Source organism: Flagellimonas sp. S3867 (assembly GCF_014698935.1).
GTDB lineage: Bacteria > Bacteroidota > Bacteroidia > Flavobacteriales > Flavobacteriaceae > Flagellimonas.
Window position 1 is genome coordinate 979,924 of the sequence record NZ_JACVMN010000001.1, and the last position, 115,343, is coordinate 1,095,266.

Genomic DNA, 115,343 nt, shown 5'->3' on the forward strand with positions numbered 1-115,343 from the left:
TTACAATATTATCTTCAGCATCCACCATCTGATATTTTTCAGATAAATAGTCTTCTGTTTTAAAACTTGTTGTTGTATTGAGGTACTTTTCCCATTTTTCCCGAATGGTCAAAATTCCAATTCTAATCTCCGCAACTGGTCTTGTAAAGGTAAAAGGAAGCAACGCTTTTCTTTGCGGTCCGTCAGAAAGGATATAGTTCATGGTGTTGGTTTAAAAGTGTAAAAATAAAAAACGCCCCTGATTAATAACCAGAGGCGCTAAATATTGTTGTGAAAGTAGCTTATTCTTCTTTCTTTTCTTCTTTGCTGAACTTTTTGTATTTGTTCTTGAACTTGTCAATTCTACCAGCAGTATCAACCAATTTGGTCTTACCAGTATAGTATGGGTGTGAAGTTCTTGAAATCTCCAACTTTACCAAAGGATATTCTTCACCATCTACTGTTATGGTCTCTTTGGCCTCGGCGGTAGATTTTGTAATAAACACATCGTCATTAGACATATCTTTAAAAGCTACCAATCTATAATTTTCTGGGTGTATACCTTTTCTCATCGTCTTTAATACTTGATCTCAGAATTTCGAGGTGCAAATTTAATGATTTATTGGATATTCCCAACTTATAATGCCTAAAAAAGAAAAAATCTATTTTTATATGTAACAAATTAACCAAAGACCTCACTAACAAGCTACAATCAACACTAAAAATTTAAACAAAATGGAAGGAACCCAACCTAAAACAAGGAAATTTTCATTGCGATATGGCTTAATTGCCGGAATTGCAGGTATAGTTTTTGGCATTATGCTCTATTTTGCTGATTTGCATTATGATAGAAGTTTTGCCATTCAGGCAATACAATTCGGAATTCTAGCGGTATTTACTGTTATTGCCGCGATTCAGTATAAAAAAGCCAATAATGGCTACATTAAATTGGCACAAGCGTTAAAAATAGGAGCTGGAGTAGGTTTGATAGCAGCAATACTAGGTACCTTATATTTTTTGGTGCTATCCAATATAATAGAACCTGATTATTTAGAGAAAGCCACTGAAATACAACGCGTTAAAACTTTTGAAGAAAACCCAGGCCTAACACAGGAACAGTGGGATCAAGGAGTAGCCTTCCAAAAGAAGCTTTTCCCAGTATTTTTAGCATTTGGGTTAGTCATTAGTGCTCTTTTTGGACTTATTGTTGGACTAATTACTGGACTAATAATCAAAAAGGACAACCCGGCATACTAAACCAAAAAATACTACTTTTGAAAGGAATTCCAGAATTGAACAATGCAGATTTCCATTGTAATTCCTTTACTTAACGAAAAAGAATCGCTCAAAGAACTTCATGATTGGATTGCAAAAGTTATGCAATCCAATCATTTTGTATACGAGATAATTTTTATTGACGATGGCAGCATTGATGGTTCCTGGCAAACTATCCAAGAACTGTCCAGCTCCAACAGCAATGTTAAGGGGATTCGATTTTTGAAGAATTTTGGAAAATCACAAGCCCTGCATGCAGGTTTCAAAGCAACACAAGGCGAAGTTGTGATCACCATGGATGCAGATTTGCAAGACAATCCTGAAGAAATTCCTGAATTATATACATTGATCAAAGAAGATGGAAACCATATAGTCTCTGGATGGAAAAAGAAACGGTACGATTCTATCATCACAAAAAATATCCCTTCCAAACTCTTTAATTGGGCAGCCCGAAAAACTTCTGGGTTAAAACTTCATGATTTCAATTGCGGATTAAAGGCATATAGAAATGAAGTGGTGAAAAGTATAGAAGTATCTGGAGACATGCACCGCTACATTCCCGTTTTGGCCAAGAATGCTGGGTTTTCCAATATTACGGAAAAGGTGGTTCAACATCAGGCGCGAAAATACGGAAACACCAAATTCGGAGCGGAGCGCTTTATCAATGGCTTTTTGGATTTGATCACTATTTGGTTCGTATCAAAGTTTGGCAGACAGCCCATGCACTTGTTCGGTGCACTCGGAGTACTCATGTTCATTGTTGGCTTTGGGTTTTCTATCTATTTGGGTGTGGACAAACTCTTTTTAAACCCTACAGGTAGATTGATTACGGAACGTCCGCAATTTTATATCGCATTGACAGCCATGATAATAGGAACACAAATGTTCCTAGCCGGGTTTTTGGGTGAAATCATTGTTAGATCTAGAAAAAGTGATACCCGATATACCATCTCAGATAAAATTAACGTTTAAGCAAGTCTTGAATATAGATTCTTTGTAATTTTATTCTTATTAAACTAGATACCATAAATGGATTCCATTACCTCAAACGCACAAACCTGGCTTACAGATTTTTTTGATACAGAAACCAAAAAAGAAATCCAACATTTAATAAATAACGACCACGAAGAACTTAAAGAACGGTTTTACAAAGACTTGGAGTTCGGTACCGGAGGAATGCGAGGTGTTATGGGAGTGGGAACCAATAGAATCAACAAATATACCTTGGGGAAAAATACTCAGGGACTTAGCAATTATCTTAAGAAAACCTACTCAAACGAAGAAATCAAAGTAGTGATTGCCTATGATTGCCGACATAACTCCGATACTTTGGCGAAAACCGTTTCAAATGTTTTTGCAGCCAACGGAATAAAAGTATTTCTCTTCTCTGAACTGCGCACGACTCCTGAATTGTCATTCGCCGTTCGGCATTTAAACTGCCATGCCGGAATTGTGTTGACAGCTTCTCACAATCCGCCAGAATACAATGGGTACAAAGTGTATTGGACGGATGGAGGTCAAATTGTTCCTCCACAAGATGGAGAAATTATTGCGGAAATCAATTCGCTTTCCTTTGAAGATATCAAGTTCAATGCAGACGAAAGGCTTATCGAATTGATTGACAAGGATGTAGATGAAGCCTTTTTTGAAGCATCTGTGGCCAAAGGCAGTTTTGGTGCAAAAGGCAAGGACGATTTTAAAATTGTATTTACCTCCTTGCATGGAACCTCCATTACAGCCTTACCTGAAGTATTGGAACGAGCCGGTTACAATAATGTGACCATCATAGAAGAGCAAGCGAAACCCGATGGGGCGTTTCCAACGGTAGAATCGCCAAACCCTGAAGAGCCGGAAGCCTTAAAAATTGCCATCAAAAAAGCAGAAGAAATTGGTGCTGATATGGTTGTGGGCACAGATCCCGATAGTGACCGTTTGGGCATTGCCGTTCGGAATTTGGAAGGTGAAATGGAGCTTTTAAATGGTAACCAGACAATGGTCCTCATGACCAAATTCCTTTTGGACCAATACAAGAAAAAAGGATTTCAGGGGAATGAATTTATAGCCACCACCATAGTTTCTACCCCAATGGTGGAACAAATGGCCAAGGCTTATGGTGTTGAATTTAAGACTGCCCTTACCGGGTTCAAATGGATTGGCCAAATGATCAAGGATTTTCCAAATTCCACCTTTATCGGAGGAGGTGAGGAAAGTTTTGGGTATATGGTTGGAGATTTTGTCCGAGATAAGGATGCTGTCACCTCTACCCTACTTGCCTGCGAAGTCGCAGCAGATGCCAAAGCCAATGGAAGTTCGTTTTACAAAGAGCTAATCGACGGTTACGTAAACTTTGGCTTTTATAAGGAACATTTGGTTTCCTTGACTAAAAAAGGAATAAGTGGAGCAGAAGAAATCAAGCAGATGTTGATTGACTTCAAAGAAAATCCTGTGGAATCCGTGCAGGGCTCCAAAGTGGTTTGGATAGAGGATTATAATACTTCAATGGCCAAAAACGTGCAGACCGGTGAGGAAAAAGCCATCAACCTACCCAAATCCAATGTGTTGATTTACGAAACAGAGGACGGTACACGAATTGCTGCCAGACCTAGTGGAACAGAACCAAAGGTGAAGTTTTACATCACTACAAATGCCAAATTGGAGAAAGCAGCAGATTTTAAATCCGTAAATTCGCAGCTGGATAAGAAAATTAAAGGAATCCTTTCCGAACTGAATTTATAGCTGAATGAATTACTTTAAAAAGATTCTCCGTTTTGCGGTACCCTATCGCAAATATGGCTTTCTGAATATTCTGTTTAATATCCTCTATTCGATTTTCAACGTATTATCGATAATCATATTTATCCCAACACTTGGAATACTATTTAGCACACAGGAAAAGGTCGAAAAAGCCCCGATTTATGAAGGCATGGGTAACCTTAAAGAGTACCTAGAAGGTTCGTTAAACCATTTTCTAACTGTTAAAGTTGAAGGTGATGGCCCGTTGGCAGCTTTGGTATTTATTTGTATTACCAGTATTGTGATTTTCTTTTTGAAAAACCTGTTTCGCTATGCGGCAATGTATGTCTTGGCCTATCTTAGGACGGGTATGGTCAAAGACATTCAAGACAAATTGTACTTAAAGACCCTGTATCTGCCGTTGGGATACTTTTCAGAAGCTAGAAAAGGAGATTTGTTGGCACGTATGACTTCAGATGTCAAAGAGGTAGAAAATTCGATTATCAATTCGCTCGAGGCATTGGCAAGAGAACCAATTACTATTGTAATTGTATTGATTTCAATGTTGGCCATCAGTGCACAGCTCACCCTATTTGTGTTCATTTTTTTACCAATCGCTGGATTTTTGATTTCCATTGTTGGAAAGAAACTAAAATCACAATCCCTTGAGGCCCAAAAGGAAACAGGAATCTTTTTATCCTTTATAGAAGAGACTTTGGGAGGGTTGAAAATTATCAAAGGCTTTAATGCAGAAGAAAGGTTGTCATCCAAATTTATGGCATCGACATCTCGATTTAAAAAAATTATGATTGCTGTTTTGCAGCGTAAAGGCCTTGCTTCCCCGTTCAGTGAATTTTTAGGGGTAGCCGTTGTAATTACGGTATTGTGGTATGGAGGAAGTTTGGTGTTGGGTAACCAAAGTACCCTTTCCCCACAGGAATTTATGGGCTATATCGGGTTGTTTTACACCATAATCAACCCCGTTAAAGCCATAACTACCGTCAATTACAATATTAAAAAAGGAAATGCCTCCGCAGAACGCATCTTCGACGTTTTGGATACTGAAAATGCAATATCCGATGCTAAAAATGCCATCGACAAAAAGAGTTTAACCACAGATATTACTATCAAAGATATTTCCTTCAAATATAAAGATGATTATGTGTTGAAAAACTTCAATTTGGAAGTCAAAAAAGGACATACCGTTGCCTTGGTAGGACAATCGGGAAGTGGAAAAAGTACCATCGCCAATCTGGTTACCCGATTCTACGATGTTAACGAAGGAGAAATCTCAATTGATGGCACCAATATCAAAGACATTACCAAAAAATCGCTTCGAGGCTTGATGGGATTGGTAACCCAAGATTCCATTTTGTTCAACGATACGGTAAAAAACAATATTGGTCTTGGAAAAGAGGATGCTACGGAAGACGAAATCATTGCAGCGGCCAAAATAGCCAATGCACATGATTTTATTATGGAACTTCCCAATGGTTACGAAACCAACATAGGAGACAGCGGAAATAAGCTTAGTGGAGGTCAAAAACAACGTCTATCCATTGCTAGGGCAGTACTCAAAAATCCTCCTATCATGATTTTGGACGAAGCTACCTCCGCCTTGGATACCGAAAGTGAACGTTTGGTGCAAGATGCGCTTGAAAAAATGATGCAGAACAGGACTTCTATTGTTATTGCGCATCGATTATCCACTATTCAAAATGCTGATTCCATAGTTGTGCTCAGCAAAGGAAAAATTGTGGAGCAAGGCACTCACGATGAGTTGATGAAATCCCAAAAAGGCTACAAAAAATTGGTCGAAATGCAATCCATGGGCTCCTGATATATAGTCAGACCTAAAAATCACATTAAACCATTTTCCATTACCTTAGTCATAGCACCAAAATGTAGAAACATTTGATTGCTGAGGAAACCTTAGTCAACGAGCTAAAACAAAAAGAAAGTCAAGCAAGAGCCTTTGAGGTATTGGTCAATACCTACAAAGAACGGTTGTATTGGCATATACGAAGGATTGTTTTAAACCATGACGACGCAGACGATGTTCTCCAAAACACCTTTATAAAGGTATATCGAAATATAGAGGGCTTTAAAGGAGACAGCAAGCTCTATTCTTGGATGTACCGCATTGCAACTAATGAGTCGTTGACTTTTTTGAAACAGAAATCAAAAAAACTGGGAGTAAGTGATGAGGAGTTGAAAATGAAGATGGTTGAAAATTTACAATCCGATGTATACTTTGAGGGAAGTGAAATCCAGTTGAAATTGCAAAAGGCCATGGCCACACTTCCTGATAAGCAAAAATTGGTGTTCACCATGAAATATTTTCAGGAAATGAAGTATGATGAAATTTCCGAAGTGCTAGAAACATCTGTGGGGGCTTTAAAAGCATCATACCATTTGGCCGTTAAGAAAATTGAAACGTATATTAAGGCAGATTAAACCTTTATATGGTTTGATCGTCTAACCAAAAAAGATGGGAAAGGACGAAAAAGATAATTTTAAAACCCCTGAGGGCTATTTTGATAGTCTCCATGACCGGCTTATGGATAAAATCAATCAGCAAGAAACGGGAACAGAAGACTCGATAATACCTAAATCGGATGGTTTTACCGTACCCGAGGGGTATTTTGGGCACCTTCCGAAAAAAATCTTTTCCAAAATTGACCAAAAAGAGCCAAAGGTCATACAACTAAAATCTTACAAGAAATTCTATTACGGTGCCGCGGCCATTGCTGCCGTTTTTCTTCTGATCTTTGGATTGAATTGGAAAACGGAAACTCCAATTGCCTTTGAGGATTTGGCCTCTGCAGAAATCGATGCATATTTTGAAAACACTGAACTGGATTTTAGCTTCTACGAGTTGGCCGAAGTTGTCGCCATTGACAACCTAAGTTTTAACGATGTATTGGAAGATCAACTGGAAGATGAGAATATCTTGGAATATTTGGATGAAAATGTAGAGCATATTGAAGATTTAAATTTAGATTACGATGATTATGAATAAAAAGCTACTCATACTGTTGGTTTGTTTTATGGGAACCTCATGGTTTTATGCTCAAGGACCTGGAAGAGAACGCATCAAAACATTGAAAGTGGCCTTCATTACCGAAAGAGTGGGACTCACGGCAAAAGAAGCCCAATCCTTTTGGCCCATTTACAATGAATATGAGGAAATCTTAGAGGCCATTCGACGCAGGGAACGAGTCGAACTCCGATCTCAAATTACCATGCTACAAGATTTGTCCAATGCAGAATCTTCGGTTCTTTTGGATAAGTTCTTGATTATTCGAAAAGAAAAACATGAGGCTGAACAAGATTTTATATCGAAAATAAGAACCGTCATTTCACCTAAAAAGACGTTACTACTCCTCAAAGCGGAAGAAGATTTTAAAAAGCGATTACTGCAACAAATGAGGAAACGAAGAGGAGGCGGATAGTCCCAATTTCGACAAAATACATAAAAAGGAGTCATTTGGCTCCTTTTTTCATTAAACCATGTACCAAAACTATGGTCAAAGAAGTATAAACCATAAAAATCTACGTTATGAAAAACTTGAAAACAATACTGTTCACAATAGCCATTTTGGGAGCTATGTCAATAGCAAGCGCACAACATACAGTAGTCCGTGTATATCCAAAACATGGTACAGTGGTAACTAAGGTTACCAAGCCAAAAGTTGTGATTCACAAAAAGACCAATTTTTATTTCGCAGATGGTGTTTGGTACAAGCCAAGAGCTAAGAAATATGTTGTATGCGCCGCTCCAACAGGAATAAAAGTCAGGAGATTGCCAAGAGCACGAAGAATTGTCGTGGTCAATGGAAGAAAACTATACAAATACCGAGGTGTTTGGTACAAAAAAACAGGTCGACACTATGTTGTTGTAACTGTTTAGTTTGTTTAGGTTGGTTGTTAGTCAAAAAGAGCGGTAAATACCGCTCTTTTTTATTTAAATACTAGTTTTGAAATCCTATGCTTCCCCGCAGCATATGCAACGGAGTCATTTAAGAATCGGATGGTATAAAACCCTTCATCGCTCAATTGTTTCCAATTGACTCCTTGGTCATTTGAACATGAGATTCCCGTAAATCCCACGGCAACCAGCGTTTTTCCATTAACATTTGGAACAAATTGAACACAGCTCTTGTAATTTGGCGCTGCCTCATTGGCTATTAAATTCCAAGTTTGGCCCCCATCCTCGGTTATAATTTTGTTCTTTTCTTTGGACTCAGGGTCGGTATAGTCACCTCCAATGGCAAAACCTAAATTCTCATCATAAAAATCAATGGAATAAATCCCTTCGGTTGGTTTTTCATTTACAATAGGCGTTTGGGTTACCCTCCAAGTTTTGCCTTTATCCCCTGAAGCATACACTTTACCTGCTGTTGTTCCAATCCAAACATCATCCCCGATAATTTCAACATTGGTATTGCTTGCTGCAAACGCTCCTTCGCCCTCCGCTGATTTTGGTAATTGTGAACATGGTAACTTTTTCCAACTCTTACCTCCGTCCCTTGTAATAATGATCGACAAACAACCATCCATGGTATCGCCAATGGCAATTCCTTCCAAATTGTTCCAAAATTTCATAGAATCGTAAAAAACACCTTCGCCTTCCTCTTTGTAGACCAATTCCATCTTACCGTCATTACCAGTTTTATATAATAATGCGGGGGTTGCTATCGATAGCATGAAAAAATCCGTATCAGTATGTGACACGGCTCTAAAAGCTGGTATTATAGAATCATATTGCTGAACATTACTCCTAACGTTGTTCGTTTGAACATTAACAGTTCCATAGATGCCATTACTACCTGCAAACGCCAGTGTATTGGAATCCAAAAATTCAATAGCTCTGATACTAACTGAATCCTGAAAAACGGTTTCAATCTTTACTTGTGAGAATTGGATTGGCTTTTCTTTTGTTGAACAGCCAACCATCAGCAATACTCCAATTAGTAAACTATATTTCATTTAAAACAGCTTTCCCCAAATGTAATCGGAATCTTATTAGAAACCATACCTTTGCAATCCTTAAAATTTCAGGATGCGTTTACACAGGAATCTGGTTTTTGCGGTCATTGATGCGCTACACCTTATCTTCAATGAAAAAGAATATGCAGATAAGGTCATTGAAAAAGTGCTGCGGTACGATAAGCGTTGGGGAGCACGTGATAGAGGTTTTATTGCTGAAACCACCTATGATATTGTTCGGTGGAAACGTTTGTATGCCGAAATCGCTGAAGTTCGTGAACCCTTTTCAAGAGCGCAATTGTTTCGTTTGTTTACGGTTTGGTGTGTGTTGAAGGGCATTCGATTGCCAGACTGGAAGCAATTGGAAGATACCCCGGAACGTCGCATCAAGGGAAGATTTGATGAACTTTCAAAAATCAGAAAATTCAGGGAATCAATTCCTGATTGGTTGGATGAATTGGGAGAACAATCATTAGGTGAAAAGCTTTGGACCAAAGAAATTGGTGCATTGAACAAACAGGCCGAAGTGATTCTTAGGGTGAACACCATAAAAATCCAAAAAAAACAACTACAAGCTTTGCTTGCCGAAAATGAAATTGAGACCATTGCAATCGACAGCCACCCTGATGCGCTAAAACTAAAGGAACGCAAAAATGTTTTTGTTACCGAAGCTTTTAAAAATGGTTTTTTTGAGGTACAGGATGCCTCGTCTCAATTGGTAGCTCCATTTTTGGAAGTGGAACCCGGGCAACGTGTTGTGGATGCATGTGCCGGTGCTGGGGGGAAAACCTTGCATTTAGCTTCCCAAATGGAAAACAAAGGGCAACTTATCGCTTTGGATATTTATGAAAGTAAATTGAAAAAACTTAAAAAGCGGACAAGGCGAAATGGTGTCCACAATGTGGAAACCCGCATAATCGACTCAACCAAAGTCATTAAAAAACTACATAATAGTGCTGACAGACTTTTATTGGATGCCCCCTGTTCCGGTTTGGGTGTAATAAAACGAAATCCAGATTCTAAGTGGAAATTGGAACCCGAATTCATTGACCGTATTATGGGCATTCAACAAGACATACTTCAGAACTATAGCAAAATGGTAAAAAAAGGTGGTCAAATGGTCTATGCGACATGCTCCATATTACCACAAGAGAATACGGAACAGGTCAACTCTTTTCTGGAATCCGAAAGCGGTAAAGATTTTAAACTGGTCAGAGCGCAAAATGTCTACGCATCAGAAAGTGGTTTTGATGGTTTTTACATGGCTCTTTTGAAAAGGGAAGGATAAACCCCCTACTCTTTTAAAGTGGGATATTCCACACCCAATTGCTCCAAATATGAGTCATATGTGGTTTCATCATAGTAAAATTGTTCAAGAGCAGACCTAAACTGGTCTTGTTTGTCTTTGTTTAGATAAATAGGTGGCATATCGTCCTCAGAAATCATGGGTTCAAACTTGGTTTCCTTGGTTTGTTCGTTGTTGAAATAATCCCATGACTGTTTAAGTAGCTCAGGATCAAGTAGAAAATCGAGAATTGTCATGGCCTCTGCTTTGGCCCCGGCCACCACACCTTTATGCGCTATGGGTGTAGCCATTGCAATGGCATTGCTCCAATGATGGCCTTGTAAGCCAGGGATGTTTGAAGGAAAACGCATGGTTACGGTCGGTACTTTCCATGAAATATCACCAATATCATCAGATCCACCACTTATAGGATCTACCACCGGCAAACCAATGGTATCCAATTTTATCGCCAATCCTTCAATTTTTTTGGAGTTCACCTCCTTTTGCACTGCTTTTGCCAAAGTTTGGTCAGCCTCGGACCATTTAGGAAGTCCTACTTTTTTAATGTTCGCATACATGGTCTCCGCGATCACTTTATTAAAGTGTCTTGGCCATGCGGCACCTAAAACTTTTGATTTCATTGTGGTGCCTGTCATTAATGCCGCTCCTTTTGCCATATCATTGGCCGTAGCATACATTTCCATGATTCCTTCATATTCAATATCTCTAAAATAGAACCAAATAGATGCCTTTGAAGGTACCACATTAGGTTGGTCACCGGCATCAGTAAAAATAGAGTGCGAACGTCGTAGTGGATGTAAATGTTCCCGTTTATAATTCCATCCAATATTCATAAGTTCTGCCGCATCCAGTGCGCTTCGCCCACGCCAAGGAGAACCGGCTGAATGGGCTGCCTCTCCTTCAAAAGAATATTCTACAGAGATTAGTCCTGTACCCCGAGCTGGACCATAACTTACACTCAAATTGTTGCTTACATGCGTAAAAATGCACATATCAATATCATCAAAAAGGCCATCGCGAACATACCAAGCCTTTGCAGCTACTAATTCCTCTGCAATTCCGGGCCAAACGACAAGTGTCCCGCCAATTTGTTCACGTTCCATGATCTTCTTCACGGCCAAAACTGCTGAAATATTTAGGGGAATACCAGAATTATGCCCTTCACCATGACCAGGCGCGCCATCAACCATAGGTTTGTGGTAAGCAACGCCAGGGTATTGAGAAGCTTTGGGAATACAATCCACATCACTCCCAATGGCAATTACAGGACCCTCACCATTGCTCCATTTGGCAAACCAAGCCGTGGGGATTCCTGATATGGAATTTTCAATACTAAATCCGTTATCTTTTAGAATAGCAGTAAGGTATTTGGAACTTTCTACTTCTTGAAAGCCAAGTTCAGCAAAGCTGAAAACTTTATCCACCATCACCTGAGCTTGCTTTTTATCAGCTTCCACCAAAGCGGCCACCTCAGCTTTCAATTTGTTGATTTTGGATTTCGAGTATTTCTTTTGAGCATATAGCGATGAAATACTTAACAAAAAAAGCAATACAACAGATACGCCTTTTAAGGCATGATGATTATGTTTCATTGGATTGAATTTGAATTAGCTAACAATCCTTCTAAAATACTAAATAAAAGTATGAATCAATTTATAGGGTTAAACTAACTAAGCTCGAACAGGAAAGAAGCATAAATTCATGAGTAGCCATCAAAAATCAGTTTCACCACTAACCGGCAAAACTATCAACACTTCTCCGTTAACAACTCTCCTATTCCATAGATCAAAATTCAAGCTAAACTCGTAAATTTGCACTTTCTTAATCTGTTCAACAATTAGGCTGATATGATTCATTTCTTCGGGGACGTGGCAACTAAGGTATTTGCCGTCCAGACTGCACAAGAAATTGCACCAAAAGACATTCAAAAACTAACATGGTTATTCGCCTGTCCCGAACTTGTTTCGGGAACAACCAACAAACCTTTGGCGTCTCTTGACGCCTTTTTTATTGGCCCCCGTGCTGCCATGATAACGCCCTGGAGTACCAATGCCACCGAAATAACGCAGAACATGGGTGTTGAAGGCATCCTTCGGATAGAGGAATTCCATACAGTTAACGAAGATAATCAGGACCACGACCCCATGCTTTTCCAAAAATATAATGGGTTGAACCAAGATATCTTTACCATTGATATTGTTCCCGAATCCATTTTGGAAATTAAGGATATAGCTGCTTATAATAAGCAAGAAGGTTTAGCTCTTAATGCTGACGAAGTTGCGTATTTGGAAAACCTATCCGATAAGCTGGGCAGAAAATTGACAGATTCCGAGGTTTTTGGGTTCAGTCAGGTAAATTCGGAGCACTGCCGACATAAAATTTTCAATGGCACTTTTGTAATAGATGGTGAAGAAAAGCCGACTTCTCTTTTTAAGCTTATCAAAAAGACATCCGAAGCAAGCCCAGACAATATCGTTTCTGCCTATAAAGACAATGTAGCTTTCATTAAAGGCCCAAAAGCGGTTCAGTTTGCACCAAAAAGTGCCGACAAGCCCGATTTTTATGAAGAAAAAGATTTTGATTCTGTTATATCGTTAAAAGCAGAGACCCATAATTTCCCTACAACCGTGGAGCCGTTTAATGGTGCTGCAACAGGTTCCGGAGGGGAAATTCGTGACAGATTGGCCGGCGGAAAAGGCTCCTTGCCCCTAGCAGGAACCGCAGTTTATATGACCTCTTATTCCCGATTGGAGGAAAACCGTCCATGGGAAAATGGAATGCAAGAACGTGACTGGTTGTACCAAACCCCGATGGATATTTTAATAAAAGCTTCCAATGGCGCTTCTGATTTTGGAAACAAATTTGGCCAACCCCTAATTTCTGGTTCAGTGCTAACTTTTGAACATAAGGAAGAAGTGCGACGTTTGGGCTTCGATAAGGTTATTATGCTTGCGGGCGGAATCGGTTACGGAAAAGCTGATCAAGCCTTAAAAGATACCCCCAATAAAGGCGATAAAATTGTCATACTAGGTGGCGATAACTACCGAATAGGTATGGGTGGTGCAGCTGTTTCAAGCGCCGATACTGGTGAATTTAGTTCAGCCATCGAATTGAATGCCGTTCAACGCTCCAATCCCGAAATGCAGAAAAGGGCTTCCAATGCCATTCGCGGCCTTTTGGAAAGTCACGATAATCCCATTGTCTCCATCCATGACCACGGTGCTGGTGGTCATCTCAACTGTTTATCAGAATTGGTGGAAGAAACAGGAGGTATCATCAATACAGATAAGCTTCCCGTAGGTGATCCCACGCTCTCTGCAAAAGAACTCATTGGTAACGAATCCCAAGAAAGAATGGGATTGGTTATTGGTGAAAATGATATGGAACTTCTTGATCGCGTTACAGCTAGAGAACGTTCACCCATGTACGATGTGGGTACGGTTACCGGAGATCATCGATTTACATTTGCCTCGCAAAAAACAGGTGAAAAACCGATGGATTTGGAGTTGTCCGATATGTTCGGAAGCTCTCCAAAAACCATAATGGAAGATATTTCATTGAACAGGGTCTATGACAGCGCTGATTATAGTTTGGAATATTTCCACGATTATTTACAGCAAGTGCTGCAGTTGGAAGCTGTGGCATGCAAAGATTGGCTTACCAACAAGGTAGACCGATGTGTGGGTGGTCATGTGGCCAAACAACAATGTGCAGGCCCTCTCCAACTACCGTTAAATAACTGCGGAGTAATGGCCTTGGATTTTAAGGGCAAAGAAGGAATTGCGACCAGTATCGGACATTCCCCAATTTCAGCGTTAATAGATCCATCCGCGGGAAGTAGAAATAGTATCGCAGAAGCGTTGACCAATATTGTTTGGGCCCCGATTAAAGGTGGTTTGCAGTCCGTTTCGCTCTCTGCAAATTGGATGTGGCCTTGTAAAAATGAGGGCGAAGATGCTCGATTATACGAAGCTGTTGAAGCTGTTTCCAATTTTGCCATTGAGTTGGGAATCAATGTCCCCACGGGCAAAGATTCGCTTTCCATGAAACAGAAATACAAAGATGGAGATGTAATTTCTCCCGGTACCGTGATCATCTCGGCAGCGGCAAATTGCAATGATATCACCAAAGTTGTTGAGCCAGTTCTCCAAAAAAGTGGTGGGGATATTTATTATATAAATATTTCCGAGGATAATTTTAAATTGGGGGGCTCCTCTTTTGGTCAGATACTGAACTCCATTGGCAACGAAACCCCAACAGTTGTAGATTCCACCTATGTCAAACTTGTTTTCAATACGCTACAACAACTTATAAAAGACGACATGATCCTTGCCGGACACGATGTTGCTTCTGGTGGCTTGATAACAACATTATTGGAAATGTGTTTTGCGGACAACGACTTGGGAGCAAACCTTGATTTGTCTGCGCTTGGCGAACAAGATGTGATCAAGCTCCTGTTTTCAGAAAATGCCGGGGTCGTCTTCCAATCCAAAGATAATTCCATTGAAAAAGTTTTCACTGACGCTGGAATCGATTGCAACAAAATAGGCTCCGTAAGTACCGAAAGCAATCTGAATATCAAAAACAACGGTATCGAAATTGGATTGAATGTTACTTCGCTTCGCGATACTTGGTTTAAGACCTCCTACTTGCTGGATGATAAACAAACAGCAAATAATCTGGCGAAAGAGCGGTATGATAACTACAAGAACCAGCCCCTAAACTATACATTCCCTTCAAATTTCGAAGGCAAGCTGTCACCAAGAGCGCAGTCGAGAGGAGAACGACCCAAAGCAGCCATCCTCAGGGAAAAAGGTAGCAACTCAGAACGTGAAATGGCCAATGCCATGTATTTGGCAGGTTTTGATGTGAAAGATGTACACATGACCGATTTAATTTCGGGAAGGGAGACTTTGGAGGACATTCAATTCATCGGCGCTGTAGGCGGTTTTTCAAACTCAGATGTTTTGGGAAGTGCCAAAGGTTGGGCAGGTGCCATCAAGTATAATGAAAAGGCGAACAAGGCCATTAGGGATTTCTTTGCTCGTCCTGATACCTTATCCGTTGGAATATGCAACGGTTGCCAGTTGTTTATGGAGTTGGATTTGATCAATCCTGATCACGAAACTCATGGTAGACTGACCTATAACGATTCCAACAAGCACGAGAGTAATTTTACCTCCGTCAAAATCCAAGAAAACAACTCGGTGATGCTTTCTTCATTAGCTGGTACAACTTTAGGTGTTTGGATTTCGCATGGTGAAGGTAAATTTAGTCTTCCGCATGCTGAAAGTGAATATGACATCGTGGCCAAATACGGTTATGATGCATATCCTACCAATCCAAATGGAAGCGACTATAACACCGCTATGCTGTGCGACAAAACGGGACGCCATTTGGTCACCATGCCGCATATTGAACGTTCTACATTTCCGTGGAACTGGGCACACTATCCAGCGGATAGAAACGACGTTGTTTCCCCTTGGCTACAAGCATTTATCAATGCCAAGGAGTGGATAATGCAAATGAAATAACTATTTTTAGAGACTAACTAGTAACTTTAATACCCACAAATGAACACCAAAACCCGTTATACAAAGGGAATATTCTTCCTCTGTGCAATGTTCCTTCTTTTAACAACAGGATGTGTACGTAAACATAGAAGTTTTTCTGCTGCAGAAATCAACTTGTTGCCCCAACCCAATGAGGTTATATTATCTGAAAATTCTTTTGGCCTGACAGAAGGAATGGCCATTGCATTCTCAGATGCTGAAGTAAACAAAGTTGCTCATAAGCTCGGCAAAGACCTGAAAGCTAAAACTGGCGTGCAGGTTAAGGTGTCTGATTCGGAAAACGGAGCTATTGCATTTAAACTTGTTACCGATATGGAGGGAGAAGCTTATCTCTTAGAAGTTACTCCTAAAAATATAACTATCTCAGCAAGTTCTTCTGCTGGCTTTTTCTACGGAAGCGAAACGCTAAAACAATTGCTCACGAAGGACACGGAAGAATCGCCATGGTTGGTTCCATCAATCACCATTAAAGATGCACCAAGGTTTGGATGGCGAGCTTATATGCTCGATGAGTCACGTTATTTTCACGGAGCCGATTTTGTAAAACAACTATTGGATCAAATGGCATCGCTTAAAATGAATGTTTTTCATTGGCACCTTACCGACGATGCCGGTTGGCGAGTTGAAATAAAAAAGTATCCCAAGCTTACCGAAATAGGATCATCCCGAACAGATTCGGAAATCGAAACCTGGGGAAGCGGCAAACTATCAGGAAAACCCCATGCTGGGTTTTATACACAAGAACAAATCAAGGAACTGGTGGCTTATGCAGCCGAAAGACAGATTACCGTGATTCCAGAATTTGAAATCCCCGGACACAGCAGCGCAGCCATTGCTTCTTATACTTGGCTTGGCACAGCAGGAAAGGACATCGATGTCCCTGTTAAGTTTGGACGTCATTATGATAATTACGATGTAACCAATCCCAAAGTAGAGCAGTTCGTGAAAGATGTTTTATTTGAACTTTTCGAACTCTTTCCATCCGAAGTTATTCATATAGGTGGTGATGAAGTAGGTTACGAAGTTTGGAACGAATCAAAGCATGTACAAGATTACATGAAGGAGCATGGAATAAAAACCGCAGCCGATCTACAAATACAGTTCACTAATAAAATTTCAAATTTTATTGAGCAACATGAAAGACGAATGATGGGGTGGAACGAAATTATGGGAAAAAATATCCATGATGATTTTGAAGAAAAGAAGGATGATGTTGAAGCAGAAACAGCATTGGCCAAAAACGTAGTGGTTCATTTTTGGAAGGGAGACCTAGAATTGGCCACAAGTGCTGCGCAAGAGGGGTACGGCATCGTTAACTCCCTTCACAGCAATACTTATCTCGACTACAACTACGAAAGTATTTCATTGGAAAAAGCTTACGGATTTGACCCTATCCCTGAAGGTTTGGAGCCTAAATACCATCAAAACATTTATGGCCTGGGTTGTCAAATGTGGAGCGAATGGACCCCTACCAACCAAGATGTGGAACGGCAAACATTCCCAAGAATTGCTGCATATGCTGAAGTTGGCTGGACAAAACCAGATAACAAAAACTTTGAGAGTTTTAAAGAGGCCTTAAAGTTGAAACAACAAGAATGGGATACTTTAGGAATCAACTACGCAAAAGTTATGGAGTAATAGCTCCCTCCTTCAATTTTTGAGGGTAGTTTTCTATACCAATATTAAACAAATGGGCCTTTTATATAAAAGGCCCATTTTATTTCTTTCCAATTGACTATTTATCAATTGATATAGGGGTTAATTAAATTTTCCATTTTAAAATCCCGCTTCCTTTCCCTATTTTGCAATTACTTTACAGAAACTTACTATGCAAAAAGTTACCCGCTTATTCGATTTTCCATATTACTCCCACGAAAAATACAATTTATCCAATGCGCTTGTGACCAAGGTCGGGGGAAACTGGGTGGGTACCTCTTCCCAAGAATATATCGATAAGGCAAATGCCATTAGTAGGGGTCTGTTAAAGCTTGGCGTTGAACCCAATGATAAGGTTGCCATTATTTCCATGACCAACCGCACTGAATGGAATATTGTGGATATTGGTATACTTCAACTTGGCGCGCAAAATGTTCCTATCTACCCAACAATTTCTGAAGAGGATTATGAGTACGTATTGAACCACTCAGAGGCCAAATATTGTTTTGTTTCCTGTGGAGAGGTGTTGGAAAAGGTACTATCGGTCAGTTCCCGACTTAAAAAATTAAAAGATGTTTTTTCTTTTGATGATTTGGGAAATTGTAAAAACTGGACAGAAGTTCTTGAACTGGGTAAGGACACCTCCAACCAAGAAACCGTTGAGCAACGAAAAGCGGCAGTAAATCCAGAAGATTTAGCTACCTTGATTTATACATCCGGTACTACAGGACGCCCAAAGGGCGTAATGCTTTCACACAATAATATTGTTTCCAATGTGGTTTCCAGTGAAAAAAGAGTACCGTTCGATTCTGGGGGCAAAGCGTTGAGTTTCCTCCCTGTCTGTCACATTTTCGAACGTATGATCTTGTATCTCTATCAATATTGTGGTGTACAGGTCTATTTTGCTGAAAATCTTGAAAAAATAAGCGATAACCTCAAAGAGATTAAACCAAATGTAATGACCGTAGTGCCAAGGCTTTTGGAAAAAGTCTACGACAAAATCATTATGAAGGGCACCGAGCTCACCGGCATAAAAAAGAAGTTGTTCTTTTGGGCTGTTGAGTTAGGATTAAAATACAAGCCTTACGGCCAAAATGGCTGGGTTTACGAGAAAAAATTAGGAGTGGCCCGAAAGCTCATCTTTAGCAAATGGCAGGAAGCTTTGGGTGGAAATCTTGATATTATGGTATCTGGCAGTGCTGCCCTTCAACCCAGACTGAGTCGCGTGTTCGGTGCCGCTGCAATTCCTGTTATGGAAGGATATGGACTTACCGAGACCTCTCCTGTAATCTCGGTAAACGATCAGCGCAATCATGGATGGAAAATTGGATCTGTCGGCAGGATTATCGAAGGTGTGGAAATCAAAATTGCTGATGACGGTGAAATTCTTTGCAAAGGTCCCAATGTTATGATGGGCTATTACAAAGATCCAGACAAAACAGCAGAGGTGCTTAAAGGAGAATATTTTCACACGGGAGATATCGGGGAAATAGATGCAGAAGGATTTCTAAAAATTACGGACCGCAAAAAAGAGATGTTCAAAACGTCAGGAGGGAAATATGTCGCCCCACAACTTTTGGAAAACAGATTTAAACAATCACGTTTCGTTGAACAGATCATGATTGTGGGAGAAGGTGAAAAAATGCCCGCGGCACTTATTCAACCTAATTTTGAATTTCTATATGAATGGGCGAACAGACATGACATAACCTTGGGTGAAAACTCCGATATTATTTTAAATGAAAAAGTAATCGCCCGAATTCAAGAAGAAATTGATGTGGCCAACGAAGATTTTGCCAAATGGGAAAAAGTAAAACAATTTAGGCTCACGCCTGATGTATGGAGCGTAGATGATGGGCATTTGACCCCAACCATGAAACTTCGTCGAAAAATTGTAAAGGAAAAATACATAGATCTTTACAACAATATTTATGGTCATTAGTAGACAGCACTACTTTCCAACCTAGAATTAAAGGGCTCAAATTGATTTTTGAGCCCTTTTAATTTCCCCTAGTTATTAATTATAATTTATTATGCATGCATAATAAATTTTTGTATATTTGATCATACCAAACCGGATTTATGAAAGAGTTGACCATTGACTATGCATTAAGGGCTACATGGCAGGCCGTAAGTAAGATGTACAATGAAGAGGCCAAACATTACGGACTTACCATGGCAATCGGCTTCACACTCTTGAGCATTGATCCAAAAAAGGGAACACCCAGTACAGCTTTAGGCCCTAAAATGGGCATGGAAGCCACAAGTTTATCCCGAATTCTAAAGAGCATTGAAGAAAGAGGTTATATCCAAAGAAAACCAAACCCAAAAGATGGACGGGGTGTACTTATCCATTTAACAGCTTTAGGGTTGGAGAAGAGAAAAGATTCAAAAGATGTTGTACTTCGTTTCAACGAAGTAGTAAAGGAAAATATATCACAAGATGATTTGACTGGTTTTTTTAGAACCGCCGAAATCATAAACAAATTGATAATAGAAAAGAAAGTTTATTCAAAAACAACTAATTAATTCTAACTCATAGATGAAAAGGCATATCAACAAAGTTGCCGTAATAGGCTCTGGTATCATGGGTAGTGGCATAGCCTGCCATTTTGCAAATATCGGTGTCGAAGTTTTATTATTGGACATTGTTCCACGAGAGCTCAGCGACAAAGAGAAAGCTAAAGGATTGACCTTGGAGAACAAAATTGTTCGAAACCGCTTGGTCAACGATTCTTTGACCACTGCCCTTAAATCCAAACCCTCACCTATTTATCATAAAAAGTTTGCCGAAAGAATTACTACGGGTAATCTTGAAGATGATATTGCAAAAGTTGGCGATGCAGATTGGATTATTGAGGTCGTTGTAGAACGTTTGGACATTAAGAAACAGGTTTTTGAAAATCTGGAAAAGCACAGAAAGTCGGGCACCTTAATTACTTCCAATACTTCCGGAATACCCATTAAGTTTATGAGTGAAGGTAGAAGTGATGACTTTCAAAAACACTTCTGTGGGACACACTTTTTTAATCCCGCCAGGTACCTTAAACTTTTTGAGATTATTCCCGGTCCAAAAACTTCCAAAGAAGTTCTTGACTTTTTAAATGGTTATGGAGAGCAATTTTTAGGAAAAACCTCAGTGGTGGCCAAGGACACCCCTGCTTTTATCGGAAATAGAATAGGAATTTTCAGTATCCAAAGCCTTTTTCATGCGGTGAAGGATTTGGAAATGACCGTTGAGGAAGTAGACAAACTCACTGGACCAGTTATCGGCAGACCAAAATCCGCCACCTTCCGAACTGTAGATGTGGTAGGGTTGGATACCTTGGTGCATGTTGCCAACGGAATACATGAAAATTGCACGGATGATGAAAGATTGGAACTTTTTCAGTTACCAGATTTCATCAAAACCATGGTAGACAACAAATGGTTGGGCAGTAAATCCGGACAGGGCTTTTATAAGAAAGTAAAAGGTGAAAATGGTAAAAGTGAAATCCTTACACTGGATTTGGACACCATGGACTATCGCTCAAAAAAGAGTGCCAAGTTTGCTACATTGGAGTTAACAAAGACCATTGACAAAGTAGTTGACCGCTTTGCCGTTTTAACATCGGGTAAGGATAAAGCAGGCGAATTTTATCGAAAAAGCTTTGGAGCCCTTTTCGCATACGTCTCACATCGAATCCCAGAAATATCTGATGATCTCTATAAAATAGACGATGCCATGAAAGCTGGTTTTGGCTGGGAGCACGGACCTTTCCAAATCTGGGATGCCGTTGGATTGGAAAAAGGTCTGGAATTTATTCAAGCTGAAAATTTAGAGGCAGCTTCCTGGGTAAATGAAATGAAGGAAGCTGGAATTAATTCTTTCTACTCCGTCAAAGATGGAGCAACCTATTATTATGACATTCCCAAAAAGACCATGGAAAAAGTTCCTGGTCAAGATGCCTTCATCATTTTGGATAACATAAGGAAGTCCAACGAGGTCTTTAAAAATAGTGGCCTTGTTATCGAAGATTTGGGAGATGGAATCCTTAATGTAGAATTCCAATCCAAAATGAACACCATTGGGGGTGATGTGTTGGCGGGGTTGAACAAAGCTGTGGACATCGCGGAAAAAGATTTCCAAGGATTGGTTGTGGGCAATCAGGCTGCAAACTTCTCCGTGGGCGCCAATATCGGAATGATATTTATGATGGCCGTTGAGCAAGAGTATGATGAATTGAACATGGCCATCAAGTATTTCCAAGATACGATGATGCGCATGCGTTATTCTTCAATCCCAACTATTTCTGCACCTCACGGAATGTGTTTAGGTGGAGGCTGTGAGCTTACGTTGCACGCAGACAAGGTGGTTGCAGCAGCTGAAAGTTATATTGGTTTGGTTGAATTTGGAGTAGGAGTTATTCCAGGTGGTGGCGGTTCCAAGGAAATGGCCTTGAGAGCATCGGATACCTTCCGAAAGAATGATGTAGAACTCAATGTACTGCAAGAATATTTCTTGACCATCGGAATGGCCAAAGTATCTACATCGGCCTATGAAGCCTATGATTTAGGAATACTTCAAAAAGGGAAAGATGTAGTGGTTGTGAATAAAGACCGACAAATAGCTACGGCTAAAGCATATGCCAAACTAATGGCCGAAGCAGGATACACCAAGCCTCCAAAGCGAACCGATGTTAAAGTGCTTGGAAAACAGGCCTTGGGGATGTTCCTGGTAGGAACTGATTCCATGGAAGCAGGACACTACATTTCGGAACACGATAAAAAAATCGCAGATAAATTGGCATATGTAATGGCGGGCGGAGATCTGTCAGAAGCCAGTTATGTTAGTGAGCAATATTTGTTGGACTTGGAAAGAGAAGCATTCCTATCATTATGTACCGAAAGAAAAACATTGGAACGTATTCAACATATGTTGAAAACAGGAAAACCGCTTCGGAATTAGTCTGTGAATCATGAGAAATGAGTATTGAGTTGTTAGTATGAACAAAGTTGAAAATTTAAAAATTTGGAGGAAAGCAATAGAATTGGCCAAAATGGTCTATGTTTTGGAGACTGAACTTCCGAGTGATGAAAAATTTGGGCTTACTTCACAATTGAAAAGAAGTGCGGTTTCAGTTTCGTCCAATATTGCAGAGGGTGCTGGAAGAAATTCAAAAAAAGAATTCAAACATTTCTTGAGTATTGCCAATGGTTCATGCTACGAACTACAGACCCAATTGATTCTTTTAATTGAATTGAATCTCATTGAAAAAGCTAAAGTTGAACCTGTAATTGACCTATGTTTTGAAATACAAAAAATGAATTATAGTCTTCAAAAAAGTTTGGTTGAAGCAGAACTCAATACTCAGTACTAAAAATTACTATCTAAATAAAATGAAAACAGCATACATCGTAAAAGCATATAGAACAGCAGTTGGCAAAGCTCCTCGAGGTCTATTCCGATTTAAGAGACCGGACGAATTGGCCGCCGAGACCATTGAACATATGATGAAAGAATTGCCTAATCTGGACAAAAAAAGAATTGATGACGTAATCGTGGGCAATGCAATGCCTGAAGCCGAACAAGGTCTGAATATGGCTCGATTAATCTCTTTAATGGGATTAAATATTGATGACGTTCCAGGTGTTACGGTCAACCGTTATTGCGCATCTGGATTGGAAACCATTGGGATTGCAACCGCAAAGATTCAGTCCGGAATGGCAGATTGCATTATTGCCGGAGGTTCGGAAAGCATGAGTTATATTCCCATGGGAGGATACAAACCCACTCCGGATTATGCAACTGCCAAGGAAGGTCATGAAGACTACTATTGGGGTATGGGACTTACTGCCGAGGCTGTGGCAAAACAATTCAATGTTTCTAGAGAAGACCAAGATGTATTCGCCTATAGTTCCCACATGAAGGCCTTAAAAGCTCAAGAGGAAAATCGATTCCAAGATCAGATTGTTCCCATTGATGTGGAGCACACTTTTGTAAATGAAGCTGGGAAAAAAGAAACCAAAAATTATACAGTAAATAAAGACGAAGGGCCAAGAAAAGGAACCAACATCCCTACCTTAAATAAACTTCGCCCCGTATTTGCTGCTGACGGAAGTGTAACTGCGGGAAACTCCTCCCAAATGAGTGATGGTGCGGCATTTGTAATGGTTATGAGTGAGGAAATGGTCAAAGAATTGAACCTTGAACCCATTGCACGATTGGTCAATTACGCAGCTGCGGGAGTTGAGCCACGAATAATGGGAATTGGTCCTGTAAAAGCCATTCCAAAGGCGCTAAAACAAGCTGGGCTAAAGCAAGAAGATGTTGATTTGATAGAACTTAATGAAGCTTTTGCGTCCCAATCCCTTGCCGTAATCCGGGAGTTGGGTTTGAACCCAGATATCATCAACGTAAATGGAGGTGCAATTGCCTTGGGCCATCCTCTAGGCTGTACAGGCGCTAAATTGTCCGTGCAACTCTTTGATGAAATGCGCAAAAGGGAAATGAAAGGCAAATATGGTATGGTTACCATGTGCGTTGGAACGGGACAAGGAGCCGCTGGTATTTATGAATTTTTGAACTAAAATGTAGAAACTAGAGTCAAGAAAAAAGAGTCAGAGAATGAGAAGGCACAATTTTAAAAAACTCAAAATCTGGCAAGAAAGCATGGAATTGGTCAATGAAACGTATAAAATGGTAAATGTGTTCCCCAGCAAGGAAAAATTCAATTTGATTTCGCAGTTAATGCGATGTGCAGTTTCAATACCTTCAAATATTGCTGAAGGAACAAGCAAATCCACCGATAAACATTTGAATAAATGTATCGAGGATAGCCTTGGATCATCATTTGAATGGGAAACCCAACTTATCGTTGCTCTCAATCAAAACTATATCTCCAGAGAGAAGTTTGATCAATTAGAACATAAAATTCAACAATTACAAAAAATGATTACAGGTTTTCAAAAAGGATTGGATATACAATCTTGATTCTTGGATTCCTGAGTCCTAAAATTAACAAACTATGAGTACTGAGACCCTAAACAAAGATATCCTACGAGGTGGACAGTTCTTGGTGAAAGAGACCAATTGTGAAGACGTATTTACCCTCGAAGACCTTTCGGAGGAGCAAAAAATGATGCGAGAGAGCACCAAAGAGTTTGTAGATAGAGAACTCTGGGCGCATTGGGAACGATTTGAGAAAAAAGACTACGCATATACTGAGGAAACCATGCGAAAAGCTGGTGAACTTGGTCTTTTGAGCGTTGCCGTGCCAGAAGCCTATGGCGGAATGGGAATGGGATTTGTATCTACCATGTTGGTGTGTGACTACATTTCAGGTGCAACCGGTTCGTTTAGTACTGCCTTTGGAGCACATACAGGTATTGGCACTATGCCGATTACGCTATATGGGACAGAAGAGCAAAAACAGAAATACGTCCCCAAATTGGCCACTGGCGAATGGTTTGGTGCATATTGTTTAACAGAGCCAGGTGCTGGTTCCGACGCCAATTCAGGAAAAACCAAGGCTGTACTTTCAAAAGATGGAAAGCACTACAGCATCACCGGACAAAAAATGTGGATTTCCAATGCTGGATTCTGCAATCTATTCATTGTTTTTGCGCGAATTGAAGATGACAAAAATATTACTGGTTTTATTGTAGAAAATGACCCTGAAAATGGTATCACCTTAGGTGATGAAGAAAAAAAACTGGGGATTCACTCCTCCTCTACCCGTCAAGTGTTTTTCAATGAGACCAAGGTTTCGGTTGAAAATATGTTGTCAGAAAGAGGTAATGGGTTCAAAATTGCGATGAATGCCCTTAATGTGGGAAGAATTAAACTGGCAGCAGCTTGTTTGGAAGCCCAAAGACGCGTACTGACAGAGGCTACCAAATACGCCAACGAACGCATACAATTTAAGACTCCCATTATCAATTTTGGTGCTATAAAGGCTAAAATAGCCGATATGGCCACCAATGCCTACGCAGATGAGTCGGCTTGTTACCGTGCGGCCAAAAATATCGAAGACCGGATTGCCATCCGTGAAGCCGATGGAAATTCCCATCAAGAAGCAGAACTCAAAGGAGTAGAGGAATACGCCATTGAATGTTCCATTCTTAAGGTTGCAGTTTCAGAACACGTACAACATACAACCGATGAAGGAATCCAAATTTTTGGAGGAATGGGCTTTAGTGCAGACACCCCAATGGAATCGGCATGGAGAGATGCTCGAATTTCCAGGATTTATGAAGGAACCAATGAAATCAATAGAATGTTGGCTGTTGGCATGTTGGTAAAAAAGGCTATGAAGGGTCATGTAGACCTTTTAGGTCCGGCCACCGCAGTGGGTGAGGAATTGATAGGCATTCCGTCCTTTGACACTCCAGATTTTTCAGAACTATTTGCTGAGGAAAAGGATTTGATTTCCAGATTAAAAAAGGTCTTTTTGATGATTGCCGGAAGTGCCGTGCAAAAATTTGGGCCGAGCTTGGAAGAACATCAAATGCTACTGCTATCGGCCTCAGATATTTTGATACAGGTTTATTTGGCAGAATCCACTATATTGCGTACGGAGAAAAATACTAAAAGATTTGGAGAAGATTCCCAATCTGCGCAAATTGCGATGTCCAAATTATATCTGTACAGAGCGGTAGATATTATTAACCAAAAAGGAAAAGAAGCAATAGTCAGTTTCGCTGAAGGTGATGAACAACGAATGATGTTAATGGGACTTAAACGCTTTACGAAATATACAAATCAACCCAATGTCGTGGCACTACGCACACAGATAGCAGACAAAGTCGCTGCGGATAATGGGTATACCTTTGACTAATTCAAATAATGCTTAAACAAAGCTGATTTTGGAAACCGCTCCTTCTGGGGCGGTTTTTTTTATGTCTTTTTTAACTATGGTGAGTAATAGGAAAGAGAAAATCCAAGTAAAAAAGAAAGTAACTTTATCCCATGAAGGAATCCATTTTACACGAACTATACGACTCCAAGAATTTCCAAAAACAAAGTGAACGATTGCTGGCTCTAGTTTCTCTACATCTAGAAGCTTCTTTGTCTGGACAAAAACAAAAAACCTTAACATGGAACGAACCTGAAAATGAACTCCGTTTTTGGAAAGATTTTTTGGAAAAAGGAAATGAAGAGGATTTCTTTTCTGAAATTTTGAATAGGACGACCCATACCCACAATCCAAAATATGTAGGCCATCAAGTTGGCGTCACTGCTCCAATTACGCTGCTAACCGGCATGTTAAGCCATTTGTTGAACAATGGCATGGCCGTTTACGAAATGGGGATGTCTCCAAATGCCATAGAACGAATTGTTACAGAAAAGCTTTGTAAAACCGTTGGATATGGTTCAAGCTCTGGTGGGTTTTTGACTTCTGGAGGTACTTTGGCCAATCTAACCGCTTTACTTTCGGCCAGAAAAGCTAAGGTTTTACATGATGTTTGGAATGAAGGACATATACGTCCTCTAGGAATAATGGTCTGTGAAGAAGCGCATTATTGTGTAGATAGGGCAGCAAAAATTATGGGGTTGGGCGAGCAAGGTATTATCAAAATTCCTGCTGATGAAAACTTTGCCATGGATATTGAAAAATTGGAGGAATACCATCAAAAAAACACGGCAAAAGGCATACAAATTTTTGCTATCGTAGGCAGTGCGCCTTCAACAGCCACTGGTGCTTACGACAATTTAGAAGCGATACAAAGATTTGCGGAAAAGCATAATTTATGGTTCCATGTGGATGGTGCTCATGGCGGAGCGGCCATATTTTCCGAAAAATACAAGCATTTGCTCAAAGGCGCTGAAAAATCAGATTCCATGGTGATTGATGGCCATAAGATGCTAATGATGCCTACAATTACAACGGCATTATTGTTCAAAAACAAGGCACATTCCAATCATACCTTCAGTCAAAAAGCGGATTATCTTCTAAACGAAACCGAAGAAGATGAATGGTACAATAGTGGACGTAGAACTTTTGAGTGCACCAAAAACATGATGTGCCTGCATTGGTATATCCTCCTTAAACTATATGGTGAAAAAGCCTTTGATGCTTATGTTACCCGTCAATATGATTTAGCAAAGGAATTTGCAAGAATCATTAAAGAAGAGGGCAATTTTGAACTTGCTGTGGAACCCATGTCCAACATTTTGTGCTTTAGATACGTACTATCAGATTTGTCTTTGAAGGAATCCAATAGTTTGAATCAGTCAATTCGTCAAGGACTATTAGAGGATGGGGAGTTCTATTTGGTACAGACCAAGTTGAACGGCATTCATTATCTCAGAACCACGTTGATGAACCCATTTACAACCACGGAACACCTTATAGCTCTGTTGGAAAAGATTAAAACTTCAGCAAAAAAACTCATTGCTAGTCAGGTCAGCTAATGGATTCCAAGATTTTTTCCTCACTTTTCTTTCTTGAAAAGTTAATGGCACATTCAATCAAGGCCAAGTGGGAATAGGCCTGTGGGAAGTTACCTAGCAAGCGTTTGCTTTTAAAATCAATGTCCTCACTAAATAGCCCAAGATGATTGCTATAACCCAACAAACGTTCAAAATAGGCCAATGCCTTATCCTCCTCCCCTATTTTAAATAGACTGTTGATAAACCAAAAAGTACATATGGTAAATGAGGACGAAGGAAGTCCAAAATCATCTTCATTTTTATATCGGTAAAGCAGTCCGTCATTGTTCAAATCCTCCTCAATTGCTTTAACCGTGCTTATAAATTTAGGGTCTTTGGCATGTACAAATCCATAAGATTCCATCAGCAGAACTGAAGCATCCAAATGGTCTGATCCATAAGATTGTACAAAAGCATTGATGTTAGGATTCCACGCATTTTCCAGAATATCCTCTTTTATTTCCTGCTCAAGTAGCGTCCATTCGTTTATTTTTCTTTCTTTACCAAAGATTTTTGCAACTTTGATGGCCCTGTCCAATGCCACCCAACACAGTACTTTTGAAAAGGTAAAGTGCCTGTCCTCTCCTCTAAATTCCCAAATTCCTTTATCTGGTTCTCTCCAATGTTTGTTTACGATCCAAACAATACCCTTGGTAATGCTCCACAAGTCCTCTCCATTTTCAATATCATTCTCAAACGTCACTAATTGTTCGTAAATAACGTCCATCAAAATGCCATAAATGTCATTTTGTTTTTGCTTGTACGCCGCATTTCCAATTCGGACCGGTTTTGAACCTTTGTAACCATCCAAATGGTCCAAGGTCTTTTCTGTAAGCGTCTTTTCCCGGTTTATGCCATACATTATCTGCAATCTCTCATCCTTATCGGGCATCAAATCAATAATGAACTGCAAATATCTTCTGGCAGAATTCTTATGTCCGAGCTCCGCCATCACTTTTATAACCATGGAAGCATCCCTGATCCAGCAAAATCGGTAATCCCAATTTCGTACCTCACCAATAGTTTCTGGTAACGAGGTTGTAGCTGCCGCCAAAACCGCACCCGTTTTGTCATACGTGAGCAATTTTAGTGTTATGGCACTCCGCATGATTTCGGCATTAAATTGCTTGTATGTAGGTGTCCTATCAACCCAATCCAACCAATAGATTTTGGTTCGTTCGAGCTCCAAAGATATTTTTTCGGTGGTTGGCCTAAAGATTTTCTCATTATAGCAGACCAAAAAATATCCATCCTCCTTTAAAAGGATTTCATCACCCTCTAAAACCTGTCTTTTGTTGAAGGAGGTATAGAGAAACAAGGTGTCAAATTTTTGCTTGTTGGTCAAACTGACCACGAAATTCTTTTTTATATGATGGCTCGTCTGACCCTGGGCGTATTCAAGCTTGGGATCATAAAGCACACTGAATCTTGGAGTGCCCGAAATGTGTTTCACATAGCGCACAATTTCTGGTGGAGCGTTGTACTTTCCGGTAAGTTTGTGGTACCTCGGCATAAAATCGTGCACCTCAAAGGTATTTTCCCCATCTGAGTAACGTGTTACCAAGATGGCTGTATTTCTATGGTATTCTTGATGTATTTCGTAATTGTATTTTGTGTGGATTTCGAAACTACCTCCCTTTTTTTGGTCCAAAAGCTTGGCAAACACAGAGGTTGAATCAAATTGTGGCAAACAACACCATTCCAAGGAACCTGTGTCTGAAATTAAAGCAGCACTTCGGCAGTTTCCAATTATTCCGTAATTTAGGTTATCCATAGTAAGGATTTGTATTTCTGTTGGTTATTGTAGGTTTTTACCTTCTTATAAATCGAAAAAATAGGAATTTTATTACATTTTTGTCCTAAAATCACCTTTCATGAGTAAAACTATAATTATTTCCAATAGACTGCCAGTACAGTTACAAATAAGTGATGGTGGCCTAAATGCAATTCCTAGTGTGGGAGGTTTGGCCACCGGCATGAAATCTGTACATAGTGGTGGCGAAAGCTTATGGATAGGGTGGTCAGGCCTTACAGAGGAAGAGACCCCGCCTTCATTGGAAAAGAAGATTGACAAAGCTTTGGAACAACATGGTTGTGCCAAAGTAAATCTTACTACAAAGGAAATGGAGGGGTTTTATTTTGGATTTAGCAATCGTACGATTTGGCCTCTTTTTCATTATTTTCTGGAATATTCTGAGTTTGAACTCGATTTTTGGAACATTTACAAGGCTGTAAATCAAAAATTTGCAGACGCAATTATAGAACATTCAGATGAAAATGATACCCTTTGGGTACACGATTACCAACTCATGTTGGTTCCACAAATGGTTCGGAAAAAAAGACCCAATACCTCAATAGGTTTCTTTCTACACATTCCATTTCCTTCTTATGAAATTTTTAGAACATTACCTTGGAGGGAAGAAATTCTAGAAGGACTTTTAGGTTCGGATTTAATTGGCTTTCACACGTATGATTACGAGCGTCACTTTTTAAGTTCGGTCAGAAGGCTTTTAGGGCTCGATGTCAGTTTTAATGATATCTACTTAGATCATAGGGTAATTAAGGTTGATTCTTTCCCAATGGGCATCGACTATAAAAAGTTTAAGGATGCCGCCATTTCCAACAAAAAGAACATCAAGGAGAAACGCAGTGACCTTCAAATGAAATTGGATGATCATAAGGCATCTGCCCCGGATACCAAGCTCATTTTGTCCATAGACCGTCTGGATTATAGTAAGGGAATAGCAAAACGAATCAACGCCTTCGAATATTTCTTGAACAAATATCCCGAATACAAAGAAAAAGTCCGATTAATCATATTGGCCGTACCATCACGCTCCAATGTTCCCCAATATCAATTGCTCAAAAAAGAAATCGATGAGTTGGTGGGCAGAATAAATGGAGAGCTATCAACTGTAAATTGGACGCCTATTTGGTATTTTTATCGCTCGCTTCCGTTTGAAAACCTAATTGACCTGTACACCTCGAGCGATATCGCTTGGTTGACCCCACTTCGAGATGGGATGAATCTAGTTGCCAAAGAGTACATTGCAACCAGAATTGACAAAACTGGCGTGCTAATACTAAGCGAAATGGCCGGTTCTGCCTATGAAATGAACGAAGCCCTATTGATCAATCCAAATAATTTCGAACAACAGGCCGATACGCTGAAAAAAGCGATTACCATGCCCCGGGAAGAGCAAGTAGCGCGAAATATGTTCCTTCAAAACCGATTGGAACGCTATAATGTTGAGGTATGGGCCAATGAATTTATGGGAGCATTGAATCGGAAAAGTGAAGGAGAGTTCACACGAAAATCCAAAAAACTATCCGATAATATTCAGGGTAAAGTGCACGAAGATTACAAAAAAGCCAAAAAACGACTGCTATTTTTGGACTATGACGGAACGCTCACGGGATTTCACAAGGATCCCCAAAAGGCATCTCCCGATGATGAATTATATCAACTTCTGGACAAGCTTCAGAACCAAAAAAACACTACGCTTTATCTGATAAGTGGAAGAGACAAACAAACCTTTACCCGTTGGTTTCTGCCCAAAAAATATAATATGATCGTGGAGCATGGGGTTTGGATTTCGAAGGATGGTGAAGAATTCAAGCTTTTGGAAAAAGTAAAGGGCGAATGGATGGAAAAAATCAAGCCCGTTTTGGAATCGTTTGTCGATCGTACTCCAGGTTCCTTTATTGAAGAGAAAAATTATTCATTGGCATGGCATTATAGAAGCACGGATCCCGATTTTGGGCAAAAAAGAGCCACAGAACTCAATACTGTTTTGACCAGTCTTATCGGAAATGATGAAATCAGTGTCCTAAACGGCAACAAAGTTGTTGAAATAAAGAGCAGCAATGTGAACAAAGGAAGGGCTTCTGTACGTATATTAAGTGAGGACGACTATGATTTCGTTCTTGCTATAGGTGATGATTGGACAGATGAATTTATGTTTCAAGAACTGCCTGATTCAGCGGTGACGGTCAAAGTGGGGTTAAAGAAAACCCAGGCCAAATACCATGTTGAAAGCACCAAACGCGTAAGAACACTTTTAAAAAGATTAGCAACATAAAATGAACCCCAGATTCTTGATTGCTTTCCTGCTCACCACTTCTACGTATGGGCAGGTGAACACAGACGTTTATCTGTTCGATTTGTCTTTGGAACAGGGAAATCCGGTATTGACCAATCCCAAGAATATTTCGAACAATGAAGGGTATGACAATCAACCCTCATTTTTAGACAACAATACTGTTCTCTTTTCCTCGACAAGGGCTGACCAAACTGATATCAGAAGATTCAATATTGAAGCGGGAAGTACATCTTCCTGGATTTCCAACACCCCTACGGGCAGTGAATATTCCCCTTTGAAGATTCCAGGTAGGAATGCGGTTTCTGCCATCCGATTGGATTTGAATGGATTACAACTGCTTTATGAATATAATTTGATTACAGGAGAGCCTGTCCCAATTCTTGATGAGTTAAAAGTTGCCTACCATTTATGGTACAACGACCACATTTTAATCTCTTCCGTTTTAGTTGGTAATCGGTTGGATTTGGTCATGAGCAATCTAGAAGATGGAACCAATCGTACCCTTCGAAAAAATGTGGGTCGTTCGCTCTCAAAAATTCCAAACTCCAATTTAATCAGCTATATAAGCAAGACTGAGCAACCTTGGCAGATAAAATCCCTTGACCCAAACTCTGGAATTACAAATTACATCGCCAATGTTCCGGAAGAAAGTGAGGACATCTGTTGGTTGAATGCCACTACTATTTTATCTGGAATCGGAAAATCATTGATGAAGTTAAATACTGAAAACGAAGAGGAATGGAGCACGGTAATGCTTTTTCAACAGGAAGAAATCAATAACATTAGTCGTATCGCGGTAAATGAGAACAGAACCAGATTGGCATTTGTGGCAGAAGAATCCATATTTAGGTTAATTGACAGACAGGTAAGTACTTTCAACAATAGGGATTTATTAGGTTTTGTGTCCTGCTATTCAGAAAATGTGCTTGTCCAACGTTTTCCTAATGAAACAATGTATCAAGGGAGGCAAAAAATGACCGAAAACTATGATCGTTTCTATCAGAATACTAAAGATGCCAAGGTCGAAGTGGTCAACCGCATTCAAATTGGAAATACGGTAATAGACGAGGAAATTAGCCGGGTAGACGGGCGCAAAGGACACCAAGTAGCCATTTATGAGGTCAAAAATGGTTTTATAGACTCCATGCGGTTTATCTTTCCAGATCGGGAGACCAACGATTCAGAATCAGTGGTGCAAACACAGTTGGATGCCTACAATGCACGGGATATTGATGCCTTTATGGCCACTTTTTCTGATGATATTGAACTGCTTAACTTTCCTAACAAGCTCGCTCAAAAAGGTACCCTAAAGATGAAGGCCTCCTACGAAGAATTTTTCGAATCAACTCCAGATTTGCATTGCGAAATCAAGAATAGAATCGTTATTGGCAATAAGGTAATTGACGAAGAGTTTGTAACTGCCAACGGTTCAAGTTTCGGCGCAGTAGCCATTTATGAAGTGGAAAATGGCAAGATCGCGAAAGTCACTTTTTTAAGATAAGCCCATCACATTGTAAAAAGGAATTATACCCACACCAAATAGATATTGTTCTTTAATTTGCTCTTATCTTTTTACTGATTTTTAGTACATTCATGCACTTCTTAAAAACAAAACTTGATAGCTCATGAAATATATTCTTCCCTTTTGCCTGTTTTTGACCGTTACCCTCAGCTTTGGTCAAGCAGAAACTGAATTTGACAAGCCCTATATTTCACTAGGAGTCATTGTTTCTGATTTGGATGCATCCCTTGATTTTTACACCGAGGTAATTGGCATGAAACAAACCGGTGAGTTCAGTGTAACTGGACCCATTGGCGAAAGTACCGGTTTAACCGGAGGGGTTCCTTTTGATGTAAAGGTGCTAAAGTTATATGACGACCCCAATGCAACGGAGTATAAGTTGATGTCCTTCAAAAATGACAAGAATACTCCAGAAAAGTATATACAAGAGCGTAACGGCATGCGGTACACCACTATTTTTCTAAAATCAGTTGAAGGTGTACTCAAACGAATAAAGTCCAACAACATTAAATTATTGGGAGAAACCCCTATCGAACTCCCAGATGGAAAAACTTTTATACTTGTCCAGGATCCCGATGGTGTTTTTATTGAGCTTATTGGAAATTAAATGCTAGAAAGATGAAGCAATTTTACACTTTATTATTGGTGCTATTTTGCCTTGCACCTATTTATTCACAGTCTGATTCTAGATTGTACGATATCATTAACAATGTTTCCGTAGAAAGAATAAAAAATGATGTCACCACTTTGGCCAACTTCGGAACACGCCATACTTTGAGCGATACGGTTTCGCAAACCCGTGGAATTGGTGCAGCAAGAAGATGGATAAAATCGGAATTTGAGAAGACCTCGTCCAAATGTAACGGATGTCTTGAGGTATTTTACCAAAAAAACTTGGTAAAAAAAGGAGAAGGCGCAAGAATTGTTAAGGATGTTTGGGTGGTTAATGTGGTTGCCATACAAAGAGGGACCAAATTCCCGAATCGTTTTATCATAATGAGCGGGGATATCGATTCCCGAGTCAGTGATCCCAACAATTTTACATCGGACTCTCCAGGAGCCAATGACAATGCCAGTGGTATGGCAGGTACTATTGAAGCAGCGAGGGTCTTGTCCAACTACCAATTTGAAAACAGCATTATTTATGTTGGACTTTCTGGGGAAGAGCAAGGGCTTTTCGGAGGAAAAGGTTTGGCAGCCCACGCCAAGGCAAAAGGTTGGGAAATCATTGGAATCTTAAACAACGATATGATCGGGAACATCACAGGAGTTGACGGAGTGGTCAGCAACCGTGATTTCCGTATTTTCTCCGAACCTGTACCTCATACCGAAACTGAAGACGAACGCCGAGCCAGACGGTTTTACGGAGGTGAAGTTGATGGCATCTCCCGTCAATTGGCCAGATATGTGCACAAAACCACAAAAACGTACATGCCCGAAATGAACCCTATGATGATCTATCGCTTAGATCGTTTCGGAAGAGGCGGGCATCACAGACCTTTTAACGATGTTGGTTTCGCTGGGATTAGAATCATGGAAGCCCATGAAAACTACACCCAACAACATCAAGATATTCGGGTAGAAGATGGTATCGCCTATGGAGACGTATTGGAACATGTAAACTTTGAGTATGCAAAGAAACTAACTTCCGTCAATGCTATCAATTTAGCATCAATTGCCTGGGCTCCCCCATCCCCTTCTACAGTTGAAATTGGTGGAATTGTTGAACCTTCGGCCAAACTAAAATGGAATAAGATAGAAGGTGCCGTTGGTTATAAAATATATTGGAGAAACACTACTTCTCCCACCTGGGACAATTCAAAATATGTAGGTGATGTTTCCGAATACGTCCTAAATGGTATTGTTATTGATAATTTCTTTTTCGGAGTCGCATCCGTGGGAAAAGATGGACATGAAAGCCCGGTAACCTTTCCCAACAAAATCTTTAGATAATAAAGCTGTAATCTTAAATACTGACACACTGAGTCTGTCGATGTGTTGTCAAAGGAGCAGTCAAAAGTTTTGATAGCAACATATGAAACATTATTTCACATTTATTCTGTTACTATGCGCAACGCATTTTTCCGTATCCCAAAATTTTACCAGACAAGATACGCTTAGAGGGAGCATAACTCCAGAACGTGCGTGGTGGGATTTGAATTATTATGATCTCAACATCAAGGTTGACCCTGAGACGGAAACCATCGGAGGACATAACGTGATACGATACAAAGTATTAGAAGAAGCCGATGTGCTACAAATTGATTTACAAAAACCCTTGAAAATTGCATCCATTTCCCAAGACGGGCAAGAACTAGATTTCACTTCTGAAGGGGCTGCACATTTTGTAAAATTGAAAAAGAAACAAATCCCCGGGGCTTTCAACCATGTGATTGTTAAGTATTCCGGTAAGCCAAAAAAGGCTTTACGGGCACCTTGGGATGGTGGTTTTTCATGGGAAAGGGACAAACGAGGAAACCCGTTTGCCGCAACTTCGTGCCAAGGATTGGGGGCCAGTGTTTGGTGGCCCAACAAAGATCATATGTACGACGAGGTGGATAGTATGCGTATTAGTGTCGCTGTGCCTAAAACGTTGATGAACGTTTCAAATGGAAGACTACGAAGGGTAGATGAAAACAAAGAAAATAAAATCTACACCTGGTTCGTATCCAATCCTATAAACAATTATTGTGTAAATGTAAATATTGGGGATTACGCCTATTTCGGTGAAAAATATCAAGGTGAAAAAGGTGAATTGGATGTGGATTATTATGTACTGCGCCACAATTTGAAAAAAGCAAAGGAACAGTTCAAGCAAACTTCCATGATGTTGGAGGCATTTGAACACTGGTTTGGCCCCTACCCTTTCTATGAAGATAGTTTTAAACTTGTAGAAGTACCATACTTGGGTATGGAACATCAAAGTTCGGTAACCTATGGAAATCAATATCAAAATGGTTATTTGGGCAAAGACCTATCCAAATCTGGTTGGGGACTAAAATTTGATTTTATCATCATTCATGAGGGTGGACACGAATGGTTTGCCAATAATATTACATACAAGGATATTGCCGATATGTGGATTCATGAAAGCTTTACCGCCTATTCTGAAAACCTATATTTAGATTATCACTTTGGAAAAAAAGCTTCCGCGGAATATGTCATTGGCACTCGCAATAATATCCAAAACGATATTCCAATCATTGGAACCTATAACGTGAACAAGAAAGGTTCAGGGGACATGTATTACAAAGGTGCAAATATGTTGCATACACTAAGACAATTGATTGAAGATGATGAATTGTGGAGGCAGATTCTAAGAGGGGTTAATGAAGAGTTTTACCACCAAACCGTTACATCAGTACAAATTGAAAACTATATCAGTGAAAAAACCGGAAAAGACCTCTCCGCTTTCTTTAATCAGTATTTAAGAACTACAATGATTCCGAAGCTGGAATATTCACTTTCAGGAAACACCCTAAAATTTCGGTATGTAAACGTAGTAGATGATTTTGATATGCCAATTCGAGTCTACGTAAATGAAAAAGAGCATTGGATTTTCCCTAACTCAAACTGGAAAACTGAAGCTTTAAAGGGCGATAGCCTTGTTTTTGACAACAACTTTTATATAGAAACCAAAAAGATATAAGTTGGACCAATATCCAGAGCTATATTTTAAAAATGATTCAGGATGGAGAGATTGGTTACATGAAAACCATACCAAATCTGAAGGAATCTACTTGATTTTTTACAAAGTGGACCATAAAATGGATAGCATGCGATGGGAAGAAGCCGTCCGTGTAGCCTTATGTTATGGTTGGATTGATAGTACGGTAAAAAGTCTCGGCAATGGCAAACGAAGACAATATTTCTGTCCAAGAAAACCCAAAAGTGTTTGGAGCAAGGTCAATAAAGATCATATTAAGGATCTTACCAAAAATAACCACATGCATATAAGCGGTCTTGCCGTAATCAATGCTGCTAAAAAAAATGGTTCATGGGCAGCTTTGGACGAGGTGGAAAATGGTGTTATTCCAAAAGATTTACAAAAAGCTTTTGATGCCAATAAAATGGCTTTTGAAAATTTTCAAAACTTCACCAGGAGCCAGCGAAAAAGCTATCTATATTGGTTAAATCAGGCAAAAAGGGAAGAAACTAGACAAAAACGAATCTCGGAAACAATTAAAATGTGCGAAGCTAATATCAAAACGAGGACCAGCCGTTAATTTTCCATTTTTGATGAAGTTATCATGGAGACATGGTATTTACAAATGCTTTCCATTTCTCAATATCACCATCAATGTTAAAGCTTTTATTCTTTTTAAAAAGAGTTGAAAGTCCTCCCGCAACAGAGCCAAATATGGCACCGAGGACCGACATGGACGCAACATTGTCTCCTGTTGAAGTTGCTCCGTACAATCCGCCATCCTCACCAGCTGCGACACCTAAAACCACCCCAACAGCTGTTCCGGTCAAGGCTCCAACACCAACATTGGTGCCGCCTGACCTTCCGGTTTTTATTTTTCCAATATTGCTCACTGGTAAGTTTAATGCCAATTTTTTGGTTTTCAATTGAAGTTCTTTATTCCCCAATGATTGTATTTTTCCCTTGGCAATTTTATTTCCCTGAAGATCAAATACTCGTATAAACATTCCGGTGGTATTCGAACTCTCCTGCGAAAAGGAATTTATTGAAAAAAGCAAAGCAAAAGCAAAAAGTGAAAGTTTCATAAGGTTGGTTTGTAAAGATGACAATGGGAGGAAACCTCTTAAAGATGCTAATTTTACATCAAAAAATCAACCAAATAGCTTAAAAACAGCTTTTTAATTTAATATTCAAACCGTTTTTACTGTGATGTACCAAGGATTATTACAAAGTTGGCCTTAACACCTTTTTAAGAAATCCACTAGCCGTTTTTGGTATCTTTAGGCGACTAATTTAACTCAAATGAAACATTGCTATACCCTATTGATGCTTTTCGCATCCCTCTCCCTTTTTTCACAAGAATTTACAATGGATTTAGTCCAGGATATGAAGCCACGTAACATTGGTCCGGCGGGTATGAGCGGCCGGGTCACATCTATAGATGTGGTCTATTCCAATCCCGATATCATGTATGTGGGCACTGCCTCCGGAGGACTTTGGAAATCTACTTCTGGCGGAATCAGATGGGAACCTATTTTCGATAAGGAAGTTACGGCTTCTATTGGCGCAGTCGCTATTCAGCAATCCAATCCTTCGGTAATTTGGGTTGGAACGGGTGAAGGAAATCCAAGAAATAGTCTAAATGGCGGATATGGTATTTACAAATCCCTAGATGGCGGCAAAACTTGGAAATCCATGGGTCTTGAAAATACAAGACACATCCATAGGGTTATCATTGATCCAACCAATCCAAATGTTGTATATGTAGGGGCCATTGGTTCCCCATGGGGAATTCATCCAGAACGAGGAGTTTATAAAACCACAGATGGAGGTAAAACTTGGAGCAAAATTCTATTTGTAAACAACAAAACAGGTATTGCCGACTTGGTCATGGACCCTTCCAATCCCAACAAATTGATTGCAGCCATGTGGGAACATAAGCGTGACCCATGGTTTTTCAAGTCTGGGGGAGCTGGAAGTGGACTTTACATTACCCACGACGGGGGAGCAAATTGGAAGAAACTAACCGACGAAGATGGTCTCCCAAAGGGAGAACTGGGGCGTATTGGGGTAACTATAGCCCAAAACAAACCCAATATTGTATACGCACTGATCGAGGCCAAGAAAAATGCACTCTACAAATCGGAAGACGGAGGTTTCAAATGGAAGAAAATCAATGACAAAAATGATATTGGCAATCGCCCATTTTATTATTCCGAAATCTATGCGGACCCTCAAAATGAAAATCGGGTCTATTCCATTTTCACCTATGTGAATGTCTCTGAGGATGGTGGAAAGAATTTTAAGCAATTGATGCCTGCGTACCAAGTTGACAATGGTGTCCATCCCGATCATCATGCATGGTGGATCCATCCAGAGAATGGACAATTTATGATCGATGGAAACGATGGAGGCTTGAACATAACCAAAGACGGAGGTAAAACATGGCGTTTTATTGGCAATCTACCAGTAGCTCAGTTTTACCATATCAATATTGATAATGAATACCCTTATAATGTTTATGGTGGAATGCAAGATAATGGCTCGTGGAGAGGTCCTGCATACGCATGGCGTGCCCAAGGCATACGTAACAGTTATTGGCAAGAAATAGCTTTTGGTGATGGTTTTGATGTAGTACCCGATCTTGATGACAATCAATTTGGATATGCAATGAGTCAACAAGGTTTCGTGTCCAGATACGATTGGAAAACTGGAAACAACTATATTGTTCGACCAACTCCTCCCGATGAAAAAACCAAACTTCGTTTTAACTGGAATGCAGGAATAGGTCAAGATCCTTTTGATAATAGTACGGTATACTTTGGAAGTCAGTTTGTGCATAAATCCACCAACAAAGGATTGACCTGGGAGGTTATTTCACCCGATTTGACCTCAAATGACAAAACGAAACAAAAACAGCACGAAAGTGGTGGACTTACCATGGATGCCACGGGAGCGGAAAACTACTGTACCATCTTGGTGGTTGAACCATCGCCTGTCGAAAAAGATATGCTCTGGGTTGGAACTGATGATGGACGTGTTCACTATACCCAAAATGGTGGTTCAAACTGGACAGAAGTGACCAAAAACCTAAAAGGATTGCCCCAAGGATGTTGGATCCCGCAAATAAAAGCCTCTAAAACCAATAAAGGTGAGGCCTTACTGGTAGCGAACGATTATAGAAGGTTTAACTACGAACCTTATGTCTACCGAACCAAGGATTACGGAAAAACCTGGACAAGAATTGTGGATGCTAATGATGTTGAAAGCTATGCTTTGTCTATTGTAGAGGATCCAAAGAATCCGAACCTTGTGTTTTTGGGAACGGATGATGGGCTTTATATCTCCTTCAATACCGGGGATAAATGGCAAAAATGGACTAAAGGTTTTCCAACAGTTTCTACAAAAGATTTAGCCATTCAAGCTCGTGAGAATGATTTGGTCATTGGAACATTTGGAAGGGCTGCTTGGGTTTTGGACGATATTCGACCATTACGGGCTTTAGCATCCAATTCATCCATTTTGCAAAAGGACATCAGCCTTTTTGATAGTCCAGATGCTTATTTAGCGGCATATCAACAAGCCACAGGCAGCCGTTTTGGTGGTGATGCCCTCTATAACGGCGAAAACAGAAAACCTGGGGCCATGATCACCTATTATCTAAAAGAAGGAAAAATTGAGCCCAAAACGGAAGAAAACACAGAGAAAAAAGATAACGGGGCGGACAATGTCAAGTCAGAAAAAGGCAAAGATTCCATTTTCTTCAAGTTTTATGATGGTGATAGACTAATACGAACCCTTAAACATAAAACACCTAAAAAAGCTGGTTTCCATAGAGTTTATTGGAATCTTGATGAAAAAGGGCCAGACAGACCATCCAGAAAAATCAGCAAAAGTAAATCAGAATCAGGTGGCATTAATGTTAAACCAGGCACCTATCAAGTTAAAGTCCATTATGGAGAAGCAACAGATTCCACCAACATAACGGTTAAGTCGGACCCACGACTTAAGGCTTCAACCGCATCTATAAACGAAGTATATGCCACCGGTAAGGAGTTGGAAAAATACATCCAAACTGCCGCAGATGCCGTGAAACAATTGGTACAGAGTAAAAATTTGGCAAATAAATATCAAAAGGAACTAAACGAATTGGATAAGGAAAAGTATAAGGAACAAGTTGACGCATCAAAAGCTCTTATAAAACAAATTGATACAGTGATTGCACTTTATCTAGGTAAGGAGGACAAACGACAGGGTATTACCCGAAACCCTGAAATTTCGGTCATGCAACGGTTGAACACCGCAAACTTTTATGTAGGTACCAGAAAAACTGGTGTTACCGCCACTGAGAAAAGACTGCTTCAATTTGCCAAAGAAGAATTAAAATCAGCTTTGGATAAAACCAATTCTTTTTTCAATACTGATTGGAAACCCTATAGGGAATCCATTGAAGCTTTAGAGGTTTCCCCGTTTAAAGAAACAACAATTTTCACTTTGGATTAAAACGACAAATATTGTCTCCTCGAGCGCAGTCGAGAGGAAGTTTAACAACAATTGGAACGAGGTCGTGACTGCGCACGACCTGACAATAGAATTTTTAATGAAAAGACTGTTTTTATTACTATTTGCAAGCACCTGCTTCTATGGTCAAGCCCAACAACCCGGAGAAAATGAATTGGGCGCATGGTATATGTATTTTGGTACTAATAAGATTTCCGAACGTTTCAGCATTCATTCCGAAGCTCAATTTCGATTTTATGAAACCACCTCCAATTTCAATCAATTATTATTGAGAACAGGGTTAAATTATCATATCAATCCCAACGCCATCGCTACGGGAGGCTATGGTTTTATCTCCACTGATACCAGCTTTCTGGAATTCCCCAGTGAAACGAATACCAAGGAACATCGCATATTTCAACAATTTATTCTAAAGAACAAGGTTTGGGAATTCCTTTTTGAACATCGTTATAGATTAGAACAGCGTTTTCTGGATTTTGGAGATCGTACCGACACGCAACACCGTGCTCGTTATAGAATTCAACTTACCTTACCACTTACCGACACTTTTTTCTTGAATTTTTATGACGAATTGTTCATTAATCTACAGGATAATCTGTTCGGACAAAATCGATTATATGTCGCTTTAGGGGTGCATATTACCCAAAATAGCAGTGTTCAATTCGGGTACTTGAGAAATCAATTTAGCACGGCCGTTTTTGACCGATTACAGATAGGTTTAACGTATAACCCCGACCTAAGAGGTGTATTTAAAAGAAAGGCCAAGGATAACTAACTATTCGATAGGCCATATATAATCAACTCAACAAAAATGAGTCTACAAAAAATTACCTTTCAAAATGAGCAAGGCCAGACATTGGTGGGGCGTTTAGAGCTTCCGGCCGACAGTCATCCTCATAATTTTGCAGTATTTGCCCATTGTTTTACTTGTAACAAAAACCTCTTGGCGGTCAAAAATATAAGCAAAGGATTAACAGCAAATGGTTTTGGTGTACTGCGCTTTGATTTTACGGGTCTAGGTGAAAGTGAGGGTGATTTTGCAGACACTAATTTTTCAGGTAATGTTGAAGATTTGGTTGCTGCAGCACAATTTCTGGAAAAAAATTACATGGCCCCTACCCTAATTGTGGGGCATTCACTTGGCGGTTCCGCTTCCATATTTGCAGCTAGCGAGATTCCTTCAATAAAGGCGGTTGCCACAGTTGGGGCACCCTCAAATCCGGTCCATGTAAAACACCTCCTTAAAAGTGGTATTGAGGAAATTCAATCTGAAGGAAAAGCAGTGGTGAACCTTAGCGGAAGGGATTTCACCATTAAAAAACAATTTTTAGATGATTTGGAGACGAAGTCCTTGCCTGAAACGGCCAAGGCTTTGCGCAAACCATTGCTGATCATGCATTCTCCCCAAGATGATACGGTAGGAATAAAAAATGCAGAGGAAATCTATATTTCTGCCCACCATCCGAAAAGCTTTGTTTCGTTGGATGGTGCCGATCATTTGCTTTCTAAAAAAGAAGACTCCATATATGTTGGCGAAGTTATTTCCGGATGGGCCAAAAGATATTTGAATCCAGATATAAAAAAAGATACGCGCCTAAAAACCAAGCACCAAGTGGTAGCAAGTTTGGATGGGGCCGATGGCTTTACCACCCAAATGAAAGTTGGGAATCATTATATGATTGCTGACGAACCGGAAAACTATGGCGGAAATGACTTCGGTCCTTCGCCATACGAGCTGGTTTCAGCAAGTTTGTCTGCATGTACGGTGATGACCATTCAAATGTATACCAAGCGAAAAGGATGGGTTGTGGATAATGTTGAAGTTCATACCTCTTACAGTAAATCACATATGGAAGATTGTGAAAATTGTGAAATCGATAGTGCCAAAATCGACACTTTTCACAGGGAAATAAGACTGACAGGAAATCTGGACGAAAAGCAAAAAGCACGAATAATGCAAATTGCCGACAAATGTCCCGTGCACAAAACATTGCACAGTCAAACACAAGTGGTTACTAAACTATTGGAATAAGAGACATACCTCAACTATTGTCGCATGTACAATATATCGAAGTAGCGTAGTTCGAGTTCTATCGCAGCTCTATGGATTTTTCGCAATGACCTCACATAGTCATTATACCCGATATGTCCATTGAATCGAGCCTTTTTCAGCTGATGGTACCCCTTACAAAAGGATTTTCTCTTCTTACAATAAATAAGAAAATTGATATAATCTGAAGGTTGTTGAACAAGGGTATTCACCTAAAACTTTGTTTAACTAATTGATAAAAGAGTTCATACAAAATAACGAAGCAAAGCAAAGATTAGTATTTCGTCGGTGTTTTTTTACATTTCATCGATGAAAACTGAGAGGTTATTATGAAATAAAACTATTGTCACCTGTATAAATAATGAGTAACTTGATCAAAAACCTAAAACAATCACAATGAAAAAAATACATGCAATAGCTATGGGACTTGTTCTAATAGGGGCCATTAGCTGCAAACAAGTTAAAAAAGAAGCAGATACCGTATCGGAAGAGGTCGTTGAAGAAGTAAAGAAGGAAGTAGTAGCGGTAAAAACAATTACATTTTCAATGGAACCCAAAAGTGACAGCAACGTTTCGGGAGAAGTAACTTTTACCGAGGAAAATGGGAATGTAATTATGAAAGCTACCTTGTCCGGTCTCACCGAAGGTGAGCATGCCATCCACATTCACGAGAAGGCAGATTGTTCATCGGCCGACGGAAAATCGACCGGCGGACATTGGAACCCAACCTTTCAGCCACATGCCAAATGGGGAGACGATGGTGGTTATCATAAAGGAGATATCGGAAATTTTGTAGCTGATGCGGAAGGTAATGCAACCGTGGATTTTGCAACCTCCGAATGGTGTATTGGTTGTGATGATGAAACCAAAAATATTGTGGGCAAAGCGGTTATCGTTCACCAAGGTGTAGATGATTTCACTTCCCAGCCAAGTGGAGCAGCCGGGGCTCGAGTGGCCTGTACGGGAATTATCCAATAAATTATCTAGGGCCACTTAGCAGTGGCTCTTTTTTTTTAACCATTTTCAAACCCTTGACTAAAGCTATGAAACTAGGAGCATTCTCAATTAGTTTGGCCGTAAAAGACCTTGAAACTTCAAAGGAATTTTATCAGAAGTTAGGTTTTAGCGTATTTGCAGGAAGCAAAGAACATAATTATTTTATTCTCAAGAATGGAAACGCTCTTATCGGTATTTTCCAAGGAATGTTCGAGAATAACATCCTCACCTTTAATCCTGGTTGGAATGAAAATGCAGAGACATTACCCAATTTTGATGATGTACGTTCCATCCAAAAGCATTTGAAATCCAATGGCGTTGCTTTGGCGTCCGAGACAGATGAAAACGTGACTGGTCCTGGAAGTTTTACGGTAATCGACCCAGATGGCAATGCGATTCTAATTGATCAGCATATATAACATTTTGATTGCTTAAAAGTTCATAAAAAAAACGACCTGATGGCCCAGGTCGTTTTTTAATCAACTAAATAAATATCCAAAAATTACAACTTCACTCCCACTCCAAAACCAATAATCCATGGATTGATATCTACATCTGCAACTACCGTTGCACCAAGTGCAGTGGTAGCGTTTACAGTTGCATCGGTATTAAGGAATAGCTTTTTTACATCTGCATTCAAGAACCATTTATCATTGAGCATAAAATCGAATCCACCCTGAAAAGCATATCCAATTGCTGTATCATAGTCTACATCGTCCGCAACGGGCCCCTCATCAACCCCATAAAACAGCGTTAGATTTAAACCTGCACCCAAATACGGAATAAAATCTCCTCCCGTAAAATGGTATTGTCCCGTTAAAGTTGGTGGAAGTAACCATACATGGCCCAAATCAATATCACCAGCAGCCGTTCCGATAGCTTCCACATCGTGTTTTGCCGTAGCCAAAATCAACTCCAAAGACCAGTTTTCATCAAAGAAGTAAGAAATATCCAATTCGGGGACAACAGTTGAAGATATTGACACATCTCCTCCTATGGCTTCTATATCGGCACTCTCATCCGGAGTTACCACAATTCCACGTAGCCTAAACTGCCATGGACTCCCGTTGGTATCAGATGCTTCTTGCGCCGAGGCCCAGTTTGAGGCTCCAAGTAGCACAGCCATTATACAAATTACTAGTTTTTTCATTGCGCTATGTTTTAAAAATTTGTCAAAACTACCGCGACACTTGTTCGGAGAACATGATCATTATCATTGTACACTTTTTTATGCCACTTTTTTTTAGAAGAGGTTTAAAACAGTTTCAATGACTAATCCGATTTTTTTTTTACCTAGCCATCAGAATTGGGTAATTTGCAATAAACTAAACAACAACCTATGGTGGATTTAATGTCTTTTAAACAGGAAATCTTGACCACAGCAATTGTCATAATTGTCATTTTTGGTCTTAATTTCCTAAGCAAACGTGCAATTAGAAGATTTGGAAGAACAAGTGCAATCGACATCAACAGTCGAAAGATTATCTTCTATTTGAGTAATCTGGTTTTCTACGGAATCGGCATTATTTTGATTACCTTGATATGGGGTGTCAATCTACAAGAATTCTCAGTGTTCATTTCCTCAGTTTTGGCAATCCTGGGCATTGGCTTTGTGGCGCAGTGGTCCATTTTATCAAACTTAACGGCCAGTGTTATACTATTTTTTAGCCATCCTTTACGACTTGGTGATCGTATTAGGGTATTGGACAGTGACTTTGATTGGACGGGAAAAGTGGAGGATATAAGCGGCTTTTATCTCTTTATGCGAACTGACGATGACCGAAGAATCACTATCCCTACCAACCTTGCAATCCAAAAAGGCATTGAAATTTTGCAGCAGGATGGTCCCAATGACCGAATAGATCAAGTCCAATAACAATAAATACTATGGAAGTCGGCAGAAAAGTCCTATAATTTGCTTTATTTTGATGTGTAAACATTAACCTAATGAACCCTTCCGCTTCCGGCTGGATCAACAAATTTGGACATCTAGTTAAAAACGAGCCTGAAGCTTTCCCAGATTTTGAAAGCCTTTACCAAGAACTCAAAAGGAACGGTTTTGTTTATGGGATCCATATAGACATTCCCAAGTTTATTAACGTAGAGCACAAATTGACAGAGGATGAAATCGCCAAAATCAATCTGCTCACCTCCTTATATTTTACATACAAATTTGAAAAACAGGAGAGTGATTTTGAGCGTTTTGTAAACACTGTTTTCAGCTACTACCAATCTCTGGAAGTCAGTAAGATTTCGTTTTTGAACAAAATATTGACCGGAAGTCAAACCGAATCCCAGCTGGAAAAGTTAATAGATTCAAGAATTTACCTTGGCGGAAACGCTTTTAACCGAGCATTTGGCAACAGTCTAACCAATTCACTGTTATATGTCGATGTATTGATTTTCAGAATTTATCTACGAGCCCATGCGCCGGTTATTGAACATGCACAACTTTTGGAATATGTAACCATCAATATTGCTTATCAAGCATTAAATTCCAAGGAAACCCAAAAAGAAGATGACAAACTTGTACAACTTTTAGGGTCGTCTTTGACTTTTTTGAATTTGGAAGAGACAAATTTGGATGGTACCTATCGCAGTTTGTTGAAACAAAATTTCACAGAGTGTGAAAAAGATTATTTTATGGATATGGCCTGTTTGACATTATGGGAAGACAAGCTATTGGACCGTAAAGAATGGGATTATATTTTGGGCCTGGGAACTGATTTGGACAAGACTGAAAAAGAGGTAAAATCCACCGTTGATTCTGTTCAATTTTTCTTTGAAAAAAACAAGTCCAAAATCGGGTATTTAAATGACAAAAATGTTGCCGTTCAATTCTACGAAGGTATGTCAAAAAATGTGGGTAAATTAATTCTGAGAAACAGTAAAAGATTAAAAAAAGAACTTGCAGAAAGTAAAGAATTGGTTTCGCTTTTATCGAAGTCGGCGACCAAGGATTTGAATGCTGATGAAAGGAAAAAAGTTCAAAATCAGTTGCTTGATATTTTTAAATCCATTCCCTCTTTGGCTATATTTATGCTGCCCGGCGGTGCTGTTTTATTACCTATTTTCATCAAGTTGATTCCAAAATTGTTACCTTCAGCCTTTGACGACAACAGAGTGGACTAATTTCCCTTGATTTTGGTCGAAAAAGGCACTATAAGAAAAATTTATAATTGTTTTTTAATCAATTTATTAACTTGATATTCAGTTTTTTAATAAATATCACTCTAACCATAACTTAAAGTCTCTAACACGCTCTCTACTTACAATGATTTCTTGCTCATTGAAGCGGTTTAACTTGATTTGCAGCCTTGAATTTGTATAGGAAATGATGTCATTAATGTGGTTGACGTTCACATAAAACTTTCTACTGACCCGGAAGAAAACTTCTGGGGACAACTCCTCCTCTAACTGCTCCAAAGTAGTATCCAACAAATAATTTCTACCATCCAAAGTAGCGGCATAAGTGCCCTTGTTTTCACTGTAAAAACATTCGACCTCCTCTGCATTTACAATTTTTAAATGCTGTCCGACTTTTACTGTAAATCGTTTTTTGAACTCTCGTTCCAAAGGGTTGGTCAGCAACTTTTTTATGTCGTTAAAATCGACCGTCAATTTCTGGTTTTCAGGCTTAAAATTTTGATACTTTTTTACGGCGGTTTCAAGCTCTTCATCATCGATGGGTTTTAGCAAATAATCTATGCTGTTCAACTTGAATGCCTGCAGTGCATATTCGTCATAAGCCGTAGTAAAAATTATCGCACTTTTCACTTCCACCATATCAAAAATTTCAAAAGAAAGACCATCCGATAATTGAATGTCCAAGAAGATAAGATCTGGATGTTGATTATTTTGAAACCACTCTATCGATTCTTCAACCGAATGCAGCATCGTGGAAACTGACACATTGAATTCGGACAGCAATCTATTTAATCTCCTTGCTGCCGGTTTTTCATCTTCTATGATTATTACATCCATTTATTTATGATTAATTGATAAAACTAAATAGTGTTTGTGGTTAGGCACTGTTCATTTGTACCTTTCTCTCTCTTCCTGGTCTTCTTCCATAAATTTTTTAATCTGCCTTTCCTCCCAATTTTTAAGAAATGGTAATTTATGTCTTTGTAGAATCAAGCCATGTATTATAACTATCAAACCCCATATGATAACATTTCCGTTAATCCAATCGAAGTAATACGATTCAGTTGGAAAACCTTCCGGCATCCAAGGAGTCAGCCATCCACTTTTTATGAGATAGAGTGCCCCATTAATGACGATAAATATTTTTAGGTGGTTATAAAACCCTTTCAGTTCTTTAACCCTCTTCTTTGCGCGCTCGTACTTATCCAAATCTTTCATAATACTTGATCAAATGAACTTATTCCCATTTTTACTTGCCTCTCCATTACTTAAACTTGTCCATATCCTTTTTGTCCTTTTCAATATATTTTTGAATCTGTCGCTCTTCCCAGTTTTTCCCGAACAACATACTAAATCCAAAGGTTTTGGAGGCGTGAAAGAACAATCCTATTCCCCAAGCTCCCAAGGTTACGAAGTGGGGCCACTGCCAAAAATCATCGGTATTTCTATAAATATTTACTAAGATGACAGTATTTATTATCATGTAAATGGATAGATGGATATAAAATCCTTTCATTTCTTCGACCCTTTTTTTTGCCCTTTTATACTTTTCATTATCTAAATGTTCCATAATTACCTCCATTTTTTTGTCTTCTCGTCTTCATTCATTAGTTCCTTGATTTTGCGTTCCTCCCAACTCTTCCCAAAAAATGGGTTTAGATTGAAAGTAGCCGCAGCATGAAATATTAGTCCAATTCCCCATCCAAATGCAGCCCATAAAAACCACATATAACGAAACTCGTTGGTCAAATAATTGATCAATGCCAGTGCTGATATCACCATGATGTACGACCATAAATTGGCATAAAATTTCTTTAATTCATCTACTCTTTCCTTGGCTCTGATATATTTATTTTCCTTTTTAGAATCTTCCATTTTGGTTGGTTTTGGTAATTATTAAATATAAGTATTCATTAGAATTTATCGCGGTTCATAAACTCCTGAATTTTGCGTTCTTCCCAGTTTTTCCCTAAAAAAGGGTTGTATCCGGTTGCCTTCATCCCATGGATAATTATTCCAAATCCCCATCCGAAAGCAGGGAAAATCACCCACATAAAACTTGTGGTTTGATAGTTGATATAAGCTAGAAAAGGGATTACCAAACAATATGCCACTACATTGGTGTAAAAGCATTTGAGTTCTCTGACTCGTTCCTTGGCTCTTTGGTATTTGTATTCGTTATGAGTTTCCATATGTTTTGTTTTTAGATGCTTTTTAATTACATCCCAAAATTCCATATAAATAAAGGGTAGAAAAAAAATGGATTCGCGAACCGTTGTTTTAGACGGATGAACTGTTTCTTAAAATTTAGAAGCTACTAAAAATCATCTTTATCCATCAATTCTTGTATTTTTCGTTCTTCCCATCGCTTGCCCCAAAGTGGATTGTAACCATGGGCTTCCATACCATGCGCAATAACCCCAAATCCCCATCCTAAGGTTGGGAAAAAGGCCCATAAAAAATCTGTGGTCCTAAAGTTGAGCCACCATAAAAAAGGAATTACAATACAATACGCCATTAAATTGGAATAAAACTCCTTTATGCTCTTCACCCTTTCTTTTGCTTTCAAAAACCGCTTTTCTTCAATATAGCTTTGTTGGGTTTCCATAACTGAAACCTGTTCTGTGAGCATGGGAATGGCCACTCTGAACTCGGAATTGGTTTTAGATATTTCTATCGCCCTATCAGTAAGAATATCATAACGTTGCCTAATGTTTTGTAGCCCTACTCCACTGCTCTTTTTGACCACCTGTTTTTCTTGGAGGTTATTGCTTACCACCAACATCCCATCTTCTTCTGTCACCTTCAAACGCAAAGGTTTGGAAGCGGTAACCACATTATGCTTTACGGCATTTTCCAAAAGTAATTGCAACGATAATGGAACTATTTTTGCTTCTGGAACACTGCAATTTTCAGGTATTTCGAATACAATGCTGTCTTCGAATCGCATTTTTAAAAGCCGAACATAAGTTCGGGCAAAATTGAGCTCCTCATCCACAGTGACCAAGTCCTTGTTCTTTTGTTCAAGGACATATCGGTATACTTTGGAAAGTGATGTTGTAAACTTCTGTGCTTGGTCGGTATCTTCCTCTATCAAACTGGTAAGCACATTAAGGCTGTTGAACAAAAAATGGGGGTCGAGCTGATTTTTAAGGGCATCAAACCGGGCAGAGGCCGTTCCCGCGATAATTTTTTGCTCTTTTACCTTCTTTTCTTGCCAGTGTTTGTAAAAGTGGACTGCATGAAAAAAGACTGAAATCACAATGGTAATCAGTAAAGCGACCACATAATAGATTGGTTTTTCTCCGCTTATGAATACATCCCAATCTTTTCCCTCAAATCCAACATGAAGTACAATCCGAATCCAGAAAATACCGAGCATGGTAATCATTATCCCCCCAAGACCACTTATGACAAGCCTATAACGAGCATATTTTTTCCAAACAACTTTATGGTTTAAGTAGTCATAATACACTCCGTTCAGCAACGAGAGTACAATGGAATAAAAAATATAGTACCCTACCTCACGAACAAGGTCGTTATCAAAAGATACCGACCTGCCCATTAAAGCTTCCAATCCTATAAAGATTATCGCTATTATAAGCCCAATTGCAATTGCTGTAAACAGCAATTTCCCAATATATCTTATGAATCTTTTCATTCACCACATTGCTTAAGGACCATTTGAGCCCTGTCTTTTCCCCAAGAAGGATAAAATGGGGTATCGCTGCTAAAATTAGCAAAAAGTTCTAAGGCTCTTTCAACATCCTTGCAATAAGGCGTGGTATCCTTGCCAAAATATCTTGCCGACCCCATATCCCATTCCGCTTTTGAAAACACCACGCGCGGATTTTCAGGAGCAATTTCAAATGCCTTTTGATACAGCTGGGCATTTTTGCCAGATAAGGTCATTCCATACGTGGCACCGTCAAATGCAATCCATGCGGTATTGATCATAGCCTCTTGTACCAACAATTCGGGATTATCAGGTGAAATAGCTTGAGCAAAATCTGAAAACTCTTTGGCTTTTTCCAATTGTTTGGATAGTTTTTCCAAATCCTTTACACCAAATGAGTATAGGGTGTTAATTTGAGCCACATAATAATACGGCACCCAATTATCTGGTTCCGCCTTGGCAATACGCTCAAAAAGATTTGCTGCTTCCATGGGTTTTTGGTCTTTCCAAAGTTGAAAGGCTTGTTCCATACCCTTGGAATACCGGTCTTGAGCTGAGGCAATCCCAACACTGCCGATTAAAATAAGAAGGATTAGTTTTTTCATCACTGTTCGTTTTTCAATTATTTATGAAGCAAAAATGCCCTCGAACAGTATATCTGACCAAAAACTGTTACCCAACCGTAGATTTTTACGACTGAACTGTTGATTGGAAATAAAAAGTCCGGCAATTCTCTAGAAAAGCCGGACTTCAAAAAATATAAGTACTGGTTATTAGTTGCTGTAATCTTTGTAGATGGCCTCTTCAAAAGCCTTCCAGTGGGCATCTGTCATTCTACCTGGGGTAAAAAGACAAATCCCTTTTGCTCCATTTTTCATGGAGCCTGCGATAGCCTCACCAATCTCTTCAGGTAACAATCCATGGTTTTCAGGGTCTTTCTCATTCCCTTTCTTTTCCGGTTTGGGGCAAATGAACAATCCACTATAGATTGGCACCCCTACTTTGCCTGCTCCGACTTCTTCCTTTACAATTTCGCCCACCCATTCAGGTCCTTCCAAATAAAAATCGTTGTAATTCATGGGATACACCGCATCCAAATTCCATTTGTTCCACTCTTGGCGTACCAACTTTTTGGAAATCGATGGTCCAGGAAAAACTGCTGCATTGATTGTTTTTCCTTTAGCATGAACTACATCCGCTAGGCGGCTTACCATATTGGTAATAAGGTCGTATCTGAATTGCTTCCATTCAGCTACTTGAGTAGCATCTTCTACTTCTTTGATATCAATTCCACTCTTTTCCTTAAAATCGGAGGTACAATCATCGCAGTAACAGTAGTCGTAAGGTGCATATTCTTTGTCCATTATCAAACCATATTTGTCCCATAATCCACGGGCCAAAATAACATCAGGGAAACGAATGTAATCCAAGTGTATTCCATCCACCTCTTCTACTTCTGCAACACCGCCATATAGTTCAGCCAAAAAGTTGTAAGTCCCTTCTTTGCTCGGGCACAAAAATTTATAATATGGCACATAGGCAGGCTTCTCAAACGCAGATTCTCCATTTCTGTTAACGGCATACCATTCTTTTTTAAGTTTTGGATTCTCTCCTTGTACCATTGTCGGTATCCAGGTATGGAACTCCATTCCAGCATTTTTCACAAACTTACCGACCCTTTTATACGTTTCTGGGTCGTGTCCTCCATTGTACATGAGTCCATCCACCCCTTTTTTCTTAAGATCTTCAAATTGAGCTGCTAATTCAGCATCCGTAGCTTCACCGGGTCCTCCCATCCACGCATAGACAGGAATCTTGTTTTTTTTATCAACCGAAGTGGCATTTTCTGAATTTTTGGTCTTGCAGGAAACCAACAATATGGCTGCCGCTGCAAATAGGAATAATTTGTTCATTTTAAGCTTCGTTACATTTAATTCGATATGAATTTAACCAAACTTTCCCTGCCTATTCAGATTCTTAGCTAAATGACACCTCTGCCAATACGAACACCAACACTTTTATGATTTTTAAGCTACAAGTTCAGTGAGCAAATCCAAATTTTAAGTTAAAACTGCACCAAGAACAGATTTCTTTCGGCTTTGGTGCAACCCTTATTTTTTTCAGATGTCCTTAGGTGGAATAGATCAAAAAACGATTCAATCTAATCTTAAATCAAAAAACGGATGAGGGAAAAAAAGAAAAGGCCTGGGCCTATTCGCTTACTTATGGGGCTATGCCTTTTGGCAAGTTCATTTACGATAAACGCACAAAACAATTACACAATCAGTGGTAACGTAAAAGATGAAATTAATGGGGAGACGCTTTTTGGCACATCCATATTTTTAAAGGGCACTACCATTGGGGCCATAACCAATGAATACGGTTTCTATTCCATAACCGCCCCTCAAGGATCCTATATGCTAGTCTTTTCGCATTTAGGGTATAAAGAAATTTCAATGCAGGTGGTGTTAGACCGAAACCAAAAAATTGATATTGAAATTGCGGAGTCATCAACACAACTGAATGAGGTAGAGGTAACCGCTGAAGAGCCTGAACGTGCCATACTGCGAAAACCTGAAATGAGTGTTTCCAAACTAAATATCAAAACAGTAAAGCAGATGCCCGTAGTTTTGGGTGAGCTGGATGTTATAAAATCGCTTCAGATTTTACCTGGGGTTACCAGCAATGGTGAAGGATCAAGTGGATTTCATGTTCGGGGTGGTGCTGTGGACCAAAACCTTGTACTCTTGGATGAAGCTATCATCTACAATACTTCACATATGCTCGGTTTTTTCTCAGTTTTTAACGCAGATGCCGTAAAAGACCTAAAGCTCTATAAAGGTGGTATTCCTGCCAAGTTTGGCGGACGGGTTTCATCTGTTTTGGATGTTAGACAGAAGGATGGGAACAGCAAAAATTTTGCTTTAACAGGCGGTATAGGAGTAATTTCTAGCAGGTTGGCTGCCGAAGGCCCCATGTTCAACGACCGAGGTTCGTTTCTTGTTGCTGGTAGGGGATCCTATGCGCACCTGTTCTTAAAATTAGCTGGAGAAAAGAACAGCGTCAGTTTTTATGACCTCAACCTTAAGACCAATTACCAACTAAATGATAAAAACAAGCTGTTTCTTTCCGGTTACTTTGGACGGGATGTTTTTGATTTTGATGGTTCGTTCAGTAGCAGTTATGGAAATGCTTCTGGAAATTTAAGATGGAATCACATTTTTAACGATCGACTGTTCTCTAATCTTTCCCTTATTTATAGCAAATACGATTATGAACTGGGCATAGAGGATTTTGAGTTTGATTGGATTTCCTCCATCAAAAATTACAATGCCAAATATGATCTGAAATATTATTTCAGCGATGCTTTTAAACTCGATTTCGGGATAAGCACTATTAAATATGAGTTTGATCCTGGGCAGATTAAACCTACTGGACCAAATTCTTCAATAAATGAGCTCCAGTTAGATCAGAAACGTGCACTGGAAAGTGCTGCATATATCAATGCAGAACATAAATTAACCGATAGATTGACCGCGCAATATGGTCTACGGTTCAGCCATTTCAACAGAATGGGCGGACAACCACTATCTGAATATGCAAATGACCAGCCCCTGACCTACAACCCTACGTTACGATTTTACCAAAGAACCGATCCTATTGGCGAAACCGTTTATAAGAAAAATGAGAGTATAGAAACCTTCAGCAATTTTGAACCGCGGGTGTCTTTGGCCTATCAACTCAATGATTATTCGTCGGTAAAATTTGGGTATTCCAGAGCCGCACAATACATTCATTTGTTGTCCAACACCTCTTCTGTTACCCCTTTGGATGTTTGGACACCAAGTGGAAAGTACATCAAACCCCAATTGTCTGATCAGTATGCTATCGGATACTTTAGAAACTTCAAGGATAAAATGTATTCGATGGAAGTGGAGGCGTATTATAAAACGGTAGACAATCGCATTGATTACATTGATGGCTCTGACCTAATTGGAAATAATACCATAGAAAGGGAAATTTTAAACGGTGAATCCAGGGCTTACGGCTTGGAACTACTGTTCAGAAAAAATGAAGGCCCCTTGACCGGCTGGATTTCATATACCTTATCAAAATCGGAACAAAGAACATTTGGTGGTAATGCTGGTGGTCCAGGAATCAACAATGGGGATTGGTATAACACCCCGCATGATAGAACTCACGATATTTCCATTACGGGAGCTTATCAATTCAATGAAAAGTGGAGTTTTGGTGCCAATGCTATTTTCCAGACCGGTAGGCCCGTGACCTATCCTAATGGCCAGTACCAATATGAAGGTATCTCCATTGCATCCTATTCGGAGCGTAATGCGGATAGATTGCCCGCTTACCACAGATTGGACGTTTCGGCAACTTATAAGCCCAATAAAAGACCGGATAAAAAGTGGAAGGGAGAATGGGTCTTTGGTATTTACAATGTGCTGAATCGAAAAAATGCTGCCAGCATTTCATTTGGTCAAAATTTTGAAACAGGAGCCAACGAAGCAACTCGAACCGCAATCTTCGGAATAGTCCCATCAATCACATATAATTTTAAATTCTAACACGATGAAATTTATTTATAGAATACTTTTAAGCGCTTTGTTAGTTGGTATTACATCGTGCACCGATGTCATCGAGGTTGACGTTCCCGAAGGCCCCATACGACTTACCATTGAAGCTTCTTTGGACTGGGAAAAGGGAACCACCGGAAATGACCAGACCATTTTGTTGAGCACTTCCACCCCTTTTTTTGAAAGTCAAAATAATACAGCGGTAACTGGAGCAACAGTCCAAGTTCGAAATAATGATAGTGGAGCAGTTTTCACCTTTCAAGATCAAAATGATGGGAGCTATATCACATCTTCGTTCATTCCTGTTATGGGAAACTCATATACTTTAGAAATACAATATGAGGACGAACAATACACCGCTACTGAAACAATGCTTCCTGTAAGTGAATTTTCATCCATAACCCAATCCAGGGAAGATGGTGAAGATGATGAGGCCCTGGAAGTTAATGTCTCTTTCCAGGATCCCGCTGACATTGAAAACTATTATTTCCTTCGGTTTCAAAGTAGAAATGACCGATTACCCGAACTTTTTTATATCAAAGATGAATTTGTAGATGGTAATGAGGTGACCTTTTATTATGAGAAATTGGAGGATGACCAAGACAATATCAAAGAATTTGAACCCGGTGACACCGTAGATATCATTTTATTGGGCATTTCCGAAGATTATCATAACTATCTGCGGCTTTTGGTAGAACAGTTTGAGAGTGCAGGAAATCCATTTAGTGCCACTCCAGTTGCATTGGTTGGCAATTGTATTAATGTCGACAATCCTGACAATACGCCCTACGGTTATTTTAGGGTTTCAGAAAAAGTTGCAAGCAATTTTACGTTTGAGTAGTTTTTGTTTTAGGTTGGTAATCCCAAAGTTCGAATCTTCGGCTTTGGGATTTTTGTTTTCGGACGATCTGTAAATTATTGGAATTGCATATAAATTAACAGCATATTGTAGGAAACCATCTATGAATCCTACTTTTTGAATGGATAAGAATGAATTCACAGCCCATTTAACCCATTCATTACCAGTTTTTTATTATATTAGTTTACTAGGATTTTGACATTTTCCCACCCCCCTACTTTCCTAGTTTGTTTCCCCTTTTAGAACATTACTTGCACTCTTGTAGGTTGATTTATGCTGTTCGAATTTGAGCAAGTTGACGATTACCAAAATTGTAGACTAATTCAATTAATATCAACCTTTAATTCTAAACCTTATGAAAACAACTAATTCAACAAAACTGAAAAAACTATTGTTTGCACTATTGCTGGTTCCATTTTTACTTCCCGCACAAGAGGCCCAACAAGGCCCTATGTTCATGAATGTAATGCTTACCGCACACTCCTCTAAGATTTCGGAGTTTGAAGCCGGTCTGGCGGCTCACAACAAAAAATATCATGCCGAAGGAGCCTCTTCTGTCAGTGTATTCTGGATTTCCAGTGGAAAAAATTCAGGCAAATACATCTGGAGCATGGGTCCCACCTCATGGTCCGCCATGGATGAGGCCAATAATCCAGATCCGGCACATGCCGCCGATTGGAATACAAATGTTGCTCCATACGCTAAATCAACAATGGAAACAACATTTTGGAAAAACGATTTAAAACACTCCAATTTCACTAAAGATTTTCAACTAAAAAACCTTTCCATATTTATGTTGGATATGAAACGTTTTAAGCAGCGGCAGTTTATGACCGTTTTAGATCAAGTGTACGACGTGTTCAAAGCCAAAGACCCAGATCATCAATGGGGTGTATATTTTAATGAGTTGAGCAATATGGATGGTCAAGATATGGTATGGGTTGACTTTTTTGATAAATCAGCGTGGATGGGTAAAGAAGATAAGTTCCCACAATGGTTCGAAGAAGTGCATGGACCTGGAACTTTTATGAATTTTCTAACCGATTTTGAAAATTCTACTAATGGAGATACTCAAGAACTTTGGGTGTTTAGAGGAGATCTAAGCGGCTCTAGCGGAGAAGTACAAGGAAGACAATAAACTTTCAATACAAGATAGGGGCATAAAATGCCCCTATCTTTTTATCAGAACAAGGCATCACAAAATGTCGATCAATTGTCCATATCGTTTCCAGTATCTTTACTGAAAGCTATATTATGAACAAAACACTAAGAGCAATCTTAATTTTTGGTTTTGTGGGCTATATGGCCCTTGGACAAAATTCAACAACTAATTTCTTGAATTCTTTAAGCCAAGATCAGCGGAACAAATCTGTGCTATCTTTTAATGATGATTCCAGGGAATCTTGGCATTTTTTTCCCGCTTCCATGCTTGATAAAAGTGGTGTCTCACTGGCGGAACTTAGTGCATCTCAAAAGGAGTTTTTCCAAATCATGCTTAAAACTCACCTTAGCCAATCTGGCTATGAGAAGGCGATGAAAATTATTGCATTGGAGGATGTACTCTTGGAACTTGAGGGCAATGCCAGCATGCGGGATTCTGAAAAATACCATATCGCTTTCCACGGAGACCCAAAAAGTGATGCTATTTGGGGCTGGTCCTTTGAAGGGCATCACCTTTCTCTCAATTTTACTTTTATTGGAGATCAAGTTTCTTTTGCGCCAAGGTTTATGGGTGCATCACCAGCCAGAATTCTGTCTGGCAAGCGAAAAGGTCAACGTGTTTTGGCGCAAGAAGAAGATTTGGGACTCGAATTGATAAATTCTTTCGATTCAAATCAAAAAAACAAAGCCATTTTTCGTCAAGCAGCTTTTAGAGAGATTGTAACTTTTGTTGAATCCTCGGTAAAGCCCATGAAAACTGCTGGCATAAGCATGGATGCTCTAAATCAAAACCAACAAGAGGCACTCTGGAAACTGATTTATGAATATATTTCTGCAATGCCCTCAGATTTGGCTAAAAAACGAATGGAAAAAGTAAAGAACGAACAATCTTCCAATATTTATTTTGGGTGGGCTGGAGCCACTTCCGCAGGAAAGCCTCACTACTATCGGATTCAAGGCAAAACTTTCTTGATTGAGTTTGACAACACTCAAAACAACGCCAATCACATCCATTCGGTTTGGCGGGATTTTAATGGTGATTTTGGAAGAAATTTAATCCAAGAACATTATCAAAACTCAACGCACCATTAGTTAATACCCTGAAGGTAAAAGCCTACAAATCAGTGTATTTCATCGAAAAGTTTGCTAATTCTAGGTTTTTGGACTAGGAGATTTGCATTTTTGGGGTAACATAAAACATTAACCTCAAGGGTGCTATCACCCTGTTAAAAGCCTCAAATATGAAAATGAAATTTTTAATTGGTCTAGCGTTGACCTTGGCACTCACCTTTATAAATTGTTCAGATGATGCCAATTCCAATGTGAATTCCACAGGAAAATTGACCGTTCAGTTAACAGATGCTCCTTTCCCATTTGATATGGTTGCGGAAGCCAATGTTATAGTGTTCAAGTTGGAAGCCAGAAAAGCAGAAAATGACGACATGGATGATAACTCAGATGATATGAATTCTGATGATGATTCACCATTTATCACTTTAATGGAAGAAGAGATTGAAGTCAACTTGTTGGATCTGACCAATGGAGTAACGGAGCAACTGGCCGACCTCGATGTTCCCGCTGGGACATATGATCTTTTACGGGTTTATGTGAAAGGAGTTAACGTTGTTTTGACAGACGGCAGAACCTTTGACTTAAAAGTTCCTAGTGGCGAGCAAACTGGCATCAAAGTTTTCATTAAACCGGGTATAACCGTAGCGGGTGGATTATCAGCAGATCTTTTATTGGATTTCGATGTAAGTCGTTCCTTTGTTGCCAAAGGCAATACCAAGACTGTAGATGGCATCAATGGGTTTAACTTTAAACCAGTAATCAAGGTTAGTAATTTATCAACAGCAGGAAGTCTTACCGGTAGCGTCACTACTTTGGAAGAAGAACTGCAAGTAGCCCTTGAAGGATCTCAAATCTCCGTTTTGGCCGCTGATACTTTAAATACTTCCGGTTTTAGCGATGCAGATGGCAATTACACCATTATGGGGCTGGAAGCTGGTTCTTATAAAGTGTTTGCCGAATTGGAAGGGTACGTAAAGAGCGACACGGTTGAAGTTCAAATCGCCGCTGCGAACAAAACTGTCCAAGATTTTCAATTAGAAAAAGAGGTTATAGAGTAAACGCAGTAACTAAACCTTTGCGAGATTTTATAAAATAACGAGCGGGAATTGAATTCCCGCTTTTTTTTATGTCGAAATAATAAGGAAACCTCAACCTGTTCTGACCTACAATTTGTAACTTTCCGTTCAGCATCTCGACTGCCTAACTAAAAGTAACACCATGAAATCATACATCCTTCTCATACTTATACTGTCTTCTTTTTTGGGATTTTCCCAAAGACCAAGTGCATTGGAAAATGGTAAATTTTTTGAAGAAAACGGCATCCAATTACTTTATGGCGGTGCTAGTGAAACACAACATTTTGTAATTGACAATTTGGATTTAGAACCTGCCCAATTTCATTATGGGATTGGTCGTGAACGTTTTCCAGCGATACTAAAACCCGAATTTCATACAGTGCTTGAGGCAGATGCCAATTGGACCCCTGACAGTCGATTTTTATTGGCTAAAAAGGGAGATGACATCAAAGCGTATTCCGTTGCCGACCTAACACGCCATGAAGTGGTCAATGATATGCTGGATGGTGAGCCCATCTTTGCTGCCTATTGCATTTTGGCCGATTTGGGTGCGGTTTATAAAAGAACCTATGCCGATAAGGTCTTCACTTTCGCCCTAAGCGGGTATACCTATTTTGACCCCAAAGTATGGGACGGACTTGACGGTTTTGTCCTTTGGGACCGAGAAACCGAAAGCCTTTGGTGGCCATTGATTGACAAAGCGGTTTCCGGTTCACTAAAAGATGTGAAACTTCAAAAATTAGAAGATACCTTTTGGGAAGACACAACTTGGGGGCACATTCGTGATAACTATCCAAATGCGATGGTCATGAAATCTGGCTTGGATTATGAACGGCCAAAGACTTGGAAACGGTATGATGATGTATCGGAGATCGTAAAAAAGTATGCAAACTGAATTTTTCTACCCTTGTACATTCCACATTACTACAAAAACGAAAATGTTGACGAGGTCAAAACATTTTTAAAAGAAAACAGCTTCGGCATTTTGGTCAATCAGGTTGATGGTAAACCTTGGGCCACCCATATTCCTTTGGAATTGGACAGAAATGGTCAAGGAAGGGATGTTCTAGAGGGACATATTTCCAAAGCCAACCCGCAATGGAAAACATTTGAAGAATCCAAAGAGGTTTTATGCATTTTTAACGGACCACATGCCTATATATCCTCATCATGGTACCAAGAGGAAGAAGTACCCACCTGGGATTATATTGCCGTACATGTGTATGGCAAACTAGTGGTCTTGAATGCGGAGGAAACCATGGAATCGTTACATAAATTGGTGAATAAATATGAGAGGGATTCTAAAAATCCGGTATCACTTCATGATATGTCTCCCAAAACTCTAAGACAAGTTAATGGCGTAGTTGGGTTCCAAATTGAGATTACTGACATTCAAGCTGCCTACAAGCTTTCACAGACCCGACCACAGGATCATGCAAAAATTGTTTCTGAGCTTTCGGAAAAGGATGATTTAGGAAGCAATGCAATAGCAAAATTAATCAAGGATTGAATGATGTGATTTTTGGTTTTGGGAATCGAGGTGTTTCGTATCTTGTAAGACATTAAAAAACAACTCTTTACAACTAAACACCAATCTCATGAAAGCGTCACGAAGAAAATTTTTGGCCGGCTCCACACTAATCACCGCTGGACTTGCTCTTACACCAACCCAAAGTTTTGGGAATTCCAAAAAGGAAAAAAGTACAATAGATGACTTATATCTTATCGGTCCCAAAGAGGGATATGCCCCAGAAATTGGCACTTTGCTTTCTACCATGACCATGATGCGCCACTGGGTCATTGGTACCGTAAAAGATTTGACTGTGGAACAATTGGATTATCAAATAGATGATCAATCCAATTCGATTGGGGCCATGCTCTTGCACTTAGCTGCGACAGAAAGATATTATCAACTCAATACATTCAATGAAATGGAGTGGGGTTCTTGGAGTGATGAAATAAAAGAAGAATGGGATGTGCCAATGTCCATGGGAAAAGATGGCAGAGAAAAAATCAAGGGACATCCAGTCGATTTCTATCTATCCAAACTGGAAGAAGTAAGGGAAATCACCCATAATGAATTGGCAAAAAGAGATGACAGTTGGTTAGAAAAAACCGAACCGTTTTTCCAAAATAAACCGACCAACAACTATTGTAAATGGTTTCATGTATGCGAACATGAATCGAACCATAGAGGTCAGATGAAATTTATCATCAAGAGATTGCCAAGCGTTTAAGGCAATCCGTTACTCGTTATCCTGAAACTTGGTATCGGCCCATCCAGAATATCGAGAGTTGTTCACATGCATAATCCAGATATCCTCTTTATAAGATCCTTTCAGCTGTGATCTATATGCCGAGTAGGCATCTTCATTTTCCTGGTATTTGGCCAAATAAACATAGTTAAGGCCATTATCTGGGTTTTTGAAGTATTTGGCATCAAGCCCTTTTGATTTTAGCTCAGCCATAAAGCTCTTTAGATAACGCTCATTTTTAAATACATTGGCCACTATATAATGACCTTTGCCTATACCGTCTAGGCTAATGAATTTTTCAACAGGCTTGAAAGCTCCACCCGTAAATGCGCCCTTTTTAATCGGTATCTTTGCTTTAGGTCTTGGTTTTATTTTTGTTTTGGGTTTTATCGTGGTATTTGCAGCTATCTGAGTTTGTTCCACTGCATCGAAAATTGAATCTAGATCCGAAGTATTCTTGGCCAGATAAATTTGTTGCGCTTTGGCCTCAACATCTGGACGTTTGTTATCCGTTTGTCTTTTAACCATGCGCATAACCATCTCAAATCGTTTCTCCATTTCTTGGTCCCTAGACTTTTCCAGCGAATCCATTTTAAAGAGCAGTTCATCAATAATGGCATAGCTATCTTCCTGATTCTCTTTCAATTGCTTAACTTGTTCCTCCCAAAAAGCCAAATCTTCCTTGTTGGTTGGTCTTAAGGTAGTTTCTGCCTCTAACTTACTTTTCTTGGATTTTTTCTTTTCCTTTTTGATATCTGCCACAAAGGTTCCCTCAATCGGTTTTTTAGTGGAACCTTCGTCATTGGATGCCAACGTATTTCTTGAAAGGTTGGGTACAAATGAGAAAGCAATGGAAACTTCATGGGTAACACCCAAATTTGTGAAGTTATTATTAATATTCTTCTCAAAATTATATCCGAAGGATAGTCGTCGGTTCAAATTGAACCCGGTACCCGCGGAGGCACCATAAAACTGATCGTATCCTCCTTGAATCCATCCTAATTTGGGTAAGTCAAGAATCAGTCCTCCACCAAAAATTGGGTCGGTATCGCCTTCAAATCGTGCTCTGGCCAAAGGTAAAAGTCTGCCATCTTCAAAGATTCCCGCCCCATTTTTAAACTCATGGGCAAACTGTACGTGGCCTGAAAAGGTTTTTTCGTTGAATTCGGTCAACGATTTACCAGACTTCATGTTATAATCCACCAAATTTTGGGCAAATACGCCAAAATCGAACTTTCCTAAAGAGAGATTCAAACCAGGTTGAAAAGAAATAATGGAGTTTTGGGTTGCGTCGTTCAGCAATGGATCATCGTCTACGGTGACAGCCCTATCCGGGTCAAAACTACTCACATAATAGGGAATGTTTACACCAAAGCTCAAGCTACTTCTTAGACCCAACTGTATGCCATGTGAATAATTGGCCATCACCCCTAAATTGGAGATGACACCTTCTTGCTGATTGTACAGACTCAAACCTAAACCCACCCGATCGTTAAGGCGACCACTGTAGCTTAAAAAGTAATTTTGGTTATTATCATTGAAATCTGCACTTTGACTTCTATGAAATAGATTTACATAGGATTTGTCCTCCCGAACTGCTGAAAACGTCGGATTGATCAAGAATCGATTAAACTTTAACAGATTCTGGAAAGGAACATCATAACTCACATATGGATTCCCTTCTTGAGCGTTTAATTCGCCGCAAAGCAGGAGGGGTATAATCAAAAAAAGAAGCCGATTATTTCGACGTATCGTGAAATTTTTGAAATAGGGGGGTAGTTTTATAGCCATAGCCTAAAATTCTAAGTAGGTTGATCATCCCATTTGGGATTGGTATGATTTTGTCGTCTGGTCTCATTGCAAGATTTGGGATACTTGTAAGAGTTTTATTATTAACTATACTGTAATTATACGTTTTTCATCGTCAAAAAACCAATTTACTCGATGAACTGCGTGCTTATTTGACAACTACGCCTATATGTAACGTAATTCATTCCATTTTCTTATGTCCTTGATTATGAACCTTTTCCAAGGGATTCCAATTCTTTCATGATTTCCAATTATTTTTACGCTGATTTCTATCATTTATTGATTCTATGAACGAGCAAATAAAAATTATCCCCTGTTCGGAGAAATACTTCGAAGCATTTAAAGTTTTGAATGAAGAATGGATCAACCAATATTTTAAGATGGAGGAAATGGACCGAATTTCCCTAAACAATCCAAAAGAATATATTTTGGACAAAGGTGGATACATTGCGGTTGCCTTGTTGAACGATGAAGCTGTTGGGGTTTGCGCCCTCATGAAAAGCGAACAGCCAGATTTTGACTTTGAGCTTGCGAAAATGGGAGTGTCTCCCAAAGCCCAAGGAAAGGGTATTGGTAAATTGTTGGGGCAACATATTATAGCCAAGGCCAAAGTTTTGGGCGCAACTACATTGTATTTGGAAAGTAATAGAGTTTTAGGTCCAGCCATAAGTTTATATAAAAAGTTGGGTTTTAAAGAAATAGCCGGAGCCACTTCCCCTTATGAACGAAGTGATATTCAGATGGAACTACATTTGAAAACCTCCTAAAGATTTCAGTGACCGATCTCATATAGACTGAAAATCCTCCCTTGATTTGGCCCTCTGTGGCCACGATAAATGTTTTCTTACCTCATTAAAAATGAGTATATTATAGAATTCATTCTTAAAATTCCAACGTCATGGGAAGAGTTAAAAATTTGAACAAATGGGCGAATGCCCATACCTATTATCCTTTGGATTTGGTGCGAATTGCCCTTGGAATCTTTCTTTTTTACAAGGGAATTGAATTTATGACCAATCATGAGCAGATGGCGATCATGGTTAGGCCTTTTCAAGAAATGCCAGGGGGGATGATTCTTTTACACTACATAGCCCCTGCTCATTTTGTGGGTGGTTTTTTAATTGTCGTGGGATTGCTTACCCGATGGGCAGCAGCAGCTCAATTGCCTATTTTGATTGGTGCGGTTTTGACCAACTTCTTAGGAGAAATGAATACGACCAACCTTATTTTGGCCACCGTTACATTGCTGGCTTGTGTTTTTTTCTTTGTATACGGCTCTGGAAAACACTCGGCGGATTATTATTTAAAAATGCAACAGTAGGGTTTGCTTATTTGGATTATAAATTGTCCAACTGATTGCTCTTACCATCAGTACTAATGGTCCAAAAGAATCCTACAAAGAAAAAACTATCGGCAGGAGGAGTTATTGCTCTCCTATCATAAATTCCATTCATATTGGGCGTGTCGGCATATTGATAATTGCTGACATTATTAAAACTCAGCAGATTATTAACGGAAAAGTATAGAATTTTCTGCTGATCTATAAGGTAGGCCCAATTGACGCTTAGATTGTTGTACGATTTGGTCTTCTCAGCCAAAAACCCAGGCGTATTTGGATTGTCATAAGGTCTGCCCGACCCATATGAATAAGAAAGTCCTACCTGTGAGCGCAGTTTATTCACCCAGTATTTGGTCACAAGAGAGAAATTGTGTTTTGGTGCAAAATTGGGAGTTGCCCTTTCGCTAAAATTTTGATAGTCCCGCTCAGTATCCAAATATGAATATGAAATCCAATAATCCAAGTTATTAATACTCTTGTTATCTCTCCAAAAAACATCAAGACCTGCAGCATAACCATTCCCCAGATTGGTAAAATTTGAATCAAATTGAGGTTGTTCCGCATCATATTTTACCAAATTGTCATAATCCTTATAATAGCCTTCTGCCCTAAACGTTTTGCCGTCGCCAACATATTGATAGTTTAAAATATAATGTGAGGTTTTTTCGGATAAAAGTGGTTGGCCAAACTTGGCCACATTGGTCAATGGGTTCTGATAGAAATCTCCATACGCCAACGAAAATTGCCCTTTATCTCCAGGTTTATAGGCCAATGACACCCTTGGAGAAACTGTAAAATCTTGCATTAAAGAACTATGTTCTCCGCGAATTCCAAGTTTCATCGCAAATTGATTGCTCAAGAAAATATCGGTTTCCGTAAAACCAGCCCATAATTGGTCGTCATAACTACCCTCAAAAGTAAAACCGTCATTTGCCATAAAGGTTTCCTCATAGTCTGTGTTAAATAGTTCAGAACCAAAAGTAAGGTTGAATCTGTTACTGAAATTCTTTCGCAACTTCACTTTAACGTGAGATGCCGTTTCCTTGGTTTCAATGGCATTTTCCAACAAACCAATGTCATTTGAATCCCTAGAAACAGCTGCCCCAGTGGTCAAGCTCCAATCGTTTTCAAAAAAGTACTTGTAGGATGAGTTAAAATATAGGTTGTTGTTCTTTAAACGAAACCTGATAAAATCATCAAAGTTGATGTCCTCCTGGTCGATGTCCAAATTGGAATGATTGAACCCGGTATACAACTTAAACATGCTCTTTTCCCCTTTGCTTCTAAAAACCGCCTCCCCGGCAATGGATTCATAAGGACTGTTCCATCGAACTCCTTGACTTGAAGGAATCAATGACTCGTAGGGCGAAAGATTGATGTAGGAGGTGTTTATACTCAGTGATTGATCACCCCATATTTTAGTATGACCCAATCCACCACCAACAGACATTAAAGAAATATCCGTTTTCTCCTGATCCGGTACATCGGTTGTATTCAAAAGTAGAACACTTGACAATGCCTGACCGTATTCTGCGGAATATCCTCCAGTGCTAAAGGTGATTCCCTTAAACAGAAATGGCGAAAATCGTCCTCTTGTAGGTATATTGTTTGCTGTTGCATTAAACGGTTGAAAAACCCGAAGACCATCAATAAACACCTGAGTCTCACCTGCGGAACCACCGCGCACAAATAGTCGGCCATCTTCATTCACTGTTGTGGTACCCGGTAAGGTCCGTAACGCGGCAACAAAGTCCCCGGCAGCCCCAGCAGTAGTAACAATATCCAGTGGTTTTAAAACCGAAACCTTTGAGTTATCCCCCGCTTCAAACGTTCCTGCAGTCAAGGTAACCCCGGTCAGCGCATTAATCGATTCCACTAATTTTATTTGCAGATTTTCAAGATGCTTCACATCTCCTACCTCATAATACGGGTCAAAAGACAACATTGAGATTACCAGGGTTTGTGTACCGGTTTCTGTGGTCTCAAAGCTGAATTTTCCATGCTCCGTTGTTGAAGCTCCATCATAAGTACCTTCCAAATATACATTTGCGCCAACTATCGGGTTATTTTTGGTGTCCGTGACCGTCCCTGATACTATGGTTTGTGAAAGTAATATTCCTGTACTTAAGAAAGTAAGCAAAAAAAATATCTGGTTTTTCATGACTTTTCGTTGTTTGATGCCACAAAAATGCTTGCGAAATAAAACATCGGCCAATCTGAATTACCGAACTGTTATTTAATCGGGTTGAATTGTTCGAATTAGAAACTGTTTATTGAATGGATTGATATATTGGCGGAAAAACTTTTTCCAGAAAGTTATTCCATTGCTGATTGTTTTGGGCAAAGCTCACCAGATATTCTTGAACGGCTATGATCATCATGTTGTCTTCGGGAATCAACATCAAAGCCTGGCCACCAAAACCCTGTCCAAAATAGACCTTACGATCTAAATTATCGGCCACATACCATTGAAGACTATATTTGGTTGCCGATTGTGGTATGTCTATTTGTGCCGTGGAAGATAGAGTCACCCATTCTTCCGGAATCAATTCTTGTCCATTCCACATGCCGTTATTCAAAAACAGTTGTCCAAATTTGATCAGATCATGCGTCCTAAGTTCCAATCCTACCCCACCCCAAGCATTACCATCTGGGTCTGTTTCCCATTCAAATGAGGTAATTCCTAAAGGGTCCAGCAAATTTTCTATGGCATAGTCTCTAAATGTACCATTGGATATCTTCGCTATAATATCGGTAACCACATGTGGTGATAGGGTATTGTAATTAAAGGTTGCCCCAGGTTCGGATTCTAAATCTCTTGACAATAAATTTCCAATGGGATCTTGGATGTTCAATCCAAGCAAATCTTCTATTTCTTGTTCCTCATTCCATTGAAGACCAGATGACATATTCAACAAATGTCCTATGGTAATCTGCTCCTTGGAAGTTCCTGCCAATTCGGAATACATATCCTTGATTTGGTAATCCAATCCATTAATCAATCCTTGTTCAATAGCAATACCGGTCAATGCTGAGGTGAAATTTTTGGTAATGGAACGAATTGGGAACAGGTCCCCCGCTTCTTTACCCCTAAAATATTCCTCCACGACCACTTTTTCATCTTTTACCACAAGTAATCCATAAAAATTTGAAGATTCAGCAGCATTTTTTACTGCCGTCTGCAATGAAACAATATTCAATCCATCACGAATAACTTCTGTTGGCATTTCTGAATCTTCAGGTGAGGTTTCAGAATCGCTTTGCTGGCACGCAAAAAAGCAAGTGACAAAAAACAGATAAAAAAGAGTTCTCATAGTTGTGGGTATTATTTATGGGCAACTTATTTATGTTCACATGGGTATTCTCCAAGTCGAATCAAAAAACATGCCACCAAATCACCTTGAACCCAAGAATATGGATTCATTACGATTCAGTCAACAAAAACAACATTTCGGTATTCTTAAATTTCTAAGCTGTTGGTATTGAAAGAGTTTTGGTATATCAGAAACATCAAAAACAAGAATTATGAAAACTGTAACACTAACATTGGGATTACTTTTAATATGCTTTTCAGGTTTTTCCCAAGCAGACTCAGGTAACAACATCGAAGTATCTATCGACAACATTTTAAGTAACGATGGAAAGGTAATGGTAAGTCTTCACACAAAAGACACTTTTATGAAAGGGCCTGGAATTCAAAATCTGGAAAGTAAGATTGAAAATGGAAAAGTGTCATTTACCTTTCAAAACGTACCTGAAGGCACGTATGCCATCATGGCCTTGCATGATGCAAACGAAAATCAACGAATGGATTTTGAAAGCAATGGAATGCCAAAAGAAAATTATGGTTTGTCCGGCAATGCTAACTCTTACGGTCCTCCAAACTTTGAAGCAGCCAAATTCAATGTAGCGGGGAATAATCTAAAATTCAGCATTCGATTTTAGAATCCAAGTTTATTTATCAATCAGCTAAAAGGTGTGCCGTTGGCACGCCTTTTATTTTGTGCTTTACACTTTAAGCGTTACATTTAAGTAACCGTACATCAACCACTTTAAACCAATACCATCAAACCAAACCTCCTCTTATTTTTGTTTATATGCTTGACGGTGCACACCATGACAGCACAAAGCAAAAGCCAGGACAGTCTGCTTACTGTTTGGCAAGATATCTCGAAACAGGATAGTACAAGACTTGAAGCGGCATATTCGATTTTTATTTCTCGGTTCAGACAAAATTTAGATTCGGCCAGGGTTTTTGGAAATGAAATGCTTGAGTTTTCCCAAGAAACCAATAATCTACAATGGCAAGCTACGTCAACTCGATTGGTTGGAAATACTTATGCTGTTCAGGGGAAACTTGAAGATGCACTGAATTGGTTCAATAGAAGTCTCGTTCTTTCTAAAAAATTGGAAAGCCAAAAGGATATTGCCGTTACCCTTAGTAATATTGGAACTATACATTATGAGATAGGAAATTATACACAGTCCATTTCATTTTTGCTGGAAGGCCTCAAAATTTCCGAAGAACTTGATGACAAACCGGGGTTATCCAGAGTTACCAACAATCTTGGCAATGTTTTCATTGAACAAAAGAACAATGAAAAAGCTCTGGAGTATTATTTATATAGCTTAAAACTTAAAGAGGAGCTCAATAACCCAAGGACACTACCTGCAGCCTATAACAATATTGCCTTGGTCTATGGTAATCAAAAAAAGTATGACCAAGCATTTCAATACTTAATAAAAAGTATTGAAATAGCTGAAGAAGTAAATGATAAAATAGGACTGAGCAGGGCATACGCCAATATGGGGTCACTTTACAACGAACAGGGCGATTACAAAACGGCTCTGGAATTTTTGAATAAAAGCATACGTATAAAACGTGAGATTCAGGATAATGAAGGACTCCCGACCACTTATCTATACCGTGGAAAAACATATTTAAATCAGAAAAAGTTTCAGTTAGCTAAAAGAGATTGCACGAAAAGTCTGGCGATGAGTGAAAAAATGGGAGCCCTTTTGGCCCAAGAAGAGGCTTGCGAATGTCTTAGTTTAGCGTGGGAGGGTCTTGGGAACGCAAATAAATCGCTTGAATTTTATAGAAGATTTACTGTACTCAAAGATTCCCTGTTCAATAAAAATAAAACTGAAGAAATCACTAGGAATGAGCTACAATATCAATTTGAAAAAGAGCAATTGGCAGATAGTATTGCTTTTCATAGCCAGCAAGCAGCGCAGCAAGTTGCTTTTGAACGTGATCTGAACACACAACGTAATAAGTTCTATATTTTTCTGTTTGGAGGTCTTGGGCTTTTACTTTTTGGAGTTTTTTATTGGCGTTCCAGACAAAAAACACAAGAATTAAAAAAGGAGCGCGAAGTTGTTCAAAGATTAAAACAGGTAGATCAATTAAAAGATCAATTTCTTGCGAATACCTCCCATGAACTTAGAACACCTCTAGTTGGTATTATAGGTTTAACCGAGTCGCTAAAAGAAGGTATTGCAGGAAAACTTTCGAAAGCAGCATTGGAGAATTTAGACATGATAGCCAATAGCGGCAAACGACTTTCACACCTTGTGAATGACATTCTCGATTTTTCAAAATTGAAGAACAAGGATATTGAGCTCTCTCTTCGTGAGGTGGATGTTCATGCACTATCCACTATTGTGCTGCGATTATCACACCCTTTGATCCAAGATAAAAAGTTAAAACTCATAAACTCAATCCCCAAAGATGTGCCTTTGGTAAATGCCGATGAGAACCGATTGCAACAAATCATGCATAATCTAATTGGGAATGCCATCAAGTTTACCCAAAAAGGCTATGTGACATTGTTTTCTGAAACCAAGGACGATATGCTGAGTATATCCATCACAGATACGGGCATTGGTATCCCGGAAGATAAATTGGACACCATTTTTAATTCTTTTGAACAAGCAGATGGATCAACGCAACGGGAATATGGTGGCACAGGTCTTGGCCTTTCGGTAACCAAACAGTTGGTTGAACTGCATGGAGGGTCAATTGATGTTTCCACAGAAGAAGGGAAAGGTTCCATTTTCACCTTTACACTTCCCTTGAGTTCGACGGACCGCAAAGACTTTGAATCAAATGGCACCACTTCTACAGATTTTGTTCAGATGCGCTCTACCCTTCAAAAAGAATTGCCTTTACCCGGATCAAAAAAAATAAAGGGACAAGAGGTTCCCCGAATCTTGATTGTTGATGACGAGCCAGTGAATAGAAGAGTACTTGAAAATCATTTGACCGTCGCCGGTTATGAAATAACCGAAGTCAGCTCCGGCAAGGAGGCTTTAGAAGAATTGGAGAATGAAAACCTGTATAACCTAGTGCTTTTGGATGTAATGATGCCCGGAATCTCAGGCTATGAGGTGTGCGAAAAAATTAGGGAACGATATATCGCAAGTGATCTTCCCGTGATACTGTTGACCGCTAAAAATACGGTTAACGAACTCGTAGTTGGATTCAATGCAGGAGCCAACGATTATTTGACCAAGCCAATCTCCAAAAATGAACTATTGAGCAGGATTAAAACACATATTAATCTAAATACCATCCATAGGGCCACTTCAAGATTTGTTCCTTCAGAATTTGTGCAATCCGTAGGAAAACAATCCATTACAGATGTGAGGCTCGGTGATCATATAGAGAAAAACGTAACCGTTTTGTTTTCTGACATTAGAGACTACACCACACTTGCCGAAAGTATGACCCCTGAACAAAATTTTAAGTTCGTTAATGCCTATGTGGGACGTATGGGACCAATAATCAAAGAAAATGAAGGTTTTGTAAATCAGTATTTAGGTGATGGTATCATGGCTTTGTTTCCGCATAAATCGGAAAGTGCTTTGGACGCCGCCATTGAAATGCAACGAACCCTATCCCTCTATAATAAAAGGCGGGTCAAAGAAAAGGGGTACGCTCCTATCTCTGTTGGAATGGGTTTACATACCGGGCAATTGATCATGGGTATAATTGGTGATACCCAAAGAAATGATCCGGCAGTAATCTCCGATACCGTAAACAGTGCTTCACGCGTAGAAGGTGTAACCAAACATTTTGGAGCAAACATCATTATCAGCGAAGACACCTTAAATTCCATGACAGATATAAGTGGTTTCAATTTCAGATATTTAGGCAAGGTCAGAGTGAAAGGCAAGCAAAAGGCTATAGGGATTTATGAATGTATCGATGGTGATAAGGTGGAAAGTATAACCTTGAAATTGGAAACAAAAAAGAATTATGATGCAGGTGTAAAACTGTTTTTTGATCAAAACTTCGTTGATTCCCTCGAACTGTTCGAAAAGATTCTTGTGAAGAATCCCAAGGATACGGTTACACAATATTTTGTTTCTGCCTGCGAAAAATACATTTCGGAAGGTGCACCCAAAAACTGGCAATCCATGACTGTAATGCATGAAAAATAGTCAAGCTATTTTTTCAAGGAAGTACAAAAACGATCTCTTCCCGGAGAATTGATTCTTGCAATTTATAATTGGCAAATCTCTCGTTGATATGAGATTGAGCCTGTGTAATAAGCTCCTCAAAGGTTTCCATATCATTTTCAAAAAGTGCCTCGAATCGTTTTTCCATTCTAAAATAGTCGACAATAGGAAGGCTTGGAGTCTCAGAGTCGAGTTGCAATGGGTTAAGTCCATTGTTTTTTCTGGTTGGATCATTTCTATACAGCAACCACTGACCTGATTCTACCATAGCTTTATGGTATTGCGATGGATTTTTCATATCAATGCCGTGCGCTGGGCTATGGCAATAGGCAATGATCAATGAAGGTCCATCATGTTGCTCTGCCTCAACAAAGGCCTGCAAGGTTTGCTCTTGATCGGCTCCAATAGCCACTGATGCTACATAAACATCATTGTAATTCATGGCCAAAAGCCCCAAATCTTTCTTTTGTTTTTGTTTTCCTTTTGCAGCAAATTTTGCAGAGGCTCCAAAAGGCGTGGCCTTTGACATTTGTCCGCCGGTATTGGAATAGACCTCATTATCAAGTACCAAGATGTTTACGTTTTTCCCAGAAGCCAACACATGATCCAATCCACCATACCCGATATCATAGGCCCAACCATCTCCACCAACAATCCACACACTTTTTTTGATCAAACTATCCACATGCTCCTTTAAAAATTCTGATTCCTCATGATTCATTGTATCAAGGAGCTCTTTTAGTTTTTCAATTCGGGCTCTTTGCAATGCAATTTCAGCTTCCGTATCCTGTTTGGCATTTAAAATGTCGTGAACCAATTCAACATCAAGATGATTTTCTAGCTTTTTGAGTAAATTTCTTGTCTGCGCTTCTTGCTGATCAGCGGACAAACGAAATCCCAATCCGAATTCCGCATTATCCTCAAAAAGGGAATTTGACCATGCTGGTCCCCTACCCTTTTGGTCTTTGGACCATGGGGTTGTTGGTAGTGCCCCACCGAAAATAGAACTTGCCCCTGTTGCATTGGCAACAACCATACGGTCACCGAACAACTGTGACGCCAATTTTAGATAAGGAGCTTCGCCACAACCATCAACGCCCATTGCATATTTGAAAAGTGGTTCTTGCAATTGTTGCTGATTTATTTTAGTGGCATCAATTTTTGTTCTGTCGAATTCGGGAATGGTTTTGAAATATTCCCAGTTTTCTTTCTCCTTTTTAATTTTGGATTGGTTTTGAGTCATTAACAACGCCTTTGCCTGACAGGCATCAACACAGTTGTTACAGGATGTGCACTGATCAGGGTTTACTTGAACGGTATAGTTCAATAAATCAAAACCATTAATGTCCTCCATAAACTCAACAGACTTAAACTGATCCGGAGTGTGCTTCAAAAAGTCTACTTCATAGGCTTTTGTGCGCAGCGCTCCCTGAGGACATGCCATACTACAGGCACCGCATTGGGTACACAAATCGGTGTCCCAAATGGGAAGCGCCGAAGCTTTACTTCTTTCATTGAATTTTGATGTGTTGCTCTCGTAGGTTCCGTCTACAGGCATTGCACTTACCGGAATCTCATTTCCTTTTTGCGCCAGCAATTGTCCCAATAGTGTTTTTGAAAAAGCAATGTCCACTAAAGTTTCCTTTTCAGAAGATAACAGTGAGGTATCGACCTCATGAATGCATCCTCTTATGCAATCTAAATTCTGAGGATTCAAAAATTGGTTGGTCAGGGCCAAATGACATGCCTGCAATCTTGAAATGAAAAATTCGCCGATATTTATAAGTCTTGGCAACTCATTCGTATTGACCAGGTATAATTTAATTTCTTTGGATTGTATAAGAGCTTGTTCTTCATGGGAGAGTTTATTCCAGAACTCATTTGGAGTAGAATCTGAACACACTAAAACCTTTCCGTTAGACCTAATATTTGACAAAACTGAATCCTTCTTTAAAAAAGAAATGGAATCACAAGCCGCAAAATTAGCTTTGGTTATCAAATATGGTGCTTTGATAGTGTTAGCACCCACTCGCAAATGGGAAACACTTCGTGCATCCGATTTTTTATAGTCGCATTCGGTATAGCCTTGCACATAGATGTTGGTATCTTCTCCCAACAATTTTAAATACTGATTAAAGTACTCGTTGGTGTCGTCTGCCTTTTTCTCATAAAAAAGTGCTTGATGGCAATCGGTGTTTATTTGAAATTCTTCATCCCAAATAAGGCTTGTACCAGAAATATCGTCATTAATCCCTACAGTAAAACCATTTTTAGGTGTGTCCGATTTCAAATTATCTACAATGGCATTGACCATGGCAGGGTTGAATTCCTTGGAACTCAATCCATACCGACCTCCTACTATATTGGGCAATTTTCCGAATTTTTCTGCAGCTTGAAAAAGAGATTGCACCACATCTAAATACAAAGGTTCTCCTGTGGATCCAGGTTCCTTGGTTCTGTCCAACACTGCAATGCTTTTGCAGGTAGAAGGGATACTTCCAATTAAATGCTTGGCGCTGAACGGTCGGAACAAGCGAACTTTGATCAATCCAATTCGCTCGCCATTTTCATTTAGCTTAGTAATGGTCTCCTCAATAGTCTCCGTAGCGGATGCCATCGCGACAATAAGCTGTTCGGCTTTTGGATGCCCCACATAATCGAAAAGCTTGTATTGTCTTCCAGTCTCTTCAAAAAATTTGTCCATCTCGTTCTGAACAATTTCAGGGCATGCTTTATAATATGGGTTGACAGCTTCTCTACTCTGAAAAAATACATCAGGACCTTGGGAAGTTCCTCTAATAACAGGAGAGTTTGGGTTAAGAGCTCTTTTTCTATGAGCAGTTATAAGTTTTTTATTGACCATGTTTCCAATGACCTGGTCAGGGATCATTTCAATTTTTGCTGACTCGTGTGAAGTTCTGAATCCGTCAAAAAAGTGAACAAAGGGGATTCTAGATGCAAGTGATGCGGTTTGCGAGATCAAGGCCAAATCCATTGCCTCTTGAACCGAGGAAGACCCCAAAAAGGCATACCCCGTGTTTCTAGCAGCCATAATATCGCTATGGTCTCCAAAAACTGACAGGGCGTGGGTTGCCACGGACCTCGTAGCTACATGAATCACATTAGGTGTTAGTTCACCAGCAATTTTATACATATTGGGAATCATCAACAAAAGGCCTTGTGAGGCCGTAAAGGTGGTTGCCAACGCACCTGTCTGCAATGCTCCGTGCATTGCCCCGGCGACACCTGCTTCGCTTTGCATTTCGAAAACCGAAGGGACATTGCCGAAAATATTTTCTTGTTGTTCAGCACTCCATTCCTCAACCAATTCTGACATTTCAGAAGCTGGCGTAATAGGATAAATGGCACAAACTTCATTAAGTTTATAAGCGACATGAGCTGCTGCCTGATTACCATTTAGTATGTTTTGGTGCTGATTTTTCATTTTTAGGAGGTATGGGTAATTGGAAAGAAGAATGAATAAGCCGCCCTTTGATGGGCGGCTTATTTCAAATTTTACTTTTCGAACTCGATAGAAACAGGAGTTGGATTGGTAAGCATGTCGAATACTGGAGAGAATTGAGCCAAAGTTCTCAATTGTTCTTCAGAAGCATCCGATTTTACTTTGAACTTCACCTTGATTCCGTCAAAACCTTTTCTGACTTCAGGATCCAATCCAAGGAAACCGTGCAAATCGCATCCACCTTCTAAAGTAGATTCCATACCTTCAATGTCAATTCCATTGGCAGCAGCATGATAAACCATTGCTCCTGTAAGACAAGAACCTAATGCGTGCAATACAGTTTCGGCAGGGTTAGGTGCCAAATCTTTACCTAAAAGAACTTCCACGTGATCGGCTTCCATGGTAAAGGCATCTTTACTTCTTGTTTCGTGCTCTTCACCCACTCCATAATAATCTTTGATGCTTGTCACACAATGACCACCATCGATCCAATTGTTCTTGGCTCTAAACTCGAATTTTGCCAATTCAGGGTTTCCTTGTACTGCATTGATAGTGTCTACCAATTGATCTACGTTTACTCCGTTTTTAATGTTTGCTGTTGTAATCATTTTTTTAATTTTTAAAAGATTAATTTTTCTGTTTGCCTTTATTAATGCAGTTGGCGTGCCAAAAATTGTAATTATCTAAAAATCAATTGATTACAAAGGTTTTATGTATATTAAAGTGTCGCGATATTTCGTAAAAAAACGAAATATCGCTAGTGTATTTATGAAATTTCGTGAATTACACCGGACGCACGATACCTAGCGCCTTTATTTTTGAAGTTAAAGTTGTTGGGCGTAATTGTAACAGCGCTGCGGCCCCTTTTTCTCCAGAGATTTTCCAATTGGTTTGCCGCAGAGCCTTGAGGATATTCTCCTTTTCCAATTCCACCATTTCCTGTGATGTTAAAATACGATTTGATTCAACATCTTCCTTGTTTGACACTGGTGACGACGCATGTGGAATTATAGCTTGCCAATTTACCTGGCCATTGTTCGAAATAATGATGGCACGTTCAATTAGATTTTGTAGTTCCCTCACGTTACCTGGCCAATCGTACTCCATGAACAATTTCTTTTGATCATTGGATATGGGTTCGATAAATTTGTTCATTTTTTTGGAGAACTGTCTAACCATTCTATCAGCAATCAAACAAACATCATCTCCCCTATCTTTCAATGCTGGAACAACAATTGGAAAAACATTCAATCTATAATATAGATCTTCCCTGAACTTTCCCGTTTTCGAAAATTCCAACAAATCTCGATGCGTAGCCGCTATAATTCTTACATCCACCTTGATCGTTTCAGAGCTTCCAACGGGATCAAACTCCCCTTCTTGGATGATACGTAATAATTTGGGCTGTAAATCCAACGGCAACTCACCAATCTCGTCCAGAAAAATTGTTCCTTTATCCGCCAATAAAAACCTTCCTTTTCTGCTGGTTGTGGCTCCGGTAAAGGCTCCCTTTTCATGACCGAACAATTCGCTTTCAATTAAATTGGCCGGAATTGCGCCACAATTTATTCGTATCAACGGTTTTTCACTTCGGTCACTGGCATTGTGGATGGCCCTGGCCACCAATTCTTTTCCGGTTCCAGTTTCTCCTTGTATCAATACAGTAGCCTCCGTACCGGCAACCTGTTCCACCAAATCAAGTACTTGGGCCATGGTGCGGTCTTGGGCAATTATGCCATAATCGTTTGTTAGTTGTTTTATTTCTTCTTGCAGGTACTTGGTTTGATTTGTGAGTGAGTTTATTTTCCGCTCTGCCAAGACCCTATCATCTATATTTCTTAGAATAAGCGTATAAAACGTTTCATCTCCGGCTCCATAAGAGCTTATGGTTCCTTCGTTCAAGGTTTCCGTTTCGTTGGAACCAATTACTTTTACTTCCGAAGGAAGGTATGTATCCATCCCATCATTCTGTCCGTCCAAATGTGCCTTGATCAGCGTTTCCAACATTTTGGCGCTTTCTTCATCCAAAAAGAAAAGTACATTACGTCTGATCACATCTTCATTTTCCAAAATGGCATTTGCTGAAGCATTGGACAGCACAATTTTAAAGTTGCTATCGAACATAATGATGGCATCCATAGCGCCATCTATCAAACCCAACATTTTGGAATTGGACAGTTCAATTTCCTTTTTGGAGGCTGCCAGACTTTCCTGGATGATATCCAACTCTCGATGTCTTTTAATCAAAACAGATAAAACTCCTTTGGTGAAGCCTCTGTCCGTTGCAATGAGATCTACAAACGTTTTGGGTAGAATTTTTAGCAGTGAGGTTTCCTCCAAAGTGGTAACCGATGCTGATCGCGGCTCTTCATCAATTAATGCATACTCACCAAAACAATCTGTGGGTGACAAGGTGCTGTACAAATGATGTTGATCATGAACTTTAACCTTTCCATCCAGTATTACGTACATTCCATCACCCAAAGCTCCCTTCTGAATGATACAGTCATTTTTTCCAAAACTTTCTGTTTCCGCATCCTTACATAATTGCAAAAGGGAGGCTTTGTCAACTTCTGAGAAAAATGGGACTCGTTTTAGGAAATCCACCAAATGATTTAGTTCGGTTGTGGTCATTGCTAGCTTTTGGTCAATCAGCAGTAAATAAATATAAAGATTTGGAAATTAATCAACCCATGTTTTCTATAAGAGTTGTGTTTCGCGTTGCTTTAAAATTTTTTAGCCTTTTCTATAGCCATTATAAATATAATTGATGGTTTTTCATATTTTTATTTCTCAAATTTATGATTCATGACCATAACCCAATTACAATATGTTTTGGCCGTAGCTGAATACAAAAACTTTACCCTTGCTGCGGAGAAAAGTTTTGTTACCCAACCCACTTTGAGTATGCAAGTGCAAAAGCTTGAAGATGAACTGGATGTTTTAATTTTCGACAGAAGTAAAAAACCTATTTCGATAACAGAGGTTGGAAAGAAAATTGTTGCCCAAGCCAAAAACATTGTTGCGGAGGCCGAACGCATCAAGGATATTGTTGACCAAGACAAAGGTTTTATAGGCGGAGACTATACCATAGGTATAATTCCGACCGTGATGCCAACTTTGTTACCCATGTTTTTGGGAACTTTTATTAAAAAATATCCCAAGGTCAATTTAATTATTAAAGAGCAACCCACAGATGCCTTGATCAGAAATATTCTGGATGGACATTTGGATGCAGGAATCGCCGCTACTCCGCTAGAAATTGAATTCATTAAAGAGCGGCCACTTTATTATGAGCCTTTTATTGGTTACGTGCCTGAAAATCATAGATTATCCCAAAAAAATCAGCTTGTCACGGAAGATCTTGAGGTAAGCGATATTTTATTGTTGCAAGACGGGCATTGTTTTCGGGATGGGGTCATTAATCTTTGTCAGTCGCCAAAAAATATGAACCAAGAACATTTTAAAATTGAAAGCGGTAGTTTCGAAACCTTGGTTAGCCTATCGGACGAGGGCATGGGCATGACTTTATTGCCCTATTTAAATACCTTGGATTTAGATCAGAAGAAAAGGCAGTATTTAAAGCAATTTAAAAAGCCTTCTCCAGCAAGAGAGATAAGTCTTATTTACCATAAGAGCGAACTTAAAATACAGATTACGGAAGCATTAAAAGAAGTAATTTCGAGTATTGTTAGGGGCGCCATTGCTTTCCAAGATGTGGAAATCATCAGTCCACTTGGAAAAAACTAAATGTACCTAAAGAAAAAAGCCGCTTAAAGCGGCTTTTGTCATTTTTTTATTAATAATAAAGTGGGTTGTAATTCTGGCTTGTCTAAAATAAATAGTTGCAACCAGATTTTGAGTTCTTCGATTTCATTTGGTAATAACCTTGAAACGGCTTTCTTCAATTCTTTAGCGAAGAGTTTTGCATCAAAACTTACTTTCGAGAGTACAGTTTTGGTGTAATCTAACATTGCTCTGGGCATAGAAATTTGATTATTTTGAATTAAAGGTTGTACCCTAAATTACAAAAAATCAACCTTTATTTCACCAAATTGAGGTTAAAAATTAAATAATTTCGTGTTAAATTCGACAAACAACAAAATGTACCTAACCTATAATCAGACAGTTAAGAATCTAACCCTCATATGGTTAGCAGGATTTTTCCTTCTTTTTGGCTGCTCTTCTTCACGCTTGTCCAAATATGATAATCAGCTAAAGGAAAACACTTTTCAAAATTCCTTTCATGGATTGGTGGTCATGGATGCCGAAACCAATAAGGTTTTATACAACACTAATGGTGAGATGTATTTTACTCCTGCCAGCAATACCAAAATTGTTACGCTGTTTACGGGGTTAAAAATGATTCCAGAGCATTTTCCAGCGTTGAAATATATTGAGAACAATGATTCCCTTTATGTTGTTCCTACCGGAGATCCATCTTGGCTACATCCCTATTTTAAGGATAGCACAGCCATTAATTTTTTAAAACAAAAAAAGAACGTAGCCGTATTCCTTGAAAATTCCGAAGATGAGAGATTTGGTCCCGGATGGGCATGGGAGGATTATCCTTATTATTTTTCAGCGGAAAGGAGCCCATTGCCCCTTTATGGTAATGTCGTTTCCCTATCAAATATTGATGGGTTGGAAGCATCCCCCCTGTTTTTTCTGGATAGCGTTCAGGAAACGAATTCATCCACAGGAAGGGACGAGTTCAACAATAAATTTTACATAAATACCGAACAACAAGATACTATTCAGATGCCTTTTATTATTAAGGAAGGTCTGACCAAATATCTATTGGAATCGCTTCTTAAAAAAGAAGTGACTCTTTTGGACAGTTTACCCGCAGCGCCAAAAGAAGTTCTTTACGGTGTTAAATCCGATTCAATTTATAAAAGAATGATGCACGTAAGTGATAATTTTTTGGCAGAACAAATTATGATGACGGCCTCTTCCACACTTTCAGATACGCTAGGCATCAAAAGAGCCATGGACCATATGTTGGAAAACGAACTTTCCTTTCTGGACCAAAAGCCGAGGTGGGTAGATGGTTCTGGCCTATCCAGATATAATCTGTTCACCCCCAAATCTTTTGTGCAAATCTTGCAAAGGCTATATCAGAATGTGGATACGAAGCGTTTGTTCACATTGTTTCCAAATTGGGATGCTACTGGTACGGTTTCAAAATGGGAAAATCTAAATATGGAACCTTTTATTTTTGCCAAATCGGGTTCCTTTGGAAATAACTATAACCTCAGCGGTTACCTCAAAACCAAATCTGGAAAAGTTTTGATTTTCAGTTTTATGAACAATCATTTTCAAATTCCCAGCAGTGAAGTAAGGTTTCAGATGTATACACTTCTTAAATCGCTTCACGAGAAGCATTGATTTTTTCCCGATTTGCCAATTTCCCAAATTTGGTCAATATGGTTTTAAGTTTTGGTGAAATATAGGTTTCACAAAAGGGTTTTTCTGGGTTTGCATAATAGTAATCGTGAAACCGTTCTTCGGATGGCTTAAATTGTTTAAAGTAATGCACTTTGGTAATCAATTGCTGGTCAAAATCAAGATTTAATGCGTTCAGCATATTGGTTGCTCTCACATAATCTTTTTTTGAATACACGTAAATCGCTGACCGATATTTGTGTCTGAACGAATGTGCTGAAGTGCTTTTGTGGGTATGCAGATGAACTTCTATCAAATCCCTCATCGAAATCAACGAGTTGTTATAAGTGACCACAACAGCTTCAGAAAAGGCTTCTTCGAAGTCCTGCGAAGACACAAATCCCTGCTCAACTTTGTTGACTCCGTTTAAGGATAAGAAAACAGCTTCGGTACACCAATGACATCCGCCTCCCACGGCAATTTTTGAAAAACTCATAGTTCATTGGTCGTAAAAACCTTAATCGAATAACTTGTTTATTTGGGCATATTGCAGCAACATTATGGTTTTGGCATCCCTAATCTCGCCGCTGTTCATCATTTTTATGGCCTCAGAAAAGGACATTTCCATTACTTCAATATTTTCGGTTTCTTCGTCAGCGCCCCCACCTTCACTCACTCGCATATTCTCTTCATAATGACCCATAAAAAAATACAGAATCTCGGTAACAGAACCCGGAGACATATACGATTCAAATACTTTTTCAACTTTGTCAATTTTATAACCGGTCTCCTCCTCTACCTCCATTTTTATGGTCTGTTCGGCATTTCCTTTTTCCAATATTCCGGCACAGGCTTCGATCATCATTCCATCTTCATTACCATTTAAATAGGTAGGCATTCGAAATTGGCGTGTCAGCACTATAGTTCCTTTGGATTTGTTATACAACAAAATTACGGCCCCATTTCCACGATCATATGCTTCCCGGGCTTGCTCTTCCCATTCTCCATCCTCTCTTTGATACTCAAAAGATATTTTGTTTAGAGAATACCAATTGTTGGAGAGTAATTCTTTTTTTATGTTTCTAACGTTACCGTATTTCATTGTAATGGATTAATGGTTAATGGAAATTAACTGCCAAATATATGACTGATAGCAAAACTATACTGACGCAGCATTGTTCAAATATTGTCGGAATGGGAGCATTTCCAAATAAGCTAGCTTAATTTTTTCCTTAAAATCGGGTTGGAAGACTTCTTTTCTGTCCAATTGGCATTCTACTCCAAAAGTTTTGTTGCGCAATAAATGAATATGTGGGTGATCGTTGGTAAACCCTTTGGGGGCATTGGTCAATTTTTCGTCTTCATACAGTCCTCCAAAACGTTTCTTAAAGGAAGGTTTGTCCAGAATCTCTTGCAATTCCTCGCCATTATAATCAATCCCCTCTCGAATACTGCGTAATATTTTTGGTTCTGGACGCCAGAATCCACCGGCCAACAGGCATTGTTTTACACCAATTTCGATATAAAAATCCGCAGATTTTGGGGCTTTGTCCAAACCTGCACCAAAATGATCTTTGTATGTGGGTTTATTTGGATGGAACATGAGATTATTATTGATTCTATTGATCCCATTTTTCCCTGGTGTTGGATAGTAATCCTCATGCAATTCAGCCATGACCAAATCCAAATCGTCCAACCACAAGATAAAGTCGTTCCGAAGCGACCTATACCACTTTCGGTTAGCATCCATCCATTCCTTGTTATTATTGTTTTGGAGTTCGGTAAGAAAGTCAAAAAGGCTTTGAAAATTCATGTTACGAACATAGCAAAAACACCCTTAAAGTCAATTAATGGATACTAAAATTGTAAAAACAATCTTAAATAAGCCTTAGAATTTGTTGTCTCCCATAACAATATCGCCCAAGCCTCCTAGAATACTACCCTCGCCCTTGTCCTTACCTCCTCGTGGAACGGCTGCTAATACCCTACCTGCCAATCGACTGAACGGTAATGACTGTACATAGACAGTTCCAGGTCCGCGCAGTGTTGCGAAAAAAAGCCCTTCGCCTCCAAATACGGTGTTCTTGATTCCGCCGACAAATTCAATATCATAATCGACCGTTTGTGAAAAGCCCACAATGCAACCAGTATCCACTTTTAAAACCTCGCCAGGTCCCAATTCTTTTTTGGCCATGGTTCCTCCTGCATGGACGAAGGCCATACCATCTCCTTCAAGTTTTTGCATTATAAATCCTTCTCCGCCAAATAATCCACGACCCAAGCGTTTAGAGAATTCTATTCCCACGGAGACTCCCTTGGCAGCGCATAAAAAAGCATCTTTTTGACAGATGAACTTGCCTCCTTTTTCAGAGAGATCAATAGGCAATATTTTTCCGGGATAAGGAGAGGCAAAGCTTGCTTTCTTTTTACCATGGCCAACATTTAAAAAAGCGGTCATGAAAAGACTTTCACCGGTCAATAATCGTTTTCCTGCTGAGAATAATTTACCCAATACCCCAGAGTCTTGACCAGAGCCATCACCAAAAATGGTATCCATTTTAATATCGGTATCCATCATCATAAAGCTACCTGCTTCGGCCACAACGGCTTCTTGGGGGTCTAGTTCAATCTCTACATATTGCATCTCCTCCCCGTAAATTGTATAGTCTATTTCGTGTGCGTTCATTTTTGATAGTTTTTTGTTGATAATTATTAGTTGACGGTAAAGTGGTTTTGTTACAAAAAACAACAGAGATTACAATCATTGGTAAAATGACGACCATTTAAAATTATTCAATTTGTATCATCATTTTACTTCTAGAGTTTTTCTAATAGAGACTGGTTTTCCAGTAGCTGTGAATCCCTCCAAATAGATTTCATAATTCCCAGGGACATCTGAAGTAAAAAAGTCAATATTGATTTTTCCATTTTGTAAATCCAATCGTGGAATCCATAAAAGTTGGTGCCTAAAATCGGGAAATTGATTGGTGAGAGGAGCTTCCTCACCTCCGTATCTTTGATTGAAATATCTTTTTGAAGGTAAAGGAGGGGCCAAATCGACAATTCTGATGTAATCTTTACTATAGTTTTTATAAAAATCCCCCTTTATAGTTTCAATAGCAATAATCCCTTTATAGACAATGGCATTTACCACGCACTCTTTTCTTGAAACTTTTATTTTATTAATATCACGTGCATCATTGTCTATGATATCATTATGTTGTTGTATCAAAATTCCATCGACCAGAACTAAAGGAGGTAGATTAAAATCCTTGTTGTCTTCATCTTCTCTAACTTGAAATTCATCCTCTCCATCTGCATTTTTTGCTACCCACACATTATCAACTACTTCCAGCATAGTTTCCCTTATCGTTGGAAATCGGGTATAATCATCCAAATTATACACTTTTGAAAATTGTCTGTAAACAGGAATTATCGGCTCTTCCGTTACGATGTTATCCGGTTTTATCTCAGCAAATGCGTTTTCTACTTGATTGTATATGTTTCGTTCTAAAATTAGATCGTTCATTTTCGGGGTTATGATCAATTTTTCGAATTCCAACTTTTCATAATCCAGATGTCCATCACTATTGAGCTCAATTTTATAATTGTTTCTGTTTTTTCCTAAAACCTGAATAAATACTTGGTCATTTTCATATGCCTGATTTATATTGAAAAAAAAGTCGCCTTTTTCATTTGTCCTCGTAAGCTTGAGCTTAAACTGTTCACCAGGTATGGAAAGTGCCATTTTCTCATCACTCAGCGAAATATTTGATTCATTAGGAGTAATTTTTCCGGAAATCAATTCACCTCTTATTTCCGGCAGTAATTTACTCTCAATCTGATTGGATTCATCTACTTTTCGAGTGTTAACATACCTCTGGGCAGAAGGCATCAAAGGCTTGCGAATGGTTTCGGATTTACGAATTGATATGGAATAATTTCCATTGATAACACTTTCATTTGTGGCATTTATCGTTAGAACCGCCTGTTTACGTCTATTATATGAACTCTTGTCCATAGTCAACGTAATCCCCTCAACACCGCTTCTTTTATTCTGTTTTGTTTTATCCTGACCTGAACGTGTTTCAGTATCGACTACTTCGCGGCCCAATATGGCATCCTGGTTATTCTGGAATGGGTTTATGATACCTACATCACTTTGAAAAAAACAATTTATACCACTGTTTTTCATCCACTTCGTATATCCCAATAGTTTATAATTCCCCGATGGGGTATTAGCTGGCACAAAGAAATCTCCTTGTCCTAAACCATTATCCAACCTTAATTTCTGACGAAACAGTACCTGTCCATCTTCACTAACCATTTCTACATAAGCAATCTTGCTAAAACTGCTGGGAAGATCAGTTCCTTCGATTAGGGAATAAACACTATACAAAAAATGCTCCCCGGCAAATAATAAGGAGGTGTTGTGATAAACATACACATATTCCAAATTGTTCCAATACCTGTCGTCCTTGGTTGTTTCTTTTTCAGTAGTAGATACTTGTGCATTGATGCAAGAAAAACTGAACGCAATCCACAATGTCATTATCTTGTATCTCATATTCATATTTAATCTTCCCAAAATTCAGGCACGTTAATATCTCCCAACACCGTACAATCACCACAAACCCTAGGAACAACAGCAAACTCACCTGTTAAAGGGATCGTACTATGGTATCTAACGGAATTAGAGGATACCAGTTCACCTAAACTGGGATTTTCAGAAGTGGCTTCCTCAAGCGGGGGCGGTATATAGGGTAAACAATAGTCCACATAAGGAGGGAGTGGTTCGCTAGGGAAAAAATCTTCATAATTAAAAAACAATCTTTTTGAAGACACAGAAGCCACATGAAAGAAACCCAATACATTCTCATCAGAATTACTTGTTGAGTTCACGTTGCCACTAAAAAATCCTGGTTGAGAAGGTGAAAACAAATCATCTGCTCCGCTAGATTCATCTAATCTTTTTAAATATTCGAAAGATGCTTCGGAAATGGCAAGTTGCTTAACAAGAATGCTATATCGATGTGAAATAATATAATTATCCCTATCAATAAACCTTACCTGAAACTGTGGAACATTGTTGGCATTTGATTGCTTAGGTTTATTTAGCACAGTATCTTCAGAAACATTAGTATTAAAACAAACTCGCTCTTCCCTATCGCGAGTTACAACAACCAAAGCAGGTCCTTCAAACCTAAGCATTTGGTTATTCCATTCAGGGGGAATAATCTTGTATGTTTCCTCATAATGATAACGGTAATAATTGGAAGTCTGTGATGGTTCGTATTCCACAAATATGGCCATCCCTTCATTAATATCTTCCACTCTTGCCACACTTAAATCTTGAATTGGAGAGGGCTGGGGTGCAATAACAATATCCGAGGCATATTGACTTCCCGAACTTGTTGTCACCAATAATTGGTAACTTCTTCCTGCCTCTACCCCAAAACTGGATGTTGAAATATATTTGCCCGATGCTTCTTCTTCAAACACATATTCATTCTGCAGATCGTCAACGACTATAACTACTGCATTTGTTTCCGGAAGTGGCACAAATTCCTCGAATCGGAATGCCCTAGTCAAAAGAACTTCTTGTCTTTTCAACTCATCGGTAATAGTGGCTTCAATAACTAGTGCGTCTTCGAAAACCTCTGTTTGGGGTTCAAACGACTCTATACAACCAAATATCAAAGACACCATCGGTATCAACACCATATACCAGCGTGGATTTGTTGATTGATACACTTTCATTTTTACCAATTTTAAAATTTAAAATTATAGGTGATCGTTGGTATCGGTATAGAGAAGATTGAACTTTTATAAGCTCTTATCTGCCCATTTTCTGTTACAAAAAACACCGAATATGGATTATTCCTACCCAAAACATTGTAAATGGAAATGTTCCAAAAACTATGGGCAAACTTCTTTATCTTATGATTTCCTTCAACATTAAAGCTTACATCCAGACGGTAATAGTCGGGGATACGGAACTTATTTCGATCCGTATAAAAGGTATATTCCTTTCCTTCATACAAATAGTTACCCACCGGGTAGGTGACCGGGCGTCCAGTTTGGTATACAAAATTGGTTGAAAGGCTAAAACGCTTGCTAAATTTGTAATTGGCCACTAAACTTAGGTCATGTGGTTTATCAAAATTCGAGGGTAGGTATGCGCCATTGTTTACTCTTTCTTCTTCTGTGGCTCCATCAAACTTAATCTGGGATCGCGAATAGGTATATCCCAACCAGCCGTTTAGTTTTCCGTTGTTTTTTTTAGCTAGAAGTTCTACTCCATAAGATTTTCCTTGGCCCTGTAGCACCCTTGTCTCAACAGCTTCATCAAGTAAAAGGTCGGCTCCCGTCTTATAATCCAGAATATTATCGAATTTCTTATAATATCCTTCAAGGCTTAATTCATATTCATTTTCATTTAAATTTTTATGAAGTCCCAAGGTAAACTGATCGGCTCGTTGTGGTTTTATATTGATATCGGACAACTTCCATGTATCGGTCGGTGAGGCAGTGGTATTGTTGGACAAGGTATGAACATATTGGTATGTACTATTGTAACCGGCTTTTATAGAAGTATTGGGAGTTATAAAATAACGGGTCGAAATTCTTGCTTCTGGACCTCCATAGGTTTTAATAATTTCATTTTTGTCGAAGGCTTCTGTATTGATCAATGTAGTTTCATTTCTTGGCATCCCCTCTTCATATATCCGCTGAATTGATTCTCCCAAAGCTGCAAACATGGAATATCTTAATCCGAGATTAACAGATAATTTTTTGTTGATTTTAAAATCATCTGAAATAAATATGGCGGCCTCAACACCTCTTTCCTCAGGAATAAACACTGAAGGAACAACAGTTTCACTCGCCAAAGGTTCTATGCTTCCTGGCTCAACATTGTACAATTTTCCAGAAATACCATAATCAAAATTATGCGAATCATTGTGCAAATATTTCATCTTCAACTTTAGCAGCGTCTCATTGATACGATACTTCAGTTTAAAGTCATTGACTGAAGCAGCATCAACATCAAAATCTATGTTAAAGCTATAATTGCTATTAGCCAATATGAATTCTCCTTTAGTTTTATTGTTAAACTTATGGGACCACTCTATTGAAAAAGATTGGTTGCTATAACTATATAAAGAATCTCTGGTAATGTTAAAAGCATCATCACTATAGTATCCCATGGCACTTATGGAATTTTTTTCGTCAAGTTTATGATTGTATTTAGCGATAATGTCGAAAAAAGAGGCTTCGTTGTTTCGTAAATCCTCTTCTTTTAAAGATCTTAATATCCATTTTGAATAGGTTGCCCTACCTCCTATTAAAAAAGATGCTTTTTCCTCAACTACCGGTATTTCTAAAGTGAGGTTTCCAGTTACCGGTCCTATGGAAGCTTCGCCTGAAAATTTTTTGGGATTTCCATCTTTTGTCTTGATGTCGAATACCGAAGAGAGTCTCCCCCCAAATTCAGCTGGGATATTACCTTTGTACACATCCACATTACTTGATGTAAAAGGATTGACGGCAGAAAAAAGTCCAAAAAAATGAGATGGATTATAGAGTACTGCATGATCCAAAAGTATAAGGTTTTGATCAGCTCTACCTCCCCTGACGTTGTATCCCGAAGCTCCTTCCCCTGCGGTTGAAATACCGGGTAGAGTGGTAGCAACCTTAAAAATATCTCTTTCGCCCAACACTAGAGGGATTTTCTTGATCTCTTTGACTTCTATCTGCAAGACTCCTCCTATTGTCCTTTCAATATTATCATTCCGATTACCTTTTACCACCACTTCATCAAGCATTTCAAAACTCTCGTCAAGTTCAAAATCGAGATTTCCGTCTCCGTATAAAATGATCTTTTGTAGCTCTCCCTGTATACCCAACCCACTTACCTCAATCATATGGGGACCGAGAGGTAAATCGATAGTATAGTAGCCTTGGGCATTAGTCGTGGTACCTTTTCCAGTTCCTTGTACCAATATGGCTAAATCTGGTATAGGTTGCCCATTTATGGAGTTAACGGCAGATCCGGTAAGCGTGGCGGATTGCTTTAATCGACCCTTGCTTTCTTTTCCTATTCTAACAAGCTGGTTAGTTTTTTGCGCAAGCTCATCATCTTCTTTATGCAAAATGGGCAAAATATCTTTGTCATCTTCAATTTCCGGTACTATTGAATCGATTTTGGATGTAACAAAAAAGTCTTCAGGTAGCTTGTCGTAAATAACATTACCTCTGGTCAGGATAATTCTTTGACCTTCCATCATGTAATAGTTGATGTCGGTATCTTTAAAAAGTTGGCCAAGAACTTCGTTGATCGACACACTATCAAAATTCCCGGAAACGGAATCACCGGACAACCATTCATTGACATAAAAAAAACTGTAATCCGTTGTTTTCTGAATATGGGACACCACTTCTTTCAAAGACCAATTTTCAAAGGACATTGTTATTTGATTCTCTTGGGTCTGCGAAAAACCAAAAAAAGAACCCAGTAAAATACACAGGATAACTAGAGCTTTCATTCTCACTAAAGTTCTCTTTTTCTTTCTTCCAAGTCACTCACGATTCCTAATATTTTGATTAGATATAGTTCTTTGTTGACTTTCCTATAAGAATCGGCAATATTCCTATTAATTTGGCTCTTGTATTCGGGGAAAATTTTGACAATATCTTTTTTACTCTTGATATTGTAGCAAGAACCCTTATATCCCAAAGTATATTTGTTATCGCTTACAAACTCATGGTAGATCCTATTTCCCTCATACCTGGTATATCTCTGTTTGCTGTTTTTTTTAAAAAAAGAAAAAAAAGTGGTTTCAATGAGAATTTCTTGAAAACCATGGACATAACTTGTTTTGTCCTTTTCACAATCAATCTTCTTGAACTTATGTTCCCCAATAACAAACTCATCTATTCGGTCCTTAACGAGACGTAACATTTTTAATCCAACATCACTCCTAAGACCCAAAAGTACCTGATCTTCGTAAAGATCGTATTTCATTTCAATATTAAAATAAGACTCTCCTCCATAAACAACATTTCCAGACAAATACTCTGAAGAACTAAAAAATCTATGCGAATCCTTAAAGAAAACATATTCCTCAACTACTAAGGTTCCTTCATATAAATTGGAATTTTCAGTCCCGGTTACTTCATCGAACCATTTGTAATACTCACTTTCGTTGTTTTTGACTTGGGCAAAGGTTAGTTGGACACAAATAAGCAACAAAGACACTGCAATCATGACTTTGCACTCCTTTACAGAATTTTTTTCTTCAGGAAGGATTTTTGGTTTCACGTAATAACCCAACATTTAAAAGATTTAATAATAGAAACGAATGGTATTTATCCATTCAAATTAGAGATTTAATGCCTAAAAGAATTACTATTTAGACGAGTAACCCTACAATTGACGAGTTCTACACTATTTGGACGATTTACAGGAATGCCCAATTCCTATTTTAAATAAAGTGGAAGAAACGAATTCATAAAATAAAAAAAGCAGCCAAAATTGGCTGCCTTAATTTGCATTACACCGCAATTGGGTGCTATAATTCCGCTCTAACTTTAAGAGTTATCCTCTACATCGGCATCGGGGGCATTCTTCTTTACAGACGCTATACCATTTTCCATGGCTGAAGTGGATGTATACATTTCACTTTTACCGATGACCTGGCCATTGGAGGCTTTAAGGTTAAAGTATGGACTGCCATCTTTGGCTGTTTTGCGATCAAAACGATCATCATTCTTCGAATTGGTCCTCACAGATTCAATACCATTTTCACAGGCAGACTTGCTATTGTACTGTTCACTGGTTAGAATCACCTGACCATTCCCTGCCTTAAGGTTAAACATTGTTTTACCCGAGTTAGTGGTTTTAATTTCAAATTTTCCCATGTGTGCTTAGTTTTCTATTAATTACTGTTAATGGTGAAATTACTAAAAATTAGTAATTTCCCTAAGATATGAAGTTTAATCGTTATGTCATATGTTTCCATGTAAATTGAAACTAAAAATCTTTCCTTTAATTCTGCTATTGGAATTTTCCATAACCTTGCCCCAGCTACTGTTCACCTATGCAAATAAGATGCATTAAGGTTCTATGATATAGTTTGCCATTTGCAAATGAGGGTGAATTCACAGACCAAGTCTTTCCTTTCGGGCCCAAATCATTTAGACCGATAAATGCACTTTCATCAAAAGAATTGGTAGATGTATTTATACAATATACCACACCAAGCATGGTAGTAAAGAATATTTTTCCATTCACTGCAATGGGATTTCCGTTAAAGTTCCAGTGCCATCCATCTCTTTGGGATCTTTTATCATTGGACACATCCAAACCTCTTACGTTCAAGGTTTCGGTTGTAAGCTCTGTATTCCATATGTAAGATTTGGTTCCTTCTTTATAATCCATATGAACAGGCACTTCCAGATATGCTACTTTTCCCGTTTTCAAGTTCACTCTTCCTATTGCGTAATTAGGGCCAATGTTTTTGCGATATTGTCCTTCTTTAAAACACATAAAAAAGAGTTTGTCATCTACAATAATATTAGAATACCAAGCCGGAAACACATTCAATCCAAGGTCTTTTTGGATATCTACATTCTCTTGGACAATATATTTTCTAGCGCTTGTATCATAACTTCTTACATCAGCATTTTTGGTTAGTGAAACTTTTCGTTGGAGCTCTCCGGTTTTCGAATCCACAATATGAACAACGTTCTGGCTTTCGGTGTACCATACGGAATAATCCTTGTTCCATGTAGCATTATATAGGGCCAAACCTTCGTCAGCTTCATATTGCCATATTCTTTTTCCTGTTTCTACATCGATGAGCGAATATCCTATTGGCGTCTCTGGAACTCCATGATGACCTCCCCTACCAATCATAATCGCAGATTTTCCTTCGGCCGTTTTAGATAGGAAAGGGGTGTTGTAATGTGTAAGCCCGTCCTCTGAAATCCATATTTGTATTCCTGTGCTTTTGTCTATTGCATAGAGATAGTTCCAACCAAAGGTCCGATGGCCATCTTTTTTCCAATACGTTTCCATATTAATAACAAGGTTGTCCACAACGTAGGGTTCAAATTGTTTGTTGAACGGAAAATGAACCCCTTCTAGTTCCTCAACGGGTTTCCATGTTCTATCCCAAATCAAGTTCCCGTCAAAATCGAAACAGCTCAGGTTGCCACTTGCGTTATAAAACCAAACATGCTTTCCATCGGTTACAGGTCCGGGAGTTGAGGAATCGCTAAAGCCATACATGTATTCACTATTGACACTACCTTTAAGCGCTCTCTGCCAGATAATATGTCCATCCTTAGCATCAACACACAAAGCCAAAACATCTGCTCCTTTTATTCCTTTTCCTTCCTCTATTTCGAATATAGGTTTCATTACAGTTAGGAAAATCCTGTCTTCCCAAATAGTAATTCCGCTTTGCCCGCCTTCTGGCAATTCAGCTTTCCATAGAATATTCTTTCCAGTTGTAACACTGAACTCGGTTGGAACTTGATTTTGAGTGACTAAGGTCCAATCTCCATTAGGGCCGGCAGGCTGTGGCCAAAAGTCCATGTTTTGGGCATCTAGACTGGTGGAAAATGATATCCAAAGAACAAATAAAATAATTATACTATTGTAACTTCTAGTTGTATTAAATGGAGGTAACATTCTTTTACGCTTTTTTGATTTTTACCGTCCATTCAAAGTTGAATGTAGAGACAGCGGCTCCCTCTTCGTTCAAACCAATAGACTTCATCCAAAATGTTCGACCCTCCCCTGTTTCAATTGTTTTTTGAATGGCTTCTTGAATCAAATGACCGTCCTCACATGTAAAGGTGATTCTACCCGTGGCCTTTTTGGTAAATGTGGCATTATTGTTTGCAACCAACATAGATATTTTTTTGCCGCTTTTTTTGATTTGAGTGATGACCATTGCACCCGTACTCAACTCAGCTGCCATGCCCTGAACAGCCCAAAACATGGAATTAAAAGGGTTCTGATTGAACCACCTGTGCTTTACCGAAGTTATTGCTTTATGGTCGTCAATATATTTTAATCTTACCCCGCACCACCATGCTGCAGGCAGTTTAAAAAAGGTGAAAGTGTTGAATTTACTGGGTTTTATAGCCATAATAGGTTTTTATCTCCGCTAAAAGTACCCAAAATAATTGCATTATCAATATGTTAAATATATGTTAATTTATAGTACTTTGTTTTGCATAGTACCATCTTTTGGATATATATTTGCATGGTAAGCTAATAGGTTAACCCTTTTTACAGTTTAAAATCATCAATTAAAAATGGCAACAACATTAACCAAACACGAAAGAAATTTATCTGCGATCATTCACGCATCTACCTTTTCAAAGTACTTTATTCCCTTTGGGAATTTTATTCTACCATTGATTCTGTGGACGGCGAACAAAAAGGAATATCGATTTGTAGACTATAATGGTAAACAAGCACTCAATTTTCAAATTAGTTTGTTACTATACTCGGTTATCATTGGTGTCATAAGCGTACCGTTCTTTGTTGGTTTTTTACCAGATTTATTCGACTGGGGTGTTTTTGACTTTCACCGATTAAGTGACCTGAACAATTTGAACATTCACATTAGTAGTGATGATTTTAGGTTTGGACGTTTTTTCTGGCCCGTTGGTATTTCTGGCTTGTTACAGTTTGTGTTGGTCGTCATCAATATTGTGTATACCATTCTGGCAACTATTAGAACCAATGAGGGCGAAACTTTTAAATATCCATTCACCATTAAGTTCATCAAATAATGAAACGGAGAAAGAACAGTATCGCCCATTTAGCAATTTTAGTCGCGTCGCTGACCTTTGTAATCCATGCACAGGAATCCAACGATTCAGAACTGTACAAAACCATCGTGGAACTTGATAGTATTTATTTTAATGCCTATAATAGTTGCGATATGGAACAACAAGGTAAGATGTATGCAAAGGATATAGAGTTTTATCATGATATGGGAGGATTACAAACCTCTAAAGAAGATTTACTTGGCAGTATTGAAGAAAATATATGCGGAAAGGTTACTAGACAACTTGTAAAAGGAAGTGTTGAAGTACATCCTATCAATAATTTTGGAGCTATTGAAATTGGGTTACACAAGTTTTACAATAATCAAGAACCGAATGAAGAGTCAAAGCCAAGTAAGTTTATCATCATATGGAAACAAAATGAGGCCCAATGGCAAATAAGCAGGGTAGTTAGTTTGCATTAAGGCACGAATAAGGGAGTTTATTCATCAATCAAAAAACGAAAACATCATCAATCAATCAAAAAGCCGTTTCCACTCCCCTGCTCATCACAGGGGAGCTAAGGGAAACAAAAACGAACAGTTAATTAAATAGAACTATGCAATTATGAATATAGAAAACACAAAAGCACAAATGCGCAAAGGGGTTTTGGAGTATTGCATTCTTTCCATATTAAGGGATAAGGATAAATATGCATCCGAGATACTTGGAGCCCTAAAAGACGCAAAGATGCTGGTGGTGGAAGGTACCATTTACCCTCTGCTCACGAGGCTCAAAAATGCTGGACTGCTCAACTATCGTTGGGAAGAATCCACATCAGGGCCACCTCGAAAATATTATGCACTTACCGAAACGGGGCGCTTGTTCTTGACCGAACTCAACGGCACCTGGGATGAACTTAGAAGCGCAGTTAATCTGGTAACCAACACAAAATAAATCAAGAAATGAACAAGACAGTAAATATAAATTTAGCAAACACGCTCTTCCACATAGACGATATTGCTTTCAATAAGCTTAAACGCTATCTGGAATCTTTAAAAAGATCATTTGCCGGCACACCGGGAAGTGATGAGATCATTGCTGATATCGAGGCAAGGATAGCAGAACTCTTTTTGGAAAAAATGGAGAACGAGCGACAAGTGATTACCGAAAAGGAAGTGGACGCGGTAATCAATGTAATGGGACAACCAGAAGATTACATGGTTGACGAGGATATTTTTGAAGACGAACCTCGAAAGACTCAAAAACGAACAGAACGTAAGTCCAAAAAACTGTACCGTGATATGGACCACAAATATATTGGTGGTGTATGTGCAGGTTTAGAGCATTATTTGGGATTAGACGCTCTTTGGATTCGATTAATTTTTATACTCTTGGCAGTATTCACAGGCTTTGGCCTTATTGCCTATGTCCTACTTTGGATTTTAGTGCCCGAAGCGGCAACTACTTCCCAAAAACTGGATATGTCGGGAGAACCTGTCAACATCAGCAATATAGAACGCAAAGTAAAAGAGGGGTTTGATGATGTTGCAGATAGTATAAAAAGTGTTGACTACGAAAAAGTAGGCAATAAAGTAAAAAGCAGCTCCAAGACCTTTTTTGACACCATTGGTGAGATTATCATGTTCCTGTTCAAAATATTTGGCAAGTTCATAGGAATACTTCTCATTATTATAGGTGCCTCCACTCTAATAGGATTATTTGTAGCCATGTTCACCGTGGGCATGTTCGATGCCGTACATTTTCCGGGCGTTGATTTCTACGAAATCGTAAATACAACCGGAGCTCCCGTATGGCTAGTCTCGGTACTTTTGTTTTTTGCGTTTGGCATTCCGTTTTTCTTCTTGTTGTACCTAGGTCTCAAGATTTTGGTAAACAACCTGAAATCCATCGGTAATATTGCGAAATTTTCACTCTTAGGATTATGGTTGATTTCCATAGGAACTCTGTTCGCCCTAGGCGTAAGACAAGCAGCTGAATTTGCCAATGTAGGCAGTGTTAACATCAAAGATCAAATTGTAATGGCAGAACAATCGGACACCTTGACCATTAGAATGAAGGATTCTGACTATGATCATGGAATGGAGGACATTCACTTTGGGAGAATGACCTTCACATATGATGAGAATGATAATCGCCTATTGATCTCTGATGATGTGGACATCAAAATTAGAAAGTCAGATGACGGCTATGTAAAGCTCAACATCCGAAAAGATTCCCACGGAAATAGCACATTGGCAGCTCGTGAAAGAGCCAAACAAATCAATTATGATTATGAACTTACGGCTAACGAGGTTGTTCTTGATGAGTTTTTGACCACCTCCCCATCCAATAAGGCCCGAAATCAAGAAGTAACTACGACTATCTATGTGCCTGAAGGCAAGGTAATTTCCTTTGAAGAATCTACTCGTGGCCATATCGGCAGAGGAGTGAGAAACGACAGAGATCTTTATAGAAGTGGTATTGTAGAATATACCTGGATGATGGGCGAGGACGGAGAACTAAAATGTCTGGATTGCCCTGAGGAAATAGACATCGACGATGAAGACGAAGAAGGGAAAATCATTATCGACAAAAATGGCATCGATATTAATGTTGAAGATGGAGCGGACAGTTTTCGAATGAAAATTGACGAAGACGGGGTAGAAATAAAAGCAAAAGAAAACAACTGAGTAATGGATTTCAACAGTTCGGAAACCTTTACTAAATAAAAAACACTTAAAACACGAATTTTAATCAATCAATAAAAACAACAATCATGACAACACTAGCAAGAATAGCAATCGCATTTATTTTGGCCATATTCGCCTCCTCCTGTATTATGGATGTCAATTTTGGCAACGGTAAAAAAGGAAATGGTGAAGTAGTGGAAGAAAGCCGTAAAGTTACCGAAGATTTTACCGTGGTATCAGCCTCCGAAGGTTTGGACGTTTTTGTAACCCAAGATGCAGATTTTAAAATTTCGGTTGAAGCGGATGAAAACATCATCGACCTGATTGGTACAGATATCAAAGATGGAAAATTACGTATCCATGCCATAGAAAATATTGGCAGAGCAACTAAAAAGATATATGTAACACTTCCTGAAGTTACTGCTCTTAAGTGCTCGAGTGGTGCCGATTTAATAGTCCAAAATGTTATCGAGGCCGAAAAAATAGAACTTGATGCGAGCAGTGGCTCTGACCTAAAGGTTGAACTTACAGCTTCTGAGGTGTCTGCAGATACCAGTAGCGGAGCGAGCATAAAAGTCTCAGGCAAAGCAGATGTACTTTATGCTGATGCCAGTAGTGGTTCCGACATCAGGGCTCGTGAACTTTTAACCAAAAAGTGCAATGCAGATGCCAGCAGTGGAGCTGATATTTCGGTAAACGTCTCCGAATCATTGATTGCCGACGCCAGTAGCGGAGCCGATATTCGCTATTCAGGAGATGCCAGTGTTGAGACAAAAAAATCTGTTTCGGGAAGCGTACATAAATACTAGACTAAATAATCAATATATCCCATTGGGAAAATTAAAGACCTGGTAACCCCAGGTCTTTTTTAATACCACTTTGCAGCTAAATCGAAACTCGGATTAAAGTACCTGTTAGTTAATTATTTAACAAAAAAATCGTATCTTATTAGAGCAAAGGAAACTATAACTCTAAACACATATCGCCATGAAAAAAATATTTGGATTGGCCTTGTTGATGCTCATTTTCATTTCTGCAACGAAATTTGCTTCTCCAATGCCAGAATCAATGCACTCGATTGAGGGAACCTGGGAACTACAAAGTTTTTATAATTATGATGACGGAGTCAACGTTTCAGACACTGTACCAACATCTGAAGGTTATCGACAAGTAAAAATGTACTACAACGGTAAGATCATGTGGAGTAGACATGCCCCCAAAGATTCTTTGGACTGGTTTGGTTATGGAACATATGAAATCACGGCCGATTCCCTTATCGAAACTTTAGAATACGGTTCTGACCCAATGATGTCCGCTCTTGATACCTTAAGGGTATTTAGGTTTGAGTTGGAATTGACCAGCGACGCCTATAGTCAAATTAGTTTTGACGAAGATGGCAATCGCACTTTTTCCGAAAATTATAAACGGATAGATTGAATTAGCACTCCATTAAAAAAGGGCACCTTATAGGTGCCCTTTTTATTATATTCATTTGAATGATTTAAGAAGCTACTGCCTCTTTGCTTTCTACAGATGCCAAGTAGCGTTCTGCATCTAAAGCGGCCATACACCCCGTTCCAGCAGCTGTAACTGCTTGACGATATTCTTTATCCTGAACATCTCCACTGGCGAAAACTCCAGGTTTATTGGTTTTTGTGGATTTTCCTTCGGTGACAATGTATCCCGTTTCATCCATATCCAACTGCCCTTTAAAAATATCGGTATTAGGTTTGTGTCCAATTGCGATAAAGAGACCTGTAATAGCAATTTCTTCCTTTGCTCCGGTTTGGTTGTTTACAATGCGTAAACCTTCCACAACCTGATCGCCGAGCACCTCATCCACCTCTGTATTGTAACGCACTTCAATATTGTCCAAGCTATTTACTCGATGTTGCATGGCCTTGGACGCCCTCATGTGGTCCTTCCGTATCAACATGGTCACTTTCGTGCAAATATTTGCTAGGTACGATGCTTCTTCTGCTGCAGTATCACCTGCACCAACTATGGCTACTTCTTGTCCCTTATAAAAGAAACCATCGCAAACAGCACATGCAGATACACCTCCACCCCTTAAGCGTTGTTCACTCGGAATATTCAAATACTTGGCTGTGGCACCTGTAGATATGATCACAGTTTCAGCTTCAATTTGTTTGCTGTCATCCACCGTAACTTTATGAATACCTCCTACCTCATCACTAAAATCAACTGCGGTTACCATACCAATACGGACTTCTGTTCCAAAGCGTTCCGCCTGCTGCTGCAATTGCACCATCATTGTCGGCCCATCTATACCTTCAGGGTATCCTGGAAAGTTGTCTACTTCAGTTGTCGTGGTCAATTGCCCTCCTGGCTCCATACCGGTGTACATCACAGGTTTTAAATCAGCTCTGGAAGCATAAATAGCAGCTGTATATCCTGCGGGGCCAGACCCCACGATCAATGTTTTTATTCTTTCTATCTCTTCTGACATAATTAAAAATCTACACTTAGGTTTCAGTTCTACAAAAGTAGGTTTTTTGTATAGAAACTTACACTTGGTTTATTATGACTTACCAACATCCTATGCTCAGAAAAAAGAAAAGAGCCATGGGGTAAATGGCTCTTTTATTATTAATAGTAGGCTAAGTAATTTTTTATTCTAAATGAGGGTTAAAAACCGTTACAACCAAGAGGCTCAACCTCAAAACCCCTTGGCGCAACGGAAACCTCTTGAAATAAGATATACACGGATGAACACTATAAAGTAAATATCCAATCTTACTCTTCTGGAGGTTATATCATAATTTTAAAAACCCATGTGGAATTCGTTGTAAACATACCATCGAAATATATTAAGAGGATGGTCTAATTAATCAATGGGGTGTTCTTACCAATGGATGGGCCATTTGAATTCACGACCGTAAATAATTATCGTAGTATGGGAAAATCTGTTCATGACAAATATCATTTTAATGGAAATTTCCTAATTTCTTTCAGAAATTCCATTTAATCCAATGTGGATATTTTATCGGGGAGCGGCATTCCAATGTAACCTTCTTTGATAATGTTGAAATGCCTCAGTTCATAGCCCGCTATGTGGTTGGCCAGTCCTCTTACTGTTTGTTTATTGATTATACTTTATACGGTACGGAAATGGTCCGGTAAGGTCTCAAAGCATCACAAAATTGGGAAGAATTGTGGCTGAACTTTGTAAATTCCAATATTTGGTTAGTTTTGAGAACATAACTGCGCATCTGCCGGTTAAAATACATATCAACAGAAAAAGTGATTCATAAAAACAGAGCTGCCAAAAATTATTATCAATTAAAGACAATTGCCATTGTCTTTCTACTTATGCTAGTCCATATGGGATGTACAGAAACTTCGAGAAAAAAAGGGATTGTAGAAACCCCTTTTGGAACAACCAAAGACGGAAAGAAAGTAACCCATTTCCAATTGACCAACGAATCAGGAATGTCTGTTGGGATTATAAATTATGGTGGGATTATTACAAGCATCGAAGTTCCAGATCGGCATAATGTTTTTGGCGATGTAGTGCTAGGACATGACAACATCAAGGATTATGAAGAAAAGAGTGATTTTTTTGGTTGTATTGTGGGAAGGTTTGGAAATCGTATAGCCCATGGAAAATTTAGTTTGGACAGCACGGAATACAAGCTGTTCCTGAACAATAATGGGCATACGCTCCATGGAGGGCAAAAAGGATTTGATAAACAGGTGTGGGAGGCCAAATCTTTTGAGAACCAAAACAATCTTGGGGTCGTACTCACGCATATCAGTGCTGATGGGGAAGAAGGTTATCCGGGCACATTGGAATGCCAAGTAACCTATACTCTTACGGTGGATAATGGGCTGCAAATAGATTATCTGGCCAAAACCCATAAGACCACGGTACTAAATTTGACCAATCATACGTATTTCAATCTTAAGGATGGAGGCAAATCCCCTATTTTAGATCATGAGTTGCAAATTAAGGCATCTAATTACACTCCTGTGGATGCGGGGTTGATCCCCACTGGCGAGATTGGCCCAGTGGCTGGAACCCCTTTCGATTTTACCCAACCCACACCGATTGGAAAAAGAATCGATGCTAAGCATGCACAGCTTGATTTTGGGCTCGGATACGACCATAACTATGTTCTAGATAGTAAACAGGATGCCTTGGAATTCGTTTCGAGCGTGGTTGAACCAGAATCAGGAAGAATTCTTGAAGTACTAACCACCGAACCTGGGGTCCAGTTTTATTCAGGCAATTTCTTAAATGGAAATATCACTGGGAAAAACGACATCACGTATCAACATAGAACAGGATTTTGCTTGGAAACCCAGCATTTTCCAGATTCACCAAATCAACCTCATTTCCCTTCAACTGTGCTGAAACCGGGGGAAACCTATAAAAGTACCACGGTTTATCGATTCAAAATAAAAGATTGACCAAAATCAATATCCGCAATCAAAGAAAATTGTCGCTCTCCATATAGGCTTCAATCACCCTTTTCTCTCCTTCTTTGCCTTTAATGGAATTTCCATGTTCCATACCCAAAATGCCTTTAAAGTCTTTACTATGGATGAACTTGAAGACATTCTTATAATTTATTTCGCCCGAGGTGGGCTCATTCCGACCAGGATTATCCCCAATTTGGAAATAGGCAATTTCATCCCAACATGCTTCAATATTTGGGATAAGGTTCCCTTCTTGGATTTGTTGATGGTAAATGTCAAAAAGAATTTTGCAGGATGGCGAATCAACCGCCTTGCAAATTTCAAAGGCTTGTGGGCTTTCTGAAAGGAAAAGTCCTGGATGGTTCCTAAAGTTTAAAGGTTCCAAAACCATTACTAGGCCATGAGGCTCCAAAATATCCGATGCTCTTTTTAAGGATTCCACAACATGTGCTGTCTGATAGCCCATATTCTGTCTTAAATCAACATGCCCTGGAACAACGGTCATCCATTTGGCATTTACTCTTTTGGCCACTTCAACCGACTCTTTGATTTGGGAAAGAAACTCATCTCTTAGATTTAAATCACCATTAGCAAGATTCGGTTTTTGCCAATAAATTTTGTGTGCCACAAAGACACCCATGGAAATACCCTTATTTTCCATGGTGGAAGCCATTTTTTTCTGGAGGTCAAGGGTTCTTCCCTTCATACCATTATCCTCAAAAGCGGTGAATCCCTGGTCGGCCATAAAGTTCAGCTGATCTATAGGGTCTTTGCCTGCATGGTTTTGGAACATTCCTAAATGTGGAGCGTATTTCAAATTGAAATCCCTATATAGTGGTGTATTTTCCTTTTGCCCCATCATCATTCCCGGAACCATTCCCAAGGCTGAGGTGGCCGCTATGGAGCTTACAAAATTTCTTCGTTTCATTTTTTGTGTTTTATTATCTTATGAAAATTTCGTTACTCCTGGAACAGGAATTTTATACTTTCCATCTGCATCGGGTAATGTGGGGGCAATCGAATCCCAATCAAGATTATCTGGCACCAATTGCAAATCAGAGTTTAATGCCTGGTCCCAGGTAATCATATCTCCTGAATAGGTAGCCATTCTGCCCATTATGGCTGTTAGCGTAGATTTAGCTCCATTTTCGGCATCCGCCAATACCTCTGACTTACTTCTTATTGCAGCAAAAAGTCTATCGTGCTCAACTTGATATGGATTCGGATCTTGTTGACCTTCGTTTTGCTTTTCATAATTGAACTTTTCAGTGCCATTCAAATCCGTGATGATTCCCTTGCTGATAACAACACCTCCGTTGCTTCCTTGAAAAGCTTCATCAACTCTGTTGTGACATCCTTTTTGATGCCTACATTGACTGGATATGACTGCTCCTGTCGGATATGTGAACTCTACAAAATGGTGATCAAAAATCTCACCATGGTCCTTTCCGTTACGTGCTTCTCTACCACCCATTCCCTGTGCTTGAGTAGGGTATTCCCCAATGAACCAATTGGCAACATCGATATTATGTATATGTTGCTCTAAAATGTGGTCACCACATAGCCAATTGAAATAGTACCAATTGCGCATTTGATACTCCAGTTCACTTTGGCCCTTTTGTCGTTCTCTTACCCATACTCCTCCACTATTCCAATACACCTGACCTGAAACAATCTTGCCCATGGTTCCCTGTTTGACCTGGTCAAGGATGTTAATGTATTTTTTCTGGTAATGTCTTTGAAGTCCTACGACAACGTTCAATTTCTTTTCCTTGGCCAATTTTGCTGTTTTTAGCACACGTCTTACACCTACTGGGTCAGTTGCTACAGGTTTTTCCATAAACACATGCTTATCCTGTGAAATTGCATATTCGAAATGCAACGGACGAAATCCTGGAGGTGTAGCTAGTACAACAACGTCTGCCATATCTATGGCTTTTTTGTATGCATTGAATCCAACAAATTGGTTTTTTTCCTTGACTTTGATTTTTCGTTCTCCTTCGAAATGCTCTTGAATCGCACCGAGGCTACCTTGCAATCTATCCTTGAAAGCATCTGCCATAGCCACCAACTCCACATCTGCATCAGCGGTAAGTGCCTGAACTGTGGCGCCTGTACCTCTTCCACCGCAACCAACCACGGCAAGCTTTAGTTTTTCCACCTTTCCTGTTTGGGCCATTGCTTCAAATGGGATGCTACTGGCCAATATTCCACCGGTAACCAGTCCCGTAGTTTTTACGAACGATCTTCTAGTTACGGAATCGTTCTTTTTGTTTGTTCCTTGATTGTCCATGTTATTTTAGTTTGTGTGTTTTTTCTTCCAATAAATTTTTTGCTCCTTTTGGCTAGGTGTGTCATACGGTCGTACAATCCTAAAACCAACAAATTGTGCATCGGTATGCCACCATTTGCTCTTTGGAATTTGCGGATCTCTAACTTTCCACCGTTTTTCTGAATATCCTCTTGAGGCATTCCTCAATTTTTCAGCGCTATCCTTCCACGAACCACCTCTAACAACCCTTGGGTAGGTTTTCATAGGTTTAATGAATGGGTTTTGTGTTCGGTTACCGCTTCGCTCATTATATAGGTCTGGGTCATAGGCATCCAATGTCCATTCTGCAACATTTCCATGCATATCATGTAGTCCCCAGGGATTCGGTTTCTTCTGCCCTACTTTTTGATATTTATTTTGACTGTTTTTGGAATACCAGGCGTAATCGCCCAATTGACCAACATTATCCCCAAAGGAATAAATAGTCTGTGTCCCGGCCCTACAGGCATATTCCCATTCTGCCTCGGTAGGAAGTCTATAAAAATTCCCTGTTTTTGCCGATAACCATTCACAGAACTTGGATGCAGCGTATTGGGTCATACATATGGCAGGGTATCCATCTGTCCCCATTCCAAAACTCATTTCCACGTAAGGTGTTGTGGCACCGGAAACCGCATCAATATCTAGAGAAACTTCTTTGCCTTTAGAAGTGCCTGCCTTTATATTGTCAATGTCCCTTGACATGAACAATTGATACAAATCCCACGTAATTTCCAACTCTGCCATCCAAAAAGGGGCAATTTCCACCTCGTGTAAGGGGCCCTCATCGGTAGACCTGCCTTTTTCGGAACTAGGGCTACCCATTGAAAAACGGCCACCCGGTATGGGTTTCATGGATATGGTTAAATCTGTTCCAGATATTTTCTGCTTATACGCTTCAAAAGACTTCTTCTGACCCTGAACGTTAACAGTAAAAACACAAACAGATACTATAATTAAAGAATGTATGACTCTATTCTTCTTTTTTGACATATTCTTTTTGGTCATTTTTGATTTGATATACACAATTTGGATGTAACTCTGTGTCTGTCAAAGTTATCCTATGGCGTGGCATTTAGCTACCGAATAAACCACTTTGAGCAATACTTTTTTTGCCCAATACCTTTATCGGGGTTTATTTTGAAACAAAATGATATTCCCAGTGCATATTTTGGCTCAATGTCAATAATGAACTGATGATTACAATTCTTCTAAAGTAGTACACCTGAGCAACCAAAAACCTTATAAATTTACATCAAAGTCGATTATCTTCTTAGGATAGGCTTTGGCATGGATTACCACGAGCTATGGTAATCTTCACTGAAATACAGATTTAATCTTCCAGTTTTAATTTTTCATCCTATTTAATACACCCGGAATTTTAACCTGCTATTTCCGTAGACCAAAAATTGATTTGCAGACACAAGGTGTTGGAATAGAAACATTTTTACCTATAAAAGATCCTGCAATGGTAACCTTTTTTTGACCTATATGCTTTGTTTCACGAATCCTACATTTATGTAAAAATGAATGCGCTCAAACATCAAAATCATTTATAACAACAAAATATTGGAGGCTTGTTATTCAACATGCCACAACGGAAACACATTGTTGGCCTGATTGTGGGTTAGTTGTTCCTGTTCTGTCCCATTTGCCCTAACGACAAATATTTGAAAATTATTGGAGTTTCTTTTAGAAGAAAATGCAATTTTGGTTCCGTCCGCAGACCAAGATGAGCCATAAAATATAGGCGGAGCCCCATCATAGTAAGGTACAAAAAGATTCTTTTTTGAGGTTTGATTCTGAGTTAAGTTTGTTCGCTGGCTTCCATTGATATTCATGGTATACAAATCGATATACTTTTTTTTGGCATCGCGATGGATTACGTGGAAGGCTATTTTGCTATTATCCGGTGACCAAGAAAACCCAAACTCATCAATTTTGGGAGTATTGGTGATGTTTTTTACATTTTGTCCGTTTGCATCCATGATATAGATATCAGAATTGCCCGTTCTATCTGACCCAAACAAGATTTTTTTTCCATCTTGGGACCATTGAGGACCAAAATCAGAACCTTTGGTATTGGAGATATTTACATCAGTTGATTGTTCAATGTCCATCAAAAATATTTCAAAATCACCTTGAAAATATGGAGCTCCTTTAGTATCTACTTTGTTATATGCCACTTTTTTTCCATTCGGAGACCAAGAACCTACATAAGTATAATGCGGCCCTTTGGTAAATCTTCGTTGTTGTGTGAAATCACTGTTGGCAATAGCTATTTTATAACCTCCATATTTATAGGTGCCAAAAATTACCTGTTTGCCGTCAGGGGAAAATTTCGGGGAGCTATTGGCTCTTCTAGGTACTGCATCGAAGGTATGTTGTCTTAACTCTGACCCATCGGGATTTACAGAAAATATTTCGAAAGAGGGTATTTTTTTGCTTCCCATTTCAGAATCAAAATAAATACGTTCGCTTTTTCGCTGTTGCCCAACACATGAAGAAACAACCAATGTTGTCATAACTAACATTAGTGTAATCCCATCATTGTACATTGGTATAACATTAATCCATATCTTTTTGAAGGAAATCATAACCAAGTATTTTGTTTTATCCAAATTACTTGTGAATCCCGATTTGGGAACATTTTTTGTGATATACAGTGAAAATTGGGTTAAAAAAGAGGGTTAACAATAAGGTTCCTACCCACTTATTTCTTCCAGATACCTTATAATATTTGTTTTATAAGACCTGCCCGAGGTAAATTCCAAGCCCGTTTTAAGTTTGATTTTATAGTAGGAATTGCCCAAATAAAAACATCCCCTAATGTATCTCTTGTTAAGTATCAAGGATCTATGAATGCGCATAAATTCTTCTGGGGATAGTTCATTTTCAAGGGCATTCATCGTACCTCTATAAAGAAATTTTGTGCTTGCTGTATGGAGCTCCAGATAATTACCTTCCGATTTTATATTTATGATATCCTCCGTGCAGATGTTCAGTAATCTTCCATTTTTTTTGATTTTGAACTCAGTGCGATGATCTGCTTCTTTTTCTTGATCAATTTCTTTGAGAAGGTTGTTTAGTTTCTGGCCCAATTCATAAGTTTTATCGGTTTTCTTGAGAGATGTTATTCTTTTTATGGATGTATCCAATCGCTCTTGGTCAAAAGGCTTTAACAAATAGTCCACCGCATTGATTTCAAATGCTTTTAAGGCAAATGACTCAAGGGCAGTCGTAAAAATTACATGGGGTATCTTTTTTATCCTGTTTAACACCGAAAAGCCATTTAGGTCTGGCATTTGAATGTCCAGAAAAATGAAATCCGGTTCTTTCAACTTAATAGTTTCAATGGCTTCCCTTCCATTACGGCTTTCACCTACGATCAAAACATTATGGTGCTTTTCAAGCAACTTATGCAAGCGTTGTCTAGCTAGATACTCATCATCAATTATAACACATCTCAATTTCATTTAAATGGTCTTATAGGGAATCTGAATCTTCGCTATATACAAATCAGAGGATGTTGTCCCCGCTTCAAATGTGAACTGGTCGCCATAAATGCCCTCCAACCGTCTTCTACTATTTTTAAGTCCTAATCCCGTACCTTTTTCATGAAGTGGTTGTTCCATATGTTCTAAGGAATTTGATATTTGAATCTTAAGATAACTTCCTCCCTTATCATTAATTCTTTCTACCCAAATATTGATTTTCCCATTCTCAGTAGCTGGCACCACCCCATATTTGATTGCATTTTCCACCAAGGGTTGTACTATCATATTCGGAATTTTGGCATCCAACACATCTTTGGGTATATAATATTCAATTTGCATCTTATCCATGTAACGAATTTGTTCTAAATCCAAATAGTGTTTAATAAATTCCATTTCTTGCTGCACGGTGGTCATCTGTTCCATTTCACTTTCCAATAAACTTCTGAGCAGGGTTCCTATTTTGGTCAACATCTTTTGTGCCTTCTGGGTGTCAATGTCTATCATTGAGGAAATGGAATGTAACGTATTAAACAAAAAATGAGGGTGCAACTGCATCTGAAGCGTACTGATTTGGGCATTGATCAATGCCTGTTGATTTTTAAGGTATTGCTTTTGATAATCTGCTCCTACAAAAACCGCCATAATCACTAACAACTCTATAAAACTTGAAAAGCTACCCACGGCCAAGGTTACCATACTGTTCGGACCAAAAAATTCCTTCATGTAGCCCGTTTCAATAAAATAGATAATGTCGTAGATTTTTATAGCTAGAATGCGATGCAGGTTCGATATCACTATCACACCAATCGCCAAACCAACCCATTTGAAAAAGGTTTTTCCGCTTATAGCTACTTTCCTAGAAATAATACTGACCCATGGAGCAAGAATCAACCATAATGCATAGTTGATGAGTATCTTTAAACTGATGTAAAACCAACTAAAAGGAAAGTTATAATTGTTTACCAAATGATTGGTGTATTCCTTCGCAATAAAAAAAAAGCAGACAACCAATAAGGCTATTCCCATACTGCCAAAAGGAATGGGCATTTTTTTATAACTTTGAAGGAGTTGCTTAAACATACTCTAATATTACCTTTCTAAGGTATAAAAAGGAACCATCAAATTCCCATTTTCATTTTTCCAATATGACACGAAATTTCTGTATTTCTGGTTTACTTATTCTTTTATTGCTCATTTCTTCTTGTAAGGATGTTAAAAAGGAAAACTCAAATAACGAAGTTAAAACCGAACAACAACTAAAGGACATAAGTGAGCTATCATATCAGGAGATCTTTTATTTACTTCATGGTGAGGATGAATATGGCATTGATTACCACGGAGAAGTTTTTGGACAGGATGCTTCAGAAAAAGTAAGTCTGGTCAACTTAGAATCCAACGAATGTGGAAATAGAATAGTACTGCAAAGCAATGAAAATGAGAAATCCATTCAAGTAGCGATAAAAGTTTCATTCAGTTTTCCTGGAAATCCGGCAAATGAAATTCACCGCCTTTACACAGTGAAACCGGAAGAAACCACCCCGGTTGGCCATACCAAACTTTGCTACAAAGGTTTGGAATATGTAATACAACGGGAAGTGGTCTCAGCCGGCTTTAACGACCAAACGAAAAATTAATCACCATCCACCTGTTGGTCCCGGTGCCACTCCTTTCAATCTTGTATAAATGGTGCTCTTGCCATGCTCACGCTGCAAATGGGATGTCATGATTAAAATCGACTGCAGTCGTGACATTTTTTTTCCAAAAAATTCGATTTCCTCAGCCAAATCCTCTTGACTCAGCTTTTGCATTCCCAATCGTATAAATGCGAAAGAATTTTCCGTTTGCTTTACTACTTCCTTTTTTTTCTTGGTCTCAGTCACAGGGTTTGGGTCTGGGGCTTGTAATTTGACCACGGATGCAAAAAGGTAGTTAGCCCCTGAAGTATGGGCTATTTGTTCCGCAAAATCGCGTAACTCCGTTGTTGGTTTAAAGGTGTAGTGAACTTCTGGCATTGCTTTGGCGGTTTCTACGACCATTTTGGTCATATCGTCCCAAGCCGTTACCAGGTTTTCGGTTTTCACCTGTGCTTTTGAATAACTAAAGAAAAGCACAAACAATAGGGCCAAATACCCTTTTATCATTGTTTTTTTCATGAAATGTGATTTTAATTTAGCCCAATATAGAGCCGTTAAAACACCTTTGATACCCTAATGTGACCAACTTTTCTTTTTGGGACAAAGGTTGAATTTTACTTTCATTCATCACAATATAGACTGTCTGTCACATTCAACTATTGCAACATCAGCTACTGAGTTAGATTGCCGAAAATTTTAATGATGAACAAAATCAAAATCAAATTGACAGTGTTGCTTGCACTTACCCTCGCAATCATTTCATGTAAGCAAAAAGCCAATGCGAATCAATCCGAAGAAAAAAATAAATCCATTGCCGATTCTGAACTGGAAAAAAAGGAGGAGAATAAAAAAGGAACCCCTGACTTAGGACCTAATTTTAATCCAGTAAGAGCAGAAATTGCATACTATTCCTATATCGGTGATACTCAGGATAATTCCAGAATCTTTATTTCCAATTTGGATGGCAGTCAAGTGCGTGATGTGTCCGCATTAGATTCATTAGGTTTTCATACAGAACCCAAATGGTCTCGGGATGGAAAAAAGATTGGGTACACCAACTTTGTGGATGACGGTGCCAGAATTATGGCCATTGATGCCGACGGAAAGAACCTTCAAAAACTTGCAAAAGTATCAGAAGATGGTTTTCATATGTTTACTTCATGGGACCTATCAGGAGATGGCTATTTTTTCTTTCATTGGCCCAAAGAAGGGTTCACTCCTGATGTATACCATGCTAAAAACGGCAGCATAGAACGATTGACAGAAAATGGAAGAACCAATGGCCCACAAATGACGTCGGAAGGCAAGCTTTATATCAATAGAATAGATGATTTGGAAAAGTATGTAATCACAAAACAATTGTTCGATCTAAAGACAAAAAGCACTGTTGACGTTCCAGAACTTGAGGGGCATTTTATAACAGGAATTCATGCATTAAAAACAGTTGACACACAAGATTCAACCACTTTTATTTTGGAAAATTTGGAAGGAAACGATCTAAAGGAATTAGGCAGTGTTCCCTACAAAGGGATTATGTTTACCGTCCTTGACAAAGACTTGAAATATGTAGCGTATAATACCAGTTTTGAAGATGGAGCCGAGATTCATCTACTGGAAATTTCTACAGGTAAAATTATCAAGCTAACCGAAAACTAAAGAACCTCATGATCATCAACAAACATTTTTTTGGTTTAATGCTATGTCTAAGTTTTCTATTTGCACATGGCCAACAAAAGGTGATAGAGTTACCTCTGGGAAGCAAAAAGCTATTGGTTAGAATTATCGAGCCGGAAGGGTTTTCACCTGATAAAGCATATCCTATACTACTGGGTCCAGGTTTGGACGGGGGAAATTTGAATACGGGATGCAGATTTTTCGGTAGCAATGCGGAAAAATATGGATGGATTTTAATCGAAAGTCTTGTTCATATGGAGAAAAGAGCCGTCGTAAAAGTTTTAGTAGAATATTTAAAGAAGGAATACAAGGTCAACGAACTTTTTATTTTGGGTTTTTCTGCAAACAGTATTGACGCCTTTCAAATTGCTTCCACCTATAACCACCTTTTTACAGGTGTAATAGGAATGCCCGGGAATCCAAACATTAGTAATTTAACTACGCTTAAGAGGCTTGTCAATACCAAGGTTCTGATGATTGTTGGAGAAAAGGATGTCTATTGGAAAAACAGGGCCAAAAAAGCAAAGGAAATTATGGATAGTCATAAAATCAAAAACACCCTGGTGGTTATTCCCAATGGAGGACATATTCTAGACGAATTGGCTGGCAAACCGCTATTTGATCTTCTTGGTAAAATGATTTCTTCTAAAACAAATCAATAGTTTGACCTTATTTAAACTACCTCGATCATTGCTTTGGCAGAAGTTGTTCAGATTTCATTTACAGTACCCGGAATCTATTCCTTATATTCCCTTTACTATCCTGATTTTTTGTAATACACAACTTGAATTGGATTACCACAAGTTTGTGTTTTCAATTTCCCTCAAAAAAATGTTCATAAAAGAATTGGGGTGAAATATCACCCCAATCTTCCTTCCATTAAACTCCAAAAAAATAAACAATAATAATAAATGGAAATTCTTAATGACCCAATTGTTGGGTTGGGTCAACCTTATGTTTTTAAAATTTTAGCTTTTCATCTTTGTCCCAAAGTCCCCAATAGGCACCTACGTCACCTTCGTCCCCAACTTTCCAAGACTCGTCGAACGAAGAGAAATAGAATATTTCAATATCTTCTTCTTCCGACCATTTTTGGGTATTCATAAAATATTTCATGGCATTTTCAAAAGATGGGAACGCGCCTTCTAAATTGGTGCCTTGACTAGGCCATCCTGTTTCTGAAATAATCACTTTTTTACCGTTCCCCGCTCGTTGCGCTTGTCGGTACATGTCTTTCATATATAACAAGGAATAATCCAAGTCACAACCTTCCCAAAAAGGATAACAATTGGCCAAAATAACATCACAGGCTTCAGTTATACGCGGACGTTCCCTGAACTCGTAATAAGCGTCAACATAACCGACGGTGGTCTCAGGAATTGCATCCTTGACCAAATGGATAAAATCGAGCAATTCATCTTCAGTAAGGTCCCCGCGATACATTACCTCATTTCCTACTGCTGCGATATCCACATAACCCTTATTGGCCAATTCGATTAATCCAGCAATTTCCTTCTCGTTAATTTCAGGATTATCGCCCAACCAAGCTCCCACCATGGTCTTGATTCCATACTCCTTTGCAATCCGGGGAATGATTTCGTTCCCATCTGTACAGGAGAATGAACGTATCCATTTTGTATAGGGTTTGATAATCTCCATACGCTGCCGAATTTGCTCTTCGGTAATCTGGTCACCTGGATTCTGGCCTTCTACATACGGACTGAAACATAGCCCGTGCATACCTTCATTTAAAACTTCTCTGCACAATTGTTTAAGTTCTTTTTCATTTTTCCCAGCATAATCCAATGAAGCTAGATTAAGAAATCGTTCTGCTTTGTATGACATAATTTTTCTTCAATTGTTATTCTTAATTCTGTACTCTACTATTATCTACCAAATTTTAAGAGACTCCCTCTTTCCTTTTTTCCAGTTCTGCCCTAATTTTATTGGCTCGTTCTTCTGTTACATCGTATGTGCGCATTATTAGCATTGCACCTATGGTTCCCAACATTGGAAAGAAGCAAAAGAACGCATGAAGTCCATCTACAGCTCCCTGTTGTTCCGTGGTCGCCAGGTCAGGGTTAAAACCAACAAGGGCGATAATTACCCCACTCAAGGCTCCTGCTATGGCAAAACCTACTTTAACCATCCACCAGTAAATGGCTCCAAAAATTCCTTCTCGTTGTTTACCTGTGTTCATTTCGTCAATATCAATCACATCGGCAGTCATCGACATCATTATGGTGAATAAACTTCCTATTCCGAATGAAAATAAGGGCAATGCAATGATGTACATCCATGGTTTACCGGGAATAAATAAAAAATATAACATGATATACCCAACAATGGAAATCGATTGTGATATCATGAATGCTTTTTTCTTACCCATCTGTTTTGACATCCATGTAACTACAGGGATTACAATAAATGTAGTACCCAGTGCACCTATACACCCAAATAATGCAACCCAAATACCTGTAGCTCCCGCATCACCATTAAATAACTTGTACACTATAACAAAGTATGTAAGTGCAGCCACTGTATTAAATGCATTAAAAATCAAAAACGTTGCGCCACATAGTTTTCTAAACTCACGGATTTTAAAAGCTTCTTTAAAACTATGGACAATTTTCTTTAGACTACCCCCAATATTGGCGGCATTTAAAGGTTCATAATCTTCTTCTAGGGTCGATTTACTTTTAATGAAAATTGCTGGAACAATGGCACAAATTGCACACGGGATTGCCACCCAAATAGCCAGTTCCCGAACAGCAACATCTGAAGATGGAAACCAATCTTTATCATCCATAATGACCCAAAACCAAGGAGCTATAACCCACGCCCATTGGCCTATCCATTGCGCAATTGCCATGATATTGGTACGCTCGTGAAAATCGTCACTCATTTCATAGCCCATCGCCACATAGGGTACACTAAATAGGGTAAGTCCTACATAAAATACTATGGACCAAAGAAAGAAATACCAAAAATTGTATTGCAGCGAATTCTCTGCATATAGCTGCCACATAAAAATAAATGCCACACCCATTAAAAATGCACCAGCTAAAACATACTGTTTTCGTCTTCCCCATTTTGACTTGGTGTTGTCCGAAACGAAACCCATAATAGGGTCGATAATGGCATCAAAAATTCTTGGGAAAAAATAGAGCAATGACCACAACCACCCATTAAATCCCAACGATTGCACCAGAACCACCATAAAAATTCCAAGAATGGCCGGGAACATTTGGTTCGCAAACATTCCTATTCCAAAAGCTATCTTTTGATCAAGTGGAACACTATGTTTCTTTACTGTACGAATCATAAAATGGGTTATTGTAACAATCTAAATTCCTATGGCTAAAAAATACTTAGTCTGTGTAGCACTAAAATACGCCTCTACAATTCTTACTCGTGTAAATCACCAAACGCTCCACTTCTTTGGCTCCGGCTGGCATTTCTGCCAATTGTAGACCAGGATAATCGTCTGCTTCCTTCCATTTTGCTATTGTAGCGCTAAAAAATGATGAGGCATTGGAATCTGCTTCATAAATGATTAAATCATAGGCCTCACCTTTATCTCCGCCAAAACGAGTAACAACCTGCCATTCACCATCTCTTTTGTAAGATGTGTTTGTGTGATCTGATTGGGGATAATATCTATCATCAGTGGGTCTAATGATCACCCAAATATCTTTTTTATGTGATTCAGGATAAACTCCCATGGTTAAAATGCGACAATCCACAGAATCTTTATCTATTGGAGAGACGACCTTTACGCTATTCACCGGTCCATCCATCTTTAATTTTTTACCAATGGAAACTTGTTCCATTTGGGTGTTGTAATTGACCAGGTCTGACGAATAACTGCCGTAAATCATCATTAAAACACCAAGAATTCCTAAAGGAATCCCCAACTTGGAACTACCTTTTTTACTTGCAAGTAGTGCAATTAAGACAAATAAAACTCCAATTATTAGTATTACCAGTTTTGTTGACATCTTATTATTTTTTTAGTTATATATTCAGTTAACAATGCAACATTGTTATAATACTCCTCTTCTTTCTTCTAGTTGAGCTTTAATATCTTTCGCTCTTTCTTCGGACAAACTGTATTTCCACATAATCCAAATAGCCAAGGCCGCAGTTACCACAGGTATAATGATATCTGCTATTCGCAATTTGGTCATCGTGTCGACCGTTTGCGTAGCCGCATTACCGTCAAAACCTATT

Annotated in this window: 101 protein-coding genes (2 of these 101 only partly in view); 56 read left to right on the forward strand and 45 right to left on the reverse strand. The window is 39.0% G+C overall.

Annotation, left to right across the window (positions count from 1 at the left end):
- On the reverse strand, positions 1-202 hold the start of the coding sequence (locus tag IAG46_RS04440) for a GlmU family protein (protein WP_190809109.1). Its footprint begins 974 nt before the window's first position; the window shows 202 of its 1,176 coding nt (coding positions 1-202); the start codon lies at positions 200-202; its stop codon lies beyond the left edge, outside the window.
- A 79-nt stretch (positions 203-281) separates the two neighbouring features.
- Positions 282-551 (reverse strand): type B 50S ribosomal protein L31, encoded by a 270-nt coding sequence (locus IAG46_RS04445; protein WP_190809110.1) that lies wholly within the window; start codon positions 549-551, stop codon positions 282-284.
- A 163-nt stretch (positions 552-714) separates the two neighbouring features.
- Here IAG46_RS04445 and IAG46_RS04450 point away from each other — a divergent pair, with 163 nt between their 5' ends.
- The 8 genes from IAG46_RS04450 (at position 715) to IAG46_RS04485 (ending at position 7,900) form a co-directional block, all read left to right on the forward strand.
- On the forward strand, positions 715-1,236 hold the full coding sequence (locus IAG46_RS04450) for a DUF4199 domain-containing protein (RefSeq protein ID WP_190809111.1): 522 nt from the start codon (positions 715-717) through the stop codon (positions 1,234-1,236).
- 42 nt (positions 1,237-1,278) lie between these two features.
- Positions 1,279-2,226 carry a glycosyltransferase family 2 protein gene (locus IAG46_RS04455; protein WP_190809112.1) on the forward strand — a complete coding sequence of 316 codons (948 nt, stop codon included), beginning with the start codon at positions 1,279-1,281 and terminating at the stop codon, positions 2,224-2,226.
- 57 nt (positions 2,227-2,283) lie between these two features.
- On the forward strand, positions 2,284-3,990 hold the full coding sequence (locus IAG46_RS04460; RefSeq protein WP_190809113.1) for a phospho-sugar mutase: 1,707 nt from the start codon (positions 2,284-2,286) through the stop codon (positions 3,988-3,990).
- 4 nt (positions 3,991-3,994) lie between these two features.
- Positions 3,995-5,827: an ABC transporter ATP-binding protein gene (locus tag IAG46_RS04465; protein ID WP_190809114.1), complete on the forward strand. Its 1,833-nt coding sequence runs from the start codon at positions 3,995-3,997 to the stop codon at positions 5,825-5,827.
- Between the two features lie 74 nt (positions 5,828-5,901).
- The gene (locus IAG46_RS04470) at positions 5,902-6,444 is read left to right on the forward strand and encodes an RNA polymerase sigma factor (RefSeq protein WP_190809115.1); all 543 of its coding nucleotides are present in this window, start codon (positions 5,902-5,904) and stop codon (positions 6,442-6,444) included.
- 34 nt (positions 6,445-6,478) lie between these two features.
- Complete coding sequence (locus IAG46_RS04475; protein WP_190809116.1) at positions 6,479-7,009, forward strand: hypothetical protein; 531 nt, start codon at positions 6,479-6,481, stop codon at positions 7,007-7,009.
- The gene (locus IAG46_RS04480; RefSeq protein ID WP_190809117.1) at positions 7,002-7,442 is read left to right on the forward strand and encodes a hypothetical protein; all 441 of its coding nucleotides are present in this window, start codon (positions 7,002-7,004) and stop codon (positions 7,440-7,442) included. The genes IAG46_RS04475 and IAG46_RS04480 overlap by 8 nt, the downstream gene beginning before the upstream one ends.
- 107 nt (positions 7,443-7,549) lie before the next feature.
- Entirely contained in the window at positions 7,550-7,900 is a 351-nt protein-coding gene (locus IAG46_RS04485) for a DUF6515 family protein (protein ID WP_190809118.1), read from the forward strand.
- A 50-nt stretch (positions 7,901-7,950) separates the two neighbouring features.
- Here IAG46_RS04485 and IAG46_RS04490 read toward each other — a convergent pair whose 3' ends face one another.
- On the reverse strand, positions 7,951-8,979 hold the full coding sequence (locus IAG46_RS04490) for an oxidoreductase (protein WP_190809119.1): 1,029 nt from the start codon (positions 8,977-8,979) through the stop codon (positions 7,951-7,953).
- A 73-nt stretch (positions 8,980-9,052) separates the two neighbouring features.
- Between IAG46_RS04490 and IAG46_RS04495 the strand changes: the two genes are divergently transcribed.
- Entirely contained in the window at positions 9,053-10,267 is a 1,215-nt protein-coding gene (locus IAG46_RS04495; protein WP_190809120.1) for an RsmB/NOP family class I SAM-dependent RNA methyltransferase, read from the forward strand.
- Between the two features lie 5 nt (positions 10,268-10,272).
- On the opposite strand, the gene IAG46_RS04500 is transcribed toward IAG46_RS04495, so the two are convergent.
- A complete protein-coding gene (locus IAG46_RS04500; protein WP_190809121.1) occupies positions 10,273-11,877 on the reverse strand; it encodes an amidohydrolase in 1,605 nt (534 codons plus the stop codon).
- 255 nt (positions 11,878-12,132) lie between these two features.
- Between IAG46_RS04500 and purL the strand changes: the two genes are divergently transcribed.
- The 10 genes from purL (at position 12,133) to IAG46_RS04550 (ending at position 27,910) form a co-directional block, all read left to right on the forward strand.
- On the forward strand, positions 12,133-15,819 hold the full coding sequence (gene purL / locus IAG46_RS04505; protein WP_190809122.1) for a phosphoribosylformylglycinamidine synthase: 3,687 nt from the start codon (positions 12,133-12,135) through the stop codon (positions 15,817-15,819).
- A gap of 39 nt (positions 15,820-15,858) precedes the next feature.
- Entirely contained in the window at positions 15,859-17,496 is a 1,638-nt protein-coding gene (locus tag IAG46_RS04510; protein WP_223826573.1) for a beta-N-acetylhexosaminidase, read from the forward strand.
- Positions 17,497-17,686: 190 nt separating this feature from the next.
- On the forward strand, positions 17,687-19,456 hold the full coding sequence (locus tag IAG46_RS04515; protein ID WP_190809123.1) for a long-chain fatty acid--CoA ligase: 1,770 nt from the start codon (positions 17,687-17,689) through the stop codon (positions 19,454-19,456).
- 140 nt (positions 19,457-19,596) lie between these two features.
- Entirely contained in the window at positions 19,597-20,043 is a 447-nt protein-coding gene (locus IAG46_RS04520) for a MarR family winged helix-turn-helix transcriptional regulator (protein ID WP_190809124.1), read from the forward strand.
- A 13-nt stretch (positions 20,044-20,056) separates the two neighbouring features.
- A complete protein-coding gene (locus IAG46_RS04525) occupies positions 20,057-22,462 on the forward strand; it encodes a 3-hydroxyacyl-CoA dehydrogenase/enoyl-CoA hydratase family protein (RefSeq protein ID WP_190809125.1) in 2,406 nt (801 codons plus the stop codon).
- A 37-nt stretch (positions 22,463-22,499) separates the two neighbouring features.
- Complete coding sequence (locus IAG46_RS04530; protein WP_190809126.1) at positions 22,500-22,874, forward strand: four helix bundle protein; 375 nt, start codon at positions 22,500-22,502, stop codon at positions 22,872-22,874.
- Between the two features lie 19 nt (positions 22,875-22,893).
- Complete coding sequence (locus tag IAG46_RS04535; protein WP_190809127.1) at positions 22,894-24,084, forward strand: acetyl-CoA C-acyltransferase; 1,191 nt, start codon at positions 22,894-22,896, stop codon at positions 24,082-24,084.
- A 37-nt stretch (positions 24,085-24,121) separates the two neighbouring features.
- A complete protein-coding gene (locus tag IAG46_RS04540) occupies positions 24,122-24,487 on the forward strand; it encodes a four helix bundle protein (RefSeq protein WP_190809128.1) in 366 nt (121 codons plus the stop codon).
- Positions 24,488-24,521: 34 nt separating this feature from the next.
- Positions 24,522-26,333 carry an acyl-CoA dehydrogenase family protein gene (locus IAG46_RS04545; protein ID WP_190809129.1) on the forward strand — a complete coding sequence of 604 codons (1,812 nt, stop codon included), beginning with the start codon at positions 24,522-24,524 and terminating at the stop codon, positions 26,331-26,333.
- Positions 26,334-26,464: 131 nt separating this feature from the next.
- Complete coding sequence (locus tag IAG46_RS04550) at positions 26,465-27,910, forward strand: aminotransferase class I/II-fold pyridoxal phosphate-dependent enzyme (RefSeq protein ID WP_190809130.1); 1,446 nt, start codon at positions 26,465-26,467, stop codon at positions 27,908-27,910.
- Here IAG46_RS04550 and IAG46_RS04555 read toward each other — a convergent pair.
- Positions 27,903-29,702: a glycoside hydrolase family 15 protein gene (locus IAG46_RS04555; protein WP_190809131.1), complete on the reverse strand. Its 1,800-nt coding sequence runs from the start codon at positions 29,700-29,702 to the stop codon at positions 27,903-27,905. The two genes, IAG46_RS04550 and IAG46_RS04555, sit on opposite strands and share 8 nt — an antisense overlap.
- Before the next feature lie 100 nt (positions 29,703-29,802).
- Between IAG46_RS04555 and IAG46_RS04560 the strand changes: the two genes are divergently transcribed.
- The 6 genes from IAG46_RS04560 (at position 29,803) to IAG46_RS04585 (ending at position 37,779) form a co-directional block, all read left to right on the forward strand.
- Positions 29,803-32,010 carry a bifunctional alpha,alpha-trehalose-phosphate synthase (UDP-forming)/trehalose-phosphatase gene (locus IAG46_RS04560; RefSeq protein ID WP_190809132.1) on the forward strand — a complete coding sequence of 736 codons (2,208 nt, stop codon included), beginning with the start codon at positions 29,803-29,805 and terminating at the stop codon, positions 32,008-32,010.
- Position 32,011: 1 nt separating this feature from the next.
- Positions 32,012-33,532, forward strand: a complete 1,521-nt coding sequence (locus IAG46_RS04565; RefSeq protein WP_190809133.1) for a nuclear transport factor 2 family protein — start codon at positions 32,012-32,014, stop codon at positions 33,530-33,532.
- Positions 33,533-33,656: 124 nt separating this feature from the next.
- Positions 33,657-34,160 (forward strand): VOC family protein, encoded by a 504-nt coding sequence (locus tag IAG46_RS04570; RefSeq protein ID WP_190809134.1) that lies wholly within the window; start codon positions 33,657-33,659, stop codon positions 34,158-34,160.
- A gap of 11 nt (positions 34,161-34,171) precedes the next feature.
- On the forward strand, positions 34,172-35,506 hold the full coding sequence (locus IAG46_RS04575) for a M28 family peptidase (protein ID WP_190809135.1): 1,335 nt from the start codon (positions 34,172-34,174) through the stop codon (positions 35,504-35,506).
- An 82-nt stretch (positions 35,507-35,588) separates the two neighbouring features.
- The gene (locus tag IAG46_RS04580; RefSeq protein WP_190809136.1) at positions 35,589-37,202 is read left to right on the forward strand and encodes a M1 family metallopeptidase; all 1,614 of its coding nucleotides are present in this window, start codon (positions 35,589-35,591) and stop codon (positions 37,200-37,202) included.
- A gap of 1 nt (position 37,203) precedes the next feature.
- Complete coding sequence (locus IAG46_RS04585; protein ID WP_190809137.1) at positions 37,204-37,779, forward strand: YdeI family protein; 576 nt, start codon at positions 37,204-37,206, stop codon at positions 37,777-37,779.
- A gap of 22 nt (positions 37,780-37,801) precedes the next feature.
- On the opposite strand, the gene IAG46_RS04590 is transcribed toward IAG46_RS04585, so the two are convergent.
- Positions 37,802-38,284: a hypothetical protein gene (locus IAG46_RS04590; RefSeq protein WP_190809138.1), complete on the reverse strand. Its 483-nt coding sequence runs from the start codon at positions 38,282-38,284 to the stop codon at positions 37,802-37,804.
- Between the two features lie 217 nt (positions 38,285-38,501).
- Here IAG46_RS04590 and IAG46_RS04595 point away from each other — a divergent pair, with 217 nt between their 5' ends.
- From IAG46_RS04595 to IAG46_RS04615, 5 genes are all read left to right on the forward strand, one after another.
- Positions 38,502-41,702, forward strand: coding sequence for a hypothetical protein (locus tag IAG46_RS04595; RefSeq protein ID WP_190809139.1), 3,201 nt, complete (start codon positions 38,502-38,504; stop codon positions 41,700-41,702).
- Between the two features lie 97 nt (positions 41,703-41,799).
- Entirely contained in the window at positions 41,800-42,495 is a 696-nt protein-coding gene (locus IAG46_RS04600) for a DUF2490 domain-containing protein (protein WP_190809140.1), read from the forward strand.
- A 36-nt stretch (positions 42,496-42,531) separates the two neighbouring features.
- A complete protein-coding gene (locus tag IAG46_RS04605; RefSeq protein ID WP_190809141.1) occupies positions 42,532-43,752 on the forward strand; it encodes a bifunctional alpha/beta hydrolase/OsmC family protein in 1,221 nt (406 codons plus the stop codon).
- 414 nt (positions 43,753-44,166) lie between these two features.
- Positions 44,167-44,748 carry a superoxide dismutase family protein gene (locus IAG46_RS04610; protein ID WP_190809142.1) on the forward strand — a complete coding sequence of 194 codons (582 nt, stop codon included), beginning with the start codon at positions 44,167-44,169 and terminating at the stop codon, positions 44,746-44,748.
- Between the two features lie 65 nt (positions 44,749-44,813).
- Complete coding sequence (locus tag IAG46_RS04615; protein WP_190809143.1) at positions 44,814-45,185, forward strand: VOC family protein; 372 nt, start codon at positions 44,814-44,816, stop codon at positions 45,183-45,185.
- Positions 45,186-45,268: 83 nt separating this feature from the next.
- Here the strand turns inward: IAG46_RS04615 and IAG46_RS04620 are convergent, their stop codons facing one another.
- Entirely contained in the window at positions 45,269-45,916 is a 648-nt protein-coding gene (locus IAG46_RS04620; RefSeq protein ID WP_190809144.1) for an OmpW family protein, read from the reverse strand.
- 189 nt (positions 45,917-46,105) lie between these two features.
- On the opposite strand from IAG46_RS04620, the gene IAG46_RS04625 reads away from it, so the two are divergent.
- Positions 46,106-46,642 carry a mechanosensitive ion channel domain-containing protein gene (locus IAG46_RS04625; protein ID WP_190809145.1) on the forward strand — a complete coding sequence of 179 codons (537 nt, stop codon included), beginning with the start codon at positions 46,106-46,108 and terminating at the stop codon, positions 46,640-46,642.
- A 71-nt stretch (positions 46,643-46,713) separates the two neighbouring features.
- Positions 46,714-47,898, forward strand: coding sequence for an LETM1-related biofilm-associated protein (locus tag IAG46_RS04630; RefSeq protein WP_190809146.1), 1,185 nt, complete (start codon positions 46,714-46,716; stop codon positions 47,896-47,898).
- A 96-nt stretch (positions 47,899-47,994) separates the two neighbouring features.
- Here IAG46_RS04630 and IAG46_RS04635 read toward each other — a convergent pair whose 3' ends face one another.
- The 8 genes from IAG46_RS04635 to IAG46_RS04670 form a co-directional block, all read right to left on the reverse strand.
- On the reverse strand, positions 47,995-48,750 hold the full coding sequence (locus IAG46_RS04635) for a LytTR family DNA-binding domain-containing protein (RefSeq protein WP_190809147.1): 756 nt from the start codon (positions 48,748-48,750) through the stop codon (positions 47,995-47,997).
- A 51-nt stretch (positions 48,751-48,801) separates the two neighbouring features.
- On the reverse strand, positions 48,802-49,131 hold the full coding sequence (locus tag IAG46_RS04640) for a 2TM domain-containing protein (RefSeq protein ID WP_190809148.1): 330 nt from the start codon (positions 49,129-49,131) through the stop codon (positions 48,802-48,804).
- Positions 49,132-49,177: 46 nt separating this feature from the next.
- Positions 49,178-49,483: a 2TM domain-containing protein gene (locus tag IAG46_RS04645; RefSeq protein WP_190809149.1), complete on the reverse strand. Its 306-nt coding sequence runs from the start codon at positions 49,481-49,483 to the stop codon at positions 49,178-49,180.
- A gap of 2 nt (positions 49,484-49,485) precedes the next feature.
- Positions 49,486-49,788 (reverse strand): 2TM domain-containing protein, encoded by a 303-nt coding sequence (locus IAG46_RS04650; protein ID WP_190809150.1) that lies wholly within the window; start codon positions 49,786-49,788, stop codon positions 49,486-49,488.
- A 38-nt stretch (positions 49,789-49,826) separates the two neighbouring features.
- Positions 49,827-50,105: a 2TM domain-containing protein gene (locus tag IAG46_RS04655; RefSeq protein WP_190809151.1), complete on the reverse strand. Its 279-nt coding sequence runs from the start codon at positions 50,103-50,105 to the stop codon at positions 49,827-49,829.
- A gap of 125 nt (positions 50,106-50,230) precedes the next feature.
- A complete protein-coding gene (locus IAG46_RS04660) occupies positions 50,231-51,574 on the reverse strand; it encodes a 2TM domain-containing protein (protein ID WP_190809152.1) in 1,344 nt (447 codons plus the stop codon).
- Entirely contained in the window at positions 51,571-52,194 is a 624-nt protein-coding gene (locus IAG46_RS04665) for a M48 family metallopeptidase (protein ID WP_190809153.1), read from the reverse strand. The genes IAG46_RS04660 and IAG46_RS04665 overlap by 4 nt, the downstream gene beginning before the upstream one ends.
- Positions 52,195-52,362: 168 nt before the next feature.
- Positions 52,363-53,502 (reverse strand): hypothetical protein, encoded by a 1,140-nt coding sequence (locus IAG46_RS04670; RefSeq protein ID WP_190809154.1) that lies wholly within the window; start codon positions 53,500-53,502, stop codon positions 52,363-52,365.
- A gap of 312 nt (positions 53,503-53,814) precedes the next feature.
- On the opposite strand from IAG46_RS04670, the gene IAG46_RS04675 reads away from it, so the two are divergent.
- From IAG46_RS04675 to IAG46_RS04710, 8 genes are all read left to right on the forward strand, one after another.
- The gene (locus IAG46_RS04675) at positions 53,815-56,172 is read left to right on the forward strand and encodes a TonB-dependent receptor (protein ID WP_190809750.1); all 2,358 of its coding nucleotides are present in this window, start codon (positions 53,815-53,817) and stop codon (positions 56,170-56,172) included.
- 4 nt (positions 56,173-56,176) lie between these two features.
- Positions 56,177-57,022: a DUF4249 domain-containing protein gene (locus IAG46_RS04680; protein ID WP_190809155.1), complete on the forward strand. Its 846-nt coding sequence runs from the start codon at positions 56,177-56,179 to the stop codon at positions 57,020-57,022.
- Between the two features lie 373 nt (positions 57,023-57,395).
- Entirely contained in the window at positions 57,396-58,178 is a 783-nt protein-coding gene (locus tag IAG46_RS04685; protein ID WP_223826574.1) for a hypothetical protein, read from the forward strand.
- A gap of 116 nt (positions 58,179-58,294) precedes the next feature.
- Positions 58,295-59,293, forward strand: coding sequence for a DUF3500 domain-containing protein (locus IAG46_RS04690; protein WP_190809156.1), 999 nt, complete (start codon positions 58,295-58,297; stop codon positions 59,291-59,293).
- A 155-nt stretch (positions 59,294-59,448) separates the two neighbouring features.
- Entirely contained in the window at positions 59,449-60,330 is an 882-nt protein-coding gene (locus tag IAG46_RS04695) for a DUF4382 domain-containing protein (protein WP_223826575.1), read from the forward strand.
- Between the two features lie 160 nt (positions 60,331-60,490).
- Positions 60,491-61,243 (forward strand): DUF3179 domain-containing (seleno)protein, encoded by a 753-nt coding sequence (locus IAG46_RS04700; protein WP_190809158.1) that lies wholly within the window; start codon positions 60,491-60,493, stop codon positions 61,241-61,243.
- 12 nt (positions 61,244-61,255) lie between these two features.
- On the forward strand, positions 61,256-61,858 hold the full coding sequence (locus IAG46_RS04705; RefSeq protein ID WP_190809159.1) for an FMN-binding negative transcriptional regulator: 603 nt from the start codon (positions 61,256-61,258) through the stop codon (positions 61,856-61,858).
- A gap of 88 nt (positions 61,859-61,946) precedes the next feature.
- Positions 61,947-62,585 (forward strand): DinB family protein, encoded by a 639-nt coding sequence (locus IAG46_RS04710; RefSeq protein WP_190809160.1) that lies wholly within the window; start codon positions 61,947-61,949, stop codon positions 62,583-62,585.
- A 9-nt stretch (positions 62,586-62,594) separates the two neighbouring features.
- Here IAG46_RS04710 and IAG46_RS04715 read toward each other — a convergent pair whose 3' ends face one another.
- On the reverse strand, positions 62,595-64,328 hold the full coding sequence (locus tag IAG46_RS04715) for a PorP/SprF family type IX secretion system membrane protein (protein ID WP_190809161.1): 1,734 nt from the start codon (positions 64,326-64,328) through the stop codon (positions 62,595-62,597).
- Positions 64,329-64,699: 371 nt separating this feature from the next.
- Here IAG46_RS04715 and IAG46_RS04720 point away from each other — a divergent pair, with 371 nt between their 5' ends.
- Together IAG46_RS04720 and IAG46_RS04725 are read left to right on the forward strand one after the other, a co-directional pair.
- Positions 64,700-65,179 carry a GNAT family N-acetyltransferase gene (locus tag IAG46_RS04720; RefSeq protein ID WP_190809162.1) on the forward strand — a complete coding sequence of 160 codons (480 nt, stop codon included), beginning with the start codon at positions 64,700-64,702 and terminating at the stop codon, positions 65,177-65,179.
- A gap of 131 nt (positions 65,180-65,310) precedes the next feature.
- Positions 65,311-65,733 (forward strand): DoxX family protein, encoded by a 423-nt coding sequence (locus IAG46_RS04725; protein WP_190809163.1) that lies wholly within the window; start codon positions 65,311-65,313, stop codon positions 65,731-65,733.
- A gap of 16 nt (positions 65,734-65,749) precedes the next feature.
- Here the strand turns inward: IAG46_RS04725 and IAG46_RS04730 are convergent, their stop codons facing one another.
- Positions 65,750-67,912, reverse strand: a complete 2,163-nt coding sequence (locus IAG46_RS04730) for a TonB-dependent receptor (protein ID WP_190809164.1) — start codon at positions 67,910-67,912, stop codon at positions 65,750-65,752.
- Between the two features lie 109 nt (positions 67,913-68,021).
- Positions 68,022-69,065 carry a serine hydrolase gene (locus IAG46_RS04735; protein ID WP_190809165.1) on the reverse strand — a complete coding sequence of 348 codons (1,044 nt, stop codon included), beginning with the start codon at positions 69,063-69,065 and terminating at the stop codon, positions 68,022-68,024.
- 211 nt (positions 69,066-69,276) lie between these two features.
- Between IAG46_RS04735 and IAG46_RS04740 the strand changes: the two genes are divergently transcribed.
- Both IAG46_RS04740 and IAG46_RS04745 read left to right on the forward strand, forming a co-directional pair.
- Positions 69,277-69,696 (forward strand): DUF2141 domain-containing protein, encoded by a 420-nt coding sequence (locus IAG46_RS04740; RefSeq protein ID WP_190809166.1) that lies wholly within the window; start codon positions 69,277-69,279, stop codon positions 69,694-69,696.
- A gap of 171 nt (positions 69,697-69,867) precedes the next feature.
- On the forward strand, positions 69,868-73,200 hold the full coding sequence (locus IAG46_RS04745) for a tetratricopeptide repeat protein (RefSeq protein ID WP_190809167.1): 3,333 nt from the start codon (positions 69,868-69,870) through the stop codon (positions 73,198-73,200).
- A 13-nt stretch (positions 73,201-73,213) separates the two neighbouring features.
- Here IAG46_RS04745 and IAG46_RS04750 read toward each other — a convergent pair whose 3' ends face one another.
- The 3 genes from IAG46_RS04750 to IAG46_RS04760 all read right to left on the reverse strand — a co-directional run bounded on the left by IAG46_RS04750 (position 73,214) and on the right by IAG46_RS04760 (position 79,315).
- The gene (locus IAG46_RS04750) at positions 73,214-76,663 is read right to left on the reverse strand and encodes a 4Fe-4S binding protein (RefSeq protein ID WP_190809168.1); all 3,450 of its coding nucleotides are present in this window, start codon (positions 76,661-76,663) and stop codon (positions 73,214-73,216) included.
- A 71-nt stretch (positions 76,664-76,734) separates the two neighbouring features.
- Entirely contained in the window at positions 76,735-77,289 is a 555-nt protein-coding gene (locus tag IAG46_RS04755; RefSeq protein ID WP_190809169.1) for an OsmC family protein, read from the reverse strand.
- Between the two features lie 175 nt (positions 77,290-77,464).
- The gene (locus IAG46_RS04760) at positions 77,465-79,315 is read right to left on the reverse strand and encodes a sigma 54-interacting transcriptional regulator (protein ID WP_190809170.1); all 1,851 of its coding nucleotides are present in this window, start codon (positions 79,313-79,315) and stop codon (positions 77,465-77,467) included.
- 174 nt (positions 79,316-79,489) lie between these two features.
- On the opposite strand from IAG46_RS04760, the gene IAG46_RS04765 reads away from it, so the two are divergent.
- Positions 79,490-80,431, forward strand: coding sequence for a LysR substrate-binding domain-containing protein (locus IAG46_RS04765; RefSeq protein ID WP_190809171.1), 942 nt, complete (start codon positions 79,490-79,492; stop codon positions 80,429-80,431).
- A 38-nt stretch (positions 80,432-80,469) separates the two neighbouring features.
- On the opposite strand, the gene IAG46_RS04770 is transcribed toward IAG46_RS04765, so the two are convergent.
- On the reverse strand, positions 80,470-80,667 hold the full coding sequence (locus IAG46_RS04770; RefSeq protein WP_190809172.1) for a hypothetical protein: 198 nt from the start codon (positions 80,665-80,667) through the stop codon (positions 80,470-80,472).
- Positions 80,668-80,785: 118 nt separating this feature from the next.
- On the opposite strand from IAG46_RS04770, the gene IAG46_RS04775 reads away from it, so the two are divergent.
- Complete coding sequence (locus IAG46_RS04775) at positions 80,786-82,072, forward strand: D-alanyl-D-alanine carboxypeptidase (RefSeq protein WP_190809173.1); 1,287 nt, start codon at positions 80,786-80,788, stop codon at positions 82,070-82,072.
- On the opposite strand, the gene IAG46_RS04780 is transcribed toward IAG46_RS04775, so the two are convergent.
- The 11 genes from IAG46_RS04780 to IAG46_RS04830 form a co-directional block, all read right to left on the reverse strand.
- On the reverse strand, positions 82,047-82,565 hold the full coding sequence (locus IAG46_RS04780) for a peptide-methionine (S)-S-oxide reductase (RefSeq protein WP_190809174.1): 519 nt from the start codon (positions 82,563-82,565) through the stop codon (positions 82,047-82,049). The genes IAG46_RS04775 and IAG46_RS04780 overlap by 26 nt on opposite strands.
- Positions 82,566-82,586: 21 nt before the next feature.
- Positions 82,587-83,171, reverse strand: a complete 585-nt coding sequence (locus tag IAG46_RS04785; RefSeq protein ID WP_190809175.1) for an NUDIX domain-containing protein — start codon at positions 83,169-83,171, stop codon at positions 82,587-82,589.
- A 57-nt stretch (positions 83,172-83,228) separates the two neighbouring features.
- A complete protein-coding gene (locus IAG46_RS04790) occupies positions 83,229-83,882 on the reverse strand; it encodes a DUF2461 domain-containing protein (protein ID WP_190809176.1) in 654 nt (217 codons plus the stop codon).
- A 75-nt stretch (positions 83,883-83,957) separates the two neighbouring features.
- Complete coding sequence (locus tag IAG46_RS04795) at positions 83,958-84,755, reverse strand: TIGR00266 family protein (RefSeq protein ID WP_190809177.1); 798 nt, start codon at positions 84,753-84,755, stop codon at positions 83,958-83,960.
- A gap of 120 nt (positions 84,756-84,875) precedes the next feature.
- Positions 84,876-86,636, reverse strand: a complete 1,761-nt coding sequence (locus tag IAG46_RS04800; protein ID WP_190809178.1) for a hypothetical protein — start codon at positions 86,634-86,636, stop codon at positions 84,876-84,878.
- A gap of 8 nt (positions 86,637-86,644) precedes the next feature.
- The gene (locus IAG46_RS04805; RefSeq protein ID WP_190809179.1) at positions 86,645-87,829 is read right to left on the reverse strand and encodes a DUF4249 domain-containing protein; all 1,185 of its coding nucleotides are present in this window, start codon (positions 87,827-87,829) and stop codon (positions 86,645-86,647) included.
- An 11-nt stretch (positions 87,830-87,840) separates the two neighbouring features.
- A complete protein-coding gene (locus tag IAG46_RS04810; protein ID WP_190809180.1) occupies positions 87,841-90,615 on the reverse strand; it encodes a TonB-dependent receptor in 2,775 nt (924 codons plus the stop codon).
- A gap of 5 nt (positions 90,616-90,620) precedes the next feature.
- Positions 90,621-91,406 carry a hypothetical protein gene (locus IAG46_RS04815; RefSeq protein ID WP_223826577.1) on the reverse strand — a complete coding sequence of 262 codons (786 nt, stop codon included), beginning with the start codon at positions 91,404-91,406 and terminating at the stop codon, positions 90,621-90,623.
- Positions 91,407-91,660: 254 nt separating this feature from the next.
- Positions 91,661-91,990 carry a YegP family protein gene (locus IAG46_RS04820; protein ID WP_190809182.1) on the reverse strand — a complete coding sequence of 110 codons (330 nt, stop codon included), beginning with the start codon at positions 91,988-91,990 and terminating at the stop codon, positions 91,661-91,663.
- 166 nt (positions 91,991-92,156) lie between these two features.
- Positions 92,157-93,671: a PQQ-binding-like beta-propeller repeat protein gene (locus IAG46_RS04825; protein ID WP_190809183.1), complete on the reverse strand. Its 1,515-nt coding sequence runs from the start codon at positions 93,669-93,671 to the stop codon at positions 92,157-92,159.
- Positions 93,672-93,771: 100 nt separating this feature from the next.
- On the reverse strand, positions 93,772-94,230 hold the full coding sequence (locus tag IAG46_RS04830) for a DUF4442 domain-containing protein (protein ID WP_190809184.1): 459 nt from the start codon (positions 94,228-94,230) through the stop codon (positions 93,772-93,774).
- 169 nt (positions 94,231-94,399) lie between these two features.
- On the opposite strand from IAG46_RS04830, the gene IAG46_RS04835 reads away from it, so the two are divergent.
- The 6 genes from IAG46_RS04835 to IAG46_RS04860 all read left to right on the forward strand — a co-directional run bounded on the left by IAG46_RS04835 (position 94,400) and on the right by IAG46_RS04860 (position 98,988).
- Positions 94,400-94,882 carry a DUF4870 domain-containing protein gene (locus tag IAG46_RS04835; RefSeq protein WP_190809185.1) on the forward strand — a complete coding sequence of 161 codons (483 nt, stop codon included), beginning with the start codon at positions 94,400-94,402 and terminating at the stop codon, positions 94,880-94,882.
- Entirely contained in the window at positions 94,882-95,343 is a 462-nt protein-coding gene (locus IAG46_RS04840) for a nuclear transport factor 2 family protein (RefSeq protein WP_190809186.1), read from the forward strand. The genes IAG46_RS04835 and IAG46_RS04840 overlap by 1 nt, the downstream gene beginning before the upstream one ends.
- 142 nt (positions 95,344-95,485) lie before the next feature.
- On the forward strand, positions 95,486-95,815 hold the full coding sequence (locus IAG46_RS04845; protein WP_190809187.1) for a PadR family transcriptional regulator: 330 nt from the start codon (positions 95,486-95,488) through the stop codon (positions 95,813-95,815).
- 8 nt (positions 95,816-95,823) lie between these two features.
- Entirely contained in the window at positions 95,824-97,551 is a 1,728-nt protein-coding gene (locus IAG46_RS04850) for a PspC domain-containing protein (protein WP_190809188.1), read from the forward strand.
- Between the two features lie 86 nt (positions 97,552-97,637).
- A complete protein-coding gene (locus tag IAG46_RS04855) occupies positions 97,638-98,360 on the forward strand; it encodes a head GIN domain-containing protein (protein ID WP_190809189.1) in 723 nt (240 codons plus the stop codon).
- Positions 98,361-98,538: 178 nt separating this feature from the next.
- A complete protein-coding gene (locus IAG46_RS04860) occupies positions 98,539-98,988 on the forward strand; it encodes a hypothetical protein (protein ID WP_190809190.1) in 450 nt (149 codons plus the stop codon).
- A 64-nt stretch (positions 98,989-99,052) separates the two neighbouring features.
- Here the strand turns inward: IAG46_RS04860 and trxB are convergent, their stop codons facing one another.
- Entirely contained in the window at positions 99,053-100,021 is a 969-nt protein-coding gene (gene trxB, locus IAG46_RS04865; protein WP_190809191.1) for a thioredoxin-disulfide reductase, read from the reverse strand.
- A gap of 794 nt (positions 100,022-100,815) precedes the next feature.
- Between trxB and IAG46_RS04870 the strand changes: the two genes are divergently transcribed.
- Entirely contained in the window at positions 100,816-101,985 is a 1,170-nt protein-coding gene (locus IAG46_RS04870; protein ID WP_368668164.1) for an aldose epimerase family protein, read from the forward strand.
- Between the two features lie 19 nt (positions 101,986-102,004).
- Here the strand turns inward: IAG46_RS04870 and IAG46_RS04875 are convergent, their stop codons facing one another.
- From IAG46_RS04875 to IAG46_RS04900, 6 genes are all read right to left on the reverse strand, one after another.
- The gene (locus IAG46_RS04875; RefSeq protein WP_190809192.1) at positions 102,005-102,922 is read right to left on the reverse strand and encodes a hydroxypyruvate isomerase family protein; all 918 of its coding nucleotides are present in this window, start codon (positions 102,920-102,922) and stop codon (positions 102,005-102,007) included.
- A gap of 18 nt (positions 102,923-102,940) precedes the next feature.
- Positions 102,941-104,287 (reverse strand): Gfo/Idh/MocA family protein, encoded by a 1,347-nt coding sequence (locus tag IAG46_RS04880; RefSeq protein ID WP_190809193.1) that lies wholly within the window; start codon positions 104,285-104,287, stop codon positions 102,941-102,943.
- Between the two features lie 6 nt (positions 104,288-104,293).
- Complete coding sequence (locus IAG46_RS04885) at positions 104,294-105,313, reverse strand: formylglycine-generating enzyme family protein (RefSeq protein WP_223826578.1); 1,020 nt, start codon at positions 105,311-105,313, stop codon at positions 104,294-104,296.
- A gap of 572 nt (positions 105,314-105,885) precedes the next feature.
- The gene (locus IAG46_RS04890; protein WP_223826579.1) at positions 105,886-106,830 is read right to left on the reverse strand and encodes a hypothetical protein; all 945 of its coding nucleotides are present in this window, start codon (positions 106,828-106,830) and stop codon (positions 105,886-105,888) included.
- A 180-nt stretch (positions 106,831-107,010) separates the two neighbouring features.
- A complete protein-coding gene (locus tag IAG46_RS04895) occupies positions 107,011-107,781 on the reverse strand; it encodes a LytTR family DNA-binding domain-containing protein (RefSeq protein WP_190809196.1) in 771 nt (256 codons plus the stop codon).
- Positions 107,782-108,882, reverse strand: coding sequence for a sensor histidine kinase (locus tag IAG46_RS04900; RefSeq protein ID WP_190809197.1), 1,101 nt, complete (start codon positions 108,880-108,882; stop codon positions 107,782-107,784).
- Between the two features lie 65 nt (positions 108,883-108,947).
- Between IAG46_RS04900 and IAG46_RS04905 the strand changes: the two genes are divergently transcribed.
- Positions 108,948-109,436 (forward strand): hypothetical protein, encoded by a 489-nt coding sequence (locus IAG46_RS04905; RefSeq protein WP_190809198.1) that lies wholly within the window; start codon positions 108,948-108,950, stop codon positions 109,434-109,436.
- Here IAG46_RS04905 and IAG46_RS04910 read toward each other — a convergent pair whose 3' ends face one another.
- Positions 109,437-109,955: a DinB family protein gene (locus IAG46_RS04910; RefSeq protein ID WP_190809199.1), complete on the reverse strand. Its 519-nt coding sequence runs from the start codon at positions 109,953-109,955 to the stop codon at positions 109,437-109,439.
- Between the two features lie 180 nt (positions 109,956-110,135).
- On the opposite strand from IAG46_RS04910, the gene IAG46_RS04915 reads away from it, so the two are divergent.
- Both IAG46_RS04915 and IAG46_RS04920 read left to right on the forward strand, forming a co-directional pair.
- Positions 110,136-111,092, forward strand: coding sequence for a hypothetical protein (locus IAG46_RS04915; RefSeq protein WP_190809200.1), 957 nt, complete (start codon positions 110,136-110,138; stop codon positions 111,090-111,092).
- Positions 111,093-111,100: 8 nt separating this feature from the next.
- A complete protein-coding gene (locus IAG46_RS04920) occupies positions 111,101-111,772 on the forward strand; it encodes a hypothetical protein (RefSeq protein WP_190809201.1) in 672 nt (223 codons plus the stop codon).
- 298 nt (positions 111,773-112,070) lie between these two features.
- Here IAG46_RS04920 and IAG46_RS04925 read toward each other — a convergent pair whose 3' ends face one another.
- The 4 genes from IAG46_RS04925 to IAG46_RS04940 form a co-directional block, all read right to left on the reverse strand.
- Positions 112,071-112,955 carry a glycosyl hydrolase family 17 protein gene (locus IAG46_RS04925; RefSeq protein WP_190809202.1) on the reverse strand — a complete coding sequence of 295 codons (885 nt, stop codon included), beginning with the start codon at positions 112,953-112,955 and terminating at the stop codon, positions 112,071-112,073.
- A 55-nt stretch (positions 112,956-113,010) separates the two neighbouring features.
- Entirely contained in the window at positions 113,011-114,435 is a 1,425-nt protein-coding gene (locus IAG46_RS04930) for an MFS transporter (RefSeq protein ID WP_190809203.1), read from the reverse strand.
- Between the two features lie 61 nt (positions 114,436-114,496).
- Positions 114,497-115,111 carry a hypothetical protein gene (locus tag IAG46_RS04935; protein WP_190809204.1) on the reverse strand — a complete coding sequence of 205 codons (615 nt, stop codon included), beginning with the start codon at positions 115,109-115,111 and terminating at the stop codon, positions 114,497-114,499.
- A 45-nt stretch (positions 115,112-115,156) separates the two neighbouring features.
- Positions 115,157-115,343, reverse strand: the final stretch of a protein-coding gene (locus tag IAG46_RS04940; RefSeq protein ID WP_190809205.1) for an MFS transporter. It continues 1,244 nt past the right edge of the window; 187 of the gene's 1,431 nt are visible here — the last part of the coding sequence; its start codon lies beyond the right edge, outside the window; its stop codon occupies positions 115,157-115,159.

Bases quoted from the DNA above. Each gene is read 5' to 3' on its own strand.
- IAG46_RS04635 (WP_190809147.1), bottom strand. From the start codon at position 48,750: ATGGATGTAATAATCATAGAAGATGAAAAACCGGCAGCAAGGAGATTA.
- IAG46_RS04500 (WP_190809121.1), bottom strand. From the start codon at position 11,877: ATGAAACATAATCATCATGCCTTAAAAGGCGTATCTGTTGTATTGCTT.
- IAG46_RS04655 (WP_190809151.1), bottom strand. From the start codon at position 50,105: ATGGAAACTCATAACGAATACAAATACCAAAGAGCCAAGGAACGAGTC.
- IAG46_RS04915 (WP_190809200.1), top strand. From the start codon at position 110,136: ATGATGAACAAAATCAAAATCAAATTGACAGTGTTGCTTGCACTTACC.
- IAG46_RS04530 (WP_190809126.1), top strand. From the start codon at position 22,500: ATGAACAAAGTTGAAAATTTAAAAATTTGGAGGAAAGCAATAGAATTG.
- IAG46_RS04890 (WP_223826579.1), bottom strand. From the start codon at position 106,830: ATGACAACATTGGTTGTTTCTTCATGTGTTGGGCAACAGCGAAAAAGC.
- IAG46_RS04885 (WP_223826578.1), bottom strand. From the start codon at position 105,313: ATGACCAAAAAGAATATGTCAAAAAAGAAGAATAGAGTCATACATTCT.
- IAG46_RS04935 (WP_190809204.1), bottom strand. From the start codon at position 115,111: ATGTCAACAAAACTGGTAATACTAATAATTGGAGTTTTATTTGTCTTA.
- IAG46_RS04510 (WP_223826573.1), top strand. From the start codon at position 15,859: ATGAACACCAAAACCCGTTATACAAAGGGAATATTCTTCCTCTGTGCA.
- IAG46_RS04770 (WP_190809172.1), bottom strand. From the start codon at position 80,667: ATGCCCAGAGCAATGTTAGATTACACCAAAACTGTACTCTCGAAAGTA.
- IAG46_RS04565 (WP_190809133.1), top strand. From the start codon at position 32,012: ATGAACCCCAGATTCTTGATTGCTTTCCTGCTCACCACTTCTACGTAT.
- IAG46_RS04730 (WP_190809164.1), bottom strand. From the start codon at position 67,912: ATGAAAAACCAGATATTTTTTTTGCTTACTTTCTTAAGTACAGGAATA.
- IAG46_RS04590 (WP_190809138.1), bottom strand. From the start codon at position 38,284: ATGAAACTTTCACTTTTTGCTTTTGCTTTGCTTTTTTCAATAAATTCC.
- IAG46_RS04610 (WP_190809142.1), top strand. From the start codon at position 44,167: ATGAAAAAAATACATGCAATAGCTATGGGACTTGTTCTAATAGGGGCC.
- IAG46_RS04525 (WP_190809125.1), top strand. From the start codon at position 20,057: ATGAAAAGGCATATCAACAAAGTTGCCGTAATAGGCTCTGGTATCATG.
- IAG46_RS04445 (WP_190809110.1), bottom strand. From the start codon at position 551: ATGAGAAAAGGTATACACCCAGAAAATTATAGATTGGTAGCTTTTAAA.
- IAG46_RS04850 (WP_190809188.1), top strand. From the start codon at position 95,824: ATGAACAAGACAGTAAATATAAATTTAGCAAACACGCTCTTCCACATA.
- IAG46_RS04750 (WP_190809168.1), bottom strand. From the start codon at position 76,663: ATGAAAAATCAGCACCAAAACATACTAAATGGTAATCAGGCAGCAGCT.
- IAG46_RS04660 (WP_190809152.1), bottom strand. From the start codon at position 51,574: ATGAAAAGATTCATAAGATATATTGGGAAATTGCTGTTTACAGCAATT.
- IAG46_RS04615 (WP_190809143.1), top strand. From the start codon at position 44,814: ATGAAACTAGGAGCATTCTCAATTAGTTTGGCCGTAAAAGACCTTGAA.
- IAG46_RS04735 (WP_190809165.1), bottom strand. From the start codon at position 69,065: ATGAGAACTCTTTTTTATCTGTTTTTTGTCACTTGCTTTTTTGCGTGC.
- IAG46_RS04580 (WP_190809136.1), top strand. From the start codon at position 35,589: ATGAAACATTATTTCACATTTATTCTGTTACTATGCGCAACGCATTTT.
- IAG46_RS04820 (WP_190809182.1), bottom strand. From the start codon at position 91,990: ATGGGAAAATTTGAAATTAAAACCACTAACTCGGGTAAAACAATGTTT.
- IAG46_RS04460 (WP_190809113.1), top strand. From the start codon at position 2,284: ATGGATTCCATTACCTCAAACGCACAAACCTGGCTTACAGATTTTTTT.
- IAG46_RS04465 (WP_190809114.1), top strand. From the start codon at position 3,995: ATGAATTACTTTAAAAAGATTCTCCGTTTTGCGGTACCCTATCGCAAA.
- IAG46_RS04740 (WP_190809166.1), top strand. From the start codon at position 69,277: ATGAAAACTGTAACACTAACATTGGGATTACTTTTAATATGCTTTTCA.
- IAG46_RS04690 (WP_190809156.1), top strand. From the start codon at position 58,295: ATGAACAAAACACTAAGAGCAATCTTAATTTTTGGTTTTGTGGGCTAT.
- IAG46_RS04725 (WP_190809163.1), top strand. From the start codon at position 65,311: ATGGGAAGAGTTAAAAATTTGAACAAATGGGCGAATGCCCATACCTAT.
- IAG46_RS04480 (WP_190809117.1), top strand. From the start codon at position 7,002: ATGAATAAAAAGCTACTCATACTGTTGGTTTGTTTTATGGGAACCTCA.
- IAG46_RS04555 (WP_190809131.1), bottom strand. From the start codon at position 29,702: ATGGATAACCTAAATTACGGAATAATTGGAAACTGCCGAAGTGCTGCT.
- IAG46_RS04875 (WP_190809192.1), bottom strand. From the start codon at position 102,922: ATGAAACGAAGAAATTTTGTAAGCTCCATAGCGGCCACCTCAGCCTTG.
- IAG46_RS04775 (WP_190809173.1), top strand. From the start codon at position 80,786: ATGTACCTAACCTATAATCAGACAGTTAAGAATCTAACCCTCATATGG.
- IAG46_RS04900 (WP_190809197.1), bottom strand. From the start codon at position 108,882: ATGTTTAAGCAACTCCTTCAAAGTTATAAAAAAATGCCCATTCCTTTT.
- IAG46_RS04745 (WP_190809167.1), top strand. From the start codon at position 69,868: ATGACAGCACAAAGCAAAAGCCAGGACAGTCTGCTTACTGTTTGGCAA.
- IAG46_RS04840 (WP_190809186.1), top strand. From the start codon at position 94,882: ATGAAACGGAGAAAGAACAGTATCGCCCATTTAGCAATTTTAGTCGCG.
- IAG46_RS04830 (WP_190809184.1), bottom strand. From the start codon at position 94,230: ATGGCTATAAAACCCAGTAAATTCAACACTTTCACCTTTTTTAAACTG.
- IAG46_RS04665 (WP_190809153.1), bottom strand. From the start codon at position 52,194: ATGAAAAAACTAATCCTTCTTATTTTAATCGGCAGTGTTGGGATTGCC.
- IAG46_RS04800 (WP_190809178.1), bottom strand. From the start codon at position 86,636: ATGAGATACAAGATAATGACATTGTGGATTGCGTTCAGTTTTTCTTGC.
- IAG46_RS04790 (WP_190809176.1), bottom strand. From the start codon at position 83,882: ATGAATTTTCAAAGCCTTTTTGACTTTCTTACCGAACTCCAAAACAAT.
- IAG46_RS04620 (WP_190809144.1), bottom strand. From the start codon at position 45,916: ATGAAAAAACTAGTAATTTGTATAATGGCTGTGCTACTTGGAGCCTCA.
- IAG46_RS04695 (WP_223826575.1), top strand. From the start codon at position 59,449: ATGAAATTTTTAATTGGTCTAGCGTTGACCTTGGCACTCACCTTTATA.
- IAG46_RS04535 (WP_190809127.1), top strand. From the start codon at position 22,894: ATGAAAACAGCATACATCGTAAAAGCATATAGAACAGCAGTTGGCAAA.
- IAG46_RS04495 (WP_190809120.1), top strand. From the start codon at position 9,053: ATGCGTTTACACAGGAATCTGGTTTTTGCGGTCATTGATGCGCTACAC.
- IAG46_RS04925 (WP_190809202.1), bottom strand. From the start codon at position 112,955: ATGTCATACAAAGCAGAACGATTTCTTAATCTAGCTTCATTGGATTAT.
- IAG46_RS04855 (WP_190809189.1), top strand. From the start codon at position 97,638: ATGACAACACTAGCAAGAATAGCAATCGCATTTATTTTGGCCATATTC.
- IAG46_RS04680 (WP_190809155.1), top strand. From the start codon at position 56,177: ATGAAATTTATTTATAGAATACTTTTAAGCGCTTTGTTAGTTGGTATT.
- IAG46_RS04845 (WP_190809187.1), top strand. From the start codon at position 95,486: ATGAATATAGAAAACACAAAAGCACAAATGCGCAAAGGGGTTTTGGAG.
- IAG46_RS04600 (WP_190809140.1), top strand. From the start codon at position 41,800: ATGAAAAGACTGTTTTTATTACTATTTGCAAGCACCTGCTTCTATGGT.
- IAG46_RS04640 (WP_190809148.1), bottom strand. From the start codon at position 49,131: ATGAAAGATTTGGATAAGTACGAGCGCGCAAAGAAGAGGGTTAAAGAA.
- IAG46_RS04810 (WP_190809180.1), bottom strand. From the start codon at position 90,615: ATGAAAGCTCTAGTTATCCTGTGTATTTTACTGGGTTCTTTTTTTGGT.
- purL (WP_190809122.1), top strand. From the start codon at position 12,133: ATGATTCATTTCTTCGGGGACGTGGCAACTAAGGTATTTGCCGTCCAG.
- IAG46_RS04570 (WP_190809134.1), top strand. From the start codon at position 33,657: ATGAAATATATTCTTCCCTTTTGCCTGTTTTTGACCGTTACCCTCAGC.
- IAG46_RS04575 (WP_190809135.1), top strand. From the start codon at position 34,172: ATGAAGCAATTTTACACTTTATTATTGGTGCTATTTTGCCTTGCACCT.
- IAG46_RS04645 (WP_190809149.1), bottom strand. From the start codon at position 49,483: ATGGAACATTTAGATAATGAAAAGTATAAAAGGGCAAAAAAAAGGGTC.
- IAG46_RS04720 (WP_190809162.1), top strand. From the start codon at position 64,700: ATGAACGAGCAAATAAAAATTATCCCCTGTTCGGAGAAATACTTCGAA.
- IAG46_RS04545 (WP_190809129.1), top strand. From the start codon at position 24,522: ATGAGTACTGAGACCCTAAACAAAGATATCCTACGAGGTGGACAGTTC.
- IAG46_RS04880 (WP_190809193.1), bottom strand. From the start codon at position 104,287: ATGGACAATCAAGGAACAAACAAAAAGAACGATTCCGTAACTAGAAGA.
- IAG46_RS04550 (WP_190809130.1), top strand. From the start codon at position 26,465: ATGAAGGAATCCATTTTACACGAACTATACGACTCCAAGAATTTCCAA.
- IAG46_RS04630 (WP_190809146.1), top strand. From the start codon at position 46,714: ATGAACCCTTCCGCTTCCGGCTGGATCAACAAATTTGGACATCTAGTT.
- IAG46_RS04625 (WP_190809145.1), top strand. From the start codon at position 46,106: ATGGTGGATTTAATGTCTTTTAAACAGGAAATCTTGACCACAGCAATT.
- IAG46_RS04595 (WP_190809139.1), top strand. From the start codon at position 38,502: ATGAAACATTGCTATACCCTATTGATGCTTTTCGCATCCCTCTCCCTT.
- IAG46_RS04765 (WP_190809171.1), top strand. From the start codon at position 79,490: ATGACCATAACCCAATTACAATATGTTTTGGCCGTAGCTGAATACAAA.
- IAG46_RS04605 (WP_190809141.1), top strand. From the start codon at position 42,532: ATGAGTCTACAAAAAATTACCTTTCAAAATGAGCAAGGCCAGACATTG.
- IAG46_RS04920 (WP_190809201.1), top strand. From the start codon at position 111,101: ATGATCATCAACAAACATTTTTTTGGTTTAATGCTATGTCTAAGTTTT.
- IAG46_RS04780 (WP_190809174.1), bottom strand. From the start codon at position 82,565: ATGAGTTTTTCAAAAATTGCCGTGGGAGGCGGATGTCATTGGTGTACC.
- IAG46_RS04560 (WP_190809132.1), top strand. From the start codon at position 29,803: ATGAGTAAAACTATAATTATTTCCAATAGACTGCCAGTACAGTTACAA.
- IAG46_RS04930 (WP_190809203.1), bottom strand. From the start codon at position 114,435: ATGATTCGTACAGTAAAGAAACATAGTGTTCCACTTGATCAAAAGATA.
- IAG46_RS04520 (WP_190809124.1), top strand. From the start codon at position 19,597: ATGAAAGAGTTGACCATTGACTATGCATTAAGGGCTACATGGCAGGCC.
- IAG46_RS04475 (WP_190809116.1), top strand. From the start codon at position 6,479: ATGGGAAAGGACGAAAAAGATAATTTTAAAACCCCTGAGGGCTATTTT.
- IAG46_RS04825 (WP_190809183.1), bottom strand. From the start codon at position 93,671: ATGGACTTTTGGCCACAGCCTGCCGGCCCTAATGGAGATTGGACCTTA.
- IAG46_RS04710 (WP_190809160.1), top strand. From the start codon at position 61,947: ATGAAAGCGTCACGAAGAAAATTTTTGGCCGGCTCCACACTAATCACC.
- IAG46_RS04905 (WP_190809198.1), top strand. From the start codon at position 108,948: ATGACACGAAATTTCTGTATTTCTGGTTTACTTATTCTTTTATTGCTC.
- IAG46_RS04685 (WP_223826574.1), top strand. From the start codon at position 57,396: ATGAAAACAACTAATTCAACAAAACTGAAAAAACTATTGTTTGCACTA.
- IAG46_RS04455 (WP_190809112.1), top strand. From the start codon at position 1,279: ATGCAGATTTCCATTGTAATTCCTTTACTTAACGAAAAAGAATCGCTC.
- IAG46_RS04700 (WP_190809158.1), top strand. From the start codon at position 60,491: ATGAAATCATACATCCTTCTCATACTTATACTGTCTTCTTTTTTGGGA.
- IAG46_RS04835 (WP_190809185.1), top strand. From the start codon at position 94,400: ATGGCAACAACATTAACCAAACACGAAAGAAATTTATCTGCGATCATT.
- IAG46_RS04485 (WP_190809118.1), top strand. From the start codon at position 7,550: ATGAAAAACTTGAAAACAATACTGTTCACAATAGCCATTTTGGGAGCT.
- IAG46_RS04675 (WP_190809750.1), top strand. From the start codon at position 53,815: ATGGGGCTATGCCTTTTGGCAAGTTCATTTACGATAAACGCACAAAAC.
- IAG46_RS04650 (WP_190809150.1), bottom strand. From the start codon at position 49,788: ATGGAAGATTCTAAAAAGGAAAATAAATATATCAGAGCCAAGGAAAGA.
- IAG46_RS04910 (WP_190809199.1), bottom strand. From the start codon at position 109,955: ATGAAAAAAACAATGATAAAAGGGTATTTGGCCCTATTGTTTGTGCTT.
- IAG46_RS04450 (WP_190809111.1), top strand. From the start codon at position 715: ATGGAAGGAACCCAACCTAAAACAAGGAAATTTTCATTGCGATATGGC.
- IAG46_RS04670 (WP_190809154.1), bottom strand. From the start codon at position 53,502: ATGAACAAATTATTCCTATTTGCAGCGGCAGCCATATTGTTGGTTTCC.
- IAG46_RS04540 (WP_190809128.1), top strand. From the start codon at position 24,122: ATGAGAAGGCACAATTTTAAAAAACTCAAAATCTGGCAAGAAAGCATG.
- IAG46_RS04755 (WP_190809169.1), bottom strand. From the start codon at position 77,289: ATGATTACAACAGCAAACATTAAAAACGGAGTAAACGTAGATCAATTG.
- IAG46_RS04795 (WP_190809177.1), bottom strand. From the start codon at position 84,755: ATGAACGCACACGAAATAGACTATACAATTTACGGGGAGGAGATGCAA.
- IAG46_RS04805 (WP_190809179.1), bottom strand. From the start codon at position 87,829: ATGAAAGTGTATCAATCAACAAATCCACGCTGGTATATGGTGTTGATA.
- IAG46_RS04515 (WP_190809123.1), top strand. From the start codon at position 17,687: ATGCAAAAAGTTACCCGCTTATTCGATTTTCCATATTACTCCCACGAA.
- IAG46_RS04895 (WP_190809196.1), bottom strand. From the start codon at position 107,781: ATGAAATTGAGATGTGTTATAATTGATGATGAGTATCTAGCTAGACAA.
- IAG46_RS04815 (WP_223826577.1), bottom strand. From the start codon at position 91,406: ATGTTGGGTTATTACGTGAAACCAAAAATCCTTCCTGAAGAAAAAAAT.
- IAG46_RS04785 (WP_190809175.1), bottom strand. From the start codon at position 83,171: ATGAAATACGGTAACGTTAGAAACATAAAAAAAGAATTACTCTCCAAC.
- IAG46_RS04490 (WP_190809119.1), bottom strand. From the start codon at position 8,979: ATGAAATATAGTTTACTAATTGGAGTATTGCTGATGGTTGGCTGTTCA.
- IAG46_RS04760 (WP_190809170.1), bottom strand. From the start codon at position 79,315: ATGACCACAACCGAACTAAATCATTTGGTGGATTTCCTAAAACGAGTC.
- trxB (WP_190809191.1), bottom strand. From the start codon at position 100,021: ATGTCAGAAGAGATAGAAAGAATAAAAACATTGATCGTGGGGTCTGGC.
- IAG46_RS04860 (WP_190809190.1), top strand. From the start codon at position 98,539: ATGAAAAAAATATTTGGATTGGCCTTGTTGATGCTCATTTTCATTTCT.